Origin of the sequence: Bacillus sp. FJAT-49711, assembly GCF_018343715.1 — a bacterium.
Classification (GTDB): domain Bacteria; phylum Bacillota; class Bacilli; order Bacillales; family Bacillaceae_C; genus Lederbergia.
This window is the reverse complement of the sequence record NZ_JAGYPL010000007.1, coordinates 59,151-144,221: the sequence shown is the minus strand read 5'-3', so window position 1 is coordinate 144,221 and position 85,071 is coordinate 59,151. Positions and strand designations below refer to the sequence as shown.

Here is an 85,071-nt window from a genome sequence, read left to right as displayed (position 1 = left end):
ATTTCTCTTAACTGAATACTTGTCTGGTGACGATGGCGAAGAGGTCACACCCGTTCCCATCCCGAACACGGAAGTTAAGCTCTTCAGCGCCGATGGTAGTAAGGGGTCTCCCCTTGCAAGAGCAGGACGTTGCCAGGCAATTTAAGACATTCTCAAATGAGGATGTCTTTTTTTATCTGTTAGAGATGCCGAAGGCATCAAAGAAGAAGCGCACACAATGTAAGCGAGGGTCAGGAGGAACAAGAAGATCGAGGAATCAAGGGAGAGAGACTCGCAATGGGCTATGCCCATGAGAATCGAGCGAACGCGGATGACGAAGAGATTCGCCGGTCATCGTGATCCGCAGCGCGAACACGGAAGTTAAGCTCGCGCGCCGATGGTAGTAAGGGGTCTCCCCTTGCAAGAGCAGGACGTTGCCAGGCAAATAAGGACACTCTCAAATGAGGGTGTTTTTTTGTTTACTTAAGAGTTATTATTAATTGCTGATTTTCGTGTAGATATGAGAATTCGTAGGCGGAAAATTTCCGGCTATTGTATATAGTGAAGGCTTAAGAGGCAGATATAAGCGGAGATATTCCGGTTAACTACTCTAAATAGGACAAATTCCAAGGATTAAGTTAGGATAAGTGGAAAACCTACTCCTATTTTTCAAAAAATATCGGTATTTCACAATTTAAACGGAATTTATCCGTCTATTTTTCAAATACAGTGAAATCAACATTCAGTTATTATGATAGCTTTATTTAAAATTTTGTCACAAATATGCCACGCATCTCCAAATCACGTCACAGCTGTACGTTTTTAACCTTAAAAATCTTCATGACCACCTATTAAGTGGTTTCGTTTTTTTTCCACATGGATAAAATAATGTTGGGAATAGACAATTGCATTTTATACGCACCCTCTTGTATAATTAAGTCAAATATAGTCAAAGTCAAGCGTCGTTTCAAGGAGGTGTCTTGATGATGCGGAATATATCCGATGTAATTGAAAGTTATTTAAAAAAAGTGCTTGAATTAAGTGAATCGGAGATTGTTGAAATTAAAAGAAGTGAAATCGCCGATAAATTTCAGTGCGTTCCTTCCCAGATTAACTACGTTATAAATACTCGCTTTACGATTGAAAGAGGGTATATGGTTGAAAGTAAAAGAGGGGGAGGAGGTTATATCCGGATTACGAGAGTAAAGACGCACACGAAAGCTCATCTTATTGACCAGTTAGCGGCGCTTGTTGGAAGAAATATTTCTCAAACTAGTGCACAGGATATCATTTTTCGGCTTTTGGATGAGAGGGTCATTACGAGGAAAGAAGCAAAATTAATGCTAAGTGTTATCGATCGTACTGTTATATATCTTGACTTGCCAGAACGTGATGAAATGAGAGCTAGAATTCTTATTGCCATGCTTCAGGCTATTAAATACGATTAAAGGTAAGGTGAAGGTGATGATATGCCAAGAGTGCAAAGAAAGACCTGCTACGATGCATTTTACAAAAGTCGTAAATGGTGAAAAAACAACGATCCAACTTTGCGAAAAATGTGCGCAGGAAAAAGGCGAAATGTTCATGTTGGATGGCGCAGGGGGTTTTTCATTTAATGACTTACTTGCAGGTCTTTTGAATTTTGATCCTACTTTTCAACAGGCTAAATCGCAGCCTTCTCCATCTGAGCAAATTGTTCATTGTGAAGTATGTAAAATGACGTTTCAGCAATTTATAAATATTGGCCGATTTGGCTGTGCAAATTGTTATGATGCTTTTAAGGATCAGATGGCACCAATCCTTAAAAGGCTCCATAGCGGCAATATAAAACATGGTGGAAAGGTCCCAAAAAGGATTGGGGGATCTATCCATATTAAAAAGCAGATTCAAACACTAAAAGAAGAGCTGCGTTCCTTAATTGCTAAGGAAGAGTTTGAAGAAGCTGCCGTTATACGCGACCAAATACGTTCCCTCGAAAATACGGAGTTGAATGAGGAGGGAAGACCATGAATCTAGAAAAGTTTTTAAACAAAGCAGTCAGCTCATGGATGAGTGCGGAAGGCCCTGATTCAGACATTATTTTAAGTTCCCGTATCCGACTTGCAAGGAATTTTCGAAAGTCTAAATTTCCAACATTGTTTAGTAATGAAGAAGCAAGGGAAATTATTAATCAAGTTAAAGGCTTAACGGACTCTAATTTATTTCAATCATACGGAGCAATGGAATTTTTGGAAATTGAGGATTTAAAATCATTGCAAAAGAGAGTTCTTGTAGAAAAACATTTAATTAGTCCTCGCCTCGCGGAAAATGCTGCTCATAGCGCCGTCATATTATCGGAAAATGAAGACATCAGTATTATGGTTAATGAAGAAGACCATATAAGAATTCAATGTTTATTTCCGGGACTGCAAATAAATGAGGCTTTGGAAAGTGCCAACGCGATAGATGATTTATTAGAAGAAAAGGTAGACTATGCTTTTGATGAAAATCTTGGATATTTAACGAGTTGTCCGACGAATGTTGGAACAGGGCTAAGGGCTTCTGTCATGGTTCACCTTCCTGCCTTAATTTTAACAAGGCAAATGAATCGTATCATACCTGCGATAAACCAACTAGGACTTGTCGTGAGAGGGATTTATGGAGAAGGTAGTGAAGCCTTGGGCAATATTTTTCAAATATCCAACCAAATCACGCTTGGAAAATCTGAGGAAGACATCGTAGGAGATTTAACAAGTGTCGTCCAACAGATTATTGCTCAGGAAAGGTCGGCTAGGGAAGCATTAGTAAAGACATCGAACATACAATTAGAGGATAGAGTATTTCGATCATACGGAATTTTAGCGAACAGCCGAGTTATAGAAACAAAAGAGGCTGCTGAATGTTTATCCGATGTAAGATTGGGCATAGATACAGGGTATATAAAGCATTTATCAAAAAATATTCTCAACGAATTAATGATTTTAACACAGCCTGGATTTTTACAACAATATGCTGGCGGTCCCCTCCGTCCGGCTGAGCGTGATATTAAAAGAGCCACATTTATTCGTGAGCGTTTAAAACTCGAAGAGAAAGATAGCTAGGAGGAGATCGTATGATGTTTGGACGTTTTACTGAGAGAGCACAAAAAGTATTGGCGCTGTCACAAGAGGAGGCAATCCGTCTTGGACATAGTAATATCGGTACTGAGCATATTCTGCTTGGGCTAGTAAGAGAAGGCGAAGGAATTGCTGCCAAAGCTTTATATGGTCTTGCATTAGGACCTGAGAAGATCCAAAAAGAGGTAGAGAATTTAATTGGGCGCGGCCAAGATACTTCCCAAAATATTCACTATACACCGAGAGCAAAAAAAGTAATTGAGCTTTCTATGGATGAAGCGAGAAAATTAGGCCATTCTTATGTTGGCACAGAACATATTCTATTAGGCTTAATCCGTGAAGGAGAAGGTGTAGCGGCCCGTGTATTAAATAATCTAGGGGTTAGCTTAAACAAAGCCCGCCAACAAGTGCTTCAGCTTTTAGGGAGCAATGAGGCTAATAATCATGGAGGAGGCTCATCCAGTGCCAGCACACCGACATTGGATGGTCTTGCTCGTGATTTAACCGCCATTGCTAGAGAGGGTAGCCTTGACCCTGTGATTGGTCGAAATAAGGAAATTCAAAGGGTCATTGAAGTATTAAGCAGACGGACGAAAAACAATCCTGTTCTGATTGGAGAGCCTGGAGTTGGTAAAACAGCGATTGCAGAAGGGCTTGCGCAGCAAATTATCCAAAATGAAGTTCCGGAGATTTTGCGTGATAAACGAGTAATGACACTCGATATGGGAACCGTGGTAGCTGGAACAAAATATCGCGGTGAATTTGAAGATCGCCTTAAGAAAGTAATGGATGAAATTCGCCAAGCAGGAAATATCATTTTATTTATAGATGAGCTTCATACATTAATTGGGGCTGGCGGGGCAGAAGGTGCAATCGATGCTTCCAATATATTAAAACCGTCTTTAGCACGTGGAGAATTGCAATGTATTGGTGCTACGACACTTGATGAATATCGAAAATATATTGAAAAGGACGCTGCACTAGAACGTCGTTTCCAACCGATTCAAGTTGACGAACCGACAGCAGAAGAATCGATTCAAATTTTAGAAGGCTTAAGGGATCGATATGAGGCGCACCACCGTGTTTCGATTACAGATGAAGCGATTGAAGCAGCTGTAAAATTGTCAGATCGTTATATATCCGACCGCTTTTTACCAGATAAAGCGATTGATTTGATCGATGAGGCGGGTTCGAAGGTTCGTCTTCGCTCGTATACAACTCCTCCAAACTTGAAAGAGCTTGAAGTGAAACTCGAGTCGATTCGCAAGGAAAAAGATGCAGCCGTTCAAAGTCAAGAGTTTGAAAAAGCCGCTTCCCTTCGTGATTCGGAACAGCGTCTTCGTGAAGAGCTAGAAGAAACAAAGAAAACGTGGAAAGAAAAACAAGGCCAGGAAAATAGTGAAGTGACAGTCGATGATATTGCCCATGTAGTATCTAGCTGGACTGGAATCCCAGTCTCCAAGCTTGCAGCAACAGAAACTGAAAAATTGTTGAACTTGGAAGAAATTTTACATTCTCGAGTCATTGGCCAGGAAGAAGCGGTAAAGTCAGTAGCGAAGGCAGTTCGTAGAGCAAGAGCAGGTTTAAAGGATCCGAAACGACCAATAGGTTCATTTATTTTCTTAGGACCGACCGGTGTTGGTAAGACGGAACTTGCTAGAGCCTTGGCAGAAGCGATGTTCGGTGATGAAGATGCGATGATCCGGATCGATATGTCTGAGTATATGGAGAAACATTCAACCTCAAGATTAGTCGGCTCTCCTCCAGGCTATGTCGGATTTGAAGAGGGCGGGCAGTTAACTGAAAAAGTAAGAAGGAAACCATATTCAGTCATATTGCTTGATGAAATTGAAAAAGCTCACCCTGATGTATTCAATATTTTGCTGCAAGTTTTAGAAGATGGACGCCTTACTGACTCTAAAGGTAGAACGGTTGACTTTAGGAATACCGTGTTAATTTTAACTTCAAACGTTGGGGCTGAATCTTTAAAACGGAATAAGTATGTTGGATTCAGTATTCAAGACGGTGAACAAGATTACAAAGACATGAAGAGCAAAGTAATGGAAGAATTGAAAAAAGCCTTCCGTCCGGAATTCTTGAATCGTGTCGATGAAATTATTGTTTTCCATGCTCTTGAAAAGCCGCACTTGAAAGAAATTGTTACACTTATGGCGGAACAATTAATGAAGCGGCTAAAAGAGCAGGAAATGGATTTGGAAATGACGGATGCAGCAAAAGAAAAAATTACAGATGAGGGCTTTGACCCTGAATATGGAGCACGTCCACTAAGAAGGGCGATTCAGAAATTTATAGAAGATCGCTTATCAGAGGAATTACTAAAAGGTAATATTTCAACAGGGCAACATATTTTGATTGATGTTGAAAAGGGAGAGTTTACAGTAAAATCGACTGAAAAATCAGCTGAAAAATCCATCTCGTAAAGAGCTAATTTAAGGAGAAGGTATTTTTGTTAAAGCAAATATAAGTTCAGCAGAAGTTGCTTAAGCAAAAAGCCAGGGTACACTGATTTTTAATGTGTACCCTGGTTGTTTCTTAGTTGTTCAGGCGTCTTTCATTTTTTTTGAAACCTAAGCGGCGGGTCATTCGTTTTATATTAAGGGAATTTATTGTTTGTACAAGCCCAAAAAGCCGGCTTTTATCCTTAATAAGGAAGTTTTGAAGTTCTTATGGAGCTTTTAATATCAGTCTCCAAGGAATAGAATGTATTTCTCACTATTAATATTTAAAGCAAATAACAACAATGGCTGGGAAAAGGGCTTATATTAAAAGAGGGAGAAAAAGATGGCAAAAAAGAAAACAAAGTTTATGTGTCAAGCTTGCGGGTATGAATCAGCTAAGTGGATGGGGAGATGCCCCGGTTGTGGGGAATGGAATCAAATGGTTGAAGAAGTCGATATAATTGGGAAACAGCCAAGAAGATCATTTCAACATACCTCAACTGAAGAAGTTTCGAAAGCATCTCCCATCACTTCAATTGAAACAGAAAATGAACCACGTGTGACGACAGAATTAAAAGAATTAAACCGTGTACTCGGCGGAGGAGTTGTCCCAGGGTCCCTCATCTTAATCGGCGGCGATCCAGGAATCGGTAAATCAACATTGCTTCTGCAGGTTTCCGCACAACTGGCAGCTGTAAATCCAAAGGTCCTCTATATTTCCGGTGAAGAGTCTGTTAAGCAAACAAAGCTTAGAGCCGATCGACTAAATGTATCATCCCCTGAACTGTATATTTATTCAGAAACAAATTTAGAAATGATCCACCAAACAATTGAAAATTTATCTCCTCAATTTGTAGTGATAGACTCCATTCAAACCGTCTATCATCCAGAGGTCACATCCGCTCCCGGAAGTGTATCACAAGTCCGAGAATGTACAGCGGAATTAATGCGTATTGCGAAAACGAAAGGTATAGCCATCTTCATAGTTGGCCACGTAACAAAGGAAGGGGCCATTGCAGGTCCGCGTTTACTGGAACATATGGTTGATACTGTACTCTATTTTGAAGGTGAAAGACACCATACATATAGAATACTGCGTGCTGTAAAAAACCGTTTCGGTTCGACTAATGAGATGGGGATTTTTGAAATGAAGGAATCAGGCTTGGAAGAGGTAGCGAATCCATCGGAGATTTTCCTAGAGGAAAGATCGAAAGGCACTTCCGGTTCCACCGTTGTTGCCTCCATGGAAGGAACTAGACCAGTATTAGTAGAAATTCAGGCACTAATCTCCCCAACTAGCTTTGGAAATCCAAGAAGAATGGCAACGGGTATTGATCATAACCGAGTATCATTAATTATGGCAGTTTTAGAAAAAAGAGTAGGATTATTATTACAAAACCAAGATGCTTATTTAAAAGTCGCAGGTGGAGTGAAGCTGGATGAACCTGCGATTGACCTAGCAATTGCTACAAGCATTGCCTCTAGCTTTCGTGATAAACAAACGAGAGCCACGGATTGCATCATCGGTGAAGTAGGATTAACAGGGGAAGTGCGTCGTGTTTCGAGAATTGAACAACGTGTTCAAGAATCGGCAAAACTGGGATTTGAAAGAGTCATCATACCGGCCAATAATATAGGGGGATGGAAAGTGCCCGCTGGAATTGAGGTTATTGGTGTTAATACTGTAGGTGAAGCACTTCAATATGCATTTGCATAGAAAATAATATTTTTAAACGGCTGTCCAGCTCCAGCGCCTATCGACTAGCAAACTTTACAATAAGGTATCAGAGTCATCATAACCGACTCATCGCTTTCCTTTATTTCAGGCTGATGCCCCGAAGTTAGTATGTCGATGAATGCGGCGCTTGTGTCTTTCTTATAAAAATAGACTATTTGTCCTACTCCAAAATTGACATTAATATATAAAATTGCTACCTTTTGGTGAAGGAGATTATTTACAAATAATGTTATATTAAAATGAAGACTCCTATTTTATAGAGGCTCTTACGTTAGCGAAGGAAAATATTTACAACCCCACGGTTTTAAAGCGCGTTAATTGTTCATAATTAAAAGAAGGAGGTGAAGGAATGTATGTTAAAAAGAATTGTGCAAGCATGTTTTTTACTACTCGGCGGGACCCTTGGGATTTTTCTTATTCCCGAATTATTAAAATTGGTAAAATTGGATAGTGTGGCATTAATCAATAATCCGTATATTTCAGCTATTATAGGTGCAATTATTTTTTATTTATTAACTTTTTGGGCGGTTGATTTTATTGTCAATGGAGTAAAATGGCTCGAGGATCGGCTTGTAAAAGCTCCTATTACAGACATTTTATTTGGTAGTCTTGGTCTCACTTTCGGTTTAATAGTCGCATTTTTAGCGGGTTTGGCCATTAATCAAATGGAAATACCTATTATTAATACGTATGTTCCAATCTTGTTGACTTTACTGCTTGGATATTTAGGATTCCAGGTAGGCTTTAAAAAACGTGATGAACTTACAAGCCTTTTTTCAATCAATCGCAGTGGCAAGAAAAGAGGATCAGATGGATCAGAAACGGAAAAAGAGATTCCCGCCAAACAGTTAAAAATATTAGATACAAGTGTCATTATTGATGGTCGTGTTGCCGATATTTGCCAAACTGGATTTTTAGATGGGATAATAGTCATTCCTCAATTTGTTCTGGAGGAGCTTCAGCATATTGCGGATTCATCTGATGCTTTGAAGCGCAATAGAGGAAGACGGGGCCTTGATATTCTCAATCGAATTCAAAAAGAAATAGATGTTCAGGTAGAAATGTATGAAATTGATTTTGAGGATATTCAGGAAGTGGATAGCAAGCTGATAAAATTAGCGAAATTGACAGATGGGGTCGTAGTTACAAACGATTATAATTTAAATAAAGTATGTGAGTTTCAAAACGTAAATGTATTAAATATCAATGATCTCGCTAATGCAGTGAAACCTGTTGTACTGCCAGGCGAAGAGTTAAATGTACAAGTGATTAAAGATGGGAAAGAGTATAATCAAGGTGTTGCTTATTTAGACGATGGGACGATGATTGTAGTAGAAGAGGGCAGAAATTACATTGGGAAACGGATTGATGTAATTGTGACAAGTGTCCTGCAAACATCGGCTGGACGTATGATTTTTGCGAAGCCCAAGATATTAGAGAAAGCATTATAATATAGTTCAACGGGAACGAGAATAGGGGTAAAAGTAATGAATTATCAAGTGATTATTCCAGCTGCGGGTTCTGGGAAGAGAATGGGTGCAGGGTATAATAAATTATTGATGAATCTGGCAGGAAGACCCATTATTCTTCATACACTTGATGTTTTTGAAAAAGATCCTTATTGTAGTCGAATCATTCTCGTTATTCAACCGGATGATGAGCCGTTTTTTAAAGATATTCAAAGCCGCTATCCTAAGATTCACATAGTTTTAGGTGGCAGCGAGCGGCAATACAGCGTTTATAATGGATTGAAAGCCGCTGAGGCAGATGGAATCATTCTTGTTCATGATGGAGCTAGACCTTTTATTCGTCCTAAAACTATATCGAGTCTCGTTGAATGTGCGAGGAAAGAAGGTGCAGCGATAGCGGCTGTTCCAGTTAAGGATACGATTAAAAAAGCAACTGATCTCAAAGTCATTGAAACGGTAGACCGATCCAGCTTGTGGCAGGTACAAACTCCACAAGCTTTTCGTTTTTCCGTGTTACAAAGCGCACATGAGCAAGCAAAATTAGAAGGATATTTAGGGACAGATGAAGCATCTCTCGTAGAAAAAGGCGGCTATCCTGTAAAAATCGTTGAGAGCGACTACGATAATATTAAATTGACGACACCTGAGGATATTTATTTTGCGGAGGCTATTTTAAGGAAAAGACAACAACAGTAAAGGAGAATACATAAATGTTTAGAGTTGGGCAAGGCATTGATGTGCACGAGTTTGCAGAAGGTCGTCCATTAATAATTGGTGGAATTGAGGTCCCTTACAATAAAGGTTTGATTGGGCATTCTGATGCGGACGTGCTTTTACATACAGTAGCGGACGCCTGTCTTGGCGCGATTGGAGAAGGGGATATCGGCAGACATTTCCCTGATACAGATCCAGAATATAAAGATGCTGATTCTGCTAAGCTTTTGGTTCATGTGTGGCATTTAGTAAAAGAGCGTGGGTACTCTCTCGTAAATATAGATTGCACAATCATGGCGCAAAAGCCGAAAATGGCTCCGCATATTGATAAAATGAGGGAGCGAATCGCGGAACTATTAGAGGCAGATATATCTCAAGTGAATGTCAAAGCGACTACAACAGAGCGTCTTGGGTTTGTGGGCCGTGAGGAAGGAATCGCTTCTCAGGCGGTTATATTAATACAAAAGCGTTAAAAATTATTGTAAAATAAAAAGACTGTGATTTTGAATGGAGGCAAAAAAATGTCAAATGACGTGAGAGTGCGCTATGCCCCGAGTCCAACGGGTCATTTGCATATCGGAAATGCGCGTACAGCACTTTTTAATTATTTATTCGCACGCAATATGGGTGGAACATTCCTTATAAGAATTGAAGATACAGATTTGAAGAGAAATATTGAGGGCGGAGAAGAGAGTCAGCTTAAGTACTTAAAATGGCTAGGAATTGATTGGGACGAAAGTATAGATAAAGACGGCGGCTATGGTCCATATAGGCAATCTGAACGTGTTGCTATATACAAAAAATACTACGATGAGCTTTTAGACCGCGGTCTAGCCTATAAATGTTACTGTACCGAAGAGGAACTAGAAAAAGAGCGTGAAGCGCAAATAGCACGCAGTGAGATGCCGCGCTATTCGGGGAAATGTGCTCATCTCTCCAAGGAAGAACAAGCTGCACTAGAAGCGGAAGGACGCGTACCGAGCATCCGCTTTAAAGTACCTGCTGGTAAAGTGTATGCTTTCACTGATATGGTGAAAGATGAAGTTTCCTTTGAATCTGATGGTATTGGAGACTTTGTTATTGTTAAAAAAGATGGGATTCCAACTTATAATTTTGCTGTAGCCATCGATGACCATCTGATGAAGATTAGTCATGTCCTCCGCGGAGATGATCATATTTCAAATACTCCAAAACAATTAATGATTTTTGAGGCATTTGATTGGGAACCTCCAACATACGGTCATATGACACTTATAGTCAATGAAAGCCGTAAAAAGCTAAGTAAGCGCGACGAATCAATTATTCAATTTATTGAGCAATACGCTGACCTAGGCTATTTACCTGAAGCTTTATTTAACTTTATTGCATTGCTTGGATGGTCTCCACAAGGCGAAGAAGAAATTTTTTCAAAAGAGGAATTTATTAAGATTTTCGATGCTAGCCGCTTATCAAAATCTCCTGCATTATTTGACAAACAAAAGCTTGCTTGGATGAATAATCAGTATATGAAAAAGCTAGAATTAGATGAGGTTGTTGCTCTCGCATTACCTCACCTAGTAAAAGCTGGACTTGTGAGTGAGCAGTTAAATCAAGAAGAGGAAGATTGGGCAAAAGGCTTAATAGCACTATATCAGGAACAAATGAGCTATGGGGCGGAAATCGTAGAATTATCAAGCATGTTCTTTATAGATGAAATCGATTATGATGAAGAAGCTAAAGCTGTATTGGATGAGGAGCAGGTGCCTGAAGTGCTGAGCGCATTTTATGACGAGGTCGACGCCCTTACACCATTTAAGGCAGATGGTATAAAACAAGCAATAAAAGCAGTCCAAAAATCAACAGGACAAAAAGGTAAAAAGCTATTTATGCCTATTCGCGTAGCGGTAACAGGGCAAACACATGGACCGGAACTTCCAAACGCGATAGAATTATTAGGCAAAGAAAAAATAAAAAGACGACTAGAGCGCTTGAAGGGTTAACAATTAGACAAAAATATAATATATTAAGTTTATAATCAAAACGTTGACGAGGAAAAGTAAAAAAATGATGCTGATCAGAGAGTACCGCCACCGGCTGAGAGCGGGACCAGCTACTCATTTTTTGAAGTGCCCCTCTGAGTCCTAATCCGAACAGGGAAACTAAGTAGGTGCTGGCGGTAATCTTGTCGTTATCAAGAGGAGCTGGGGTGCCGTATTTTAATAAGCTGTGCCCAACCAGAGTGGAACCGCGCCAAAAGCGTCTCTGATTCTTTCAGAGGCGTTTTTTTATATATATTTTATGTCTAGCTCCAGCGCCTATCGACTAGCAAACTTCTTGTCCTTCTCCCTACGATAAGTCAACATCGATTCGCCTTTACAGGCTCATCGTGTTTCCTTTATCTCAGTCGAAGGCCCTGAAGTTTGTACGTCGATAAGCAAGGCGCTTTCGCTTTTCTAATAAAGGGGGTCATAACTATGTTCAAGCGAATGAAAGAAGATATAGATACGGTATTTGACCAGGACCCTGCTGCTAGGACTAGTATAGAGGTTATCCTAACGTATTCAGGTTTGCATGCCATTTGGGCGCATCGAGTGGCACATGCATTATATAAGAATAAATGGTATTTTGCTGCAAGAATGATTTCTCAAATTAATCGTTTTTTTACAGGAATTGAGATTCACCCCGGTGCGATCATCGGGCGCCGCTTCTTCATAGACCACGGGATGGGAGTCGTGATTGGAGAAACATGCCGTATAGGTGATAACGTAACAGTTTATCAAGGGGTGACTCTAGGCGGAACCGGAAAAGAAAAAGGGAAGCGGCATCCGACTTTGGAGGATAATACCCTCATCGCAACGGGCGCCAAAGTGCTAGGAAATATCACAATCGGGAAAAATTCAAAAGTAGGAGCAGGTTCCGTTGTTTTGAAAGATGTACCTCCTAATTCCACTGTTGTCGGAATACCAGGAAGGATTGTTGTCCGAGACGGAGTAAGAATAAAAGATTTGGATCACTGTGATTTACCGGATCCAATTTCGGATAGATGCACAGAAATGGAAAAAAAGATCTCCGGATTGCAAGAAGAAATCTCCCAATTACAGAAGGAAAACGCGAAAGGAGCCACGATCGATGGCCATTAAAATTTACAATACGCTTACTCGAAAAAAAGAAGAGTTTATTCCGCTAGAAGAAGGAAAAGTAAAAATGTATGTGTGCGGTCCGACCGTCTATAACTACATTCATATCGGAAATGCGAGACCGCCTATCGTATTTGATACAGTTCGCCGATACTTGGAATACCGTGGTTATGACGTGAACTTTATTTCTAATTTTACTGATGTTGACGATAAGCTTATTAAAGCGGCAGCTGAACTTGGTACAGATGTTCCGACGGTTGCAGAGAGGTTTATAGAAGCATTCTTCGAAGATGTATCTGCATTAGGCTGCAAGAGGGCGAATCTTCATCCGCGCGTAACGGAAAATATGGATATCATCATTGAATTCATAGACACATTGATTGAAAAAGGTTTCGCTTATGAATCAAATGGAGATGTTTATTATAGAACAAGACATTTTGATGGGTACGGAAAGCTTTCTCACCAATCAGTAGATGATTTAAAAATTGGCGCCCGAATTCAAGCGGGAGAAAACAAAGAAGATGCATTGGATTTTACATTATGGAAAGCGGCGAAAGAAGGCGAAATTTCCTGGGATAGTCCATGGGGCGAGGGCAGGCCAGGCTGGCATATCGAGTGCTCTGCTATGGCGCGAAAATACTTGGGGGATACGATCGATATACATGCGGGCGGGCAAGATTTAACTTTTCCGCATCATGAAAATGAAATCGCCCAATCAGAAGCGCTTACTGGCAAAACATTTGCCCGTTATTGGATGCATAATGGATATATCAACATCAATAATGAAAAAATGTCGAAATCTCTAGGCAATTTTGTTCTTGTCAACGATATTTTAAAACATGTAGATGCTCAAGTTTTAAGATTCTTTATGTTGGCTGTTCATTATCGTAATCCAATCAATTTTACAGATGAATTGTTAAGAAATGCCGGAGCTGGTCTTGAAAGGTTGAAAACATCTTACCAAAATTTAAAGCATCGTTTAAATGTAAGTGCAAATTTAACAACAAATGACGAGGAATGGCTGCGTAAAATTTCGGACTTGAAAAATGATTTTGTAAAAGAAATGGATGATGATTTTAATACAGCAGATGGAATCTCTATTTTATTCGAGCTCGCGAAACAAGCTAATTATTATTTGATGGAAGAAAATACGTCTGTTAAAGTGATTGAATCCTTCATGAATACATTTGAAGAATTATTTTCTGTTCTAGGTTTACAACTGGATGCTGCTGAGTTGCTTGACGAAGAGATTGATCAACTAATCAATGAGCGGTTGGAAGCGAGAAAAAATCGCAACTTTCAACGTGCGGATCAAATTCGCGGTCAATTAAAGGAAATGAATATTATTCTTGAGGACACACCACAAGGTACAAGATGGAAACGGGGCTAATCAACATGAATCTGCCTGATAAAAAAGTAGACTATAAGCAATTGAATAGCTTAGCGCTCGCTTATATCGGTGATGCCGTTTATGATGTGTTTATCAGACATTACCTTTTACAAAATGGTAAAACAAGACCACATCGGCTTCACCGGGAGGCGACCCGTTTTGTATCGGCTAAAGCACAATCTGGTGTATTAAAGAAAATGATTGAAGAAAATTTTTTAAATGAAGAAGAAATGAATGTTATGAAACGGGGAAGAAACGCTAAGTCTGGGACAATCCCTAAAAATACAGATGTCCTCACTTATCGGCATAGCACCGCTTTTGAAGCGGTGATTGGCTGGGTATATTTGGCGAATGAACATAATCGATTAACTGAAATTATTGATGAAGCAATTAATAAGATTGAAACCGGGGGAGTGGGAACAGCATGAGTCAGGAGTGGATTGCGGGGAAAAACCCTGTTATTGAAGCGTTGAAATCGGACCGGGATATTAATAAAATCTGGATTGCTGAAGGATCTCAAAAAGGACAAATGCAAGTAATTGTAAAACTTGCGAAAGAGCGCAACGTTTTAATTCAATACGTTCCAAAGCAAAAGCTTGAACAAAACACGAAAGAAAATCATCAAGGTGTTATAGCTCAAGTAGCCGCCTACCAATATGCTGAAGTGGATGACTTATTTGCATATGCTTCTAAAAAGGGCGAAGATCCATTTTTTCTTATTTTAGATGAATTAGAAGACCCTCATAATCTAGGCTCTATATTACGTACAGCAGATGCAGCAGGTGTGCACGGCATCATTATTCCGAAGCGGCGGGCAGTTGGTTTGACCGCTACGGTTGCTAAGCTTTCTACAGGAGCGATCGAATATATACCCGTAGCACGTGTTACGAATATTGCCAGAACGATTGATGAATTAAAGGAACGCGGTATTTGGGTATTTGGAACGGACGCTAAAGGAAGTCAAGATTATCGGAAAATGGATGCTACGCTGCCGCTTGCTATTGTCATTGGAAGTGAAGGCAAAGGAATTGGCCGTTTAATTAGGGAGAAATGCGACTTTTTAATCCATTTGCCAATGGCCGGGCATGTTACATCACTGAATGCTTCAGTTGCGGCTGCTTTGCTTATGTATGAAGTTCATCGAAAACGGAATCCAATCGAGGATTAACAAATGGATATCCTTATTGTCGATGGCTATAATATCATCGGTGCGTGGACCGAACTGATTGAACTAAAGAAGAAAGATCTTGCTGCCGCAAGGGATCGCTTAATTGAAATATTAGCAGACTATCAAGGCTATACCGGATATAAAGTAATCGTAGTTTTTGATGCTTATGAGGTTAAGGGAGTCGAAAAAAAGTATCGAAAGCATAAAATAGATGTCATTTATACGAAAGCTGAAGAAACAGCGGACGAGCGGATTGAAAAATTAGCGAAGGAATTAAGTAATATTCGAACGCAAATCCATGTTGCCACTTCAGATTTTACAGAACAATGGGCCATTTTTGGACAAGGGGCTCTTAGAATTTCGGCGCGGGAATTATTGATAGAAGTAGAAGCCATTGATCGAAAGATCGGAAAGCGGCTTGAAAAAACGAGAGAAAAATTTCCCGCATCGAAAATTCCATTGAGTGATGAAGTTGCAACAATTTTCGAAAAATGGCGGCGTGGGGAAAAATGACTAGTTGACGCTAGAAAATTTTGTCATGTATAATAGTTTTATCTACGGTTTTCAAGGGTGGGGATACGGTGATCTCAAATATCAGAATAGACGACGACATCAGATATGATTTGTTAGAAGATGAAGAATTGATCGAACTGATTCACGAAGGAGAAAGCGAAGCACTAGATTACCTCATAAAAAAATACCGCAATTTTGTTAGAGTAAAGGCCCGATCTTATTTTCTAATTGGAGCAGATAAAGAGGACATCGTGCAAGAAGGCATGATCGGTCTTTATAAGGCTATTCGAGACTTTAAAGAAGATAAGCTTTCATCATTTAAAGCTTTTGCCGAGCTTTGCATTACGAGACAAATTATCACTGCAATCAAAACAGCCACCCGACAAAAACACATCCCACTTAATTCCTATGTTTCTTTGGACAAGCCCATTTATGACGAAGAATCAGATCGCACATTAATGGATGTGATCTCTGGTGCAAAGATCCTTGATCCTGAGGAACTTCTAATCAATAGAGAAAAATTGAATAATATTGAAGAAAAAGTAATGGAGCTGCTTAGTGACTTAGAAAGAAAGGTGTTAGCGCTATACTTAGACGGGCGATCATACCAAGAGATATCGGATGAATTAGATCGTCACGTAAAATCAATTGATAACGCTTTACAAAGAGTAAAGAGAAAGCTCGAGCGCTATTTAGAACTGCATGAATTCAGCGTGTAATATATAAATGCATGAATGGACAGTAAGATTTAGTGTAGGTTGAAATCAACTGTGTAAAGTGCGATTGACTCCAGCAACAGGATAGTGGCCACTTGAAAGCAGCCGCAAGACGCGGCAAATTTAGCCTGATTTCTTTTAAAAATCAGTTCAAGATAATAAAAATCTCCCACAGATCGAAGTTTCACTGTATTGACAGAAATGAACTTCCGTGATATTTTTTATTAGATAATTGGGAGAGCGGGTGCTGCAAGTGAAAAAGAAGGTTGCTTTAATCTGTGCAGTATGTGGCTCGCGCAATTATATGACGGATAAGAATAAAGAAGATGCTACACGTCTTGAGTTAAAGAAGTTTTGCAAAAGCTGTAATGCGCATACGATTCACAAAGAAACAAAATAGCATACACTCACATATAAGAAGTGTTCTTTTGAACACGCTTTATAAGCAGCTATTTACTTGGAGGTACGATCATGTCAAGCTTAACCCAATTCTTTCGCCACGTAAGCTCAGAAATGAGAAAAGTTAGCTGGCCGAAGCGAAAGGAACTTACAGGCTATACGATTACAGTCGTGGTAACAGTTACAATCCTAGCATTATTTTTTGCAGGGATCGACCAAATTATCTCAAAATCGATTCGTTTTATACTTGGATTATAAATTCTTATTTTACCTTGAAGCTTGTATAATATACACTTTCTCATGGTATAATGAAAAATATAGATACAGAGTATTTAAAGCCCGGTCAACGGGTTTTTTCATTTGGTTAAAAATTTTAAAAAGTGCAAGTAGGGAGGGAAGGACGCTTAGTCCTATTAGATGGAAAAGAACTGGTATGTTGTCCATACTTATTCCGGCTATGAAAACAAAGTTAAAGCAAATCTTGAAAAACGCGTAGAGTCAATGGGCATGCAAGATAAAATTTTTCGGGTGATTGTCCCTGAAGATGAAGAGACTGATTTTAAGAATGGTAAAAAGAAAGTTGTAAAAAGAAAGGTTTTTCCGGGATATGTATTAGTTGAAATTATCATGACGGATGATTCATGGTATGTCGTGCGTAATACACCGGGAGTAACGGGGTTTGTTGGTTCATCAGGGTCAGGCTCGAAGCCGACTCCATTATTGCCTGAAGAAATTTCTTTTATTTTAAAGCGGATGGGAATAGATGAAAAGCGTGTTGAAGTACAATTTGAACCTGGTGAAACGGTGACGGTGAAAGAAGGGCCGTTTGCGAATTTTACTGGAAAAATTGAAGATTTGGACCAAACAAAAGGAAAAGCTAGAGTGATGGTTAATATGTTTGGGCGGGAAACGCCTGTTGAATTAGACTTCACTCAAATTGACAAATTATAATTTGAAACAACTTGAAATCTATTGTGAAAAGTGATAATATCTTTTAGGTCAGTATGCTTCTAATAGAGAGCTGATTAAGAAAATAATTTCTTATATTTTGATATGTTGAGTGGGAGGGTGAAGACCCAATTACCACATCACGGACTTAAGGAGGTGTGTCTCGTGGCTAAAAAAGTAATTAAGCTTGTAAAATTACAAATTCCTGCAGGCAAAGCGAATCCGGCTCCGCCAGTTGGACCGGCACTAGGTCAAGCAGGTGTAAATATCATGGGATTCTGTAAGGAGTTTAATGCTCGTACAGCAGATCAAGCTGGTCTAATCATTCCAGTTGAAATCACGGTATTTGAAGACCGTTCTTTTACATTCATCACAAAAACTCCACCTGCTGCTGTTTTGCTTAAAAAAGCAGCTGGAATCGAGTCTGGTTCTGGTGAACCAAATAAAAAGTCAGTTGCGACTGTAAAACGCGATAAAGTACGCGAAATCGCGGAAACAAAAATGCCGGACCTAAACGCAGCCAGCGTTGAAGCTGCTATGCTTATGGTTGAAGGCACTGCGCGCAGCATGGGTATCAAAATCGAAGACTGATTTTGATTGTAAGCAAGGTCGTTGTTGGAGGGAGGCCGGATTTCGGCCTTCCTCTATTCGTGGGAGGTTATTCCGCTAAAACCACATTATAGGAGGAAATATTAATGGCTAAAAAAGGTAAGAAATATGTAGAAGCTTTAAAGCAAGTTGATCGTTCAAAAGCTTATTCAATCAATGAGGCAGTTGAACTTGTAAAAAAAGTGGACTATGCGAAATTTGATGCGACAGTTGAAGCGGCATTTCGCTTAGGAGTAGACCCTAAGAAAGCAGATCAACAAATTCGTGGTGCAGTTGTACTTCCAAATGGTACAGGTAAAACGCAACGCGTGTTGGTATTTGCGAAAGGTGAGAAACTTAAAGAAGCAGAAGCTGCTGGTGCTGATTATGTTGGAGATTCAGAATACATCAATAAAATCAACCAAGGTTGGTTCGAATTCGATGTAATCGTTGCTACTCCAGATATGATGGGTGAAGTTGGTAAACTTGGCCGTACTCTTGGACCAAAAGGTTTAATGCCAAACCCGAAAACAGGTACTGTTACATTTGATGTAACGAAAGCTATCAATGAAATTAAAGCTGGTAAAGTTGAATACCGTGTTGATAGAGCGGGTATTATCCATGTTCCAATCGGTAAAGTTTCTTTCGATCAAGAGAAGCTAGTTGAAAACTTTGCTACTATTTTCGATACATTGTTAAAAGCGAAGCCATCTGCTGCAAAAGGAACTTACATGAAGAACGTAACAGTTACTTCAACAATGGGACCTGGCGTAAAAGTTGATCCTTCTTCAGTATAAAAAATAGTTGACTGCCAGCGAAAAACCTGGTAGAATACTATCTGTTGAAAAAAATAATAAAACATTTGTACCGTAGACAGTAGGTGCTTTAAAAGCTTAATTTCCTACCGAGGTCATTGCGATATATAATCAATCTGGCTGAATGATTGACGCATGAAACCTCCATGTCTATATGTGGAGGTTTTTCTGTGTCGGTATAAATGTCCATCTGGAATCTTGGGAGGTGTAAGGATGAGCAGAGTAATTGAGCAAAAGAAACAAATCGTGCAAGAAATCTCTGAGAAATTTAAATCAAGCGTTTCTACAGTTGTAGTTGATTACCGTGGATTGTCAGTTGCACAAGTAACTGAACTACGTAAACAACTTCGCGAAGCGGGTATTGAATTCAAAGTGTATAAAAACTCTATGACACGCCGTGCAGCGGAAGTTGCTGAACTTGCAGGTTTAAATGAATCTTTGACAGGACCAAACGCAATTGCGTTCAGCACGGAAGACGTTGTAGCTCCTGCGAAAATTTTGAATGACTTTGCGAAAAAGAATGAAGCACTTGAAATCAAAGCTGGTGTAATTGAAGGAAATATTGCAACAGTTGAAGAAATCAAAGCACTTGCAGAACTTCCATCTCGCGAAGGATTGCTTTCCATGTTGCTTAGCGTTCTACAAGCTCCTATTCGTAACTTGGCTCTTGCAACTAAAGCTGTTGCAGACCAAAAAGAAGAACAAGGTGCATAGAAAAGCGGAAACGCCTTGGTCATCGACGTACAAATTTCAGGGTCTTTGACTGGGATAAAGGAAACACGACGAGGTACGAGTCGATGTTGACTTATCGTAGGGAAAAGGGCAAGAAATTTGCTAGTCGATAGGCGTTGTAGCTGGACAGAGAAAGAACAAGTCATATAAAAAAACAAATTAATTTAACGGAGGAAATAAATCATGACTAAAGAACAAATCATTGAAGCTGTCAAAGAAATGACAGTTCTTGAATTAAACGATCTAGTTAAAGCGATCGAAGAAGAATTTGGCGTAACTGCTGCTGCTCCTGTAGCTGTAGCTGGCGGTGCTGCTGGTGGCGAAGCTGCTGCAGAACAAACTGAATTTGACGTAGTACTTGCTAGCGCTGGTGCTCAAAAAATTAAAGTTATCAAAGTTGTACGTGAAGTTACAGGTCTTGGCTTGAAAGAAGCAAAAGAACTTGTTGACAACGCTCCTAAACCAGTTAAAGAAGGCGCAACTAAAGAAGAAGCTGAAGAAATTAAAGCTAAACTTGAAGAAGTTGGAGCTAGCATCGAAGTTAAGTAATCATCTGGAAAATAAAAAAGCTCGCTGCTTATAAAGCGGGCTTTTTTTCGCTAGATTTTTACCGCCTAGGAGGTGGGAATATTATGGCAGACCATTATTATACGCGCGAACCTGAAGTTGCAAGTGATCCGAAATTTTGGAATGTGGAATTGCGGAATCATTTATTTCGTTTTAAAACAGACCAAGGTGTTTTTTCAAAAGGTGAAGTGGACTTTGGATCCCGTTTATTAATAGATACCTTTGAACCTCCAAAAATATCAGGCCCTATACTGGATGTCGGGTGTGGCTACGGTCCAATTGGGTTGAGCATCGCCAAGGATTTACCCGATCGAGTCATTCATATGGTCGATGTGAATCAAAGGGCGATCGGGCTTGCTAAAGAAAATGCCGAACAAAATGATATTGATAATGCAAGCATTTATGAAAGTGATCGTTTGGAAAATGTAATCGAGGAAAAGTTTTCAACGATTTTAACGAATCCGCCTATTCGGGCAGGGAAGGAAGTTGTTCATTCTATTTTTGAACAAAGTTTCCACCACTTAGAATCCGATGGTGAGTTATGGGTAGTCATTCAAAAAAAACAAGGTGCTCCATCCGCAAAAGCAAAACTAGAAGAAATATTTGGGAATGCAGAAGTGGTTGCGAAAAAGAAAGGCTACTATATTTTGAGAACATTAAAATGTTGACTTGCATATGACCTTGTGATAGCATTGTAAGATGCGAATATAGTGTTTTCTAATCTATTGTCAATTTCATAATAAATTGTATGGAAGTTGGCAAAGTTGGAAAAGATTATAAAATAATAGTTCGTCATGTGAAAAATGTGGTTTTCCAGCAAAACCATTTTTCTTTTTGTTCTATGATACAACATTTTTTCTGGTTTATCCAGATGAAATGCATCATTATAACGCATGATTTGAGGGGTGAATCAGTTGACAGGTCAACTAGTTCAGTACGGACGGCATAGGAAGCGCAGAAGCTTTGCGCGAATCAGCGAAGTTTTAGAGCTGCCGAATCTAATCGAAATCCAATCTTCTTCCTACCAATGGTTTCTTGATGAGGGCTTAAAGGAAATGTTCCAGGACATCTCGCCAATCGAGGATTTTGCCGGAAATCTTTCTTTGGAATTTATCGATTATAGTCTCGGAGAACCTAAATACTCTGTAGAAGAATCAAAAGAGCGTGATGCAACTTATTCCGCTCCACTACGGGTTAAACTCCGCCTTGTTAATAAAGAAACAGGTGAAGTGAAAGACCAAGATGTATTTATGGGTGATTTCCCGCTAATGACTGAAATGGGTACCTTTATTATAAATGGTGCCGAGCGAGTAATTGTTTCGCAGCTTGTACGCTCTCCGAGTGTGTACTATAACGGAAAGCTTGACAAGAACGGTAAAAAAGGTTTTACAGCTACAGTCATCCCTAATAGAGGTGCATGGCTAGAATACGAAACAGACGCCAAGGATGTTGTCTATGTACGCATCGATCGTACTAGGAAATTACCTGTTACGGTTCTTTTGCGGGCATTAGGATTTGGTTCTGATCAAGAAATCATCGATCTTATAGGTGACAATGAATATCTCCGTAATACACTTGAAAAAGACAATACGGAGAGCATTGAAAAAGCATTGCTTGAAATATATGAGCGCCTTCGTCCTGGTGAACCTCCAACAGTAGAAAATGCAAAAAGCTTACTAGTTTCTAGGTTCTTTGATCCGAAAAGATATGACCTTGCGAGTGTTGGACGATATAAATTAAATAAAAAGCTTCACATTAAAAATCGTCTTTTCAACCAGCGCTTGGCTGAAACTTTAGCAGATCCGGAAACAGGAGAAATTATTGCTGAAGAAGGAACACTGCTTGATCGCCGTAATTTAGATAAAATAATTTCTCATTTGGAAAATGGGACTGGTTTTAAAACATATAACCAACATAGTGGAGTATTAGATGGAGATATTGTTGTTCAGTCCATCAAAATTTATGCTCCTCATGAAGATGATGATAAGGTCATCAATGTAATTGGGAATGCCTATGTTGAGGAAGGCATCAAAAATATTACACCTGCAGACATTATCTCATCTATCAGCTATTTCTTTGACTTGCTCTATGATGTAGGCGACACAGACGATATCGATCATCTTGGTAATCGACGTCTTCGTTCTGTAGGTGAATTATTGCAAAATCAGTTTAGAATTGGTTTATCTCGTATGGAGCGTGTCGTAAGAGAACGTATGTCCATTCAGGATATTAACACGATCACTCCACAGCAATTGATTAATATTCGTCCAGTCATTGCGTCTATAAAAGAGTTTTTCGGCAGTTCTCAGCTGTCTCAGTTTATGGACCAAACAAACCCGCTTGCAGAGCTTACGCATAAACGTCGTCTTTCTGCACTTGGACCAGGCGGATTAACACGTGAACGTGCCGGTATGGAAGTGCGTGACGTCCATTACTCGCATTATGGCCGCATGTGTCCAATCGAAACGCCAGAAGGACCGAATATCGGTTTAATTAACTCATTATCATCTTTCGCGAAGGTTAATCGTTTTGGTTTTATAGAAACCCCATATCGTCGCGTTGATCCGGAAACAGGGTTAGTGTCACCGCAAATTGATTACTTGACTGCGGACGAAGAGGATAATTATGTTGTAGCTCAAGCGAATGCTCCGTTATCTGATGATGGTGGATTTATAAATGAGGAAGTCATAGCTCGTTTCCGCGGTGAAAACACGGTTGTACGAAGAGAACGTGTAGATTATATGGATGTATCACCGAAACAAGTCGTGTCTGCAGCGACAGCTTGTATACCTTTCTTGGAAAATGATGACTCGAACCGTGCTCTAATGGGTGCGAACATGCAGCGACAAGCTGTTCCTCTCATGCAGCCGGAAGCTCCTCTAGTAGGAACGGGTATGGAGTATGTATCAGCGAAGGATTCTGGTGCAGCGGTGATTTGTAAGCATGATGGAATCGTTGAGCATGTTGAATCTCGTGAAGTATGGGTCCGCAACATTCAAGAAGTTGACGGTCAAGAAGTAAAAGGTGATTTGCGCAAATATCGTATGCAAAAGTTTATTCGTTCTAACCAAGGAACATGCTACAACCAGCGTCCAATTGTAAGTGTAGGAGATCGTGTAACTAAAGGAGAAATCCTAGGTGATGGTCCTTCAATGGATAAAGGTGAACTTGCCCTTGGAAGAAACGTCCTTGTCGCATTCATGACATGGGAAGGATATAACTACGAAGATGCGATCATTATGAGCGAACGTCTCGTTAAGGATGATGTTTATACTTCTATCCATATTGAAGAATACGAATCCGAGGCTCGTGATACAAAGCTTGGACCAGAAGAAATGACACGTGATATTCCAAACGTTGGTGAAGATGCACTGCGCAATCTTGATGAGCGTGGAATTATCCGAATTGGTGCAGAAGTAAAAGATGGTGATTTGCTAGTCGGTAAAGTAACTCCGAAGGGTGTAACGGAACTGACTGCAGAGGAACGTCTCCTTCACGCTATTTTTGGTGAAAAAGCACGTGAAGTTCGTGATACATCCCTTCGTGTACCACATGGCGGAGGCGGAATTGTATTAGACGTGAAAGTTTTCAACCGTGAAGATGGTGATGAACTTCCACCAGGAGTAAATCAACTTGTTCGCGTCTATATTGTTCAAAAACGAAAAATCTCCCAAGGGGACAAAATGGCAGGACGCCATGGTAACAAAGGGGTTATTTCCCGTATCCTCCCTGAAGAAGATATGCCATATATGCCTGATGGAACTCCAGTCGATGTCATGTTAAACCCACTTGGGGTGCCATCTCGTATGAATATTGGGCAAGTACTAGAATTACACTTAGGAATGGCAGCTAGAAGTCTCGGTCTTCATATGGCATCCCCAGTATTCGATGGTGCAACTGAGGAAGACGTGTGGGAAACGATTGAAGAAGCAGGAATGGCGAACGACGCCAAAACAGTCCTTTATGATGGTAGAACGGGAGAAGCTTTTGATAACCGTGTATCTGTAGGGGTCATGTACATGATCAAACTAGCGCACATGGTTGACGATAAGCTGCACGCTCGTTCAACAGGACCTTACTCGCTTGTTACCCAACAGCCACTTGGTGGTAAAGCACAATTTGGTGGACAGCGTTTTGGAGAGATGGAAGTTTGGGCACTTGAAGCATACGGTGCAGCTTATACACTTCAAGAAATCCTAACGGTTAAATCAGATGATGTTGTTGGACGTGTGAAAACGTATGAAGCGATTGTGAAGGGCGAAAATGTTCCTGAACCAGGCGTACCTGAATCATTTAAAGTATTAATCAAAGAACTTCAAAGTCTTGGTATGGATGTAAAAATCCTTTCAGGAGATGAAGAAGAAATAGAAATGCGCGACCTGGATGATGACGACGATGTCAATCAGGCAGATACATTGAATATTGCTCCAGATGCTAAAGTAGAAGAAACGGCAGCATCATATGAATAATTCCTTGAAATTAGCATTAAGGGTAAAACCTGTAGACGAAAAGGGAGGTAGGCCCCTTGCTGGATGTTAATAATTTTGAGTATATGAAAATCGGTCTTGCTTCACCCGATAAGATCCGTTCTTGGTCTTTCGGTGAAGTGAAAAAGCCAGAAACAATTAACTATCGTACTTTGAAACCAGAAAAAGATGGCTTGTTCTGTGAACGTATTTTTGGTCCTACGAAGGACTGGGAATGTCATTGCGGAAAGTATAAGCGTGTACGCTATAAGGGAGTCGTATGTGATCGCTGTGGTGTTGAAGTAACACGTATGAAAGTCCGCCGTGAAAGAATGGGTCATATTGAACTAGCCGCACCTGTTTCACATATTTGGTATTTCAAAGGCATTCCAAGCCGTATGGGACTTGTCCTCGACATGTCCCCGCGTGCTCTGGAAGAAATCATCTATTTCGCATCCTATGTTGTAACGGATGTAGGAAATACTACTTTAGATAAAAAGCAGCTTCTTTCTGAAAAAGAATATCGTGCATACCGTGAGAAATATGGAACACAGTTCCAAGCATCAATGGGTGCAGAAGCTATTAAGAAACTTCTTCAAGATATCGATCTTGAAAAAGAAGTGGAACAACTTAAAGATGAACTCAAAACTGCCCAAGGACAACGCCGTACCCGAGCTATTAAACGCTTGGAAGTACTTGAGGCGTTCCGTCATTCAGGAAACCAACCTGATTGGATGGTTTTAGATGTTCTTCCTGTAATTCCACCTGAGTTGCGTCCTATGGTACAGCTCGAAGGTGGCCGATTTGCCACCTCTGATTTAAACGACCTTTACCGACGTGTAATCAACCGCAACAACCGTTTAAAAAGGCTTCTAGACCTTGGTGCACCTAGCATTATCGTTCAAAACGAAAAACGGATGCTTCAAGAAGCTGTCGATGCTTTGATTGATAACGGCAGAAGAGGAAGACCTGTAACGGGTCCAGGTAACCGTCCGCTTAAATCCCTTTCTCATATGTTGAAGGGAAAACAAGGACGTTTCCGTCAAAACTTACTCGGAAAACGTGTTGACTATTCCGGTCGTTCGGTTATCATCGTTGGTCCTAACTTAAAAATGTACCAATGCGGTTTACCGAAAGAGATGGCTCTTGAACTATTTAAACCTTTTGTCATGAAGGAATTAGTTGAAAAAGGATTAGCACACAATATTAAAAGTGCAAAACGAAAAATAGAGCGAGTTCAACCAGAAGTTTGGGATGTACTTGAAGATGTTATTCGTGAACATCCAGTTTTATTAAACAGAGCACCAACTCTTCATAGACTAGGAATTCAAGCATTTGAACCTACATTAGTAGAAGGTAGAGCCATTAGACTCCACCCACTCGTTTGTACAGCATATAACGCTGACTTTGATGGAGACCAAATGGCCGTTCACGTACCGTTATCTGCGGAAGCACAAGCAGAAGCACGTTTATTGATGCTTGCAGCTCAAAACATTCTAAATCCGCGTGATGGAAAACCTGTTGTTACTCCATCTCAGGATATGGTACTTGGTAACTACTACCTAACGCTAGAGCGTGAAAGTGCTGATGGGGAAGGAATGGTATTCAGAGATACGAATGAAGCCCTAATTGCGTATCAAAATGGATATGTACATCTCCATTCTCGAATTGCGATTCAAGCAAGCTCATTGAAAAATGAAAGATTTACGGAAGAACAAAGAAGCAGCTTGTTAGTGACAACTGTAGGTAAGTTGATCTTTAATGAGATTCTTCCACCATCGTTCCCGTATATTAATGAACCGACTAATGAAAATTTAGAAGGTAATACACCTGACAAATATTTTGTACCATCGACCACTAATGTTGCTGAATTTATCAAACAACAACCACTAGTGGAACCATTCAAAAAGAAAATTTTAGGGAATATCATCTCTGAGATCTTTAAACGTTTCCAAATTACGGAAACTTCGAAGATGCTAGACCGTATGAAAAACCTTGGATTTAAGTATTCAACTAAGGCAGGGATTACAGTCGGAGTATCGGATATCGTAGTTTTAGCCGAAAAAGAAACGATTTTGAATGAAGCTCAAAATAAAGTCGATAATGTCATGAAGCAATTTAAGCGTGGTCTCATCACTGAGGAAGAACGTTATGACCGTGTCATTGCTATCTGGAGTGCTGCTAAAGATACAATTCAAAGTAAACTAATGAAAACATTAGAAAAATTGAACCCTATCTTCATGATGAGTGACTCTGGAGCGAGGGGTAACGCTTCTAACTTTACTCAGCTTGCAGGTATGCGTGGTCTGATGGCCAACCCGGCAGGTAGAATTATTGAATTACCAATCAAATCTAGTTTCCGAGAAGGACTAACTGTTTTAGAGTACTTTATCTCGACTCACGGAGCTCGTAAAGGTCTTGCGGATACAGCATTGAAAACAGCTGACTCTGGATATTTAACAAGAAGGCTTGTTGATGTTGCACAGGACGTCATTGTTCGCGAAGACGACTGTGGAACAGATCGAGGACTCCTAGTAGCTGCGTTGAAAGATGGTACTGAAGTAATAGAGCCTCTCGAAGAACGCTTAATTGGTCGCTATGCAAGGAAAAAAATCGTTCATCCCGAAACAGGCCAAGTTCTTGTGTCAGAGAATGAACTTATTGACGAAGATTTGGCGAAGGAAATTGAAAATGTGGGAATTCAAGAAGTTTGGATTCGTTCTGCATTTACATGTAACACCCGCCATGGCGTCTGTAAAAAATGCTACGGCCGTAATTTAGCTACTGGCTCAGTCGTTGATGTTGGTGAAGCTGTAGGTATTATCGCAGCCCAATCAATCGGGGAACCAGGAACACAGTTGACGATGAGGACCTTCCATACAGGAGGGGTTGCGGGAGACGATATTACACAAGGTCTTCCACGTATCCAAGAGTTGTTTGAAGCACGTAATCCTAAAGGGGTTGCTGTTATTTCTGAAATTAGCGGTGTCGTTACTTCTATTTCTGAAGGACGCGATCGTCAGCACGAGATTGTTGTTCAAGGCGAGATTGAATCACGCACATATAACGCACCATATACTGCACGTTTAAAAGTTGCAGTTAATGATCATGTTACACGTGGTCATGAATTAACAGAAGGTTCCATTGATCCGAAAGAACTACTTCGCATTCGTGATGTTGCCGCTGTTCAAGAGTATTTACTTCTTGAAGTACAAAAGGTATATCGAATGCAAGGGGTTGAAATTGGCGATAAGCACGTTGAAGTGATGGTTCGCCAAATGCTTAGGAAAGTGCGTGTATCTGATGCAGGTGATACAGATGTATTGCCAGGTACACTACTTGATGTCCATCAATTTACGGATGCCAACCAAAAAGCACTGCTGGAAGGAAAACAACCTGCAACGGGTCGTCCAGTGTTGCTTGGTATTACAAAAGCTTCCTTAGAAACGGACTCTTTCCTTTCTGCTGCATCTTTCCAAGAGACAACTCGCGTTCTTACAGACGCTGCCATCAAAGGAAAGAGAGACGAATTGCTCGGCTTGAAAGAAAACGTCATTATCGGAAAGCTTGTACCAGCAGGAACTGGAATGCAACGTTACCGCAAAGCAGTTTCAGTTATGGCAGAAGACGAAGCAGTGAGTGCAGAGTAGTTTAAAAGCTTATATCATATGTTGCTAGTCGGTATAAACGCCGACTAGCAATACTTTGAATTAAAGAATAGTAAAGTTAAGTTTATATTTTAAACATAACTTTTTGCTGTCTAGCTCCAGCGCCTATCGTCTAGCAAACTTCTTGTCCTTCTCGCTTGCGTAGTCAACATCGATTCGCCTTGCAGGCTCATCGTGTTTCGTTTATCTCAGTCGAAGGCAGAAAAAGGAACGTCGACGATGGGCAAGGCGCTTACGCTTTTCTTATTATTTTTTATGTTTTTATTGACATAGAAAATGACAGATGATAATATATTCAAGGTGCTCCTATCATTATACCTGTAACTTTGGAGGATATTGAAAATGTCTTATGAAAAAGTGTCACAGGCTTCAAATGTGATCGTAGGAACAAAACAGACAGTAAGAGCTCTTAAATCAGGGCATGTACAAGAAGTTTTCGTGGCATCCGATGCGGATCCGCGAATTACGGAAAGTATTATTCACACGGCTAAAGAAATGGATGTTCCTATTACAATAGTGGACTCTATGAAAAAGCTTGGGAAAGCATGCGGCATTGATGTTGGAGCAACGACTGTTGCCATTATTTATTAAAGGTGTTTTTGCAGTTGATTCACCTGCAAAAACTTGTTTTTTGCCTTAAAAAGAACCACCTGGATGTGTGGACTTAAACAAATGTGAAGGGAGGAACAAAAATGCCTACAATTAACCAACTAGTGCGTAAAAATAGAAAATCAAAAGTAACAACTTCTGACTCTCCAGCACTTAACAAAGGTTATAACAGCTTTAAGAAAGTGAACACAAATGTATCTTCACCGCAAAAGCGTGGTGTATGTACACGTGTTGGTACTATGACTCCGAAAAAACCAAACTCAGCATTGCGTAAATATGCGCGTGTTCGTTTGACAAACGGAATTGAGGTAACTGCTTATATCCCTGGTATCGGCCATAACCTACAAGAGCACAGCGTTGTGCTTATCCGTGGAGGCCGTGTTAAAGACTTACCGGGTGTACGTTACCATATCGTTCGTGGTGCACTTGATACTGCTGGTGTTGAAAAACGTGCACAAAGCCGTTCTAAATACGGTACGAAAAAGCCTAAAGTAAAAAAATAATAAATGATTAGATAGAATCATCGAAAGGAGGAACACCGATGCCACGTAAAGGACCTGTATCAAAAAGAGACGTACTACCAGATCCGATTCACAACTCAAAGCTTGTAACACGTCTGATCAACAAGCTTATGGTAGACGGTAAAAGAGGTAAAGCACAAACTATTCTTTATTCAGCATTTGAACTTATCCAAGACCGCACAGGCAAGGATGCAATGGAAGTATTTGATCAAGCGTTGAAAAATATAATGCCAGTATTGGAAGTTAGAGCTCGCCGTGTAGGTGGTGCCAACTACCAAGTACCAGTTGAAGTTCGTCCGGACCGCCGTTCAACTTTAGGGTTGCGTTGGTTAGTAAATTACGCTCGTCTTCGCGGAGAAAAAACGATGGAAGAGCGTCTAGCTTATGAAATTATGGACGCAGCTAATAATACTGGAGCTTCTGTTAAGAAACGTGAAGACATGCATAAAATGGCGGAAGCAAACAAAGCATTCGCACATTATCGCTGGTAAGATATCATTATATAAAATTTTACTACTCATCCCAGGAAGGAGAAATACGAAATGCCTAGAGACTTCTCCTTAGAAAAGACACGTAATATCGGAATTATGGCTCATATCGATGCCGGTAAAACAACTACTACCGAACGTATTCTTTTCTATACAGGGCGCATTCATAAAATTGGTGAAACTCATGAAGGTGCTTCACAAATGGACTGGATGGAACAGGAACAGGAACGCGGAATTACAATTACATCTGCTGCTACAACAGCACAATGGAAAGGGTACCGTGTTAATATCATCGATACACCAGGACACGTAGACTTCACAGTAGAAGTTGAACGTTCTCTTCGTGTACTTGATGGAGCTGTAACTGTACTTGACGCTCAATCAGGCGTTGAGCCTCAAACTGAAACAGTTTGGCGCCAAGCAACAACATATGGTGTTCCACGAATTGTATTCGTTAATAAAATGGATAAAATTGGTGCGGACTTCCTTTACTCTGTTAAAACACTTCATGATCGTCTACAAGCAAATGCGCATCCAATTCAACTTCCAATTGGTGCAGAAGATACCTTCACAGGTATGGTTGACCTTGTAGAAATGAAAGCATGGTTCTACGAAGGAGATTCAGCACTTGATGCTGTTGAAGGAGAAATTCCTGAAGATCTGCGTGACCAAGCGGAAGAAATGCGGGCAGGCTTAATTGAAGCTGTTGCCGATTTTGATGAAGAACTTATGATGAAATATCTCGAGGGAGAAGAAATCTCTGTCGAAGAATTAAAAGCTGCTATCCGTCAAGCTACATTGAAGGTAGAATTCTACCCAGTTCTTTGCGGAACAGCGTTTAAAAACAAAGGTGTTCAGAAAGTACTTGATGCAGTTCTTGATTACTTGCCTGCACCGACTGATATTGAATCTATTAAAGGGATTGTACCTGATACAGAAGAAGAGGTTGCTCGTCATGCTGACGATAGCGAGCCATTCTCGGCACTTGCTTTCAAAGTAATGACAGACCCTTATGTTGGTCGTCTAACATTCTTCCGTGTATACTCTGGAACTTTGAACTCTGGATCTTACGTTCAAAACTCCACGAAAGGTAAACGCGAACGTATCGGACGTATCCTACAAATGCATGCCAATCACCGTGAAGAAATTTCTACTGCATATAGTGGAGATATCGCAGCAGCGGTTGGTCTAAAAGATACAGGTACGGGTGATACACTATGTGACGAAAAAGATTTAGTTATCTTAGAGTCTATGGAATTCCCTGAACCGGTTATCTCAGTTGCAATTGAACCGAAATCTAAAGCAGACCAAGACAAAATGGGTTCTGCGCTTGCGAAGCTTCAGGAAGAGGATCCTACATTCCGTGCAGAAACAAATCCTGAAACAGGTCAAGTTGTTATCTCAGGTATGGGTGAGCTTCACCTAGACATCCTTGTTGACCGTATGAAACGTGAATTCAAGGTAGAAGCAAACGTTGGTGCTCCTCAAGTATCATATCGTGAAACATTCCGTACTTCTGCTCAAGTAGAAGGTAAGTTCGTTCGCCAATCCGGTGGTCGTGGACAATTTGGTCATGTATGGATTGAATTCTCCCCTAACGAAGAAGGAAAAGGCTTCGAATTTGAAAATGGAATCGTTGGTGGGGTTGTTCCTCGTGAATATGTCCCTGCTGTACAAGCTGGACTTGAAGATTCAATGGCAAACGGTGTACTTGCCGGATACCCATTAATCGACGTTAAAGCAAGATTATTTGACGGTTCTTATCATGATGTTGACTCCAGTGAGATGGCATTTAAAATCGCAGCTTCTATGGCACTTAAAAACGCTGTGAAAAAATGTAATCCTGTTATACTTGAGCCACTCATGAAAGTTGAAGTCGTAATCCCTGAGGAATACCTCGGAGATATCATGGGTGATATTACATCACGCCGTGGACGCGTTGAAGGAATGGAAGCTCGTGGAAACGCACAAGTCGTTAAAGCGTTCGTTCCTCTTGCTGAAATGTTTGGTTATGCAACATCACTTCGTTCTAATACACAAGGTCGTGGAACTTATACAATGTTCTTTGATCATTATGAAGAAGTACCGAAATCTATTTCGGAAGAAATTATCAAAAAAAATAGCGGTGAATAATTGATTTTAAACCATTAATCAAGTATAACTACTATTAGATATGCTAGGAGTCGCTTTAAAATTTCTATTCTAGTTTTAAAGCGCCTCTCATACTTACTATTTTTCTTAAATAAAAGGAGGATTTTCAAATGGCTAAAGCTAAATTTGATCGTTCCAAAGAACATGCTAATATTGGTACTATTGGTCACGTTGACCATGGTAAAACAACTCTTACAGCTGCGATTACAACTGTTATGGCAAAGCGCGGCGGCGGAGAAGCTAAAGGTTATGACATGATCGACAACGCTCCTGAAGAGCGCGAGCGTGGAATTACAATCTCAACTTCTCACGTTGAATATGAAACTGAAAAACGCCACTATGCACACGTTGACTGTCCAGGACATGCTGACTATGTTAAAAACATGATCACTGGTGCTGCTCAAATGGACGGAGCAATTCTTGTTGTTTCTGCTGCAGATGGCCCAATGCCACAAACTCGTGAGCACATTCTTCTTTCTCGTAACGTAGGTGTTCCTTACATCGTTGTATTCATGAACAAATGTGACATGGTTGACGATGAAGAACTTCTTGAGTTAGTAGAAATGGAAATTCGCGATCTTCTTTCTGAATATGATTTCCCTGGCGACGACATTCCTGTTGTTAAAGGTTCTGCTCTTAAAGCTCTTGAAGGAGAAGCTGAGTGGGAAGAAAAAATCGTTGAATTAATGGATGCAGTTGATGAGTACGTTCCAACTCCAGAACGCGACACTGACAAACCATTCATGATGCCTGTTGAGGACGTATTCTCAATCACAGGTCGTGGTACAGTTGCAACTGGACGTGTAGAGCGTGGACAAGTTAAAGTCGGTGAAGAAGTTGAAATCATCGGTCTTGCTGAAGAATCTAGAAAAGTTGTTGTTACTGGAGTAGAAATGTTCCGTAAACTTCTTGATTATGCAGAAGCTGGTGACAACATTGGTGCCCTTCTTCGTGGGGTTGCTCGTGAAGACATCCAACGTGGTCAAGTATTAGCAAAGCCTGGTACAATCACACCACATACAAACTTCAAAGCAGAAGTTTATGTACTATCTAAAGAAGAAGGTGGACGTCACACTCCATTCTTCACAAACTATCGCCCACAGTTCTACTTTCGTACAACTGACGTAACTGGAATTGTTCATCTTCCAGAAGGCGTAGAAATGGTTATGCCTGGTGATAACGTTGAAATGACTGTTGAATTGATTTCACCAATCGCGATCGAAGACGGAACTCGTTTCTCTATTCGTGAAGGTGGACGTACAGTTGGTTCTGGCGTTGTATCAACAATCCAAAAATAATAACAATAAAAAGCAGCAAGGAATTTATTTCCCTGCTGCTTTTTTCTTCGTTAAGAACCAAGTACGTGCTTTTTCATATAAGGTTTACTTACTATAATTATCAGACAGCCTCATGAATTAATTGCTTTTGTTTTAATTTGCGCATAATAACTCCGTGTGACGGCGAAAAAAGTAGAGCAAGAATAAATATAGCTCCCGCTACACAGATCATACATCCTGCTATGGAGGCATCCAATATACTTGCGAAGTAATAACCAATAATAGAACTGACACAGCCAATGATGATTGTGTAAAATATCATTCGACTTAGTTTTTCTGTTAATAGATACGCTGTAGCAGGTGGTACGACGAGCATTCCAACTACAAGGATGGCTCCAACACTTTCGAATGAAGCAACCGTTGTAATGGAAACAAGTCCCATAAGCAAATAATGAAACAAAGCGACGGGGATTCCGACGGCAGCAGCCATTGCTGGATCAAAAGAACAAATTTTAAACTGTTTATAGAATAAAGATATAACGATTACGCTTAGCAACAAAGAGAGACCGACACCCCAAATAGCTTTCGGACCGATCCCAATACCCATAAAGTCAATCGTGTTCCATGGTACATAGGCGATCTCACCATAAAGAACACAATCTAAATCTAAATCGATATCCCTTGTGAACAAGCTGACGAGGAGAATTCCAACTGCAAATAAGGCTGTAAACACTACGCCGATTGATGCATCTGATTGCACACCGCTTTGGGTGAAGAGTTGGATGAGAAATACGGTAATAAGACCAATTATTGCAGCTCCAAACAGCATAACTAATGAGTCCCTTGACCCACTAATAAGAAAGGCGATTACGATGCCTGGAAGAACAGCATGGCTGATTGCATCTCCGATCATCGCCATTTTACGCAAGACAAGAAAACATCCAACAAGACCACAGGCACTTGCTACCAAAGCTCCAGTTACAATAATCCAAACAGCACTCACACCGTCCTCTCCTTTCCTTTTATCTTAACTTTAGATGTTTTTACTGAACGTTTCGCCAAAAGGTGTATTAGAAGTTTAGATAATAATCCTCTTCGTGGGGCAAATATGATGGATAGAATAAAGAATACGGTCGCAGCAAGGACAATGATTGGACCAGTAGGCAAGTTGTTGCCGCTCGCACTTATATACGTTCCAGCCATACCACTTAATGCTCCAAAGATTCCGGACAAGAATACCATGACGCTCAATTTTTCTGTCCAGTATCTTGCTGAAACGGCAGGGGTAACAAGCAATGAAGACATTAGCACAACACCAACTGCTTGGATGCCAATAACAACCGCCATAACAATCAGAAGCATAATCATCTGTTCTAAAAATGCAACGGGGAATCCCATTCCACTCGCAAACCCAGGATCAAAGCTCGTTATTTTAAATTCTTTAAAGAAAAGAATACATACACTTATTAATACAATGGAGGCAACGGCCATAATTAAAACATCTGATAATACTAAAGCAGCTGCTTGCCCGAATAAAAATTTATCTAAGCCGCTTTGATTTCCAGTTCCACTTTGCTGAATCTCTGTTAGGAGAACAATTCCAAGACCAAAAAAAACAGTTAGGACAATAGCTAAAGCGGAATCTTGTTTAATTCTAGTATGGCGGGTAATAAAACCGATGCCAAATGTTGCAATAATTCCTGCTATCGATGCACCTATTAAAAAGAAAAACACTGACTTTGAACCTGTTAGCATAAAGGCAATGCAAACACCTGGGAGAGCAGCATGAGATAAAGCGTCTCCCATTAATGATTGTTTTCGCAAATAGGCGAAAATGCCAATGACTCCACTGCATAATCCAAGCAACATGCTGCCAAATAAGATCCACTGTGTATTAGGATCTAAAAAGATTTTTAATTCATCAAGCATTTTGTTCACCTTCCTTTACGTAATGATCAGAGAGGATTGATTGTCGTTTTCAAGCATGGCTAGTTTTCCGCCGTATGTTTCCTGTAATTTTTCAGGAGTGAATACAATATTTGTTGGCCCAAAAGCTTTCAATTCTATATTCAACAAAAGCACCCAGTCGAAATAATCTTTAACTGTTGCAAGATCGTGGTGAACAACAAGTACTGTTTTTCCCTCAGCTTTTAGTTCATTCAATAAAGTAATAATGGCTTTTTCCGTTGCTGCATCTACTCCTACAAAGGGTTCATCCATAAAATATAACTTTGCATCCTGTGCAAGAGCTCGAGCTAAAAAAATGCGTTGCTGCTGACCACCTGAAAGTTGGCTTATTTGTCTTGCGGCGAGGTCTGCCATACCTACTTTATCTAAACACTCCATTGCAAAGTTTTTTTCCGCGCGCCCCGGTCTTTTTATCCAACCTAAATGCCCATATCGTCCCATCATGACAACATCCAATGCATTTGTCGGAAAGTCCCAATCAACGGATTCCCTTTGCGGGACATAGCCGATAATTTTTCGCTGAAGACGATAAGGACGTCCATATATTTCTACAGATCCAGTTAGACGGGGAATTAATCCTAGTGCAGCTTTGATGAGGGTGGATTTCCCGGCCCCATTCGGTCCTACGATTCCAATTAATTTTCCTTCCGGTACGTCGAAAGTAATATTTCGAAGTACCGGTTTTTTTTGATAAGCAACAGATAAATCATTTATATTTAATGGAGAATTCATAGCCATTCCCTCCTATTTAAGTGCGTTAACAATTGTATTTACGTTATGACGGATCATACCAATATAAGTTCCTTCAGGGGTTCCGTCTTCGCCCACTGCATCGGAGAATAATTCTCCTCCAATTTCGACCTTATGTCCTTTTTTGCCAGCTCCTTGTATGACAGCATCAATCGCTTTACGCGGAACACTCGATTCAATAAACACAGCTTTAACTTTGTTATCCACTAAATAATCACGTAATTCAATTAGATCTTTCGTGCCTGCTTCTGATGCAGTACTAATTCCTTGCAACCCCATTACCTTAATTCCGTATGCATCTCCAAAGTACCCAAAAGCATCATGTGCTGTAACAAGTACTCGCCCTGATTCAGGAATAGTAGAAATTTTTTCTTTAACTTCATAATCTAGTTCCTCTAATTGCTTTAAATAGTTGGCCGCATTTTCTTGATAGTCTTCTTTATGAGCTGGATCATATTCAATTAAGCTATCGCGAACGCTTTCTGTCGCCTTTATCCAATGTGCCACATTAAACCAAATGTGAGGGTCATATTCTGTTTCCATCTCTTCGTCCCCTAAACGTAGAGTGGATCGATCAATATTATCAGATATTGCAACGGTTGGTTTTTCTTTAGCCATTCTTTCGAAGATTTCAACCATTTTTCCTTCAAGATGAAGCCCGTTATAAAAGATAACATCCGCTTGATCCAACTTTTTAATATCTCCTTGAGAAGCTTTATATAAGTGTGGATCTACTCCAGAACCCATGAGACCTACTGCATTTACATGCTCTCCACCAACCTCTTTAACGACATCAGTAATCATTCCAATTGTGGCTGTCACATTCACTATGCCATCACTGTTGTTCTTAGTGGCATTCGCGTTTGAACAAGCTGTTGTTGCGGAAATGATTAAAAATAGCATAAACGTGGTTAAAATAAATTTTTTTTTCATTCTCCTATTCTCCTACTTTCTTTTTTATAATGAGTAAGTAACGTTTCCACTCGATTGAGAATGACTAGCGGAAGTACTTACAAAGCCTTTTTATAAAATATTAGCCGAATCAAATTAATATTACCTTATGACAATAAGTTTCCCTAATGCAACTTATTAACCATATTATACATACGTCGAAGTTTTGTAAACTCTTTTCATAAAAAAATTTTCTGTAAAGCTAAAAAACAGTTCTATATATAATAAGGAATATTAATGGAGTTTCTAAAAAATCTACTATTGATATTGTGCTTTCACATCTGTATAATAAAACAGGTGCGAAAAATAGTGATTTTATTCATTAAATATTGCATTGACCAACTAATCTATGTATAATAAATAATGTTGGTTTTTGACTGCTATGATGTGGAAGGTTGCTGACACACCCGGCCGCTTTGCCATGGCGAGTGTGTGGGAAATTTTCACGGAGTATGTCTATTTTAAAATAGGCGAAAAGGAGGGAAAGTAATGGCAAAACAAAAAATTCGTATTAGATTAAAGGCATATGATCATAGAATTCTTGATCAATCAGCTGAGAAGATTGTTGAAACAGCAAAACGTTCAGGTGCAAATGTCTCAGGACCAATTCCATTGCCAACTGAGAAAACTGTATACACAATTCTTCGTGCGGTGCACAAATATAAGGATTCTCGTGAGCAATTCGAAATGCGCACACATAAACGTCTAATTGACATCATCAATCCTACACCACAAACTGTAGATTCATTGATGAGATTAGACTTGCCGTCAGGCGTTGACATTGAAATCAAACTATAATTTATAAATTTAATTGGAAATCAGGAGGTGTGACTCATGACCAAAGGAATCTTAGGAAGAAAGATCGGAATGACGCAGGTTTTTGCTGAGAATGGTGAATTGATCCCTGTAACAGTAATTGAAGCTGCTCCAAACGTTATTCTTCAAAAGAAAACAGTTGAAACTGATGGATATGAAGCAGTCCAGCTTGGATTTGAAGACAAGCGTGAAAAGCTAGTAAACAAACCGGCAAAAGGGCATTTTGCTAAAGCAAATACTGCACCTAAGCGCTTCGTCCGTGAATTTGACGGAATTAATTTAGATGAGTACGAAATTGGTCAGGAAGTCAAGGTTGATATTTTTGCAGAAGGCGATTTAGTAGATGTATCTGGAATCTCTAAAGGTAAAGGATTCCAAGGTGTAATTAAACGCCATGGACAATCACGCGGACCTATGTCCCACGGATCTCGTTACCATCGTAGACCAGGTTCTATGGGAGCTGTTGACCCAGCGCGCGTATTTAAGCAAAAAGCGTTGCCAGGACGTATGGGTGGAGAAAGAATTACAATTCAAAACCTTCCTATAGTAAAGGTTGATACTGAGCGTAACCTTATCTTAGTAAAAGGGAATGTTCCGGGACCTAAAAAAGCTATGCTTGAAATCAAAACAGGAATTAAAGTGAAATAAATATCGTTTAAAGAAAGGAGGAAATAGGAATGCCGAAAGTAGCAGTATATAGCCAAGCTGGATCAAAGGTTGGTGAAATCGACCTTAATGAATCCATTTTTGGTATTGAACCTAATAACCATGTTCTTTTCGAAGCGATCGTTATGCAAAGAGCTTCATTAAGACAAGGTACATCAAAAGTAAAAAACCGTTCTGAAGTTCGCGGTGGCGGTCGTAAGCCATGGCGTCAAAAAGGAACAGGCCGTGCTCGCCAAGGTTCTATCCGTTCACCACAATGGCGCGGAGGCGGTACAGTATTTGGTCCAGTTCCACGCAGCTACAGCTACAAACTTCCTAAGAAAGTACGCCGTTTAGCAATCAAATCAGCACTTTCTGCTAAAGTTTTGGAAGAAAGCGTAGTAGTATTAGAATCATTGAATTTTGAAGCACCAAAAACAAAAGAATTTGTAAACGTACTTGCTAACCTTCCAGTTGGCAAAAAAGCGCTCGTCGTAACAGAAGTGCTTAACGAGAATGTTGCGTTATCTGCAAGAAACATTCCTGGAGTGACAGTCGTTGATGCGAATAACGTATCCGTATTGGATGTTGTTAGCCACAACACGCTGATCATGACTAAAGCCGCAGTCGAAAAAGTAGAGGAGGTGCTTGGATAATGGATGCACGTGATGTATTAAAGCGCCCCGTTATCACAGAACGATCTACTGATATTATGGTCGATAAAAAATATACGTTCGAAGTAGACGTAAAGGCGAATAAAACGCAAGTGAAGGATGCAGTTGAAAGCATCTTCGGAGTTAAGGTTGAAAAAGTAAACATAATGAACTACAAAGGCAAGTTTAAGCGTATGGGCCGTTTCGGTGGCTATACAAATAAACGTCGTAAAGCGATAGTTACATTAACAAAAGACAGCAAGGAAATTGAATTGTTCGAAGTATAATCACGCAATAAAAAAAGTTCAGAGGAGGGAAAAAAATGGCGATCAAAAAATACAAACCTACCTCAAACGGACGTCGTAATATGACAGCTTTGGATTTTTCTGAAATCACAACTGATAAACCAGAGAAGACTTTACTAGAGCCTCTTCATAGAAAAGGCGGCCGTAACAACCAAGGTAGAACTACAGTTCGCTTTCGTGGCGGTGGTCATAAGCGCCAATACCGTATCATTGACTTTAAAAGAACTAAAGATGGTATACCAGGGCGCGTTGCTACAATTGAGTATGACCCAAACCGTTCCGCTAACATCGCACTAATCAACTATCATGATGGTGAGAAACGCTATATTTTAGCACCTAAAAACTTGAAAGTCGGCATGGACATCATGTCTGGTCCAGATGCTGATATTAAAGTAGGAAATGCACTTCCACTTGCTAACATCCCGGTTGGTACTGTTGTGCATAATATTGAATTAAAACCAGGAAAAGGTGGACAATTAGTCCGTTCTGCAGGTACATCTGCACAAGTTCTTGGTAAAGAAGGAACAAAATACGTGTTGGTGCGTCTTAACTCAGGCGAGGTTCGCATGATCCTTGCAACTTGCCGTGCTTCTATCGGTCAAGTGGGCAACGAACAACATGAACTTGTAAATATCGGTAAAGCAGGTCGTTCACGCTGGTTGGGCAAACGTCCACACGTACGCGGATCTGTTATGAACCCGAACGATCACCCACATGGTGGTGGTGAAGGCCGTACACCAATCGGTCGTAAATCACCTGTTACACCTTGGGGCAAACCAACTCTTGGTTATAAAACTCGTAAAAAAGCAAACAAGTCAGATAAGTTTATTGTACGCCGTCGTAAAAAATAACGGGATGAATCTACGGTTCATAGAAAGAACCGTAGTGCAATCACGAAGGGAGGTTCAACCATGGGTCGCAGCCTAAAAAAAGGGCCTTTTGTAGATGAGCATTTAATGAAAAAAGTAGAGAAATTAAGCGAAAGCGAAAAGAAACAAGTGATTAAAACTTGGTCTCGCCGTTCAACTATTTTCCCAAACTTCGTAGGAAATACGATTGCTGTCTATGATGGCCGCAAACATGTACCGGTATATATCAGTGAGGATATGGTAGGCCACAAGCTTGGTGAATTTGCGCCAACTCGCGCATATAGAGGCCATGCCGCTGATGATAAAAAAACAAGACGCTAATGAGAGGAGGGCATCCTGATGCAAGCTAAAGCTGTTGCAAGAACAGTTCGAATTGCTCCTCGTAAAGCACGTTTAGTAGTTGATCTTATTCGAGGAAAGCAAGTGGGCGAAGCAGTTGCAATTTTGAAACTAACACCAAAAGCTGCCTCCCCAATCGTGGAGAAACTTTTAAAATCTGCTGTTGCCAATGCAGAGCACAATTATGATATGGACATTAACAATCTTTTAGTAACTGCGGCATTCGTTGACGAAGGTCCGACTATGAAAAGATTCCGTCCGCGTGCACAAGGCCGTGCAAGCCAAATTAATAAACGCACAAGCCACATTACAATCGTGGTATCAGAAAAGAAGGAGGGATAATTAGTGGGTCAAAAAGTAAATCCAATCGGTATGCGTATCGGCGTAATCCGTGACTGGGAATCCAAATGGTACGCTGACAAAGATTACGCAACGTTATTACACGAAGACATTAAGATTCGTGAATATATTACAAAACGTTTGTCTGATGCTTCAGTTTCAAGTGTTGAAATTGAACGTGCTGCAAACCGCGTGAACATCACTATCCACACTGCTAAGCCAGGTATGGTTATCGGAAAAGGTGGAAGTGAAGTTGAAGCATTGCGTAAAGCATTGAACGAATTAACAAACAAACGTGTCCACATTAATATTATTGAAATTAAACGAGCTGACCTAGATGCGAAACTCGTTGCTGAAAACATTGCACGTCAATTGGAAAATCGTGTATCTTTCCGTCGTGCACAAAAACAAGCAATCCAACGCACTATGCGTGCTGGAGCTCTTGGAATTAAAACACAAGTATCCGGCCGTCTTGGTGGAGCGGATATTGCTCGTGCTGAACACTACAGCGAAGGAACAGTTCCACTTCATACACTTCGCGCTGACATCGACTATGCACATGCTGAAGCAGATACAACTTACGGCAAGCTCGGCGTTAAAGTATGGATTTATCGTGGAGAGGTCCTTCCAGAAAAGAAAAAATCTGTGGAAGGAGGAAAATAATCATGTTAATGCCTAAACGCGTTAAGTATCGTCGCGAACACAGAGGAAAAATGCGTGGTCGTGCAAAAGGCGGTACAGAAGTTGCATTTGGCGAATACGGCTTACAAGCTCTAGAAGCTTCTTGGATTACGAATCGTCAAATTGAAGCCGCAAGGATTGCAATGACTCGTTTCATGAAACGTGGCGGTAAAGTTTGGATTAAAATTTTCCCTCACAAACCATATACAGCAAAACCTCTTGAAGTACGTATGGGATCCGGTAAAGGTGCCCCTGAAGGATGGGTTGCAGTAGTAAAACCTGGCAAGATCATGTTTGAAATTGCTGGTGTATCAGAAGAGGTGGCACGTGAAGCGCTTCGTCTTGCTGCGCACAAACTTCCAATCAAGTGTAAGTTTGTAAAACGAGAAGAAATTGGTGGTGAACGTAATGAAGGCTAAAGAAATCCGTGATTTAACCACTGCCGAAATTGAACAAAATGTAAAAACATTGAAGGAAGAATTATTTAACCTTCGCTTCCAATTAGCTACTGGGCAACTTGAAAATACAGCCCGTCTTCGCGAAGTTCGCAAAGAAATTGCTCGTATGAAAACTGTGATTCGTGAAAGAGAGCTTGAAGTTAATAATCGATAATCGGAGAGGAGGTTTGCGAAATGAGTGAACGCAACCAGCGTAAAGTCTACACAGGACGCGTTGTTTCCGACAAGATGGATAAAACCGTAACTGTTATGGTAGAAACGTACAAAAAGCATTCATTATACGGCAAACGCGTAAAGTACTCTAAAAAATTCAAAGCGCATGATGAGCAAAACGAAGCTAAAATCGGCGACGTTGTACGCATCATGGAAACACGCCCACTTTCAGCAACTAAACGTTTCCGTTTAATTGAGGTTGTTGAGAAAGCAGTCATTATTTAATTAATTGTTTCGGATATAGTGTTCCGAAGGGAGGTAAACTAGATGATTCAACAAGAATCTCGTTTAAAAGTGGCTGACAACTCTGGTGCCCGTGAAGTTTTAACAATCAAAGTCCTAGGCGGATCAGGCCGTAAGACTGCGAATATTGGCGATGTAATCGTCTGTACAGTAAAACAAGCAACACCAGGCGGCGTTGTCAAAAAAGGTGATGTAGTTAAAGCTGTAATCGTTCGTACAAAAAGTGGTGCGCGCCGTGCGGATGGTTCCTATATTAAGTTCGATGAAAATGCATGCGTCATAATTCGTGACGACAAGGCTCCTCGAGGAACTCGTATCTTCGGACCAGTTGCTCGCGAACTTCGTGATAACAACTTCATGAAAATCGTATCTTTAGCACCAGAAGTTCTTTAATAAATTTAGATTCACCAATCAAGGAGGTGCGATTCAATGCATGTCAAAAAAGGTGACAAAGTAATGGTCATCACAGGGAAAGACAAAGGGAAAACAGGCACAGTATTAGCTGCATTCCCGAAAAAAGACCGTGTGCTTGTGGAAGGTGTGAACATTGTTAAAAAGCATTCAAAACCTTCACAAGATAATCCACAAGGTGGAATCATCAACCAAGAAGCGGCTATCCATGTTTCTAATGTGATGTTGCTGGATCCTAAAACAAACGAACCAACTCGTATTGGTTATGAAGTAGTTAATGGCAAAAAAGTACGTGTAGCTAAAAAATCAGGTGTAGCATTAGATAAATAGTTCTTAGATGAAGGGAGGTACACTACATGAACCGCCTAAAGGAAAAATATCAAAAAGAAGTAACTCCTGCTCTCATGAGCAAGTTTAATTACAAGTCTATTATGGAAGTACCTAAAATTGAAAAGATTGTAATCAACATGGGTGTTGGCGACGCTGTACAAAACGCGAAGGTTCTAGACAATGCTGTTGAAGAACTTAGCTTAATTACAGGTCAAAAACCAGTTGTAACAAGAGCGAAAAATTCAATCGCAGGATTCCGCTTACGTGAAGGTATGCCAATTGGTGCAAAAGTTACCCTTCGCGGAGAGCGCATGTATGAGTTTTTTGATAAACTAGTTTCTGTTTCCCTTCCACGTGTACGTGACTTCCGTGGGATCTCTAAAAAAGCATTCGACGGTCGTGGAAACTATACACTAGGTGTTAGAGAACAACTCATCTTCCCTGAAATTGATTATGATAAAGTGAGCAAGATTCGCGGTATGGATATCGTTATCGTTACTACTGCGAACACCGACGAAGAAGCTCGTGAACTACTGACTGCATTTGGAATGCCGTTCCAAAAGTAATCGCTAAATAAGGGAGGCGAAAACGTGGCTAAAAAATCTATGATCGTAAAGCAGAAACGTACTCAAAAGTTTAAAGTGCAAGAATACACTCGTTGCGAACGTTGCGGCCGTCCACATTCCGTCATTCGTAAATTTAAACTTTGCCGTATTTGTTTCCGTGAACTAGCTTATAAGGGTCAAATTCCTGGCGTTAAAAAAGCCAGCTGGTAAGACCGAATTTGGGAAGGAGGTAAAATAAATGGTTATGACTGATCCAATTGCAGATTTGCTAACACGCATCCGCAACGCGAATATGGTCCGACATGAGAAGTTGGAAATTCCTGCTTCTAATATTAAAAAAGATATCGCTGAAATCCTCAAACGTGAAGGGTTTGTACGTGATGTTGAATATATCGAAGATAATAAGCAAGGCATCATTCGAATTTTCTTGAAATATGGTGCAAACAATGAACGCGTCATTACAGGCTTAAAGCGTATCAGCAAACCTGGTTTGCGTGTATATGCAAAAGCTAATGAGGTTCCTAAAGTACTAAACGGTCTTGGTATCGCGCTTGTATCTACTTCACAAGGCGTATTGTCTGATAAAGAAGCAAGAGCGAAGCAAGTTGGCGGAGAAGTACTCGCATACGTATGGTAATATCTTTTCGAAGAACGGAGGTGCAAGAAAATGTCTCGTATTGGGAAAAAGCCAATTGAAATCCCTGCAGGCGTAACTGTGACGAAGAAAGATTCTACAGTTACTGTTAAAGGTCCTAAAGGTGAACTAACAAATACATTTAATTCAGATATCGCAATTAATATAGAAGATAATGTTATTAATGTTACTCGTCCTTCAGAAGCAAAAGAACACCGTTCCCTTCATGGAACAACTCGTTCCCTTCTTTCAAACATGGTGGAAGGCGTTTCTAAAGGTTTTGAAAAGTCACTTGAACTAGTTGGGGTAGGATACCGTGCGCAAAAACAAGGCAGCAAACTTGTTTTAAACGTAGGATATTCACATCCTGTCGAATTCGAACCAGAAGCTGGAGTTGAAATTGAAGTTCCGGCTAACACAAAAATCATCGTTAAAGGCTTTAATAAAGAAAAAGTTGGTGCACTTGCATCCAACATCCGCGCTGTTCGTCCGCCTGAGCCATATAAAGGCAAAGGAATTCGCTATGAAGGTGAAAACGTACGCCGCAAAGAAGGTAAGACTGGTAAATAATGCCGCTTAGGCTACTTGAAAGGAGTGACTCGTAATGATCACTAAGCAAGATAAGAACAAAGTGCGTCAAAAAAGACATGCACGTGTACGCTCTAAACTAAGTGGAACTGAAATGCGTCCTCGACTAAATGTATATCGTTCCAATAAAAATATTTACGCTCAATTGATCGATGATGAAAAAGGCGTGACCTTAGCCAGCGCTTCTACACTTGATAAAGATATTACACCCGAGTCTACAGGTAATGTTGAAGCGGCTCAAAAAGTGGGAGAATTAATCGCTAAGCGTGCAGTTGATAAAGGATTTAAATCAGTTGTTTTTGATCGTGGCGGATATTTATACCATGGACGTGTAAAAGCTTTAGCAGAAGCAGCACGTGAAAACGGACTTGAATTTTAATCGAAAAAGGAGGGACACAATAGATGCGTCAAATCGATGCTAACAAACTTGAACTTGAAGAACGCGTAGTTACAGTTAACCGTGTAGCGAAGGTTGTAAAAGGTGGACGTCGTTTCCGTTTTACAGCATTAGTCGTTGTCGGTGATAAAAATGGCCATGTCGGTTTTGGTACAGGGAAAGCACAAGAAGTTCCAGATGCCATCCGCAAGGCAATTGAAGATGCAAAGAAAAACCTCATCGTAGCTCCGATTGTAGGAACAACTATTCCTCATGAAGTTATCGGACGTTTCGGGGGCGGTCAGATCTTATTAAAGCCAGCTAGTGAAGGTACAGGTGTTATTGCAGGTGGACCTGTTCGTGCGGTACTTGAGCTTGCAGGTGTATCTGACATCACTTCTAAATCACTTGGTTCTAGCACACCAATCAACATGGTTCGTGCAACAATCGAAGGTATTAAAAATTTAAAACGTGCTGAGGACGTAGCGAAGTTACGTAATAAAACAGTAGAAGAACTATTAGGTTAAGGAGGGAATCATGATGGCGAAAACAATAGCAATTACCCTCACTAAGAGCTTAATTGGCCGTACTGAAGGCCAACGTGAAACTGTCAAAGCACTAGGACTCCGTAAATTGCATCAAACAGTTGAACATACTGACAATGAAGCAATCCGCGGAATGATCAATAAAGTTTCCCATCTTGTTACTGTTAAAGAACAGTAATTCATTTTTGAATAATAAGGAGGTGCCAACTATGAAACTTCATGAGCTAAAACCTGCTGAAGGATCCCGCAAGGAACGAAACCGTGTTGGGCGAGGCATCGGTTCAGGCAACGGAAAAACTGCTGGTAAGGGCCATAAGGGTCAAAATGCACGTTCTGGCGGCGGTACACGTCTTGGATTTGAAGGTGGTCAAACACCATTATTCCAACGTTTGCCAAAGCGCGGTTTTACTAACATTCACCGTAAAGAATTTGCAATCGTGAACCTTGACGCATTAAATCGCTTTGAAGACGGTACTGAAGTAACTCCAGAACTTCTTATCGAAACAGGTGTTGTACGTAACGAGAAGTCAGGAATTAAAATTCTTGCTAAAGGCAACATCGAGAAAAAGCTTACTGTAAAAGCAAACAAATTCTCCTCTGCTGCTAAAGAGGCGATTGAGGCTGCCGGCGGTAAAACTGAGGTGATTTAATTAATGTTTCAGACAATCTCCAATTTTATGCGCGTAGGTGATATTAGAAGGAAAATTCTATTCACCTTGTTAATGTTAGTTGTATTTCGTTTAGGTGCTTTCATACCTGTTCCAAATGTAGATGCTAAAGTGCTTCAAATGCAGGATCAAGCAAGTTTGTTTGGTTTTATGAATATATTTGGTGGTGGCGCGCTTCAAAACTTCTCCATTTTCGCAATGGGGATCATGCCATACATTACAGCATCCATTATCGTACAGCTTTTACAAATGGATGTTGTACCAAAATTCACAGAATGGTCCAAGCAAGGTGAAGTAGGCAGACGTAAGCTTGCTCAATTTACACGCTATTTCACAATTGTTCTCGCTTTGATTCAAGCAGGAGGAATGTCATTTGGCTTCAACCGAATGACAGGCTTGCAGCTTATCAAAAATCCTAGCTTTGGCACATACGTTATAATTGCCATTGTGCTCACAGCGGGTACAGCATTTCTAATGTGGCTAGGAGAAGAAATTACATCTAAGGGTGTTGGCAACGGAATCTCAATTATCATCTTTGCAGGGATTGTTGCTGGTATTCCAAACGCAGTAAATCAGATTTACGCTCAGCAGTTCCAAGGTGCAGGAGAGCAGCTATTCTTAAGAATTATTGTTATGCTGCTTATCATTCTCGCCATAATTGCCATCATTGTAGGTGTTGTATTTGTACAGCAGGCTCTGCGGAAAATTCCTATCCAATATGCAAAGCGAATGGATGGACGCAGTCCTGTCGGTGGGCAAAATACTCACTTGCCATTGAAAGTAAATGCAGCTGGAGTTATTCCGGTTATTTTTGCGAGTGCATTTATGGTGACGCCACAGACGATCACCACATTTTTTGGCTCTGGTGATGTAGCTAGCACCATTCAATACATTTTCGATCATACGAAACCAATTGGAATGGTGATTTATTTTGCGCTCATCATTGCATTCACATATTTTTATGCATTTGTTCAAGTAAATCCAGAACAAGTAGCTGAAAATTTAAAGAAACAAGGCGGATATATTCCGGGTATTCGGCCAGGGAAAAACACCCAAGAATATTTAACGAGAGTTTTATATCGTTTAACTTTCGTCGGTGCACTTTTCTTAGCGCTTATCTCTATATTACCTGTCTTCTTCATTAAATTTGCAGGCTTGCCTCAATCCGCACAAATTGGCGGAACGAGTCTTTTAATTGTTGTAGGGGTTGCACTTGAAACAATGAAACAATTGGAAGCCCAGCTGGTGAAGCGTCACTATAAAGGCTTCATTAAATAATCGAAATGGATTTAGGAACAAGTGGATTGTTCCTGAACCCATTTAGATGTTGGGGGCGGTACAAGTGAATTTAGTACTAATGGGCCTTCCAGGTGCTGGAAAAGGCACACAGGCCGATAAAATTGTAGAAAAATATGGGGTGCCTCATATATCTACAGGAGATATGTTCCGCGCTGCGATGAAAGAAGGCACGGAACTCGGATTAAAAGCCAAATCCTTTATGGATAAAGGTGAACTCGTTCCGGATGAGGTTACAATTGGGATTGTCCGTGAACGTTTAAATAAAAAGGATTGTGAAAATGGCTTTCTATTAGATGGATTTCCAAGAACGGTTGCTCAAGCGGCAGCGCTTGAAAACATTCTAGTGGAAATTGGCAAAAAAATAGATTATGTCATTAACATTCAAGTGGATCAAGGCATTTTAATGGAACGCCTTACTGGCCGCCGCATTTGTAAAAGTTGTGGGGCTACTTACCATCTTGTATTCAATCCACCAGCTGAACAAGGTGTTTGTGATCGCTGTGGCGGGGAACTTTATCAACGCCCAGATGATAATGAAGATACGGTTCAAAATCGTCTTGAAGTAAACATGAAGCAGACTCAGCCTCTACTTGATTTTTACCAAGAAAAAGGTTATTTAAAGAATATCAACGGCCAGCAGCATATTGATCAAGTTTTCGAAAGTATTGATTTATTGCTAAAAGGTTTGATATAATGATTATTTGTAAAACCCCTCGTGAGATTGAAATCATGAGAGAAGCTGGCAGAATTGTTGCATTGACCCATCAGGAATTGCAAAAGCATATTCAGCCAGGTATTACAACAAAAGAACTAGATGCGATTGCAGAAAAATTTATTCTAAGTCTCGATGCTTTTCCTTCTTTCAAAGGTTACAATGGGTTTCCTGGCAGCGTATGTGCATCCGTTAATGAGGAACTCGTTCATGGAATTCCTGGGGATCGTGTTTTAAAAGACGGTGACATTATCAGCCTTGATATTGGAGCTAAATATAACGGTTACCATGGTGATTCAGCATGGACTTATCCTGTCGGAAACATTGATGCCGAAACACAATCACTTCTCGACGTCACAGAACAATCTCTCTATCTTGGCTTGGAAGAAGCAAAGCCGAGTGTGCGTCTTTCTAATATATCTTATGCGATTCAAACATTTGTAGAATCCAATGGTTTTTCAATTGTCCGAGAATACGTTGGACATGGGATTGGCCAGAATTTACATGAGGATCCGCAAATTCCTCACTACGGTCCGCCCAATAAAGGCCCTCGTTTAAAACCCGGAATGGTGCTTTGCGTTGAACCGATGGTCAATGCAGGTAGCCGCTATGTGAGAACTTTAGCGGATAATTGGACTGTTGTTACAGTAGATGGCAAAATGTGTGCGCATTTTGAACACACGATAGCCATTACAGAAACTGGTTACGAGATTTTAACAAGAATTTAAGCGTAGGTGATCTGGTTGAATGAGTCTGATTCGACCCCCCGTATAGGTCAAATTGTACTTATCAATAAGGGCCGGGACGCAGGACAATTCGCGGTTATTATCCGACACATCGATGAACGGTTCGTTCTAATTGCGGATGGGGATAGAAGAAAATTCGATAGTCCAAAAAAGAAGAACATCCAACATCTTACATGTTACAACTATGTTTCTATGGAAGTTCGAAACAGTTTAATGGAAGCAGGTAGAGTCACAAACGGGAAACTTAGATGGGCACTTGGTAAATTTGTGGAAGAGGAATTGGATGTTTTAGAGAAGGGAGATAGCTTGAATGGCGAAAGAAGATGTAATTGAAGTTGAAGGAACTGTTGTTGATACTTTGCCAAACGCAATGTTTAAGGTAGAATTAGAAAATGGCCATACGGTGCTTGCCCATGTATCTGGGAAGATCCGCATGCATTTTATTCGTATACTGCCTGGCGACAAAGTAACAGTGGAACTTTCTCCGTATGATTTGACACGCGGAAGAATCACATACCGTTTTAAATAAACTATAATGCACTCCGGACTACTAAGGAGGTTATAAAACATGAAAGTCAGACCATCAGTAAAGCCAATCTGCGAGAAATGTAAAGTAATACGCAGAAAAGGCAAAGTAATGGTTATTTGTGAAAACCCTAGACATAAACAAAAACAAGGATAAAGGAGGTGCGCAATATTTATGGCACGTATTGCTGGTGTAGACATTCCACGTGAAAAACGTGTAGTCATTTCTTTAACATATATTTATGGAATTGGTAAAAACACTGCTTCTAAAGTACTTGCTGAAGCGGGTGTTTCTGAAGATACACGCGTTCGCGACTTAACAGATGAAGAGCTTGGGAAAATCCGTGATATCATTGATACGCTAAAAGTTGAAGGAGACCTTCGTCGTGAAGTATCCTTAAACATTAAACGTCTAATGGAAATCGGTTCATACCGTGGCCTTCGCCATCGTCGTGGTCTTCCTGTTCGCGGGCAAAACACGAAAAACAACGCTCGTACTCGTAAAGGTCCTCGTAAAACAGTAGCAGGTAAGAAAAAATAATTGGTAAAGGAGGTAACTTGCTAACATGGCACGTAAAACTAACACTCGTAAACGTCGTGTGAAAAAGAATATCGACACTGGTATTGCACACATTCGTTCTACATTTAACAATACAATCGTAACAATCACTGATTCACAAGGTAATGCTATCTCTTGGTCTTCTGCCGGAGCACTTGGTTTTAAAGGTTCACGTAAATCTACACCATACGCTGCGCAAATGGCTGCAGAAACAGCTGCTAAGACGTCTATTGAACATGGAATGAGAACTCTTGAAGTTACAGTTAAAGGCCCTGGTGCAGGTCGTGAAGCTGCTATCCGCGCTTTGCAAGCAGCAGGACTTGAAGTTACTGCAATCAGAGACGTTACTCCTGTTCCACATAACGGATGCCGTCCGCCAAAACGTCGTCGTGTATAATGATTCTTGTATAAAATAAATATTCTATGGCTATAATGGGAGAATATGTAATTTATGCTCGTAAGGAATCAATTCTTCATCCAGTTGTTGCACAAATGGGAATGTAACAAGGGGAATTTCGGGAAAATACACTCCGAGATTTCGACGTTTTGAAGGAGGGTATATTTGAATGATCGAAATGGAAAAGCCGAAAATTGAAACGATTGAGATCAGCGATGATGCTAAATATGGAAAGTTCGTTGTAGAACCGCTTGAGCGTGGGTATGGTACAACTTTGGGTAACTCCTTGCGTCGTATCCTATTATCATCTCTTCCTGGTGCTGCTGTTACATCTATCCAAGTGGAAGGTGTACAACATGAATTTTCAACAATAGAGGGTGTTGTCGAAGATGTTACCTCTATCATCCTTAATATAAAGAAACTAGCTTTGAAAGTATATTCTGACGAGGAAAAGACTTTAGAAATCGATGTACAAGGTGAAGGTGTAGTAAAAGCGTCTGATATTATGCATGACAGTGATGTGGAAATTCTTAATCCTGATTTGCACATTGCGACATTAAGCGAGAATGCTAATTTCCGTTTACGCATGTCTGCTAGACGTGGCCGCGGATATACGCCAGCTGATCTAAATAAAAGAGATGACTTGCCAATCGGTGTCATTCCAATTGATTCAATCTATACTCCGGTATCACGTGTAAACTATCAAGTTGAAAATACACGTGTTGGACAAATGACTAACTATGACAAGCTTTCGCTGGATGTATGGACAGATGGAAGCATCGGACCGAAGGAAGCTATTTCTTTAGGCGCAAAAATTTTAACCGAACATCTAAATATCTTCGTTGGATTGACTGATGAAGCACAGCATGCTGAAATTATGGTGGAAAAAGAAGAAGATCAGAAGGAAAAAGTTCTAGAAATGACGATTGAAGAACTCGATCTTTCCGTCCGTTCTTATAACTGCCTAAAGCGCGCTGGAATCAATACTGTCCAAGAACTGGCTAATAAGACAGAAGAAGATATGATGAAAGTTCGTAACTTAGGAAGAAAATCGTTGGAAGAAGTAAAAGCCAAATTAGAAGATCTTGGTCTTGGCCTTCGTAAAGATGACTGACCTCCTAAATAAAGGTTAATCAACCTCTAAATTGTTTGAACGTATATAAATATTATCAACGAAGGAGGGAAACTTGATGGGTTATAGAAAACTAGGACGTACGAGCTCTCAACGTAAAGCGATGCTTCGTGATTTAACAACAGATTTAATTATTAGCGAACGCATTGAAACAACTGAAGCACGCGCAAAAGAACTTCGCTCAGTAGTAGAGAAAATGATCACTCTTGGAAAACGCGGTGACTTGCATGCACGTCGTCAAGCAGCTGCATTCGTCCGCCACGAAGTAGCTAACGCTGAAACAAACCAAGATGCCGTTCAAAAACTATTTGTTGACATCGCTCCACGTTATGCAGAGCGCCAAGGTGGATACACTCGTATCATGAAGCTTGGACCTCGTCGCGGAGACGGTGCACCAATGGTTGTTATTGAATTAGTATAATACTTTCTTTCATTGAAAGGGCAGGGCATCTAGTCTTTGCCCTTTTGATAGATAGCGAAAGCGCTACAACTTTGATAAACGTAGAATGATAAAGCTAAAAAGAGCGTTACGATAGGCACTTATGTTTAACTTTTCAGCGCAAATTGCTTGCGTTTTTCGAATAGGTGATCCTGTCTAGCTCAATGCGCCTCCTCCCCTTATTCTAATTTGATCCTCGGATGGATCAGGAACTATTTTGCAGTTTCTTGGAGTGAGGTGCAGGCTTTTTTTCAATTTATAGAACTTTTTTAGATGAGCCGAGTCCGAGCTGTTCAGCTCCAGCGCCTATCGATTAGCAAACTTCTTGTTCTTTTCCTTACGATATGTCAACAACGACTCGTTCCTCGTCGTGTTTCCTTTATCTCATTCAAAGACCTTGAAGCTTATACGTCGGTGAGCAAGTCGCTTACGCTATTCTAATGAGAGGAGAAAAGATATGACATCAGCACCCGTTATTTCTATTAATCAAGTGTCATTTAAATATGAAGGTCAGGAATCTTATGCCTTGAACGATGTATCCATATCGGTAGCGGAAGGTGAATGGTTAGCGATTGTCGGTCATAATGGGTCAGGCAAGTCCACATTGGCAAAAATTTTAAATGGCTTGCAATTCCCCGAAAATGGAAGCGTGATAGTCGACGGTATCGCACTATCTAGCGATTCGGTTTGGGATATTCGCAAATTAGTAGGGATGGTTTTTCAAAGTCCCGATAATCAATTTGTAGGAGCAACAGTCCAAGATGATGTGGCTTTTGGGTTAGAGAACAATGGCATACCACATGAAGAAATGTTAATACGAGTAAAAAAAGCTCTAGAACATGTTTCGATGATTGATTTTCTTGACCAAGAGCCACACCATCTTTCTGGTGGTCAAAAACAAAGAGTCGCCATTGCAGGTGTGATAGCACTCCAACCAAGAGTAATTATTCTTGATGAAGCAACGTCTATGCTTGATCCGTTAGGGCGTGAAGAAGTCATCAGGACTGTTAGGGAATTGAAAGATGAAGAAGGTTTAACGGTTATTTCTATCACTCACGATCTTGAGGAAGCAGCACAGGCAGATCGGATTGTGGTTATGAATAAAGGCACTGTTTATTCGGAGGGGACTCCAGATGAAATTTTTCTCCTTGAAGAAGAATTGATTAAGCTCGGGCTCGATATTCCCTTTCCAATTAAGATGGCGAAGGCTTTGCGCGAAAAAGGCTTCGAAGTGCCAAGAAACTATTTGACAGATGTAGAGTTGGTGAATGAGTTATGGACATTACACTTCAGCAAGTAGAATATAAGTACCAAATTAACACTCCGTTTGAAAGACTCGCCATTCACGATGTTAATATCTCAATTCCTCATGGAACTTTTTTGTCTTTAATCGGTCACACTGGATCCGGAAAATCTACGGTTCTTCAACATTTAAATGCACTATTAAAGCCAACAAAAGGACAGGTTCGTATAGGGGATCGTGTCATCAATGCAGAGAAAAAAGAGAAAAACCTCAGACCAATACGACAAAAAGTGGGGATTGTCTTTCAATTTCCTGAGCATCAGCTCTTTGATGAAACGGTCGAGAAAGATATATGCTTCGGTCCAATGAATTTTGGCGTCTCTGAGGAAGAAGCAAAGCGAAGAGCGAAAGAGTTAATAGTAGAGGTTGGACTTCCGGAAGAGGTATTACAAAAATCACCATTTGATTTATCAGGTGGGCAAATGCGCCGTGTGGCGATCGCTGGGGTGCTTGCCATGGAACCTGAAGTTCTTGTTCTGGATGAGCCGACAGCAGGCTTAGACCCTAGAGGGCGTACTGAAATTATGGATATGTTTTATCGACTGCATAAACAAAAAGGTTTATCTACTATACTAGTAACGCACAGTATGGAGGATGCAGCAAAATATGCGGATGAGATTGTCATCATGCATCGAGGACAAGTAAAAAAAACGGCGGACCCTCGAACTATTTTTTCAAACCCAGAGGAATTATTGGAACTAGGCTTAGACGTACCTGATGTCGTTAAATTTCAATACATGCTTGAACGAAAGATGAATAGAAAAGTAGGAAAAACATGTTTAACCATTGGAGAACTTTCTGAAGCGCTAATGGCAATGCAAGAGCGGGGTGATTCGCTATGATGGAGAAAATGATTTTCGGCCGCTACATACCTGGAAACTCTATTCTCCACCGCCTTGATCCGCGTTCAAAGCTACTGTTTGTTTTCGGCTTTATTTGTATCATTTTTCTTGCAAATAATATTTATACGTATAGTGTACTTGTACTATTTGTTGGACTGATTATTTTAATGGCAAATATCAATATCAAATTTTTGATTAATGGCTTGAAGCCAGTCCTTATTCTCGTAATATTCACCTTTCTGTTGCAGATTTTTTTCAATAAAGAAGGAAACGTCATTTTCTCTTTAGGCTTTCTGAAAATTTATGAAGAGGGATTACGATTAGCGGTATTTATTTCTCTAAGGTTTACATTACTTGTTTTTGTAACATCCTTATTAACTTTAACGACTACACCCATAACATTGACTGATGGGATTGAAAGTTTATTAAACCCATTGAAAAAGATAAGATTCCCTGTCCACGAACTAGCGTTAATGATGTCCATTTCCTTACGATTTATCCCAACCTTGATGGATGAAACAGATAAAATTATGAAAGCACAAATGGCTAGAGGCGTCGATTTTACAGGAGGACCTTTCAAGGAAAGAATTAAAGCCGTCATTCCACTTCTTATTCCGCTTTTTGTCAGTGCGTTTAAACGAGCGGAAGAGCTGGCGACAGCAATGGAGGCAAGAGGATACCGCGGTGGTGAAGGACGAACAAAATATCGTCTCTTAACTTGGGGGATGACTGACACTGGCGTAGCGGGCGTCTTGATTTTATTAGCCGTCATGCTGATCTTATTAAGATCTTAAATGAAGGATTGAAAAACATGCAACGATATAAAGGGATTATTGCGTATGATGGTTCAGGCTTTTCGGGGTTTCAAATTCAGCCTAACGGAAGAACGGTCCAAGGGGAGCTTGAAAAATCACTTGCAAAAATGCATAAGGGGAAGGAAGTAAGTGTGGTTGCCTCAGGCCGTACCGATGCCGGCGTCCATGCGAGAGGGCAAGTCGTTCATTTTGATTCATCATTACAGCTATCATCGGAGCGCTGGGTAAGAGCGTTGAATGGCTTACTACCAAGTGATATATCGTTTATGGAAGTGGTCGCTGCTCCTTCAAGTTTCCATGCTCGTTTTGATGCAAGTGGAAAGCAGTATAAATATATTGTGTATACAAGTTCCGTTCGTGATCCATTCAAACTTCATTACGCTGCTTTTCATCCTTATAGGTTGGATATGAGCAAAGTGAAAAAAGCTGCTGAATTCTTGGTCGGAACTCATGACTATACGAGCTTCTGTTCCGCTAAAACGAATATGGACAACAAAGTAAGAACCGTATCCTCTATTGAAATAGAGCAAAACGCCGAGGAAATTGTCTTCACCTTTACTGGAAATGGATTCCTTTATAATATGGTGAGGATCATAGTAGGCACGTTGCTTGCAGTCGGAGCGGGAAAGATTGACCTTGATCGAGTTCCAGTAATTTTAGCAGGTCGAGATCGTATCCTCGCAGGAAAAACCGCTCCCGCGGAGGGGTTGTACTTGTGGGAGGTTTACTACTAAATGGGTGTTGCGATGGAATTAAATCTCGCTCCAATGGCTTCGGACACAAAAAAAACGGTGAGTGTGCCACGATTCCTTTTCGAATGGACCTTAAATGCGTCGTATGAAGCACTTATTATGATTTGATTCGAAATAAAATGAATGTAATTTCGCTGTAAAGTGTTAATTGCCGAACTCCAAAACGATATTGATAAATTTTTATCTTTAACAACTTCACCTGGTGTTCAAATATTTCTTGACTTTGCTTGCCAAAAACGATATCATATCCTATGGTATTGTTTTTAACCCCACGATAAGCCCCGGAAACTTATTGTGATTGAAATAAATACGAACTTGGAATTTTTTTATATTTGGGAGGGTAACAAATGCGTACTACGTATATGGCTAAAGCCAGTGAAATCGAACGTAAATGGTACGTTGTAGACGCTGAAGGCAAAACTCTTGGTCGTCTTGCATCAGAAGTAGCGTCCATTTTGCGCGGTAAACATAAACCAACTTTCACGCCACATGTTGATACTGGCGATCACGTAATTCTTATTAACGCTGATAAAATCGAATTAACTGGTAAGAAACTATCTGACAAAATCTATTACCGCCATACAGGATTTGCGGGCGGCTTGAAAACTAGAACTGCTGGAGAAATGCGTGCCAAGTATCCTACAAAAATGCTTGAGCTTGCAATCAAAGGCATGCTTCCTAAAGGATCTTTAGGACGTCAAATGGGTAAAAAATTACACGTTTATGCTGGTGCAGAACATCCACACCAAGCGCAAAAACCGGAAGTATACGAGCTTCGCGGGTAAATTAAAGGGAGGGCATTATATTGGCACAAGTTCAATACTATGGTACAGGTCGCCGTAAAAGCTCTGTTGCCCGCGTACGTTTAGTACCAGGCGAAGGCCGTATCATTATTAACGATCGTGAAGTAGAAGACTATATTCCATTCGCAGCTTTACGCGAAGTCATTAAACAGCCACTTGCAGCAACTGAAACAGTAGGAAACTACAACGTACTTGTTTCTGTAAAAGGCGGCGGTTATACAGGCCAAGCAGGAGCTATCCGTCACGGAATCGCTCGCGCATTGCTTGAAGCAGATCCTGAATACCGTGGAACACTTAAGCGTGCAGGTCTATTAACTCGTGACCCACGTATGAAAGAACGTAAGAAGTACGGTCTTAAAGGCGCACGTCGTGCACCACAGTTCTCAAAACGTTAATAATTGGCGTTCAAGGCTCTCAATCATTTTGGTTGGGGGTCTTTTTTATTTCCTTTAGTTTCTGACTCTACTTTACTCCCTTTGTTCACCAAGTTTTGAGTAACCAATGATAATTAAAATAAGCGGAGCTTTTCCGGTTATACTGCAGAAAAGAACTCAGTCCAGCGTATATAAGCGGAGTTTTTCCGATTAAGCAATGCAAAGTCACTTATTTTTCCGATTTTTGAGTCGATAGTCGGAATCTTTCCGTCTATTAAAGCTATTTTCAGTGATTTTTTCTAGTTAAGAGAATTTTATCCGCTTATTTATCAAACTCTCTATAGAATCTAATGAAAACTGCGGGTGAGCACATAGAAGGGAAATATGAACACACATTAATTGACAAAATCAGATCAAAATCGTAATATCCGCATATTGAGATATTACGATATATTGTTTATCTCGTACCTTACGGAAAATAGTGCACAAACAGATCTTTTTTTACAAAAAGAATCCCATTTGCTTGTTTAATAAGTACATTTAAACAGCAGCATACACTCGGTCGGGAAAGAGGAAAGAGGCGAGAATATGAAAAATCCGATAGACATTGTTGGAGCTGGTTTAAGTGGCCTACGGGCTTGCATCTCTATTTACTGCACAGGGCATCAAATGTAGGGTTCTAGAAGCTAGAGATAGGATTGGCGGTAGAATCTTGAGCTCTACTGATTCAAACAGACATGACCTAGGTAAATTTGACCTTGGGCCAACTTGGTTCTGGCCGCAGTATGAGAACACGATTACAAATCTTATTAAAGAACTGAATATAGGAACTTTTGTTCAATACACCAAAGGGACAATGCTTTTTGAGCGCTCCAAAAATCAATCACCCGAGCGTTATGTAATGCCTGAAAATACTGATGAAACTTCAATTCGATTCATAGGAGGTGTTTAATCTCTTATAGATGCTATAGCAGATACTATTGCCCCAGGGACAGTTGAGCTTGAAACGCGAGTTACAGCAATTCGACTTGATGAAGACGGAACTATAACAGTTGAAGCAACACTTCCTGATGGAAAGAGAAAAATTGTAACCGCAAGTGCTGTTATCCTAGCGTTGCCGCCTCGAATTGTGGTGCGTCATATTGAATTCTCCCCTTCTCTCCCTCCAAATCTTGTTACTGACCTTGAATACAAACCTTCATGGATGGCAGGACAGGCCAAGGTAGTAGCAATTTATGAACGTCCCTTTCGGAGGGAACTAGGACTCTCGGGATTCGTATCAAGTCGGGTAGGACCCTTGCAAGAAATCCATGATGCTTCTTCCGAAACAGGTTCTGGTGCATTATTTGGTTTCTTCGGAATATCAGCAAAAATGCGCGGAGAACTAGGAAAAGATAAGGTTTTAAAATTAGTCATTGATCAATTGGTTAGGCTCTTTGGGCCATCAGCTCAAAACGTAAAAGCCACCTTGTACAAGGATTGGGCAGAAGATTCTGAAACGGCTGTTAAGGAAGACCTAGAGCCGCTTAGAGATTTTCCGAGGTATGGTAAACCACCAAAAGCCGGAATTTGGGAAAAGAAAATTATTTTTGCTGGAACAGAGACAAGCTCACAATTTGGTGGACATCTTGAAGGTGCACTTCAGTCAGCTGAACATGCACTTTTTGAAATTATGAACTTAAATAACAAGCCTTTATGACAACAGAACACGAGCCATCATGGTGTTTAATATCTATGGAATTGCAATAAGTGCATTTAAAAGCCGCCTGAATGGCAAGAGGATTGAAAAGACTGGTTTGTTGTATGAAACTAAGATGATCATGAGTATTATTATTATCTTTCCGACCGCTTTGATCCATGGATTCGCTTTAAATCTGCTAGGTGTCCCTGTGATTGACTTTGATTAATTCACATTTATTTATAACTATAAATGTCCGTATCAAAATGTACATTTTTGCTTGTCTAAGCATGTACACTTTCGCTTAAAATGTGCTTCTCTATACATGTGCATGAATAATTACAACTTGACATGGAGACCTCTACTCGCATGATTCGGCAGCCAAAAGCCAGCTATTACAAGGGCTGGCTGACCGAACAAGGCTATCATGCTCGCCCCTCCAAGTAAAGTTGTAATTATACACTGGAAATCAAAAATGTACACGGTTAAACGAGCATTTTTGTACGTACTTAAATTGGCATTTATAATAACTCAATTTTTGCAAAGTGAAATTGGTGAAATTAGGGAGATCTGAGAACCATTGTTCAAGTTGGCTGTGAAATTGCCTTTCGAGAAAAAACTTCCCTATAAATAACAAAAGTCCTTATCTGGACACTATAAAATTTGCCTTACAACTAAACGATATTAAACTGAGCATAATGGTTTAGAAATATAGTTGATCAATCAAAAAGCCGACTCGAAAAATAAATTCGAGTCGGCTTTTTTTAGTAAAGAAAGTATTAAATTTTACTTGAATGAACTCCTAAACGGGTGTCTGTTACGTCTAGTTCCAAGCGCCATCGTCTCAAGGTCTAAACTAGTTTCAGTGAAAGGCAAATCACCTTTTATTGAATTAGAATATTTTTTTTGTTGCGGTCGACTCGCACAATGGCGACTCATGTAAGGAGTTACCATAGGACGTTGTGTACTTAGCCTTATTTCCATTTCGGGTGCATTTCGCTTTTCTTATATAGCCATTTAATTTTAATTAAGTTGAATAATTACCCATTTTCATCAAACTTTCATAAACCTTTAGTAATGTTGACATTGAGCTATTTTATCTGGGGGTTAGCTATGGAACTGTCGAGTAATCATTCGTCAATTGCTATGATCATTTTTAGTTGGAGTATGGGATTTCTTACTTATTACATATTAAGTGACTTTTCCAAAGAAAAAAGGAAAGCCAGTATGGAAGAAGTATTAGGACAACTAATTAATTTTACTATTTTTATTTGGATTGGAAAAATAATTTTAAACTTAAGAATCTTTATAGAGGACCCGTTAGCTATATTATCTTACCCGAGTAACTCAAATGCTTTTTACTTAGCTATTCTATTGAGTGTAATAACAATTGTGATCCAATATAATCGCGGAAAGGTTGATGCACTTCTTTTTTCGGTTGCCTTTACGAATATATTTTTAACTGCATCATTTGTGTACGAATTCATGCAAGTTATTTGGAATAAAAATACTTATTCAATCGGATATATGGGTTTAGTAGCATTTTTAAATATTGCGTTTGTAGTGATACGTAAATTTGTATGTCCTTGCCGGTTGAATCTACTTATATTTCTTGGGTGGACGATAGGAAGTTTTAGTTTGGCAGTTATACAGCCAATCCTGATGATATTTGGTTATACAGTGGGACCATGGTTTTTAGTTTTAATACTTATAATATGTTGTTTTCTAATGGTTTATCAAAAAATGAAAGAGGGTGTCATAAATGGGCGGAATTGAGACAGATACGATATTAGTGATAGGGATGTTTTTGGCGTTAGGAGCAGGGGCATTATCATTTTTATCGCCATGTGTGTTACCAATTTTTCCAGCGTACTTATCCTATATTACGGGCATCAGTGTTAAGGAACTACAAGGAAATCATAATATGAAAATTCGAAGTAAATTATTAAGTCATTCAGTATTTTTTTTGCTGGGTGTATCTCTTGTTTTTATTAGCTTAGGGGTCGGTGCCTCTTATTTAGGACAATTTATACAAAAAATATTACTAGGTGATACGGGGCTGTTTATTCAACGTTTAGCTGGAATATTTATTATTTTGATGGGTCTTTTCGTCGGAGGGTGGATTAACTTTACAGCATTAATGAAAGAAAAGCGTTTTCAATTTGCAAAAAGACCAGTAGGCTATTTAGGTACTTTTTTTGTGGGTATGGGTTTTGCCGCTGGTTGGACACCTTGTATTGGGCCAATCTTCGGTTCAATCTTATTCCTTGCAGCTAGTAATCCAGGCCAAGGAATCATATACACGATAATGTATGTATTAGGGTTTGCATTGCCATTTCTACTATTGACGTTTTTCCTAGGCTCAACTAAGTGGATTACTCGATATAGCCAAATAATCATGAAATTAGGTGCCGTGATTATGATTATAATGGGACTTATCTTATTTACTGGTCAAATGCCGCGTATCACTGAATTTCTTTTGAAATTAGTGCAAGATACATGGTTTGAAAAATTAGGATAAAGGAGTAATAAGGTATGAAAAATGCGATTTTTGCTGTAATAGTCATAGGGCTGCTTGGTTGGACAACTTATGAGTTAATAGCTGCTTCAAAGGAAAAAAATGCTCGAGAATATGGTAGTGAAATCTCGGAGCAAATATATAATTCAGAAGAAATTAGTGAATACAGTAATCCAGGAATACGTAAAGGTGAGCTTGCTCCTGATTTTGAACTTACTACATTAAATGGTGAGGTCGTGAAGTTGTCGGATTATAGAGGTAAACGAGTCATGCTAAACTTTTGGGCAACATGGTGCCCACCATGCCGAGCCGAGATGCCTGATATGCAAAAGTTTCAGGATAATAAAGATGTACAAGTTTTAGCTGTGAATTTATCTGAAACAGAATCGAGTCCAGAAAATGTTCCAAAATTTGTTGATGAATTAAACCTGTCGCTAACAATTCCTTTGGATAATGAATCAGCTGTCTCAAGAGAATATCAAGTATTGGCGTACCCTACAACCTATATGATTGACTCGAATGGGCGCATTCAATTTATCGTAATGGGTGCAATGAATTATGATTTCATGGTACAGAAGTTTGAAATGATGCAGTAGGCCTCTTCTATCGTATAAACTTAGAATAGAGGTGATTTATATGAAACAAACGATTATGGTTGTTGAAGATGATAAGATGATTCGAAATCTCATACATATCTATTTAAAGAAAAATGGATATGAAGTTGTGGAAGCAAGTGATGGAGAAGAAGCAAAAGCAGTTTTCCTAGAATACCGACCATGCTTAATTATTTTGGATTTAATGCTTCCAAAGGTTAGTGGTGAAGAATTTTATACTTGGATTAGTAAGCAGAAGCATAATGAGGTTTCGGTAATTATGCTTTCAGCAAAAGTCCGAATTGATGATAGAATTTCTGGGTTGAAATTAGGTGCGGATGCATATATGACAAAGCCATTTGACCCTAATGAATTAATCGCACAAGTAGAAGCCGTACTTAGGCGTACGGAACAGTTATGTCAAAAAATTGTCTATACAGGTTTATGTATCATGCCAAGAAAAGGGCAAGTTTTACTTTATGGACAAGTTATAAAACTAACAAAATATGAGTTTGATTTATTGTATTATTTCATGCAAAATCCAGACATCGTATTATCACGCGAGCAACTTATCAGGCAAATTCACCCTAACATGGAGCGCAATGTCATGGATCGAACGATTGATGCGCATATAAAAAAACTTCGTGAAAAGATTGAAGAATATCCATCGAGGCCTAAGCGTGTCCAAACAGTTAGGGGAATGGGGTATAAGTTTGTCTCGAATATATAGATTTTTAGCACGCGTCACACCAATTGGATTTCTATGGCGTTTAACGTTTCTGAATATTTTAGTTGTTGTGATGGTTACTTCTGTAAGTGGTTGGACTATTTATAATACCGCTTGCTTTTTAGCTGCAGAAGTGGGGGATTTGGATACACTCCGGCAACAGCTGTTTAATCGTACCCTTCTCAATTATTTATGGGTTTTAATGATTATGGTTACTTTTTTTGGGGGTGTTATCCATTTCTATTTAATCAAACGCTTGATTAAACCAATCCGAAATTTAATTCGATCTACTAAAGAGCTGAAGCTTGGTCATTACCCTAAACCAGTAAAAGTATATGAAAAAGATGAAATCGGGCAACTGGCTTTACAATATAATGGGCTTATTGAACAGCTACAAATAAATGAACAACAACGGAATAGGCTTGTAACTGACATATCACATGAAATAAGAACCCCCTTATCGAATTTAAATGGTTATCTACTAGCATTAAAAGATGGAGATATAATAGGAGATAAAGCTCTTTTTGCATCCTTGCATCAGGAATCAAACCGATTGTCTAAAATGATTGAACAGCTCGAGCAATTAAAAGAATGGGATTACCTATCGGCTCAATCCATTGTAGAAAAAGAAACGTTTGAAATTCAACCTATACTGCTCCAATGTGTTGCAATGTTTGAAAGGACTTTGGAACAAAAGAATATTCCGATACTATTAGAAATTGAATCATGCAAGATAGATATCCATGTCGTAGGAATACAGCAAGTAATTAGCAACTTGCTGGAAAATGCCATTAATTATTATGAAGGAGATGGGCCGATTTTATTGGTAGGAGAAAGGCGTGGGAAGGATTATCGTATTTCAATTTCAGGACCTAGCAAACCAATTCCAGAAATTGAAAAGGAAAAGGTATTTAGACGGTTTTACCGACTCGATTCTTCCCGAAGCCGTATGACTGGAGGTTCAGGATTAGGTCTTGCAATCTCAAAGGAAATTATCGAAGGCTATCATCAAGGTGAAATTGGAATTGATACGACTAGTTCGAGTAATACTTTTTGGGTAGTACTTCCAGTATAACCCCTGTACATTATGTTTGGAGTGAATGTATTGACTGTATCTCGACCAATGGATTAGATATACTTAAAATTAATAAGTATATTTCTTAAAACGTTAATTTTAATAAAAACATTGATGAATCAACGTTTACAGGCTATATCATATTTGACAAGATAGCCTGTTTTTGTTTTGAAAAAAGTAAGTGAATATAATTTTAAGAGAAGAAATCATTAGTACTGTATTTTACTTTTGGCAGCTTGAGAGAAATAATTTGTGTAATATGGTTGAACGTAAATCCGTACTCATCAAAGCGCTATTCCCACCCCCGTTGTTTGGACGAACAAAACACTAATAAAAAATCTTCTTAAATAGAGAAAAAAAGCCAGATATCCCATTCAATGTTGAGATATCTGGCTTTTCCCTTTTTATATTCTCTCTAAATATCAATATGGTCTTAACATGTTAAGTAATAGCGATATGTCATTTGTGGAGCCAACGGAGATGACTGTTTTTTTGAGCAGGGTCGGCAAACCTCTTTATCTTCCCTTCAAAATCCGCTCTTGTCACAATCACATCTGCGTTACGAATGGCCTCTAATAGAAAGTCTTCCGGTGTCGAAGATATATCGATAGTATCAATCTCTGCTGATGTCATCCGTCTGATTTCATCCAAGTAAAAGATGTACGAATTTGCCTTGCATTCAATAAATAGATAACGTAGTTACGTTTGAGCGGTTGGCTGAACAGTTGCATATAGGCGAATCCGGACAGCAACATATTTTCGACATTGTGCCCTAATTCGTAAGCTTCTTTAATGGTTTGTTCCATAAAGGGAAAATAGGGATTTTGTCTTATAAACTTCGAAATTTTTTCCTCGCCGGCAACTTGAGTTCCTCTGCCTTTTGTATATGTAAAAGACCATCTTCCTTTAATTGAGAATAATTTATTGTTATTTATGATTTGTTAGCTTCTTGTATTAGGAGCATACCGTTAAGTGCACTGACAAACGCATAATGAACCTGTTCTGCTGGAACGTTCTTATCTTGATAAAATAAGTAGTTATAAGTTCAATTTTAGAAAATGTACATTTGTTATTCTCTAATTACTGCGAATAACATTGTATTTAATTTTAAAGTGTAAATTATGGGCTTTGTAGATGTGGGCAGTTTATTATCATTCTTTATCGTTCAATGTGAAAAACAGGGGTGTATCATTCAAAAGAATATGTAAAAAATTTTCTCTTTCAGTTACGAGACTTGTTGAACCCAGTTCTCGAAACATGGAAATAGCTTTATTAGCAACTTCAATTCCTTTTTCTTTATTTCCGATTTTTATTTCGTATAACCCTTGCAAGTATAAAAGATGATTTCGTGAAAGAAGATCTTTTTCTGGAATCGAAATATTATCTAGATAACCCAGAAAGACTTTGCACTCTCTTAAATATATATTGTGTCTCAATAAATACGTGATTGTATTTGATAGTATGTAGATAATAATTTGATTTACCTTAGCTAACTTTCTCAAATAAACGCTTTTTTTATAGGCTGTTTCAGAAAGTGTCAGAACCATTTTTGGTGGCATCAGGAACATTGTCGCGTTATATAACCGCAATTCATAATACCCCCAAACTTCTACTTGAAAAAGATAATCAAATAAAAATTCAATTGCCTCTTTTTCGGCTTCAACAAATTCATCTCTTACAATATTTATTAAAACGTCTAATACTAGTGTGTTACAACGATATGCAGCAACTTTGGTGGTCCTCCATTTGTCCATGTGAACTTCTTTTAAAGTTTGTAATTTGGAAAGATTACGTTTTACATAAGCTTGTTCTGCTTTATCAAAAAAAGTTTCGAAGTTATCAAGGTTAAAATCATTGTGAACAAATAGAAATTCATCGTAAGAAAGTGAAAGCTTTTCCAAAATTTTTAAAAAATAACTTACGGAAATATCTGAATTGCCACGTTCGAACTTGGACAAAAATGAAGTAGACAAAATTCCGTCAGATAATTGTTGCAATGTATATCCTTTTTCTTCTCTAATTTTTCTAATCGTCTTACCATAATCATTCATAGGCTTTCTCCTCGTACTTTTCTTAGTAAATAATTGCTTAAATACGACGATTGTGTAATGGATTCTACTATATGACAAGTTTGTTAGAGCCGTCAAAGCAACAAGTATAATTAAAGCTAATCCGACAATTATTTAAAAGTTAAGGTTAAGCAAGAATCCTGAAGAAGATGCAGTTAAGCTAGTTTTATCATAATAGTGAGAAGGTCACTGCAAATTTTACGGAAATTAGTGGAACGGAGCAAAGTTCATTAACATTGGAGGTAAACGATTTTCATCGTCTGTATGATGAATTGGAAATAAGTGGTGCGACAATAACTGGGATTGTGGACAATGATGATTGTGGTAAAAACTTCTATGTATATGACATAGACAGCAATAAAATTGATATCTGGAGCGGTGGGCCTCCTATTCCATAATCTCCATCATAGATCTTACTTTTAAAAAATACAAGGGGGATAATGATTGTGGAAGCAATTAAAAAAGTGGCTATCGTCACTGGCGGTGCATCTGGGATTGGGAAGGCTCTCTGTAATGAGCTTATCTCACAAGGCGTATTTGTCATTATTGCCGATATAGATAAAGAGGAAGGAAAGCTGGTTGAAGCTTCTTTTAATAGATCAAAACTAAATTCAAGGTTTGTCTTATTGGACGTAACTGATTTCAACAAAGTAAATAATATTCTAACGGAGGTATATGAGGAATTTGGTCGACTAGATTACCTTTTTAATAATGCCGGCATTGCCATGTACGGTGAACTATATGATATGTACATTCAGGACTGGAAAGAAATGATCGATATTAATTTGTGGGGAGTCATCTACGGCACCCAAATTGGATATAACATCATGAAAAAGCAAGGCTTTGGGCATATAGTCAACACGGCATCTGCAGCGGGTCTTGGTCCATCCCCTATATCCACAGTCTATTCCACAACAAAGCATGCTGTAGTTGGATTAACGACATCCCTTCATTATGAGGCAGAAGAATTTGGCATTAAAGTAAGTACCCTTTGCCCCGCATTTGTAGATACTCCAATTTTTGAAAAATCAAAAGCAATAAAAATAGATAAATCGTTGATCATCGACCAATTAAAGAAACAGAAAGTAATGGCACCGGAGCGGTTGGCGAAAATAGCTATATTAGGTGTCCATAAAAATAAAGTGATTATTTGTCCGATGCCAATGCGCAAAACAATGGATATTTTTTTTAGTTTGATTCCTCCGGCACACGATGCGTTAATGAGAATGGTTTGTAAGGTGAGCAGGCAGGCAAGGAAAAATTAAAGAAAAGAATAGATTACAAGAGAAGGTGAGGAGAAAAATGAATAGAGAAATTCGTCTGTCTGAGAAAATTTTACTGTTAGGCTTGTTCTTCGTATTTCTATTTATGTTGTTACATGATTGGGTTCCTCTGGATCCATTCAATGATGTTCACGCAGTATCTGCAGAGACTTCCATCGGTAGGCTAATTATTACATCTTTAATAAATACGGGACAGATGTTAGTGATAATGGTCATCCTCTTGTCTTATATGGGTAAAAAATACCCGATATGGGCACAACTTTGGTTGATTATACATCAATCATGTATTTTTATTGGAGCGATGTTGAGTTGGTGGATTCCTTATTTCTTTGGTATCGGTGCAGCGGATAAAGTAGGAAGATATACAAAAATGTTTGGCAACACTCATTCATTTTTGCCAGTCAGGAATGGGATTGTGCCGAATACGATTCATACAATATTCCATTTAACACTCTTTCTTTGCATTGCATTAACAATTTATCTGAGTTTTATAATGCAAAAAAAGTCGATAATAAAAAAAGGAAAAGATACAGTCAGGGTAGACAATAAATTTACTTGATACCAAAAATACGAATGACAGAGACGTTCTGATATACAAGAAAGCAGAGCTCTTCTGTCATTCGTTAATTCAAATAAAGAAGCATCGCTCTCTCTTCTCTATATTTATAATCATTATTTTTTTGGAATTTAACCCCCGTTATCATTCCTTTTAATCAAAAACTCGATAGGTAAGCTCTAACGGTCACACTTTTAATTAACCATTTCCCCTTAATAGTTATATAAATCTAGACAACTTTTATTAAATTAAAGTATTTTCATAACCTTTCAGCTGCTTAATCGTCTATATAGAGAATCCATTTCCAAAGAAAGGGAGTTTAAATCTTGTCTAACAATAAAAGAAATGAGCTGCAAGAATGGTTCACGCAATATCATCAAACCATCTTCAAATATATTTTATTAATGGTGAAGGATTTCCACCAAGCAGAGGATCCGATGCAGGAAACCTTCGTAAAAGCATATAAGTACCACCATACTTTTAATCGAGATTCTAGTGCAAAGACATGGCTATTTAGTATTGCGCATAATGTAACCGTTGATTATTTAAGGAAAAAGAAACCGGTTCGATTATTACAAGGAATTCTAAATGCAAAACAAGACTCATCCCCTATACCGGAGGAGGTTATTCAAATGAAAGAAAGCGCAATTGAACTTTACCAGGCTTTATATAATCTAAAAGAGTCATATCGCGAAGTTATTATTTTGCGAAAAATCAAGGGTTTTTCAATCAGTGAAACTTCAAAAATCCTTAATTGCTCTAAAGGTAAGGTAAAGCAAACTCTTTTTCGTGCAATCCCAGCACTTGAAAAGCAACTATTGCAGGAGGGATTTATAAATGAAGAAACTAAGTGATTCCAGTATTTATGATCGTTCACTACAAAAATTGGTGTTTAAAATGGAATATAGTGAAAAACGAGCAAACGTAGTTCTTGGAAAATTAAATCGAGAATTAGATAAAATAGATAGAAGATCAAAAATGAACAAACTTATCATGTTTACTACCAGTCTTGCAGTTGTATCAATGTTTTTTCTGCTTTTTATCGGTCAGATAACTGGGAAGTTAAATATAATGAATCTTTCCAATCCTTTAGGTGTGCAGAATTCTTTTGAAAAACTTGGGTCACAGGCTTCCAAAAGACCCTTAAATAAGATTGAAAAAAAGGTTGAACAAGGATTTAACACAGGTATAGGCGCCCCCCCTGTAACGATCGGACAAAATATAATTAACAATATTGATTGGACGGTTAGTTCGACATTTCCCCATGATATATACACAATTAGGGGAATACAAGACAAAATTGGTTTTATTGACTCTCATTACACCAGCGGCGTACCTAATAAATATATGTGGCACTTCTGGGATTCTATCCCACGAGGTGATTTATCAGTTGTTGCTATTAATGAAAAGTCTTTAAAAATATCACCAGCACTCATGCATGATGACAATTATGTTTGGACAACATCGCATGTTGGTCCAAACTATACACTACCTTCTAATATGAAATTTAATGAACCCGGTAAATGGGCATTGCTTATTTATATTGGCGATGAATACATTGATACTATCGTAGTAGATGTTAAATAATATTGAAATATGTCTCTTTAATAGAACCATGTCGGATTAAGCATGACCCTAATAAAATATATATCGATGTTTAAACTCCTTTCCCAATTTTGCTTGGGAAGGAGTTTTTAAGGAACCCCTTGAAATCAACATTCGCTGTTATATAGTTTAGTTAAGTGAACTAAAACAATTTAGGAGACTTAATATTGGAAAAAGAGATGGTTTTTAACGAAAAGAAGAAAAAAAGATCATTCCTTTTTAAGCTCGGATTAGGGCTTTTAGTTTTCTCTCTTTCACTTTATCTGATTCCAGTGATCACGCCATTTACACCACTTCCCATTAAGGTAAAGGCGAGTATCATTACTGGCAGTATCATAATAGCGGAGATCTTATTCTGGTTAGGCGCTTTATTTGTTGGGAAAGAAGTAGCTAGCAAATTTAAAAGTTATTTGAATCCCAAAAATTGGAGGAGAAAAAGGGAGGGAAAAAAGTATGAAAAGTAAAAATATAGCAGGGCATATTAATCAAACAATTGAAGACATATGGATTTTACTAAAAAAAAGAAAGCAACTATATGCAGTTTAAATTAGATAACCAACAATATGTATTATTAACATTGGTTATTCGGTATCCGTCCTTTTCTCCTTCAGAATTGGACTGAAAAAATGGATATAACGAAAAGTGCTGTCAGTCAGCAGTTAGCAAAACAGATAGGGAAGGCTATATCATTAGAAATGTAAAAGATAAGCGAACGTTTTTAATCGAATTGGGCGAGAAAGGGGTGCTTTATAAAAAAGAAATGGAGGCATTTAATCAACAGGTTTCTGAAAAGCATGATGCGAATTTATCACCTGTTGAATTGGAAAATATGTTATCAGCTTTTCAAAAGCTACGGGAATTACTTTATTTGAGGCCAGATGGCTAACGGGCATAAAAAAAGATGAGGTGTTAAATACTAGGTTTTCCTAGCTTAACACTTCTTCCTTTTATTTTTTTCTTAAAAGAAACCCTTTTATCACTAGCCCATTTGGCACCACATCTCTGCAATTTTTAACATTTCTTTTCCTGTTATTTCTTGCCCGATTTTAATTAGGACAAAAGCTGTAGAAACCATTTGTAAAAATCCCCATTGCCAAATTGATTGCTTATCCACTCCTGTTAACTGATAGAGATATTCGCACCGTTCCAACCCACTATTGATAGGGTCATCCTTATATTCCTCTGGCCATTCCCGCATAAGCACCCCTAAATCATAGGCTTTTTCGTAAAAGATACCATCTGGATCGACCAACTTAAAGCTGTTCGTTTTCGATAAATTTTGTAAAGTATTGGTGCTGTGGGCATCTCCATGAATCAGGACATGGTCGTTTGGATTATTTTGTTTCTCTCTAAATCGTAAAAAGTTATACGCCTGCTTTATCACTTTTTCAGAACAGGGACGATGCAATTCTTCCCAAGTCTCGCTAATAAACGACCGAAACCATTCAATACTATCAGTTCCATTCGGAAACTTCGCATTATTAATGGGAACCCGCCACGTTTTTTCCAACGTTGTGCATATAATCTCAATTTGCTGGTCTACTGAATAATTCAGTTCTTTTAGTGGCATTCCAAGGCGTTCCAACAAGCAGGCATAATTCTTAGTATCATAATTGATTAGCATAGGGTAACCTTGTCCATCAGCAGCTTTCAGAACGTTTATCCCATTAAGAAATTCGCCATGCTCCCTACCTGCAGGCATATCAATTTTCAGTACATACTGCTTTCCATCATGTCCGATTGCGTTAGAAACATAAGCATGAGTGCCACCATAGAGAGTTTCCTCTACTGATATTTTCCACTTATTTTCCAATTCTAAAATAAGATTGTCCAAGTCAGCAAGCCATTTTTCACCTACATCTCCGGAAACTTTAGCCCGGTTTACGACGAGAGGAGGTAACTCTACTCTTGGTAACTTAGCTTTTGTTTCCGTGAAAGGATTGTCATTCAGGGTAGAGGATAAGATACGGTAAAACGATTCTCGATTTACAGTTCTGGCAACCAGCACATTACCATTGAAATCAGGCGTAAACTTCGTTCCACCCATATCGCTTTCTTCTCTCGTTTCCACCTGAACAAACCCTTTTTCAAATTCACAGATTTCTGGGTGGAAAATCGAAACAGCCGCCAATGGATCATGCAGTGTCAGTTTGCCGGCACTTTCTAGCCATGCATTTCCAAAGTCAAATACCGCTTTCATTAAATCGCTGTCCTTAGAAAACAGTGTACTAGCTCTTTCAGATTCAATAGTAAGCTTTTCCGTTACTTCCAAAGGGATTGCCTTATGAGTAGAAACGTTAGAGGCAAATACAATCTTAGAAGCCAACGGATCTGCCCATGAATTCCAGTTATAATATGGTTCTGGCAAAGGTTCTGTCCCGAAATAACCATTCATCACATATAGGCCTTTTAGTAAACTCGGTGCATCAGGGTAAGTGCGGAATAGGGTAGCCACATTTGTCATGTTCCCAATTGCGAGCAACACAATTTCATGTGGATTTTCCTTGATTTTTTGATACAGAAACGCTGGTGCATCCGCTTTTTCAAATTCTTTGTGTGGCCAGTACTCCAATGCTCGTGCCCCATCTGGTGTGGGATATACAGGCACAGGCTGTAATGTCGTATCTAAGCCTGCGACAATCGGAATATCTTTTCCTGCACTCTTACAAATTGCATCCGCCACAGCAGCCCGTTTTTCGGGTTCCCCGCAAACAGTTGTGATCCCGAGAAGATCGCACTGTGGCTCCTTCAATAAGTATGCAAGGCAAATAGCATCATCGATATCGCCGCCGATATCTGTATCAAGTAATATTTTTATCATTAATAAAAGACCTCCTGTATTTTAAGAATGCTGATACAAGAGTTGTGTGCAAATCCCCATACTGCACCTCCTTATTTTGATATGCTTATTGTATCACAGAAAATACTAATGATTTCCAAGGTTAAGATAGTTTTAACTAGAGGTCACAACAAGAAATAACCAAGTTGTGATTCTTACAATGTTGATCTGTATGTAGCATTCTAAAAATATATCAATTGGCAATTATACACACTGCATCAATTATTAATAACTACGGCTTAAATGGATAGGTAGTCATTGTAGGATTTTGTGTATGTATGTTTTACTTCATCCATAAAGTTTAATTTCTTGAATTTTTACATACTGACTCTAGTAATTTATTTGGATATGCTATTCGAATCGGCTATAAGTCGGTAATCCTTGGAAATAAGAAATATTCAACATCAGCATCCCATGATCATTTCTTAAGTCTTTATTTGACAACACTATTATACTTTCTGCTTGGCTTCAATTATGTGTTTACAGAAAATTAGGTTTATAAAAAGTGGAGATGATATGATGATAAAAGTTGTCAATTTTTTATTGTTAAGTGTTTCGGTTCTTAGCGTTCAGTACAAGGGACAGTAATTCTGACGGGGAAACAAAGATAGGTATCCTTAAATACGCAGTTACATTTGGATTGGTTGCTGTAGTTGCTTATCATTATTTAAAATAGATAATTCATAGATATTAATTATTAACGTGAAATTATCAGTTAAATGTGTAAAAATGGAAATGAATTGTTCAAAAAGGGGATTTGAGCAGAAATGGTTCGTCAAAATATACAAATAAAAAAAAGATATATTTTATTAATGTTCGGATTATTAGTAATCATTTTATCGGGCTCTCGTATTCTCTGGATGAACGCATTCCAAGATCTCTCACATAAGCAAATTAAAAAGGGGCAATTGGATTTACGGGATTGGTCTGCAGATGATGGTGGAGTACTTTTACTTGATGGAGAATGGGAGTTTTATCCGTCACAATGGTTGGTAGATGGTGAGAAGCAATCTAGTTTAGATGAGAAAACGCGAAAGGTTGTTCAAGTTCCAGGTAGGTGGAACGAGAATTTTCATGATAAAGAATCAACACCGTATGGATTTGGTTCTTATCGATTACGAATATATGTAAATCCGGAGGAGAATAGGAATTATAGTGTGTATGTATCAAGCGTACGCAGCTCTTCGGAGGTATATGTCAACGGGCGACTTTTGGCTAGATCTGGGCAAGTAGGTGAAACAAAAGATGAATACGTCGCAAAAAATTTGCCCTATTCAACAACCTTCACTGCAGATGAAAATGGTGTCATTGAGATTGTGATTCAAGCGGCGAATTTTAAAGATGTTCGCCGAAGCGGAATTATACGTTCGATTAAATTTGGTTCAGAGGAAGTAATGTCCAAGGAAAGAAACTTGTCCTTATCTATGCAGATTTTAGCTTCAGTTATATTTTTGATGCATTCAATTTATGCCATTGTACTATTTTTCCTTGGGAATTGGGAAAAAAGGTTATTATATTTTTCTTTACTAACACTTTGTGTAACATTCATGAATTTAATCAGTAACGATGAAAAGTTATTCCACTTACTATTGAATATGGGGTATGAATGGGACTTTCGTCTAGCGAATGTGATGATTCCAATCGCTTGCTATGCATTGTTACAGTGCATAGATCATCGTAATCTCCCCTATTGGGGCAGGATTAGTCCAGTCTATTTAATCATCAATATCATAATGGCTGTCATTACGTTATTTTTATCCCCAGAGCAAATTATTATGTTGTTTCCTGTTTATTATCTTTTGGCTGGGATTGCAATTGTTATCACAATGGTTACGATTATCAAAAAGTTATTTAGTGATATAAGCGGGAATGTGTTATTACTATTTTCTTTTATAGCCATCTGCCATCATTTCATTTGGATAATCTATTGGAGAGAAGCTGGAATAAGTGTTGTTCATTACCCATTTGATCTGATTATTTCTGTCGGTTGTTTCGCATCTATCTGGTTTAAAGATTATTTTAATATGCATATTGAAACAGAAAAGCTTGCTGCAAAATTACAAAAAGTGAATGAGCATAAGGATCAGTTTTTAGCAAACACCTCACATGAATTTAAAAACCCGCTCCACGGAATCATTAACATGTCTCAATCTGTATTAGCTAGAGAAAAACATTTGTTGCAGAAAAAAAGTGTTAACGAACTTGAAATGGTTTTAACAGTCGGCCAGCGGATGACGCTGCTATTAAATGATCTACTTGATGCAGCTAGCCTACGGGAAGGTAATCCACGCTTGCAGAAAAAAGTTATTGCGATTCAGCCCGTTGTGACTGGAGTACTGGATATGCTGCAATTCATCGTTGAAATCAAGCCAGTGAAAATTGTTAATCAAGTTCCGGATGATTTTCCTCCTGTAATGGCAGACGAGAATCGAGTCATTCAAATTATTTATAATTTGCTTCATAATGCTGTGAAATACACGAATGAAGGGGAAATTTACATTCAAGCCAGAGTGAAGGATGAAAGAGCATTTATTACTATATCTGATACAGGGATTGGTATAGATGGTGATTTGCTTCAGCGGCTGTTTCGCCCGTATGAGCAAGCTTCTGATGAGACAATGATTGAAGCTGGCTTTGGATTAGGATTAAGTATAAGTAAACAATTGATTGAGCTACATGGCGGAAATTTAGAAGTATCTTCAGCCCCAGGGAAAGGATCGAAGTTTACCTTTTCGCTAATGCTCGCTTCAGCAGATGAATACAGGGAGATTGAGAATGCTGCATCAATGAAATTGCAACCTTCCACATTCCAGCAGATGTCTGCTAATCATTTGATTGCATCTGCACTCGATTTGGAAAAAGTGGAAGTCTTGACTACTGCAGATCAATCCATATTAATGGAGTCCGATTCCGAACGCCTGCCTATACTAATCGTTGATGATGACCCTGTAAACCTACAGGTACTTCAATCGATCCTGCCAGTTGAACAATATGATATTACAACTGTATCGAGCGGCAAAAAGGCGCTTGATAAATTGGATGAAAAGGAATGGAATTTAGTTATTTCTGATATCATGATGCCACAGATGTCCGGATATGAATTGACTAAATTGATTCGTAATCGTTATAGTCTTACGGAGCTTCCTATCTTGCTGCTTACTGCAAGAAGTGAACCCAAGGATATACAAGCTGGTTTTTTAGCAGGGGCCAATGACTATGTGACGAAGCCTGTTGAAATGTTGGAGTTAAGATCTAGAGTAAGGGCACTTACGACCGTGAAGAAAGTTGTGCAAGAACAATTGCAATTAGAAGCTGCATGGTTGCAAGCGCAAATCCAGCCACACTTTTTATTCAATACTTTAAATTCAATTATCGCTTTAAGTGAAATTGACTTAGATAAGATGAGTCATCTGCTAAATGAACTTAGCGAATTTTTAAGAAACAAATTTCAGTTTCAACATATTGATGAGCTGATCCCAATCGAAGATGAACTAAATATTGTGAGATCGTATCTTAATATTGAACAGGTCCGTTTCGGGAATAGATTAGAGGTTGTTTGGGAGACGGATGTATACAATGATGATGTGAAAATTCCTTTCTTAACAATCCAACCGTTAGTAGAGAATGCTATAAGACATGGTATTATGCAAAGGATTAACGGTGGAAAGGTTGTCATTAAGGTTTCCGTTTATGAAGAGTATGCTGAGATTTCAGTTGAAGATGATGGTATAGGAATGAATGAAGCCCAATTGCAAAGCTTATTAGAAAGAAAGTTAGGAAGACGAAGCGGTGTTGGATTAATTAATACGAATCAACGATTGAAACGACACTTTGGAACAGGACTGCAAATTAAAAGTACACCAGATTTAGGAACAGTAGTATCCTTTGTAGTGAGGATTTAGTATTTGATTGCTGTCATTATAATGATGTAGTAAATAAGATATAGAATATAGCACAAAAAGTCCTTGTCCTTTGTGCTGAACCCCATAAGTTAGACTAAAATATTTAAGCAGCTAGTTGACTGGTATGAAGACGGTATTCAACCGGGCTCATGCCAGTCAATTTTGCTTTTAGCCGTTCATTGCTGTAGTAAATATAATCAATCACTGCTTTCTTAAGCTCTTCAAATGAGCGATAAACTTTACCATAATACATTTCTTGTTTCATTATGCTGAAGAAGTTTTCCATTGGCGAATTATCCAGACATTTTCCTTTTCGGGACATACTTTGAAATATGCTATTATCTTTTAGTTTCTTTACATATTGTTTCATTTGATAACCCCAACCCTGATCAGAGTGTATAAAAAGGTTTGCCGTGGTAGCTGTTCTACAAACCCAAACTAAAGAATTAAACAGACAGTGGGAATACGGAACATTAAGGTATCAAACGGGCTCGTATAGTTTAAGGTCAATTTTGACGGCCAAAAATGAAATTCAAATAATTCTCGCGTAATAATTTCAAGGAAATGAGCAAGAATTATACCTTTTCAACCTATATTAATGTTTAGATTAGTTGTTCTTTATTGCCTCTTGCGCCGCCGACTTGGCGCTAGCTAATGCAGCATCAGCCAGCCTTCCTTCCGGGCCGACCCAGTCACCGGCAATGTATAAACCGGAGATCTCTGGAACATTCGGTCCGGGTGCTGGAGCTGTCCCACCATTATGGATTGTGCGTGAATCATGTGCTACAAAAACATTTGCCGAAAATCTCGCAGCAACAACATCCTGCTCCCAGCCTGGTTGAAGGAGATCAAGTAGATTGGTCAACTGCTTTTCCTCTGCTGTTTCATCGTGTGCTCTTTCGTTACCATTGTACTTCATCAAATGGAAGATATGGGCACCGTTGTCACTCAATTTTACGGATACTGAATGATTAGAAAAATACAAGGGTTCATCTAACCCGAGTGCAAAAACGCGCTCTGGGTAAGCCACACGTTTCAATGCCACATCGAAACATGAAGCAAATAGAGGTCTCGATCTCTTCTTCCATTTATCGAGCGACTCTGACCCCTGAACGAACCGGCTAGTCTCTTCTGGTCCTACGGTAGAAATCACAGAAGACACCTCAAGTTCTGTACCATCAGATAGCAATAGAGCACGGACATAGCCACTCCTCTGTATAATCTGTCTAACTTTATATCCGTTTAAAATGGTTGCACCTGCTATTTCTGCCTCGTGATTTAGATTGTCCACGATGGTCTGCCAACCTTCCTCCACATATCTGACACCCTTACCCGCGAGTTGACCTTGTTCTATCACAAAACCGCTGCTTAATACACTCATATCATCGCAATACGACCACTGCTTACACATCGCGTAGAAGAAGAGACGAACACGCTCATGAAGTATGTTTTTTTCCGCCCAGTCTTGAACACTAAGGGAGAGAATCGATTTCGTGTCGATCTCATTTAATCCTCCCATCAGTTGAGTCCACTCCCTATTCTCATCTGAGTTTAAATCGGTCGGAACTTGTACAATTTGTCCATTTTCAATTCCAATCATGCCACTCTTAGAGGCATACCCACCATTTGGCAAGCAATCGAGTTCTCTCAAGATCCGAAGGGCTGCTCCCCCCTCATACATGGCATGGGGTCCAAGATTAAAAAGGGCACCATTTACATTTGTCGTTTGAGCAAGGCCGCCTAGGTCCTTTTGTTTTTCAAGGACTATAACGGACTTTCCAGCTCTTGCTAGGTAAACCGCAGCAGTTAGCCCCGTTAATCCTCCACCAATCACGGCAGTATCGTACCTTTTTTTAAGGGAATCCATTTCAATCATCCTCCACTTTTCATAATGTACCTAGGGTATCACTGACAAGTACAATCATTCATGATATAATGTGACCATAGGGTAACATTATAATACGTTACTATGCGGTCACATGTCAATGGTTAAATTGGAGGAAATAGAATGATCGTAAGAATAACTAAGTGTGGGGAATATTATTCATCTAACCTGCGGAATTGTCCACTTTCCTTGTGTTCTGACCGATTTTTGGGAGGTTTTTTGGATGGATAACGATATATTCAAAGCATTGGCAGATCCGAACCGCCGCATGCTTCTAGATCTATTGTATGAATCTGACGGACGGACGCTAACTGATCTAGGCACACATCTGGATATGTCTAGGTTTGGTGTGATGAAACACCTTAATCTTTTGGAAGAAGCCAATTTAATTACAACAAGAAAAGTTGGAAGGGAGAAGTTCCATTATTTAAATCCAATACCCATTCGCCAAGTATATGATCGGTGGGTAAGCAAATATTCCGAGCCGTGGGCTTCCGAGTTAATTTCACTCAAAACTGAAATGGAGCGTGAAGTGTCTATGGAACAAAAGCCGCAACATATTAATCGAATCGTTATTAAATCGACTCCTGAAGAAATATGGAAGGCACTGACCGATCCAAATATGACATCTAAATATTGGTATAACGGTTCAATCCACTCTGATTGGAAACCTGGATCCCCTTTTGAGATACTAAACCCTCAAGGAAAAGTACAGGCAAAAGGAACCATCATCGTCTTTGAACCGGTTCGAAAACTGATGATGTCGTGGGAGTTAGTCTCATTACCTGAAACGGTTGAAGAGCAACCTTCACGCCTGACATGGGAAATCGAACCGCATAAAGAGTATCCCGGTGTGACGATTGTGACGGTGATTCACGATGAATTTGAGCAGTCTCCGAATACGTCCAGTGTTCTGAAAGAAGGGTTGCCAGTCGTATTATCGGGTATGAAGACCTTACTTGAAACAGGCACTCTTCTAGCGAGTGACTAATCTCTAGTAACATAAAATAATAAATTCATACGAAAAACAATGAAGATATGCCCTCTTTGGGCTAGGAAAATATTAATTTGCTAGGGGAATACCATTTTAATTCGCAGAAAGTGGTCTCGTAAGATTTTTTATGACTGCCTAAACTTTTTTAGTATTGCTTAAAACGAGAATAGCGTATTAAATTTTCTTCACTCTCGTGTCTCTCTATATTAGAAAACTCTTATTTTGAAAATAATTGTTTTATCTCAAACGGAACTCAATATGATGTTTTCTATTTGTAACAACGATAGACAAGTATAGATCGGCATGATAGAAATTAAAGAAACGGTTGTCGATATAATATTTTCCGACATACCAACTAAATTAATACTACTATAATGAAAAAGCAAAGGCTTCCTCGACTCTATTGAGGAAGCCTTTGCTTGTCTTAAATATACGACTTTTATCAATCCTTCATGTAGCTCTTTTCTTTCTTGTAGAAAAACATTCTTTAAAGTGACATGTAAGGTTGAAATTTTAAGGAAAACTTAAGGAACGAAATTCATAATGGGCATATCAACATAATTTAAGGAGGAATAAAAGTGGAACAGTCCAAACAAAATCTAATTAAAATTTTACTCATTGTCAATATGGCGATAAGTGCATGCATAGCCATAGGGGTGGGATATATAGCTTATAAACAAAGTACAAGCCCTAACTTCTCAGAAATGAGACCAAGAGTGGACGGTCAGATGTTCCCGGGGAATGATCAATTCCAGCCTGGCCAAGATCAGTCAGATCAAAATCAATAATGAAAAGGGGATAGAGATTTGAAAAAGTGGATTATTATTTCAACAATTATTGTTGTAATAGGTGGAGCCGCTTGGTTCCTATTAAATAAAAAAGACCAAGCTCCAAATGTAGCGGCTGCTGGACAAACAACAACAGTTCAAAAAGGAAAATTAGAAGTAACCGTTAGTGGTGCGGGTTCAGTTACAGCCATTAAAGATCAAGATGTAACGGCAGGAAACACCATTCTTATTGTTGAAAACGTAAGTGTAGCATCCGGTGATACAGTATATAAAGGTGAAACGCTTGTTACTTTTAAAAATGGTGATGTTGTTAAGGCTCCATACTATGGAGAAATCACTGAAGTTAATGTGGAAAGTGGCAAAGGAGCTTCGCGAGGAATGGTCCTCCTTCGTATCGAAGATGAAGATGAAGTCATCTCACCTGTAACAAGGGAAAACAATAACGCTTCAGATAGCTTAAGTGGGAATGGTTTGACAGTGGATACCGTCAGTGTAAAGGAAGGAGCTGTTGTAAAAGCGGGTGCCAAACTTATAACTTTTACAGATGGAAGCATTTTACAAGCACCGGTAGCTGGAACAATTACAAGCCTTTCTGTTTCAAGCGGTGATTCTGTGCAATCTTCGGAGGCTATCGCGCACATAACAAATTACAGCTCATTACAAACAACCATTAGTGTTGATGAATTAGATATTACAAAAGTAGAAGAGGGACAGGCTGTAACAATAACTGCGAGTGCATTTGAAGATGAAACATTTGAGGGTAAGGTAACGAAAGTTGGAAGAGAGGGAACGTCATCAAATGGAGTTTCTACATTTGATGTTACTGTAAAAATCACAGACCCAAAAAGCTTAAAAATAGGTATGTCAACAGAAGCAAGTATTACAATTGAGAATAAAGAAGATGCACTATACGTTCCAATAGAGGCCGTGTATAAAAGTGGAGATGAAAAATATGTACTCGTTCCTACAACCTCTGGAGATTCCACACAATCTACAAAAAAAGTGACAGTTGAAACGGGTATTTCTAATGATACCTTTGTTGAAATTACAAGTGGTCTAGCAGAAGGAGAATCTATTCAAATACCAATCGTACAATCTAAAGGTAATTCATCTCAAGGAGGAATGATGATGCCAAGCGGTGGCTTTCCAAGTGGCGGAGGTTTCCCAAGTGGTGGCTTTGGAGGAGGAAATGGAGGTGGAGCTCCATTTGGCGGTAATGCTCCATCAGGCGGACGAGGAGGGAACTAATGACAATTCATGAGCCGATTATTCAAATTAACAACATAAAGAAAGAGTATGAACTTGGCGGCGAAAAGGTGTTGGCTCTTCAAAGTGTTTCCCTCAATATTCAAAAGGGTGATTTTATTTCTATCATAGGTCCATCGGGTTCCGGAAAATCAACATTTATGAACATGATTGGATGTTTAGATCGACCAGATTCAGGTGAATACTTTTTAGATAGTGAAGAAGTAGGGAAAATGAAAAGCTCACAGCTTGCGATCGTTCGAAATGAAAAAATAGGTTTCATTTTTCAAAACTTCAATCTTATACCGAAATTAACGGCAGTTGAAAATGTAGAACTTCCCCTAATTTATCGCGGAATAAAAACAACGGAACGAAGAGAAATAGCTCTAGATGCGTTAAAAAAAGTAGGTTTAGTAGATAGAGCGACTCATTTACCAACTCAATTATCAGGGGGCCAGCAGCAACGTGTGGCCATTGCACGAGCGCTGGCTGGGCACCCTCCAATTTTACTAGCTGATGAACCAACTGGTGCACTAGATAGCAAAACAAGTAAGGAAATTTTGGAGATTATGAATTCATTAAATAAGCAGGGGCATACCATTATTCTCATTACGCATGATTTAGATGTCGCAAAAAAAGCAAACCGTGTAGTTCGTATTCACGATGGACAACTCTATGAGAATGGAGGTGAATGGTTTGCAGACACTCAAAATGGCACTGAAAAGCATTAAAGTGAATAAAATAAGGTCATTCCTAACGATGTTGGGGATTATTATCGGTGTAGCCTCTGTTATAGTCATGGTTGCAATAGGACAAGGGTCTACAAAGGAAGTACAAGATCAAATTGGCAGCCTAGGTACAAATGTATTAACTGTTTCGGTTACGGGATCAGATGTTACATTTAAAGAAGAGGATGCAGAACAGATTCAGGATATTGATGGTATTGAAGAAATTGCACCAACAGTGTCAGGAAGAGTAACGGTGAAAAGTGGTAGAAATAATGTCCAAGTGTCAATGACAGGAACAACTTCTTCTTACCTAGATGTCCGTGATTTACAGTTACAATCAGGACGCTTCATTGCAGACCTAGATAGCGATAATCATTCAAAAATTGCAGTGCTTGGATCAGACACAGCGCAAACGTTATTCGGACTAGGTGATCCAGTGGGAGAGCATGTAAAGATAAACGGAACATCCTATAAAGTTGTTGGGGTTCTTAAATCCGTTGGAAGTTCATTGGGAACGAGTGGGGACAGTACTATAATTGTACCTCTTAGCATAGGGCAACGTTTAACGTCCACTACTAATATTGGGACAACTTATGTGAAGATAGAGGATGAAGATATGACTGATTTCATATCAAGTCGTATTGAAAGAACGATGTATACTATTATTGGTGAGGCTGATAGTTACAGTGTATCAAGTCCAAAGGATTTAATGGAAACTGCATCATCTGTTAATAAAACGATGACATTATTGTTAGGTGGAAGTGCGGCCATTTCTCTTATCGTTGGTGGAATTGGTATAATGAATATTATGCTTGTATCTGTTTCAGAACGGACCAAGGAAATTGGTATTAGAAAAGCAATTGGAGCAAAACGTGGAAACATTCTTCTTCAGTTCCTCATAGAATCGATAGTATTAAGTTCATTTGGAGGGATAATAGGAGTTGGGATTGGGTTAATAAGTGCCCAGATATTTACTTTAGCATCAGGAACGGCAATTATGTATTCCATACCTACCATCCTGTTATCATTTGTATTCTCTTTATTAGTTGGTGTTTTATTTGGTGTCTTTCCAGCGAACAAAGCGTCTAAGCTTGATCCGATTCAAGCACTTCGATATGAATAGAAAAAACAAAGCGATTCGTTTCAGCGAACGCTTTGTTTTGTTACGAAGTAAGAAAGGAGTGCCATATGATGCGTTTATTAGTAGTAGAAGATAATGCATCCTTGCTGCAGTCTATTAAGCAATTCTTGTCTGAAGAATTTGAAGTGGATTGCGCAGAAAATGGAGAAGAGGGGCTATTTATGGCCATGCAAAATATATATGATTTGATTGTACTTGATGTTATGCTTCCGGAGATGGATGGATTCGAGGTTATACAAAAGATACGAAAGGGGCATATAGAGACCCCTGTTTTGTTTTTGACGGCTAAAGATTCCTTAGGAGATCGGGTTAGAGGATTGGACTTTGGAGGAGATGATTACCTGACCAAGCCATTTCAAGCACCGGAATTGCAAGCGCGTATTCGAGCGTTGTTGAGAAGAAGCGGCAGTCTGACGACGAATCAAACAATTCAATACCGAGGTATTGAACTATTTGGCAAGGAAAAAGCCATTTTAGTAGATGGCGCCCCTATAAAGTTAACGTTAAAACAGTATGAAATGCTAGAATATATGATTCAAAACAAAGGAGCAATTTTGACGAAAGAACAGCTTTACGATCGAGTATGGGGATTCGATTCTGATACTAATATCGGCATAGTAGAGGTATTTGTCCATCATCTTCACAAAAAGATGGAACAGTTCGGCTATCATAAAGACATTCAAACGGTGCGCGGCATCGGATATATACTGAAGGAACAGTAGGAGACAAGGGAATGTTTCAACGAACTCGTATTAGACTTACTATTTTAAATTCATTAGTCTTTATCATTTTAATTGGCGTTCTTGCAACTGTTATTTATTCTTTTGCCGGGTCGCGCTTGTATCGGGATGTAAACAGTGATTTGCTTGAGGCGGCAGAACGTTTAACTGAGGAGCCGGGACAACGCAGACCGCTGCAGTCGGATGGTTTGCTAAGAGCGCCAAGAGACCCTCGTATAGTTTTACTGATATGGAACGAAAAAAGTGAACTGATTACCTTAAATGAAAGTGGAACAATTTTTGCCGATAATGAATCAGAATTTCGCCCTAAAGAGTTAGAAATGCTTCGAGACACAGAAGCAGAAGGGTTCCACTTTAGAACCATCGCAATAAAAGCGCAGCATCCAAATTTAGGAGTAATAACGGTGCAATTTGTAAGAAACATTACTTCCGAAAAAGACATGCTTCAGTCATTGCTATTAATTTTAGTTATTGGTTCCAGTGTTGGAAGTGTGTGTGCGGTTGGTGCGGGATTCTTTTTGGCTGGAAGAGCGCTCGTTCCAATTAAAAAAGCATGGCAAAAGCAGCAGCAGTTTGTGTCAGACGCTTCTCACGAATTAAGAACACCTTTAGCTGTTATCCAGACTAAGACGGATCTATTGTGGCGTTCCCCGACTTCTACTATACAAGATAAGGCAATAGATATATCCGTCATATCCAAAGAGGGGCGACGATTATCAAAGCTGGTTGCCAATTTGCTTACATTGGCGCGTTCTGATTCAGATCAGCTAGAAATAGAAAAGAAACAATTTTTATTAAGTGATTTGTTAGGGGAAATAATAGAGCAGTACTCAGAAATAGCTTTATATCAAGAAAAAGAGCTTGTATTAGATGTCCCATCTTCTGTCTTTCTTATCGGGGACAAGGAGAGAATCCATCAATTAATGGTCATATTATTAGATAATGCTATGAAATTTACAAAAGAGAGGGGGAAAATATTAATTTCGTGTTCCCAAACCTCTCATTCTGTTTTGATAAAAATACAGGATAATGGTATCGGTATTGAGGAAGAGAATATACCCAAAATATTTGAT

Annotated in this window: 97 protein-coding genes, 1 rRNA gene, 2 pseudogenes and 1 other annotated feature (1 of these 101 cut by a window edge); of the genes and pseudogenes, 91 read left to right on the top strand and 9 right to left on the bottom strand. The window is 39.3% G+C overall.

What is annotated here, in order from left to right; all coding sequences use genetic code 11:
• The first annotated feature begins 22 nt into the window (after positions 1-22).
• The 31 genes from rrf to tuf all read left to right on the top strand — a co-directional run bounded on the left by rrf (position 23) and on the right by tuf (position 33,607).
• Positions 23-138, top strand: a 5S ribosomal RNA gene (gene rrf / locus KHA96_RS22485).
• Between the two features lie 827 nt (positions 139-965).
• Positions 966-1,427, top strand: a complete 462-nt coding sequence (locus KHA96_RS22480) for a CtsR family transcriptional regulator (protein ID WP_213131585.1) — start codon at positions 966-968, stop codon at positions 1,425-1,427.
• 16 nt (positions 1,428-1,443) lie between these two features.
• Complete coding sequence (mcsA, locus tag KHA96_RS22475) at positions 1,444-1,989, top strand: protein-arginine kinase activator protein McsA (protein WP_213131573.1); 546 nt, start codon at positions 1,444-1,446, stop codon at positions 1,987-1,989.
• Positions 1,986-3,059 carry a protein-arginine kinase McsB gene (gene mcsB, locus KHA96_RS22470; RefSeq protein ID WP_213131572.1) on the top strand — a complete coding sequence of 358 codons (1,074 nt, stop codon included), beginning with the start codon at positions 1,986-1,988 and terminating at the stop codon, positions 3,057-3,059. Before mcsA ends, mcsB begins: the two co-directional genes overlap by 4 nt.
• An 11-nt stretch (positions 3,060-3,070) precedes the next feature.
• Complete coding sequence (clpC, locus tag KHA96_RS22465) at positions 3,071-5,515, top strand: ATP-dependent protease ATP-binding subunit ClpC (RefSeq protein WP_213131571.1); 2,445 nt, start codon at positions 3,071-3,073, stop codon at positions 5,513-5,515.
• Positions 5,516-5,876: 361 nt separating this feature from the next.
• Positions 5,877-7,250: a DNA repair protein RadA gene (gene radA / locus KHA96_RS22460; RefSeq protein WP_213131570.1), complete on the top strand. Its 1,374-nt coding sequence runs from the start codon at positions 5,877-5,879 to the stop codon at positions 7,248-7,250.
• 374 nt (positions 7,251-7,624) lie between these two features.
• A complete protein-coding gene (locus tag KHA96_RS22455; RefSeq protein ID WP_213131569.1) occupies positions 7,625-8,722 on the top strand; it encodes a PIN/TRAM domain-containing protein in 1,098 nt (365 codons plus the stop codon).
• 36 nt (positions 8,723-8,758) lie between these two features.
• On the top strand, positions 8,759-9,436 hold the full coding sequence (gene ispD / locus KHA96_RS22450; protein ID WP_213131568.1) for a 2-C-methyl-D-erythritol 4-phosphate cytidylyltransferase: 678 nt from the start codon (positions 8,759-8,761) through the stop codon (positions 9,434-9,436).
• A gap of 14 nt (positions 9,437-9,450) precedes the next feature.
• Positions 9,451-9,927, top strand: coding sequence for a 2-C-methyl-D-erythritol 2,4-cyclodiphosphate synthase (gene ispF, locus KHA96_RS22445; protein ID WP_213131567.1), 477 nt, complete (start codon positions 9,451-9,453; stop codon positions 9,925-9,927).
• Between the two features lie 48 nt (positions 9,928-9,975).
• Positions 9,976-11,433 carry a glutamate--tRNA ligase gene (gene gltX, locus KHA96_RS22440; protein ID WP_213131566.1) on the top strand — a complete coding sequence of 486 codons (1,458 nt, stop codon included), beginning with the start codon at positions 9,976-9,978 and terminating at the stop codon, positions 11,431-11,433.
• A 474-nt stretch (positions 11,434-11,907) separates the two neighbouring features.
• Complete coding sequence (gene epsC, locus KHA96_RS22435; RefSeq protein WP_213131565.1) at positions 11,908-12,573, top strand: serine O-acetyltransferase EpsC; 666 nt, start codon at positions 11,908-11,910, stop codon at positions 12,571-12,573.
• Complete coding sequence (cysS, locus tag KHA96_RS22430) at positions 12,563-13,960, top strand: cysteine--tRNA ligase (protein WP_213131564.1); 1,398 nt, start codon at positions 12,563-12,565, stop codon at positions 13,958-13,960. Before epsC ends, cysS begins: the two co-directional genes overlap by 11 nt.
• Before the next feature lie 5 nt (positions 13,961-13,965).
• Positions 13,966-14,388 carry a Mini-ribonuclease 3 gene (locus tag KHA96_RS22425; RefSeq protein WP_249315876.1) on the top strand — a complete coding sequence of 141 codons (423 nt, stop codon included), beginning with the start codon at positions 13,966-13,968 and terminating at the stop codon, positions 14,386-14,388.
• Positions 14,385-15,128, top strand: a complete 744-nt coding sequence (gene rlmB, locus KHA96_RS22420; RefSeq protein ID WP_213131562.1) for a 23S rRNA (guanosine(2251)-2'-O)-methyltransferase RlmB — start codon at positions 14,385-14,387, stop codon at positions 15,126-15,128. Before KHA96_RS22425 ends, rlmB begins: the two co-directional genes overlap by 4 nt.
• A gap of 3 nt (positions 15,129-15,131) precedes the next feature.
• A complete protein-coding gene (locus KHA96_RS22415) occupies positions 15,132-15,641 on the top strand; it encodes an NYN domain-containing protein (RefSeq protein WP_213131561.1) in 510 nt (169 codons plus the stop codon).
• Between the two features lie 68 nt (positions 15,642-15,709).
• Positions 15,710-16,360 (top strand): RNA polymerase sporulation sigma factor SigH, encoded by a 651-nt coding sequence (sigH, locus tag KHA96_RS22410; RefSeq protein ID WP_213131560.1) that lies wholly within the window; start codon positions 15,710-15,712, stop codon positions 16,358-16,360.
• Positions 16,361-16,610: 250 nt separating this feature from the next.
• The gene (gene rpmG, locus KHA96_RS22405) at positions 16,611-16,757 is read left to right on the top strand and encodes a 50S ribosomal protein L33 (protein ID WP_213131559.1); all 147 of its coding nucleotides are present in this window, start codon (positions 16,611-16,613) and stop codon (positions 16,755-16,757) included.
• Positions 16,758-16,828: 71 nt separating this feature from the next.
• Complete coding sequence (gene secE, locus KHA96_RS22400; protein WP_213131558.1) at positions 16,829-17,014, top strand: preprotein translocase subunit SecE; 186 nt, start codon at positions 16,829-16,831, stop codon at positions 17,012-17,014.
• Positions 17,015-17,173: 159 nt separating this feature from the next.
• Entirely contained in the window at positions 17,174-17,707 is a 534-nt protein-coding gene (gene nusG, locus KHA96_RS22395) for a transcription termination/antitermination protein NusG (protein ID WP_213131557.1), read from the top strand.
• 162 nt (positions 17,708-17,869) lie between these two features.
• Positions 17,870-18,295 carry a 50S ribosomal protein L11 gene (gene rplK / locus KHA96_RS22390; protein ID WP_213111992.1) on the top strand — a complete coding sequence of 142 codons (426 nt, stop codon included), beginning with the start codon at positions 17,870-17,872 and terminating at the stop codon, positions 18,293-18,295.
• Positions 18,296-18,399: 104 nt separating this feature from the next.
• Positions 18,400-19,089, top strand: coding sequence for a 50S ribosomal protein L1 (rplA, locus tag KHA96_RS22385; RefSeq protein WP_213131556.1), 690 nt, complete (start codon positions 18,400-18,402; stop codon positions 19,087-19,089).
• 52 nt (positions 19,090-19,141) lie between these two features.
• Positions 19,142-19,285: a sequence feature (ribosomal protein L10 leader region), on the top strand.
• A 35-nt stretch (positions 19,286-19,320) separates the two neighbouring features.
• Positions 19,321-19,821 carry a 50S ribosomal protein L10 gene (rplJ, locus tag KHA96_RS22380; RefSeq protein WP_213131555.1) on the top strand — a complete coding sequence of 167 codons (501 nt, stop codon included), beginning with the start codon at positions 19,321-19,323 and terminating at the stop codon, positions 19,819-19,821.
• 201 nt (positions 19,822-20,022) lie between these two features.
• Positions 20,023-20,388 carry a 50S ribosomal protein L7/L12 gene (rplL, locus tag KHA96_RS22375; protein WP_213131554.1) on the top strand — a complete coding sequence of 122 codons (366 nt, stop codon included), beginning with the start codon at positions 20,023-20,025 and terminating at the stop codon, positions 20,386-20,388.
• 83 nt (positions 20,389-20,471) lie between these two features.
• Positions 20,472-21,074: a class I SAM-dependent methyltransferase gene (locus KHA96_RS22370; protein ID WP_213131553.1), complete on the top strand. Its 603-nt coding sequence runs from the start codon at positions 20,472-20,474 to the stop codon at positions 21,072-21,074.
• 246 nt (positions 21,075-21,320) lie between these two features.
• On the top strand, positions 21,321-24,875 hold the full coding sequence (rpoB, locus tag KHA96_RS22365; RefSeq protein WP_213131552.1) for a DNA-directed RNA polymerase subunit beta: 3,555 nt from the start codon (positions 21,321-21,323) through the stop codon (positions 24,873-24,875).
• A 56-nt stretch (positions 24,876-24,931) separates the two neighbouring features.
• Entirely contained in the window at positions 24,932-28,522 is a 3,591-nt protein-coding gene (gene rpoC / locus KHA96_RS22360; RefSeq protein WP_213131551.1) for a DNA-directed RNA polymerase subunit beta', read from the top strand.
• Positions 28,523-28,882: 360 nt separating this feature from the next.
• Positions 28,883-29,131: a 50S ribosomal protein L7ae-like protein gene (locus KHA96_RS22355; protein ID WP_213131550.1), complete on the top strand. Its 249-nt coding sequence runs from the start codon at positions 28,883-28,885 to the stop codon at positions 29,129-29,131.
• Between the two features lie 101 nt (positions 29,132-29,232).
• On the top strand, positions 29,233-29,652 hold the full coding sequence (rpsL, locus tag KHA96_RS22350; RefSeq protein WP_213131549.1) for a 30S ribosomal protein S12: 420 nt from the start codon (positions 29,233-29,235) through the stop codon (positions 29,650-29,652).
• A 38-nt stretch (positions 29,653-29,690) separates the two neighbouring features.
• Positions 29,691-30,161 carry a 30S ribosomal protein S7 gene (rpsG, locus tag KHA96_RS22345; protein ID WP_213131548.1) on the top strand — a complete coding sequence of 157 codons (471 nt, stop codon included), beginning with the start codon at positions 29,691-29,693 and terminating at the stop codon, positions 30,159-30,161.
• A gap of 51 nt (positions 30,162-30,212) precedes the next feature.
• A complete protein-coding gene (fusA, locus tag KHA96_RS22340; RefSeq protein WP_213131547.1) occupies positions 30,213-32,291 on the top strand; it encodes an elongation factor G in 2,079 nt (692 codons plus the stop codon).
• A gap of 128 nt (positions 32,292-32,419) precedes the next feature.
• A complete protein-coding gene (gene tuf, locus KHA96_RS22335; protein ID WP_213131546.1) occupies positions 32,420-33,607 on the top strand; it encodes an elongation factor Tu in 1,188 nt (395 codons plus the stop codon).
• 100 nt (positions 33,608-33,707) lie between these two features.
• Here tuf and KHA96_RS22330 read toward each other — a convergent pair whose 3' ends face one another.
• The 4 genes from KHA96_RS22330 to KHA96_RS22315 are packed head-to-tail and all read right to left on the bottom strand — an operon-like array spanning position 33,708 to position 37,237.
• Positions 33,708-34,589, bottom strand: a complete 882-nt coding sequence (locus KHA96_RS22330; protein WP_213131545.1) for a metal ABC transporter permease — start codon at positions 34,587-34,589, stop codon at positions 33,708-33,710.
• On the bottom strand, positions 34,586-35,515 hold the full coding sequence (locus tag KHA96_RS22325) for a metal ABC transporter permease (protein WP_213131544.1): 930 nt from the start codon (positions 35,513-35,515) through the stop codon (positions 34,586-34,588). Before KHA96_RS22325 ends, KHA96_RS22330 begins: the two co-directional genes overlap by 4 nt.
• A 15-nt stretch (positions 35,516-35,530) precedes the next feature.
• A complete protein-coding gene (locus KHA96_RS22320) occupies positions 35,531-36,286 on the bottom strand; it encodes a metal ABC transporter ATP-binding protein (RefSeq protein WP_213131543.1) in 756 nt (251 codons plus the stop codon).
• Between the two features lie 12 nt (positions 36,287-36,298).
• Positions 36,299-37,237, bottom strand: coding sequence for a metal ABC transporter solute-binding protein, Zn/Mn family (locus KHA96_RS22315; protein WP_213131542.1), 939 nt, complete (start codon positions 37,235-37,237; stop codon positions 36,299-36,301).
• 507 nt (positions 37,238-37,744) lie between these two features.
• Between KHA96_RS22315 and rpsJ the strand changes: the two genes are divergently transcribed.
• The 45 genes from rpsJ (at position 37,745) to KHA96_RS22095 (ending at position 64,223) form a co-directional block, all read left to right on the top strand.
• Positions 37,745-38,053 (top strand): 30S ribosomal protein S10, encoded by a 309-nt coding sequence (gene rpsJ, locus KHA96_RS22310; protein WP_066145209.1) that lies wholly within the window; start codon positions 37,745-37,747, stop codon positions 38,051-38,053.
• 36 nt (positions 38,054-38,089) lie between these two features.
• A complete protein-coding gene (rplC, locus tag KHA96_RS22305) occupies positions 38,090-38,719 on the top strand; it encodes a 50S ribosomal protein L3 (RefSeq protein WP_213131541.1) in 630 nt (209 codons plus the stop codon).
• A 29-nt stretch (positions 38,720-38,748) separates the two neighbouring features.
• Positions 38,749-39,372 (top strand): 50S ribosomal protein L4, encoded by a 624-nt coding sequence (gene rplD, locus KHA96_RS22300; protein ID WP_213131540.1) that lies wholly within the window; start codon positions 38,749-38,751, stop codon positions 39,370-39,372.
• Positions 39,369-39,656, top strand: a complete 288-nt coding sequence (rplW, locus tag KHA96_RS22295) for a 50S ribosomal protein L23 (protein WP_213131584.1) — start codon at positions 39,369-39,371, stop codon at positions 39,654-39,656. Before rplD ends, rplW begins: the two co-directional genes overlap by 4 nt.
• Positions 39,657-39,691: 35 nt before the next feature.
• A complete protein-coding gene (rplB, locus tag KHA96_RS22290) occupies positions 39,692-40,525 on the top strand; it encodes a 50S ribosomal protein L2 (protein ID WP_213131539.1) in 834 nt (277 codons plus the stop codon).
• Between the two features lie 60 nt (positions 40,526-40,585).
• Positions 40,586-40,864 carry a 30S ribosomal protein S19 gene (rpsS, locus tag KHA96_RS22285; RefSeq protein ID WP_213131538.1) on the top strand — a complete coding sequence of 93 codons (279 nt, stop codon included), beginning with the start codon at positions 40,586-40,588 and terminating at the stop codon, positions 40,862-40,864.
• 18 nt (positions 40,865-40,882) lie between these two features.
• Positions 40,883-41,224 (top strand): 50S ribosomal protein L22, encoded by a 342-nt coding sequence (rplV, locus tag KHA96_RS22280; RefSeq protein WP_213131537.1) that lies wholly within the window; start codon positions 40,883-40,885, stop codon positions 41,222-41,224.
• Positions 41,225-41,227: 3 nt separating this feature from the next.
• On the top strand, positions 41,228-41,884 hold the full coding sequence (rpsC, locus tag KHA96_RS22275) for a 30S ribosomal protein S3 (RefSeq protein WP_213131536.1): 657 nt from the start codon (positions 41,228-41,230) through the stop codon (positions 41,882-41,884).
• A 2-nt stretch (positions 41,885-41,886) separates the two neighbouring features.
• Entirely contained in the window at positions 41,887-42,321 is a 435-nt protein-coding gene (gene rplP, locus KHA96_RS22270) for a 50S ribosomal protein L16 (protein WP_213131535.1), read from the top strand.
• The gene (rpmC, locus tag KHA96_RS22265; RefSeq protein WP_213131534.1) at positions 42,311-42,514 is read left to right on the top strand and encodes a 50S ribosomal protein L29; all 204 of its coding nucleotides are present in this window, start codon (positions 42,311-42,313) and stop codon (positions 42,512-42,514) included. The genes rplP and rpmC overlap by 11 nt, the downstream gene beginning before the upstream one ends.
• Positions 42,515-42,534: 20 nt before the next feature.
• Positions 42,535-42,798: a 30S ribosomal protein S17 gene (gene rpsQ / locus KHA96_RS22260; RefSeq protein WP_213112016.1), complete on the top strand. Its 264-nt coding sequence runs from the start codon at positions 42,535-42,537 to the stop codon at positions 42,796-42,798.
• 42 nt (positions 42,799-42,840) lie between these two features.
• Positions 42,841-43,209, top strand: coding sequence for a 50S ribosomal protein L14 (gene rplN / locus KHA96_RS22255; protein WP_213112017.1), 369 nt, complete (start codon positions 42,841-42,843; stop codon positions 43,207-43,209).
• Positions 43,210-43,245: 36 nt separating this feature from the next.
• Complete coding sequence (rplX, locus tag KHA96_RS22250) at positions 43,246-43,557, top strand: 50S ribosomal protein L24 (protein ID WP_213131533.1); 312 nt, start codon at positions 43,246-43,248, stop codon at positions 43,555-43,557.
• A gap of 26 nt (positions 43,558-43,583) precedes the next feature.
• A complete protein-coding gene (gene rplE, locus KHA96_RS22245) occupies positions 43,584-44,123 on the top strand; it encodes a 50S ribosomal protein L5 (RefSeq protein WP_213131532.1) in 540 nt (179 codons plus the stop codon).
• A 24-nt stretch (positions 44,124-44,147) separates the two neighbouring features.
• Complete coding sequence (gene rpsN, locus KHA96_RS22240; protein ID WP_213131531.1) at positions 44,148-44,333, top strand: 30S ribosomal protein S14; 186 nt, start codon at positions 44,148-44,150, stop codon at positions 44,331-44,333.
• A 28-nt stretch (positions 44,334-44,361) separates the two neighbouring features.
• Complete coding sequence (gene rpsH, locus KHA96_RS22235; protein ID WP_213131530.1) at positions 44,362-44,760, top strand: 30S ribosomal protein S8; 399 nt, start codon at positions 44,362-44,364, stop codon at positions 44,758-44,760.
• A 30-nt stretch (positions 44,761-44,790) separates the two neighbouring features.
• Complete coding sequence (rplF, locus tag KHA96_RS22230; protein ID WP_213131529.1) at positions 44,791-45,327, top strand: 50S ribosomal protein L6; 537 nt, start codon at positions 44,791-44,793, stop codon at positions 45,325-45,327.
• A gap of 34 nt (positions 45,328-45,361) precedes the next feature.
• The gene (rplR, locus tag KHA96_RS22225) at positions 45,362-45,724 is read left to right on the top strand and encodes a 50S ribosomal protein L18 (RefSeq protein WP_213131528.1); all 363 of its coding nucleotides are present in this window, start codon (positions 45,362-45,364) and stop codon (positions 45,722-45,724) included.
• 23 nt (positions 45,725-45,747) lie between these two features.
• Positions 45,748-46,248, top strand: coding sequence for a 30S ribosomal protein S5 (gene rpsE, locus KHA96_RS22220; RefSeq protein ID WP_213131527.1), 501 nt, complete (start codon positions 45,748-45,750; stop codon positions 46,246-46,248).
• A gap of 13 nt (positions 46,249-46,261) precedes the next feature.
• Positions 46,262-46,444, top strand: coding sequence for a 50S ribosomal protein L30 (rpmD, locus tag KHA96_RS22215; protein WP_213131526.1), 183 nt, complete (start codon positions 46,262-46,264; stop codon positions 46,442-46,444).
• A 31-nt stretch (positions 46,445-46,475) separates the two neighbouring features.
• Positions 46,476-46,916 (top strand): 50S ribosomal protein L15, encoded by a 441-nt coding sequence (gene rplO / locus KHA96_RS22210; RefSeq protein WP_213131525.1) that lies wholly within the window; start codon positions 46,476-46,478, stop codon positions 46,914-46,916.
• Positions 46,917-46,919: 3 nt separating this feature from the next.
• The gene (secY, locus tag KHA96_RS22205; protein ID WP_213131524.1) at positions 46,920-48,212 is read left to right on the top strand and encodes a preprotein translocase subunit SecY; all 1,293 of its coding nucleotides are present in this window, start codon (positions 46,920-46,922) and stop codon (positions 48,210-48,212) included.
• Between the two features lie 64 nt (positions 48,213-48,276).
• On the top strand, positions 48,277-48,927 hold the full coding sequence (locus KHA96_RS22200; protein ID WP_213131523.1) for an adenylate kinase: 651 nt from the start codon (positions 48,277-48,279) through the stop codon (positions 48,925-48,927).
• A complete protein-coding gene (gene map, locus KHA96_RS22195; protein WP_213131522.1) occupies positions 48,927-49,673 on the top strand; it encodes a type I methionyl aminopeptidase in 747 nt (248 codons plus the stop codon). Before KHA96_RS22200 ends, map begins: the two co-directional genes overlap by 1 nt.
• A 15-nt stretch (positions 49,674-49,688) precedes the next feature.
• The gene (locus tag KHA96_RS22190; RefSeq protein ID WP_213131583.1) at positions 49,689-50,024 is read left to right on the top strand and encodes a KOW domain-containing RNA-binding protein; all 336 of its coding nucleotides are present in this window, start codon (positions 49,689-49,691) and stop codon (positions 50,022-50,024) included.
• Complete coding sequence (gene infA, locus KHA96_RS22185) at positions 50,002-50,220, top strand: translation initiation factor IF-1 (RefSeq protein ID WP_207521113.1); 219 nt, start codon at positions 50,002-50,004, stop codon at positions 50,218-50,220. The genes KHA96_RS22190 and infA overlap by 23 nt, the downstream gene beginning before the upstream one ends.
• 39 nt (positions 50,221-50,259) lie before the next feature.
• Positions 50,260-50,373: a 50S ribosomal protein L36 gene (gene rpmJ / locus KHA96_RS22180; protein WP_213112031.1), complete on the top strand. Its 114-nt coding sequence runs from the start codon at positions 50,260-50,262 to the stop codon at positions 50,371-50,373.
• Between the two features lie 18 nt (positions 50,374-50,391).
• Positions 50,392-50,757 (top strand): 30S ribosomal protein S13, encoded by a 366-nt coding sequence (rpsM, locus tag KHA96_RS22175; protein ID WP_213131521.1) that lies wholly within the window; start codon positions 50,392-50,394, stop codon positions 50,755-50,757.
• 25 nt (positions 50,758-50,782) lie between these two features.
• Positions 50,783-51,172, top strand: a complete 390-nt coding sequence (gene rpsK, locus KHA96_RS22170; protein WP_213131520.1) for a 30S ribosomal protein S11 — start codon at positions 50,783-50,785, stop codon at positions 51,170-51,172.
• Between the two features lie 169 nt (positions 51,173-51,341).
• Entirely contained in the window at positions 51,342-52,286 is a 945-nt protein-coding gene (locus tag KHA96_RS22165; protein ID WP_213131519.1) for a DNA-directed RNA polymerase subunit alpha, read from the top strand.
• 76 nt (positions 52,287-52,362) lie between these two features.
• Entirely contained in the window at positions 52,363-52,725 is a 363-nt protein-coding gene (gene rplQ / locus KHA96_RS22160) for a 50S ribosomal protein L17 (protein WP_213131518.1), read from the top strand.
• A 475-nt stretch (positions 52,726-53,200) separates the two neighbouring features.
• The gene (locus KHA96_RS22155) at positions 53,201-54,043 is read left to right on the top strand and encodes an energy-coupling factor ABC transporter ATP-binding protein (protein WP_213131517.1); all 843 of its coding nucleotides are present in this window, start codon (positions 53,201-53,203) and stop codon (positions 54,041-54,043) included.
• On the top strand, positions 54,019-54,888 hold the full coding sequence (locus KHA96_RS22150; RefSeq protein ID WP_213131516.1) for an energy-coupling factor ABC transporter ATP-binding protein: 870 nt from the start codon (positions 54,019-54,021) through the stop codon (positions 54,886-54,888). Before KHA96_RS22155 ends, KHA96_RS22150 begins: the two co-directional genes overlap by 25 nt.
• Positions 54,885-55,682, top strand: a complete 798-nt coding sequence (locus KHA96_RS22145; RefSeq protein WP_213131515.1) for an energy-coupling factor transporter transmembrane component T family protein — start codon at positions 54,885-54,887, stop codon at positions 55,680-55,682. The genes KHA96_RS22150 and KHA96_RS22145 overlap by 4 nt, the downstream gene beginning before the upstream one ends.
• A gap of 17 nt (positions 55,683-55,699) precedes the next feature.
• Positions 55,700-56,437 carry a tRNA pseudouridine(38-40) synthase TruA gene (gene truA, locus KHA96_RS22140; protein ID WP_213131514.1) on the top strand — a complete coding sequence of 246 codons (738 nt, stop codon included), beginning with the start codon at positions 55,700-55,702 and terminating at the stop codon, positions 56,435-56,437.
• A gap of 365 nt (positions 56,438-56,802) precedes the next feature.
• Positions 56,803-57,240, top strand: coding sequence for a 50S ribosomal protein L13 (rplM, locus tag KHA96_RS22135; RefSeq protein WP_213131513.1), 438 nt, complete (start codon positions 56,803-56,805; stop codon positions 57,238-57,240).
• Between the two features lie 20 nt (positions 57,241-57,260).
• A complete protein-coding gene (gene rpsI / locus KHA96_RS22130; protein ID WP_213131512.1) occupies positions 57,261-57,653 on the top strand; it encodes a 30S ribosomal protein S9 in 393 nt (130 codons plus the stop codon).
• A 604-nt stretch (positions 57,654-58,257) separates the two neighbouring features.
• Positions 58,258-58,584, top strand: a complete 327-nt coding sequence (locus KHA96_RS23440) for an FAD-dependent oxidoreductase (RefSeq protein WP_349305828.1) — start codon at positions 58,258-58,260, stop codon at positions 58,582-58,584.
• A 6-nt stretch (positions 58,585-58,590) separates the two neighbouring features.
• The gene (locus KHA96_RS22125; RefSeq protein ID WP_349305833.1) at positions 58,591-59,331 is read left to right on the top strand and encodes a flavin monoamine oxidase family protein; all 741 of its coding nucleotides are present in this window, start codon (positions 58,591-58,593) and stop codon (positions 59,329-59,331) included.
• Between the two features lie 19 nt (positions 59,332-59,350).
• Positions 59,351-59,539 carry a hypothetical protein gene (locus tag KHA96_RS22120; RefSeq protein ID WP_213131511.1) on the top strand — a complete coding sequence of 63 codons (189 nt, stop codon included), beginning with the start codon at positions 59,351-59,353 and terminating at the stop codon, positions 59,537-59,539.
• 884 nt (positions 59,540-60,423) lie between these two features.
• Positions 60,424-61,086 (top strand): hypothetical protein, encoded by a 663-nt coding sequence (locus tag KHA96_RS22115; protein ID WP_213131510.1) that lies wholly within the window; start codon positions 60,424-60,426, stop codon positions 61,084-61,086.
• On the top strand, positions 61,073-61,831 hold the full coding sequence (locus KHA96_RS22110) for a cytochrome c biogenesis CcdA family protein (protein WP_213131509.1): 759 nt from the start codon (positions 61,073-61,075) through the stop codon (positions 61,829-61,831). The genes KHA96_RS22115 and KHA96_RS22110 overlap by 14 nt, the downstream gene beginning before the upstream one ends.
• Before the next feature lie 14 nt (positions 61,832-61,845).
• A complete protein-coding gene (locus KHA96_RS22105; protein WP_213131508.1) occupies positions 61,846-62,424 on the top strand; it encodes a TlpA disulfide reductase family protein in 579 nt (192 codons plus the stop codon).
• Between the two features lie 40 nt (positions 62,425-62,464).
• A complete protein-coding gene (locus KHA96_RS22100) occupies positions 62,465-63,151 on the top strand; it encodes a response regulator transcription factor (protein ID WP_213131507.1) in 687 nt (228 codons plus the stop codon).
• Positions 63,135-64,223: a sensor histidine kinase gene (locus tag KHA96_RS22095; RefSeq protein WP_249315874.1), complete on the top strand. Its 1,089-nt coding sequence runs from the start codon at positions 63,135-63,137 to the stop codon at positions 64,221-64,223. The genes KHA96_RS22100 and KHA96_RS22095 overlap by 17 nt, the downstream gene beginning before the upstream one ends.
• 459 nt (positions 64,224-64,682) lie before the next feature.
• Here the strand turns inward: KHA96_RS22095 and KHA96_RS22090 are convergent, their stop codons facing one another.
• On the bottom strand, positions 64,683-64,874 hold the full coding sequence (locus KHA96_RS22090; protein WP_213131506.1) for a hypothetical protein: 192 nt from the start codon (positions 64,872-64,874) through the stop codon (positions 64,683-64,685).
• Between the two features lie 500 nt (positions 64,875-65,374).
• The gene (locus KHA96_RS22085; protein WP_213131505.1) at positions 65,375-66,274 is read right to left on the bottom strand and encodes a helix-turn-helix domain-containing protein; all 900 of its coding nucleotides are present in this window, start codon (positions 66,272-66,274) and stop codon (positions 65,375-65,377) included.
• Positions 66,275-66,528: 254 nt separating this feature from the next.
• Here KHA96_RS22085 and KHA96_RS22080 point away from each other — a divergent pair, with 254 nt between their 5' ends.
• The 7 genes and pseudogenes from KHA96_RS22080 to KHA96_RS22050 all read left to right on the top strand — a co-directional run bounded on the left by KHA96_RS22080 (position 66,529) and on the right by KHA96_RS22050 (position 70,622).
• Positions 66,529-66,690 (top strand): hypothetical protein, encoded by a 162-nt coding sequence (locus KHA96_RS22080; RefSeq protein ID WP_213131504.1) that lies wholly within the window; start codon positions 66,529-66,531, stop codon positions 66,688-66,690.
• Positions 66,691-66,747: 57 nt separating this feature from the next.
• On the top strand, positions 66,748-67,557 hold the full coding sequence (locus tag KHA96_RS22075; RefSeq protein WP_349305832.1) for an SDR family NAD(P)-dependent oxidoreductase: 810 nt from the start codon (positions 66,748-66,750) through the stop codon (positions 67,555-67,557).
• 37 nt (positions 67,558-67,594) lie between these two features.
• Entirely contained in the window at positions 67,595-68,134 is a 540-nt protein-coding gene (locus tag KHA96_RS22070) for a hypothetical protein (RefSeq protein WP_213131502.1), read from the top strand.
• Positions 68,135-68,457: 323 nt separating this feature from the next.
• Positions 68,458-68,985, top strand: coding sequence for an RNA polymerase sigma factor (locus tag KHA96_RS22065; protein WP_213131501.1), 528 nt, complete (start codon positions 68,458-68,460; stop codon positions 68,983-68,985).
• A complete protein-coding gene (locus KHA96_RS22060; RefSeq protein ID WP_213131500.1) occupies positions 68,969-69,718 on the top strand; it encodes a DUF4871 domain-containing protein in 750 nt (249 codons plus the stop codon). Before KHA96_RS22065 ends, KHA96_RS22060 begins: the two co-directional genes overlap by 17 nt.
• Before the next feature lie 185 nt (positions 69,719-69,903).
• Positions 69,904-70,200, top strand: coding sequence for a transporter suffix domain-containing protein (locus KHA96_RS22055; RefSeq protein WP_249315873.1), 297 nt, complete (start codon positions 69,904-69,906; stop codon positions 70,198-70,200).
• A pseudogene (locus KHA96_RS22050) lies at positions 70,190-70,622 on the top strand (MarR family winged helix-turn-helix transcriptional regulator). The gene KHA96_RS22055 and the pseudogene KHA96_RS22050 overlap by 11 nt, the downstream one beginning before the upstream one ends.
• A 93-nt stretch (positions 70,623-70,715) precedes the next feature.
• On the opposite strand, the gene KHA96_RS22045 reads toward KHA96_RS22050, so the two are convergent.
• Positions 70,716-72,557: a nucleoside hydrolase gene (locus KHA96_RS22045; protein ID WP_213131499.1), complete on the bottom strand. Its 1,842-nt coding sequence runs from the start codon at positions 72,555-72,557 to the stop codon at positions 70,716-70,718.
• A 785-nt stretch (positions 72,558-73,342) separates the two neighbouring features.
• Between KHA96_RS22045 and KHA96_RS22040 the strand changes: the two genes are divergently transcribed.
• Entirely contained in the window at positions 73,343-76,477 is a 3,135-nt protein-coding gene (locus KHA96_RS22040; RefSeq protein WP_213131498.1) for a hybrid sensor histidine kinase/response regulator, read from the top strand.
• Positions 76,478-76,580: 103 nt separating this feature from the next.
• On the opposite strand, the pseudogene KHA96_RS22035 reads toward KHA96_RS22040, so the two are convergent.
• Positions 76,581-76,874, bottom strand: a pseudogene (locus tag KHA96_RS22035) (transposase); the annotation flags it as partial.
• A gap of 210 nt (positions 76,875-77,084) precedes the next feature.
• A complete protein-coding gene (locus KHA96_RS22030) occupies positions 77,085-78,344 on the bottom strand; it encodes a phytoene desaturase family protein (RefSeq protein WP_213131496.1) in 1,260 nt (419 codons plus the stop codon).
• A 241-nt stretch (positions 78,345-78,585) separates the two neighbouring features.
• Here KHA96_RS22030 and KHA96_RS22025 point away from each other — a divergent pair, with 241 nt between their 5' ends.
• The 7 genes from KHA96_RS22025 to KHA96_RS21995 all read left to right on the top strand — a co-directional run.
• On the top strand, positions 78,586-79,353 hold the full coding sequence (locus tag KHA96_RS22025) for an ArsR/SmtB family transcription factor (RefSeq protein WP_213131495.1): 768 nt from the start codon (positions 78,586-78,588) through the stop codon (positions 79,351-79,353).
• 581 nt (positions 79,354-79,934) lie between these two features.
• The gene (locus KHA96_RS22020) at positions 79,935-80,144 is read left to right on the top strand and encodes a hypothetical protein (protein ID WP_213131494.1); all 210 of its coding nucleotides are present in this window, start codon (positions 79,935-79,937) and stop codon (positions 80,142-80,144) included.
• 18 nt (positions 80,145-80,162) lie between these two features.
• Positions 80,163-81,392, top strand: a complete 1,230-nt coding sequence (locus KHA96_RS22015; RefSeq protein WP_213131493.1) for an efflux RND transporter periplasmic adaptor subunit — start codon at positions 80,163-80,165, stop codon at positions 81,390-81,392.
• A complete protein-coding gene (locus KHA96_RS22010) occupies positions 81,392-82,120 on the top strand; it encodes an ABC transporter ATP-binding protein (RefSeq protein WP_249315872.1) in 729 nt (242 codons plus the stop codon). The genes KHA96_RS22015 and KHA96_RS22010 overlap by 1 nt, the downstream gene beginning before the upstream one ends.
• Positions 82,086-83,240 carry an ABC transporter permease gene (locus KHA96_RS22005; protein WP_283248491.1) on the top strand — a complete coding sequence of 385 codons (1,155 nt, stop codon included), beginning with the start codon at positions 82,086-82,088 and terminating at the stop codon, positions 83,238-83,240. The genes KHA96_RS22010 and KHA96_RS22005 overlap by 35 nt, the downstream gene beginning before the upstream one ends.
• Before the next feature lie 68 nt (positions 83,241-83,308).
• On the top strand, positions 83,309-83,980 hold the full coding sequence (locus tag KHA96_RS22000; RefSeq protein ID WP_213131492.1) for a response regulator transcription factor: 672 nt from the start codon (positions 83,309-83,311) through the stop codon (positions 83,978-83,980).
• Between the two features lie 11 nt (positions 83,981-83,991).
• Positions 83,992-85,071, top strand: partial view of a sensor histidine kinase gene (locus KHA96_RS21995; RefSeq protein ID WP_213131491.1) — the 5' portion only. Its footprint extends 177 nt past the window's final position; 1,080 of the gene's 1,257 nt are visible here — the first part of the coding sequence; the start codon lies at positions 83,992-83,994; the stop codon falls past the right edge of the window.

What these genes read in the sequence shown, in the direction of transcription:
- rplP (WP_213131535.1), top strand. Translation starts at nt 41,887, where the DNA reads ATGTTAATGCCTAAACGCGTTAAGTATCGTCGCGAACACAGAGGAAAA.
- rpmD (WP_213131526.1), top strand. Translation starts at nt 46,262, where the DNA reads ATGGCGAAAACAATAGCAATTACCCTCACTAAGAGCTTAATTGGCCGT.
- KHA96_RS22325 (WP_213131544.1), bottom strand. Translation starts at nt 35,515, where the DNA reads ATGCTTGATGAATTAAAAATCTTTTTAGATCCTAATACACAGTGGATC.
- KHA96_RS22155 (WP_213131517.1), top strand. Translation starts at nt 53,201, where the DNA reads ATGACATCAGCACCCGTTATTTCTATTAATCAAGTGTCATTTAAATAT.
- rplM (WP_213131513.1), top strand. Translation starts at nt 56,803, where the DNA reads ATGCGTACTACGTATATGGCTAAAGCCAGTGAAATCGAACGTAAATGG.
- rlmB (WP_213131562.1), top strand. Translation starts at nt 14,385, where the DNA reads ATGAGTCAGGAGTGGATTGCGGGGAAAAACCCTGTTATTGAAGCGTTG.
- infA (WP_207521113.1), top strand. Translation starts at nt 50,002, where the DNA reads ATGGCGAAAGAAGATGTAATTGAAGTTGAAGGAACTGTTGTTGATACT.
- mcsA (WP_213131573.1), top strand. Translation starts at nt 1,444, where the DNA reads ATGATATGCCAAGAGTGCAAAGAAAGACCTGCTACGATGCATTTTACA.
- KHA96_RS22030 (WP_213131496.1), bottom strand. Translation starts at nt 78,344, where the DNA reads ATGGATTCCCTTAAAAAAAGGTACGATACTGCCGTGATTGGTGGAGGA.
- KHA96_RS22425 (WP_249315876.1), top strand. Translation starts at nt 13,966, where the DNA reads ATGAATCTGCCTGATAAAAAAGTAGACTATAAGCAATTGAATAGCTTA.
- clpC (WP_213131571.1), top strand. Translation starts at nt 3,071, where the DNA reads ATGATGTTTGGACGTTTTACTGAGAGAGCACAAAAAGTATTGGCGCTG.
- rplR (WP_213131528.1), top strand. Translation starts at nt 45,362, where the DNA reads ATGATCACTAAGCAAGATAAGAACAAAGTGCGTCAAAAAAGACATGCA.
- rplQ (WP_213131518.1), top strand. Translation starts at nt 52,363, where the DNA reads ATGGGTTATAGAAAACTAGGACGTACGAGCTCTCAACGTAAAGCGATG.
- rplX (WP_213131533.1), top strand. Translation starts at nt 43,246, where the DNA reads ATGCATGTCAAAAAAGGTGACAAAGTAATGGTCATCACAGGGAAAGAC.
- KHA96_RS22315 (WP_213131542.1), bottom strand. Translation starts at nt 37,237, where the DNA reads ATGAAAAAAAAATTTATTTTAACCACGTTTATGCTATTTTTAATCATT.
- rpsJ (WP_066145209.1), top strand. Translation starts at nt 37,745, where the DNA reads ATGGCAAAACAAAAAATTCGTATTAGATTAAAGGCATATGATCATAGA.
- rpsK (WP_213131520.1), top strand. Translation starts at nt 50,783, where the DNA reads ATGGCACGTAAAACTAACACTCGTAAACGTCGTGTGAAAAAGAATATC.
- rplC (WP_213131541.1), top strand. Translation starts at nt 38,090, where the DNA reads ATGACCAAAGGAATCTTAGGAAGAAAGATCGGAATGACGCAGGTTTTT.
- KHA96_RS22060 (WP_213131500.1), top strand. Translation starts at nt 68,969, where the DNA reads ATGAAGAAACTAAGTGATTCCAGTATTTATGATCGTTCACTACAAAAA.
- rplD (WP_213131540.1), top strand. Translation starts at nt 38,749, where the DNA reads ATGCCGAAAGTAGCAGTATATAGCCAAGCTGGATCAAAGGTTGGTGAA.
- rpsE (WP_213131527.1), top strand. Translation starts at nt 45,748, where the DNA reads ATGCGTCAAATCGATGCTAACAAACTTGAACTTGAAGAACGCGTAGTT.
- KHA96_RS22040 (WP_213131498.1), top strand. Translation starts at nt 73,343, where the DNA reads ATGGTTCGTCAAAATATACAAATAAAAAAAAGATATATTTTATTAATG.
- rplJ (WP_213131555.1), top strand. Translation starts at nt 19,321, where the DNA reads ATGAGCAGAGTAATTGAGCAAAAGAAACAAATCGTGCAAGAAATCTCT.
- fusA (WP_213131547.1), top strand. Translation starts at nt 30,213, where the DNA reads ATGCCTAGAGACTTCTCCTTAGAAAAGACACGTAATATCGGAATTATG.
- rplL (WP_213131554.1), top strand. Translation starts at nt 20,023, where the DNA reads ATGACTAAAGAACAAATCATTGAAGCTGTCAAAGAAATGACAGTTCTT.
- KHA96_RS22100 (WP_213131507.1), top strand. Translation starts at nt 62,465, where the DNA reads ATGAAACAAACGATTATGGTTGTTGAAGATGATAAGATGATTCGAAAT.
- secY (WP_213131524.1), top strand. Translation starts at nt 46,920, where the DNA reads ATGTTTCAGACAATCTCCAATTTTATGCGCGTAGGTGATATTAGAAGG.
- KHA96_RS22480 (WP_213131585.1), top strand. Translation starts at nt 966, where the DNA reads ATGCGGAATATATCCGATGTAATTGAAAGTTATTTAAAAAAAGTGCTT.
- secE (WP_213131558.1), top strand. Translation starts at nt 16,829, where the DNA reads ATGTCAAGCTTAACCCAATTCTTTCGCCACGTAAGCTCAGAAATGAGA.
- KHA96_RS22165 (WP_213131519.1), top strand. Translation starts at nt 51,342, where the DNA reads ATGATCGAAATGGAAAAGCCGAAAATTGAAACGATTGAGATCAGCGAT.
- KHA96_RS22120 (WP_213131511.1), top strand. Translation starts at nt 59,351, where the DNA reads ATGGTGTTTAATATCTATGGAATTGCAATAAGTGCATTTAAAAGCCGC.
- rplV (WP_213131537.1), top strand. Translation starts at nt 40,883, where the DNA reads ATGCAAGCTAAAGCTGTTGCAAGAACAGTTCGAATTGCTCCTCGTAAA.
- KHA96_RS22150 (WP_213131516.1), top strand. Translation starts at nt 54,019, where the DNA reads ATGGACATTACACTTCAGCAAGTAGAATATAAGTACCAAATTAACACT.
- KHA96_RS22370 (WP_213131553.1), top strand. Translation starts at nt 20,472, where the DNA reads ATGGCAGACCATTATTATACGCGCGAACCTGAAGTTGCAAGTGATCCG.
- KHA96_RS22070 (WP_213131502.1), top strand. Translation starts at nt 67,595, where the DNA reads ATGAATAGAGAAATTCGTCTGTCTGAGAAAATTTTACTGTTAGGCTTG.
- rpmJ (WP_213112031.1), top strand. Translation starts at nt 50,260, where the DNA reads ATGAAAGTCAGACCATCAGTAAAGCCAATCTGCGAGAAATGTAAAGTA.
- cysS (WP_213131564.1), top strand. Translation starts at nt 12,563, where the DNA reads ATGGCCATTAAAATTTACAATACGCTTACTCGAAAAAAAGAAGAGTTT.
- radA (WP_213131570.1), top strand. Translation starts at nt 5,877, where the DNA reads ATGGCAAAAAAGAAAACAAAGTTTATGTGTCAAGCTTGCGGGTATGAA.
- rplF (WP_213131529.1), top strand. Translation starts at nt 44,791, where the DNA reads ATGTCTCGTATTGGGAAAAAGCCAATTGAAATCCCTGCAGGCGTAACT.
- KHA96_RS22025 (WP_213131495.1), top strand. Translation starts at nt 78,586, where the DNA reads ATGGATAACGATATATTCAAAGCATTGGCAGATCCGAACCGCCGCATG.
- rpsQ (WP_213112016.1), top strand. Translation starts at nt 42,535, where the DNA reads ATGAGTGAACGCAACCAGCGTAAAGTCTACACAGGACGCGTTGTTTCC.
- rplO (WP_213131525.1), top strand. Translation starts at nt 46,476, where the DNA reads ATGAAACTTCATGAGCTAAAACCTGCTGAAGGATCCCGCAAGGAACGA.
- ispF (WP_213131567.1), top strand. Translation starts at nt 9,451, where the DNA reads ATGTTTAGAGTTGGGCAAGGCATTGATGTGCACGAGTTTGCAGAAGGT.
- tuf (WP_213131546.1), top strand. Translation starts at nt 32,420, where the DNA reads ATGGCTAAAGCTAAATTTGATCGTTCCAAAGAACATGCTAATATTGGT.
- mcsB (WP_213131572.1), top strand. Translation starts at nt 1,986, where the DNA reads ATGAATCTAGAAAAGTTTTTAAACAAAGCAGTCAGCTCATGGATGAGT.
- rpsG (WP_213131548.1), top strand. Translation starts at nt 29,691, where the DNA reads ATGCCACGTAAAGGACCTGTATCAAAAAGAGACGTACTACCAGATCCG.
- KHA96_RS22415 (WP_213131561.1), top strand. Translation starts at nt 15,132, where the DNA reads ATGGATATCCTTATTGTCGATGGCTATAATATCATCGGTGCGTGGACC.
- nusG (WP_213131557.1), top strand. Translation starts at nt 17,174, where the DNA reads ATGGAAAAGAACTGGTATGTTGTCCATACTTATTCCGGCTATGAAAAC.
- rplN (WP_213112017.1), top strand. Translation starts at nt 42,841, where the DNA reads ATGATTCAACAAGAATCTCGTTTAAAAGTGGCTGACAACTCTGGTGCC.
- rpsL (WP_213131549.1), top strand. Translation starts at nt 29,233, where the DNA reads ATGCCTACAATTAACCAACTAGTGCGTAAAAATAGAAAATCAAAAGTA.
- KHA96_RS22000 (WP_213131492.1), top strand. Translation starts at nt 83,309, where the DNA reads ATGCGTTTATTAGTAGTAGAAGATAATGCATCCTTGCTGCAGTCTATT.
- gltX (WP_213131566.1), top strand. Translation starts at nt 9,976, where the DNA reads ATGTCAAATGACGTGAGAGTGCGCTATGCCCCGAGTCCAACGGGTCAT.
- KHA96_RS22110 (WP_213131509.1), top strand. Translation starts at nt 61,073, where the DNA reads ATGGGCGGAATTGAGACAGATACGATATTAGTGATAGGGATGTTTTTG.
- rplA (WP_213131556.1), top strand. Translation starts at nt 18,400, where the DNA reads ATGGCTAAAAAAGGTAAGAAATATGTAGAAGCTTTAAAGCAAGTTGAT.
- rpsH (WP_213131530.1), top strand. Translation starts at nt 44,362, where the DNA reads ATGGTTATGACTGATCCAATTGCAGATTTGCTAACACGCATCCGCAAC.
- truA (WP_213131514.1), top strand. Translation starts at nt 55,700, where the DNA reads ATGCAACGATATAAAGGGATTATTGCGTATGATGGTTCAGGCTTTTCG.
- epsC (WP_213131565.1), top strand. Translation starts at nt 11,908, where the DNA reads ATGTTCAAGCGAATGAAAGAAGATATAGATACGGTATTTGACCAGGAC.
- KHA96_RS22455 (WP_213131569.1), top strand. Translation starts at nt 7,625, where the DNA reads ATGTTAAAAAGAATTGTGCAAGCATGTTTTTTACTACTCGGCGGGACC.
- KHA96_RS22010 (WP_249315872.1), top strand. Translation starts at nt 81,392, where the DNA reads ATGACAATTCATGAGCCGATTATTCAAATTAACAACATAAAGAAAGAG.
- ispD (WP_213131568.1), top strand. Translation starts at nt 8,759, where the DNA reads ATGAATTATCAAGTGATTATTCCAGCTGCGGGTTCTGGGAAGAGAATG.
- rplE (WP_213131532.1), top strand. Translation starts at nt 43,584, where the DNA reads ATGAACCGCCTAAAGGAAAAATATCAAAAAGAAGTAACTCCTGCTCTC.
- rpmC (WP_213131534.1), top strand. Translation starts at nt 42,311, where the DNA reads ATGAAGGCTAAAGAAATCCGTGATTTAACCACTGCCGAAATTGAACAA.
- rpsM (WP_213131521.1), top strand. Translation starts at nt 50,392, where the DNA reads ATGGCACGTATTGCTGGTGTAGACATTCCACGTGAAAAACGTGTAGTC.
- rpsS (WP_213131538.1), top strand. Translation starts at nt 40,586, where the DNA reads ATGGGTCGCAGCCTAAAAAAAGGGCCTTTTGTAGATGAGCATTTAATG.
- KHA96_RS22085 (WP_213131505.1), bottom strand. Translation starts at nt 66,274, where the DNA reads ATGAATGATTATGGTAAGACGATTAGAAAAATTAGAGAAGAAAAAGGA.
- KHA96_RS22105 (WP_213131508.1), top strand. Translation starts at nt 61,846, where the DNA reads ATGAAAAATGCGATTTTTGCTGTAATAGTCATAGGGCTGCTTGGTTGG.
- map (WP_213131522.1), top strand. Translation starts at nt 48,927, where the DNA reads ATGATTATTTGTAAAACCCCTCGTGAGATTGAAATCATGAGAGAAGCT.
- rplB (WP_213131539.1), top strand. Translation starts at nt 39,692, where the DNA reads ATGGCGATCAAAAAATACAAACCTACCTCAAACGGACGTCGTAATATG.
- KHA96_RS22320 (WP_213131543.1), bottom strand. Translation starts at nt 36,286, where the DNA reads ATGAATTCTCCATTAAATATAAATGATTTATCTGTTGCTTATCAAAAA.
- KHA96_RS22355 (WP_213131550.1), top strand. Translation starts at nt 28,883, where the DNA reads ATGTCTTATGAAAAAGTGTCACAGGCTTCAAATGTGATCGTAGGAACA.
- KHA96_RS22115 (WP_213131510.1), top strand. Translation starts at nt 60,424, where the DNA reads ATGGAACTGTCGAGTAATCATTCGTCAATTGCTATGATCATTTTTAGT.
- KHA96_RS22145 (WP_213131515.1), top strand. Translation starts at nt 54,885, where the DNA reads ATGATGGAGAAAATGATTTTCGGCCGCTACATACCTGGAAACTCTATT.
- KHA96_RS22045 (WP_213131499.1), bottom strand. Translation starts at nt 72,557, where the DNA reads ATGATAAAAATATTACTTGATACAGATATCGGCGGCGATATCGATGAT.